Source organism: Micromonospora wenchangensis (assembly GCF_002210435.1).
Lineage (GTDB): Bacteria > Actinomycetota > Actinomycetes > Mycobacteriales > Micromonosporaceae > Micromonospora > Micromonospora wenchangensis.
In genome coordinates this window covers 1-115,343 of the sequence record NZ_MZMV01000008.1, presented here as the reverse complement: position 1 = coordinate 115,343, position 115,343 = coordinate 1, and the positions used below count along the sequence as shown (strand labels likewise).

The following is a 115,343-nucleotide window of genomic DNA, read 5'->3' as shown; positions in this document are numbered from 1 at the left end:
GCGGGTCGACGGCGTTGAGCACGTGGGTGATCCGGTGTTCCCGGCAGAGCGCGGCGACCGCGTCCGCCGAGGCGGCGTCGACGCTGACGGCGACGAACCGGTCGCCGTGCCCGGCGACGGCCCGTTCGGCCCGGATCGGGTCGTAGTCGGCGACGACGACGGTGTCGAAGAAGGAACGGCGGGCGGCGATGGCGACGGCGGCGGAGCCGACCCCGCCGGCACCGACGAGCAGGATACGCATCAGGAATCGAACCCCAAACCAAGACGATCGAGCGTACGGAGCCAGTGCTGACGCCGGTCGTCGTGCGCGTGCGCGTCGGCGCGGGCCGGCGACCGGCGGGTGAGGTTGATGTCGGCGGCCGGACGGGGCAGGTCGGGGCGGTGGTGCGCGTACCGGCCGGGCGTCGCCTCGACGAGCGCCCGGCCGGTATGCGGGAGGATCATGACGGGCCTGTCGCCCGTCGGCCGGGCGCGTCGGCGACCGGGAGCGCGGCCCGTCGGGCCCGTCGACCGCGCAGCGTGCTCAGCCCGACGAGCAGCAGGGCGATGCCGAACATCGCCGTGCCGATCACGTTGACCTGCGGTGGGATGCCCCGCTGGGCGGCACCCCAGACGTACATGGGGAAGGTGACGGTGGTGCCGGCGTTGAAGTTCGTCACGATGAAATCGTCGAAGCTGAGCGAGAAGGCGAGCAGGGCGGCGGCGACGATGCCGGGCAGCACCAGGGGCAGGGTTATCCGCCGGAACGTCTGCCACTCGCTGGCGTAGAGGTCCATCGCGGCCTCCTCCAGCCGCCGGTCCATCCCGGCGAGCCGGGCCTTGACCGTCACCACCACGAACGACACGCAGAACATCACGTGCGCGATGACGACGGTCCAGAAGCCCTGCGGTACCCCGGCGGAGACGAACAGGGCGAGCAGCGAGGTGCCCAGCACCAGTTCCGGCGTCGCCATCGGCAGGAAGATCAGCAGGTTGATCCCGCCGCGCCCCCGGAACCGGTGCCGGACCAGGGCGAACGCCATCAGCGTGCCGATCACCGTGGACCCGACGGTGGCGAGGAAACCGATCTGCACGCTGCGGACCACCGCGTCGCACATCTCGGGGGTGGCGCAGGGCTGCCGCCAGTTGTCCAGGGTGAACTCGTTGAAGTCGTACGACAGCCGGCTGGACGGGCGGTTGAGGGAGAGGCCGGCGACCACGGCGATCGGCAGGAACAGGTAGCCGAGCACCAGCAGGGCGACGATCATCACCCACCGGTCGGCCAACCACCGCGACACCCTCACCGGGACCCACCTTCGTTCGCGACTGCGGGGCTCCGCTGCGCTGCACTCCTCGCGCTCACAGGACATCCTCCGTGCCGGCGCGGCGCAGGTAGACGAAGACCACCGCGAGGATCGCCGCCATCAGCAGGAAGGACAGGGCGGCCCCCTGCGGGTAGTCCAGCCGGACCAGGAACGCCGAGTCGATGACGTTGCCGATCATGTACTCGTTGGGGGTGCCGAGGAGTTCGGCGTTGATGTAGTCGCCGGTGGCCGGGATGAAGAACAGCAGCGTGCCGGCGATCAGGCCGGGCATCGACAGCGGCAGGGTGACCGTGCGGAAGGCGTGCAGCGGGCCCGCGTACAGGTCGCCGGCCGCCTCCAGCAGCCGGTGGTCGAGCCGCTCCAGGCTCGCGTACAACGGCAGCACCAGGAACGGCAGGAAGTTGTACGTCAACCCGAGCACCACGGCGACGGGGGTGGCGAGCAGCCGCCCGTCCGGGCCGAGCAGGTGGACGTCCCGCAGCAACCCGACCAGCACGCCGTTGTCCGACAGGATGGTCTTCCAGGCCAGGGTGCGCACCAGGAAACTGGTGAACATCGGGGCGACCACGCAGACCAGCAGCAGGTTCTTCCACCGGCCGGCTTTCTGCGCGATCGCGTACGCCAGCGGGTAGCCCAGCAGCAGGGCCAGCACCAGCGCCGCCCCGGCGTAGCCGAACGACCTGGCGAACTGCGGTGCGTACGCCTGCAACGCCTCCGGGTAGTTGCCGAACGCCCAGGTCAGCACGTACCCGGTGGACAGCGAACCGGTCGGGTCGTAAAGGCTGGCGGCGGCGAGCTGCGCCAGCGGCACGACGAAGAACAGCACCAGCCAGGCCGCCCCCGGCAACAGCAGCAGGTACGGCAGCAGCCGGTGCCGGCCCGGTCGGGCCGGTGGGGGTGATCCGGTCGCCGGTGTCCCGCTGCCCAACTGCGCCAGGGCGGTCACGACGGCACCTTGACCGGCTCGTCGAGCAGCGGGGTGGTGCGGTCGTCCTGGCCCGGCTCGCGGGGCAGCAGGAAGGCGTGCCGGGGGTCCCAGTGCGCCACCACGGACGTGCCGACCGGGTGCTGCCGGCCGACGCCGCTGTTCGCCGCGAACGCGGACAGTTCACTGCCCCACCCGGTGCGCACCAGGTACTGCGTGCTCACCCCCACGTACGACGCGTCGGTGATCACCCCAGGCACGTGCTGGTGGCCGGCCGGCACCTCGTCGGCGGCCTCGGCCAGGTGCAGCTTCTCGGGGCGTACCCCCAGGTAGACCGGGCCCCGGTCGACGCGGGCGCGGTCGACGGGCACCGAGAAGCGCGCGCCGTGCGCGGTGACCGGCACCTCGGGCCCGGCCGGGCCGGCGGCCTCGGCGGCGAGCAGGTTGGACTGGCCGAGGAAGTTCGCCACGAACGCGGTCGCCGGGTACTCGTAGAGTTCGGCGGGCGCGCCGAGCTGCTCGATCCGCCCGGCGTTCATCACCGCGACCGTGTCGGCCATCGTCATGGCCTCCTCCTGGTCGTGGGTGACGTGTACGAAGGTGATGCCGACCTCGGTCTGGATGCGTTTCAGCTCGATCTGCATCTGCCGGCGCAGCTTCAGGTCGAGCGCGCCGAGCGGCTCGTCGAGCAGCAGCACCTGCGGGTGGTTGATCAGGGCGCGGGCCAGCGCGACCCGTTGTTGCTGGCCGCCGGAGAGCTGCGCGGGGCGACGCCTGCCGAACCCGTCGAGCTGGACCAGCGACAGCATCTGCCGGACCTGGCCGTCGACCTTGCGGATGCCCCTCCGTCGCAGCCCGAAGGCCACGTTCTCGGCGATGTCCAGGTGCGGGAAGAGGGCGTAGCTCTGGAACACCGTGTTGACCGGCCGCTTGTACGGTCGCAGTCGGCTGATGTCCCGGTCGCCGAGCAGCACCTGCCCGCTGGTCGGCTCCTCCAGCCCGGCGATCATCCGCAGGGTGGTCGTCTTGCCGCAGCCGGACGCCCCGAGCAGGGCGAAGAAGGAGCCCTGCGGGACGGTCAGGGTGAGGTCGTCGACGGCGGTGAAGATGCCGAACCGTTTGGTCAGGTCGACCAGTCGCAGGTCGCCGGCGGGGGCTTCGTTCGCCATCCCGCTCACGCCCCGATGACCTGCTGGAACCTGGACTCGTACTCCTTTTCCTGTTTCTCGTCCAGCGCCATGAAGACCTTGGACTTCGCCAGCAGGGCGTCGTCCGGGAAGATCAGCGGGTTGGCGGCCAGCTCCGGGTCGATCTTCTCCATCTCGGCCTGGGCGCCCTTGACCGGGCAGATGTAGTTGACGTACGCGGCGAGCTTTGCCGCCACCGCCGGCTGGTAGTAGTAGTCGATCAGCGCTTCGGCGTTGCCCCGGTGGGTGGCCTTGTTGGGCACCAGCATGTTGTCGCTGAACAGCATCACCCCCGAGTCCGGCGCGACGAACCTGATCTTGGGGTTGTCGCCCGCCAACTGGATAACGTCGCCGGACCAGCCGACGCACGCGGCGATGTCGCCCTTGGCCAGGTCGGGGGCGTAGTCGTTGCCGGTGAACCGGCGGATGTGCTTCGACTCGACGGCCTTACGCAGCTTGACCAGGGCGTCGTCGAACTGGGCGGCGGTGAAGTTCGACGGGTCGTGCCCGTTGGACTGGAGCAGCAGGCCCATGGTGTCCCGCATCTCCGACAGGGCGGTCACCTTGCCCTTGAGGTCGGAGCGGGTGAGCAGCTCGTTGACGGTGCGGATCTCCCCGGTGACGCTGCCGTTGTAGGCCAGCCCGGCGAGGCCGGACTGCCACGGGATGGCGACCCGGTTCTCCTGGTCGAAGGAGCGCCCACGCAGCGACGGCAGCAGGTTGGCCGCCACGTTCGGCAGCTTGGCCGGGTCGAGTTTCTGGATCCAGCCGAGCCGGATCATCCGGGCGGCCATCCAGTCGGTCAGGACGATGATGTCCCGCCCGGTGCTCTGACAGCCGGCCAACTGGTTCTGCACCTTGCCGAAGAACTCGTTGTTGTCGTTGATGTCCTCGGTGTAGGTCACCTTGATGCCGCTGGCGGCGACGAACGCGTCGAGGCTGGGGCGCTTCGCGGCGTCCTTGTCGTCCACGTCCATGTACTGCGGCCAGTTGGAGAAGGCGAGGGTCTTCTCCGTGGCCGACAGGTCGTCGCTCGTGCAGCCGGCTTCGGTCTGGGTCGCCGCCTTGGTGCCGCAACCGGTGAGGCTGCCGCCCGTGGCGAGCAGGGCGGCCGATCCGAGGGTGCCGGTGAGCAGTCCACGCCGGGTGAGGGGCCGGAGGGGAGTACGCATGTGACGACTCCTAGGGGGTCGTCCGTCGGCGGCGGGGACGGGGGTGCGGCGCCGGCGGGAGGGTCGGGTGCCTGAGACGACTGATCCTGGCATGAGGTCACCGCCCCCACAAGGGATTCCGTTGCTGGAATAGGCTGTGACGACGAATTACGCCAGACTGCGCGGGCGGCACTAAGCTCGACCGGGGGAAACGGACATGGGGAGCGAACGATGACGGTCCGGCAGCAGGAGCACGGCACCGGCGGGCGACGCGTCGCGGTGCGTGAGGGGGCCAGCCACGCGCTGTTGGACGACGTGGCGAAGCAGATCATCGAGCAGTTGCAGGAGGACGGCCGCCGGCCGTACGCGACGATCGGCAAGGCGGTCGGGCTCTCCGAGGCGGCGGTCCGCCAGCGGGTGCAGCGGCTACTCGACGCCGGGGTGATGCAGATCGTCGCGGTGACCGATCCGCTCCAACTCGGCTTCCCCCGCCAGGCCATGATCGGCCTGCGTACCGACGGCGACCTGGAGGCCGTCGCCGACCGGCTGGCCGGGTTCGACGAGATCGACTACGTGGTGATCACCGCCGGCTCGTTCGACCTGCTCGCCGAGGTGGTCTGCCGCAACGACGCCCACCTGCTGGAGATCCTGCAACGACTGCGCTCGGTGCCCGGGGTGCTCGCCACCGAGGCGTTCGTCTACCTCAAGCTCCGCAAACAGACCTACACCTGGGGTACGGCCTGAGCCCGCCCACCGTGATCCACTCCCGTGGGCCGAGGTAGCGGTATCCGCGCGCCCGGACACCGCTATCTGGCCGACATTGAGTCGATCATGCGGCCTCGTCGGACGGAAGGTGGCCCGCTCAGCGGGGCGGCGTACGGAGCCGGCCGGGGTGAAGAGCGTTCAGCGGGCGGTCGCGGCGACGAAGGCGCGCCAGGCGTCAGGGGCGAAGCTCAGCGTGCCGCCGGCCCGGTCCTTGCTGTCCCGCACCAGCACCCGACCCGGCAGATTGTCCGCCACCTCGACACAGTCACCGCCGTTGCTGCTGCTCCGAGTTGCCGTACGCCAGCGGGGCTCAATCACGTCCACGGCAGCGGCACTCATTTCTGAGCGGCGACGAAGGCGCGCCAGATCTCGGGGGCGAAGCTCAGCGTGCCGCCAGCCCGGTCCTTGCTGTCCCGCACCAGCACCCGACCCGGCAGATTGTCCGCCACCTCGACACAGTCACCGCCGTTGTTGCTGCTGCGGCTCGCGGTCCGCCAGCGGGGCTCGATCACGTCCATCTCTCCACCGCTTCCCGGATCAGCTCATTCGATCGACGAGCGGGCAGCGCCTCGCCGGCCACGCTCTCCCACCTCCTGCCCAGGCTAGCAATGTCGGCGCTCTCGGTCACCATCTCGCCACGGAGCTGGTTGTCCAGATAGGCCAGCTCACTGCCGTCGGGCAGCCGAGCCAGCATGAACGGCCCGGCCAGACCGGTGTGCCAGGGTCCACCGAGCGGAATTACCCGCACCTGCACGTGCTCCCGCCCGGCGACGGCCGCCAAGTGGGCCACCTGTCCGGCCATGGTCACGCGATCGCCGACCACTCGGTGGAGCACCGCCTCGTCGATCACGAAGACCAACTGGGCCGGAGGGTCACGGTCGAGCAGGACTTGTCGCTCCAACCGCCCGCCCACCAGTTGCGCAACCTCGTCAGGCGGGAGCAGGCCGCCGGTCCCCAACACCGCTCGGGCGTACTCCTCGGTCTGGAGCAGGCCCGGCACGAGCAATGACTGGTACGAGCGGATCGACGTGGCGTCCTGTTCCAGTTCCGCCCACGGGCGGAACCAGGGCAGGTCGCGGCGGCGGTAGGGCTCGGGCCAGAGTTCGGCGGGTTCCCGACCGAGGATGCCGGCCACCGCGACCCGGGTACGCGGATGCGGCACCCGCCCGGCGCTGAGCCACCGGCCGGCCGTCTTCGGATCGACACCGACCCGGTGCGCGAGGGATTCCACCGTCTCCCCGCGCTCGGCCATCGCCACGCGAAGCACCTCGTTCACCGGCAGTTCCTCCCGCCCGATCGACACGCTCCGGCGCACCCTAGCGACAGTGCGTGTCGATGTCCGCCCGGCATCGGCGTGTTGGCCCGGGACCTCTCCGAAAGCCCCCGAGGTGCACCGGAAGTGCACCGGAAGTGCCCCACCCCGGTCCACCCCTCCCACCTCAACCACTCCGGGATGCCGAAGTAGCGGCATCCCGCACCCCGGACGCCCATGCGCGGCCCGCAGGATCGCTTGATCCACTCCTGTGGGCCGAGGTTGCGGTGTCCCGTGATCCGGATACCGCACCTTGGCCGATGTTGAGTCGATCATGGAGCCGGCGGAGGTCGAGTCGGTCGCACCGTCGCAGAGGGTGTGCGGATTCCGTTGCCAACTACCCGGAGTCACGCTGAATCCGTCGTCTCGAAGGCGAAGTGGACTTGCATTTCGCGGTCGGGCTGTGGGATAACCGAGGGCAGAGCGGCCGGATCCCCCTCCTGACCGGCCCGAGACCCGATGGGGCTGACAATGGCTGCCGACGCCACCGACCACCTCTGGATGCACTTCACCCGGATGGCCAGCTACGCCGCCGGGGAGGTGCCGACCATCGTGCGCGGCGAGGGCGCGTACGTCTGGGACGCGCAGGGCCGCCGCTACCTGGACGGGCTCGCCGGGCTGTTCGTCGTCAACGCCGGGCACGGGCGCACCGAGCTGGCCGAGGCCGCCGCGAAGCAGGCCGGCGAGCTGGCGTACTTCCCGCTGTGGTCGTACGCCCACCCGAAGGCCGTCGAGCTGGCCGAGAAGATCGCCTCGCTGACGCCCGGCGACCTCAACCGGGTCTTCTTCACCACGGGCGGCTCGGAGGCCGTCGAGGCGGCGTGGAAGCTGGCCCGCGCCTACTTCAAGCGCACCGGCAGGCCGACCAAGCACAAGGTGGTCAGCCGCTACCTCGCCTACCACGGCACCTCGATGGGCGCGCTGTCGATCACCGGCCTGCCCGGCATCAAGACCGACTTCGAGCCGTTGGTGCCCGGCGGGATCAAGGTGCCGAACACCAACTTCTACCGGGCCCCCGAGCACGGCGACTCGCCCGAGGCGTTCGGGGCCTGGGCCGCCGACGAGATCCGCCGGGCCATCGAACGGGAGGGGCCGGACACCGTGGCGGCGGTGTTCCTGGAGCCGTTGCAGAACTCCGGCGGCTGCTTCCCGCCGCCGCCCGGCTACTTCCAGCGGGTACGCGAGATCTGCGACGCGTACGACGTGCTGCTCGTCTCCGACGAGGTGATCTGCGCCTGGGGGCGGCTCGGCGAGTACTTCGGTGCCGCCCGGTACGGCTACCAGCCCGACATCGTCACCACCGCCAAGGGCATCACCTCCGGCTACGCCCCGCTGGGCGCGATGATCGCCAGCGACCGGCTGATGGAACCGTTCCTCACCGAGACCGGCATGTTCGCCCACGGGGTGACCTTCGGCGGCCACCCGGTGTCCTGCGCGGTGGCCCTGGCCAACCTGGAGGTGTTCGCCCGGGAGGACCTGGTCGGCCACGTCCGGGCCAACGAGGGTGCCTTCCGGGCCACCCTGGAGAAGCTCACCGACCTGCCGATCGTCGGCGACGTCCGGGGCGACGGCTACTTCTACGGCATCGAGCTGGTCAAGGACAAGACGACGAAGGCCACCTTCGACGAGGCCGAGTCGGAGCGCCTGCTGCGCGGCTTCCTGTCCTCGGCGCTGTTCGCGGCCGGGCTCTACTGCCGGGCCGACGACCGGGGTGACCCGGTGGTCCAGCTCGCCCCGCCGCTGATCGCCGGGCAGGAGCAGTTCGACGAGATGGAGCAGATCCTGCGCGCCGTCCTCACCGAGGCGTGGTCCCGCCTGTAGACCACGGGCGCTCTCCCCCGGAGCCGCACATGCGCTACCAGGAACTGTCCCACTGGCTGTCCACCGTGGACGAGCCGTTGACCCCACGGCCGGCGTTGCCCGGCGACACCGACGCCGACGTGGTGGTCGTCGGCGCCGGCTACACCGGGCTGTGGACGGCGTACTACCTCGCCCGCGCCGATCCGACGCTGCGGATCGTCGTGCTGGAGGCCGAGGTGGCCGGCTACGGCGCGTCCGGGCGCAACGGCGGCTGGTGCTCGGCGCTGTTCCCGACCGCGCTGCCGGCGCTGGCCCGTCGGCACGGCCCGGCGTCGGCGCTGGCGATGCAGCGGGCCATGCGGGACACCGTCGCCGAGGTCGGTCGGGTGGCCGCCGCCGAGGGGATCGACTGCGACTGGCGGCACGGCGGGACGGTGCTGCTGGCCCGCACCGACGTGCAGCTCGGCCGGGCCCGTGCGGCGGTCGCCGAGGCCCGGGAGCACGGGCTCGACCCCGACGACCTGGTGCTGCTCGACGCCGCCGGGGCCGCCGCCCGGTGCGCCGCCGAGGGGGTACGCGGCGGCACGTACACCCCGCACTGCGCCGCCGTGCACCCGGCGAAACTGGTCCGGGGGCTGGCCCGCGTGGTGTGCCGGCTCGGGGTGCGGCTGCACGAGCGGTCCCCGGTGACCGCGATCCGGCCCGGCGCGGTGGTCACCCCGCACGGCACGGTACGGGCGGAGGTGGTCGTGCGGGCCACCGAGGCGTACACCCCGGCGCTGCCCGGCCACCGCCGCACCGTCGCCCCGGTGTACTCGCTGATGGTGGTGACCGCGCCGCTGCCCGAGCGCACGTGGGAGCGGATCGGGCTCGCCGGCCGGGAGACCTTCTCCGACTACCGGCACCTCATCGTGTACGGCCAGCGCACGGCCGACGGGCGGCTCGCCTTCGGCGGGCGGGGTGCCCCGTACCATTTCGGCTCCCGGGTCTCCCCCGGCTACGACCGGGAGCCCCGGGTCTTCGCCGCGCTGCGTCGGACGCTGGGGGAACTCTTCCCGGTGCTCGGGCCGGACGTGCCGGTCGAGAGTGCCTGGGGCGGCCCGCTCGGGGTGGCCCGGGACTGGTCGGCCTCGGTCGGGCTGGACCGGTCGACCGGGCTGGCCTGGGCCGGCGGCTACGTCGGCGACGGGGTGGGGACGAGCAACCTGGCCGGCCGTACCCTCGCCGACCTGGTCCGGGGCGTGGAGTCGGAGCTGACGGCGTTGCCGTGGGTGGGCCACCGCTCCCCCCGCTGGGAGCCGGAACCGCTGCGCTGGCTGGCGATCAACGCCGGCCTCCGGGTGATGTCCTCGGCCGACGAGGTGGAACGCCGCACCGGCCGCCCGGCCCGCCGCGCCACCGCCCTCTCCCCCCTCCTGGGCCACTGACCCCGCCCCGCCTCCCTCCCCACCCGCCGCTCACCCACCGCTGACGCCCGGTGATCAAGAGGTTCGCGTCATGGTCGATCTTCAGACTGACGCGAACCTCTTGATCACCGGGGAGACCCGGGCGGGAGGCGGGGAGGCGGCGGGAGGGAGGGAAGGGAGGGAGGGAGCCGGGGTCAGTGGTTGGGGGGGATTACGCGGAGGTGGCCCCGGCGGCCGGTGGGAGGGGTCTGGGGGTGGGGGTGGGGGTGGTGGGGGTCGTGGTCGTCCTGGGGTGGGCGGGGGGCGACCGGGCGGGCCGCCTCGCGGACGGCTTCGGCCAGGGCGACCAGGTCGTCGGTGGTGGGCGGCGGCGGTTCGAACTCGCCCTCGTGCCGGACGACGTCCCAGCCCCGGGGGGCGGTCAGGCTCCGCGCGTGCTGCTCACACAGGTCGTACGTGTGCGGCTCGGCGAACGCCGCCAGCGGACCCACCACCGCCGTCGACTCGTTGTAGACATAGGTCAATGTGGCGACCGCTTGCCGGGGGCAGCCGTTACGGGAGCAGCGCCGTGGTGACCTCACGTGCGGCAGGGTATCCCCATTACCGGGTCCGGCGCACCGGTTCGCTTTGCGACACGCCCGGCACCGTGATCACAATTCGCACCTGGTGCTCCCGCCGCGCCCGTCGACGCGCGCCGCCACGGGCCGGGGCGCGCCGAGGGCTACCCTTTGGCTCATGACGAGCCCGGAACACCGCCGCCCCGGCTCCGGCCGGCGCAACCACCGCGACCGCCACGGGCGTGGCCTGCGCGGGCGGCTGGTGCCGGCGACCGTGCCGCTGGCCCGGACCAAGGCCGAGATCTTCGACGACCTGGTGCTGGACACGGTGGAGACGCTGGAGCGCCGGTTCGCCACGGAACTGGCCGGCGTCGAGTTCGCCGTCGAGGACGTCCCCCCGGACCTCAACGTCTACGACTCCGACGTGCTGGAGGACGGCGAGGTGCCGCTGGCCCGGCTGCTGCCCGGCCGGCCCGGTCGGCAGGAGGTGCCGCCCCGGATCGTGCTCTACCGCCGGCCGCTGGAGTTCCGCGCGATGGACCGCGAGGACCTGGCCGACCTGGTGCATGACGTGATCATCGAGCAGGTGGCGAACCTGCTCGGGGTCGACCCGGACGAACTGGCCTGACCGCCGGGCCGACCGTGCCCCGGTCCGCCGACCGGTAGCTCCCCCGTGGACGCGGCCGGCACTTCCGGTGACCGGCCACCGGCCCGACGTCGGTCACCCCCCGCGACCCCGTCGGGCGTGAGCCGGGCGGCCCCCACCGCCCCGGCCCGACCCGTCGGCTCAGGCGGCCCGCCGCTTGAGCTTGCGCCGCTCCCGCTCGGAGAGCCCACCCCAGATCCCGAACCGCTCGTCGTGCCCGAGAGCGTATTCGAGGCATTCCGTCTTGACCTCGCACCGCGAACAGATCCGCTTCGCCTCGCGGGTCGAGCCGCCCTTCTCGGGGAAGAACGCTTCCGGGTCGGTCTGCGAGCACAGTGCCCGCTCCTGCCACTCCGGCGCGTTTCCGAGCAGGTCGGCCACCTCAAGCTGGCCGTCCATCAGATGCCTCCTTGTCGCGCACCGACGTCACCGCCGCTGCAACCCCCCACGCGAAAGGCGTGCTTGTCCGTCCGGTCCCTATTTGTTGCGTTCCGCGCGAACAACCCCATCGAAATTACACGCGTGTAATGCGTGCGCCGTCAAGCCGAACTTGATAATGGAGTCGCCCTCCCGACACGTCGCCGGACGGTCACCGGACCACCCGGCCCTCGCAACCTGCCCTATCGATTCAGACCCCGGGCGAGTAACGCCCTCTCCGGCGAGTTGCCCCAGATTTCTGCCGTGGCGTCGCCGCCCCGGACGACACCCGGGAACGCCGCCGGACGCTCCGTCCGACCGTCTCGCCAAGATCATGAGCATGGTGGGGGACAGGTTAACGCGGTTGGCCCCGGACCGCCCGTTCACCCGTAAATGACGACAGCGCCCCGTCCACATCGTGGACGGGGCGCTCGGGTCGGGACGCCTGCAACGGCGCTCAGGTCGACCGGGGTGGGCTGCTCGGCCAGACGAATTCGGCGATCGCCCCACCGTTGACGGAGATCGTTCCGGCGGGTGTCTCCTCATCCCACCAGACGGTATAGAGACCCGCCGTCAGATCCGGGTAGACGGCACTGTGGAACACCCCGTCCCGGACGATCCGCTCCCGGACGGCGGAGTGCGTCCGCACCGCGCCGTCCTGGTCGACCCGGCTGATCTCGATCTCCCGACCGTGCAGGTCACGTCCGGTGTAGATGATCAGGGCACCCATCTCCCCGCCGACGTCGAGCATCACCGTGCCACTCTCCGTCGGCCCGTACTGGTGGTGATGGTGGTGGTGTCCGTTCACGCCGCGCTCCGTCCGCTCAGGAGTTCGCCGCGGGCGGGTTGTTGAACCCGTCGTACGGCGTACCGAGGAAGGGGAAGTCCCGCAGGAACGGCGCGGTCACGTCGGCGGCGCTCAACCCGGGGGTCACCGCGCCGGCCGCCGCGTCCGGCTTGAACTTCTTGTCCACCAGCGGCACGGTCACCCCGGCCACCGCCCGCAGCGCGATGCTCACCACGTCGTCGACGACCCGGCGGCCGTTGGGGAACCCGGCCAGGTCCCCACCGAGCAGACCGAACTGGTTCGGCTTGCTGCTCGGCCTGATCGCGGTGTTCAACCGCAGCATGTCGGCCTGCACGTCCCCGGTGAGGTTGGTGAAGCCGTCGATCAGCCCGGACGGGATGCCGGTCAACAGGATGGCGAGCAGGTCGGCCCGGGGCTTCTTGGACTTGTTCAACGCGTCCAGGTTGGGGAACACCCCCGGGTAGAGCACCGGCAGCAGCGCCGCCAGCTCCGGCTGCTCGACGAACCGGGCGAACCGTTTGTCCTCGGTCGGGGGCAACGTGTTCCACAGGTCCTTCTTGGACATCGGCACGATGACCTCGTTGAACAGCGGATTGCCCAGCCGGGACACCTGGGTCCACGGGCCGACCGCCGCGTCCGCCGCGACCTTGTCGCCGAGCACCCTCACCTGCTGCCGGGAGGCGGTCGTCCACACCCCGATCGTCGAGGCCCGGTCACCCACGCCGTACCGGTTGGCCCGGCGGCGCACCTTGCTCAGCGGCACCTGCACCGCGATGCTGTGCACGTTCATCCGGTCCACCGCGTTGACCGGCTCACCCTCGGCCTTGAACAGCTTCTTGCCGGCCACGTGCAACTGCTGGAACGGCCGCAGCGTGCCCAGGTCGAAGATCGCGCCCAGGTCGACGAAGAAGCCGTCCGCACGCTGCCCGGCGAACACCTTCTCCCCCGTCGACAGCTTGAACGTCGCCTGCCGGACCAGGTCGTTGTACTTGGGGATGGACAGCGGCCCGACGTTGCACGGCGGGCAGGGCAGCTTGTGCGCGAGCACGTGCTCCTTGCCGTCGGTGACCCGGGTCAGCTTGTAGAACTGCCGCCGGTTCCAGTTCTTGCTGTCCAGCGAGTCGATCGGGCCGGTGTTGTAGAGAAAACTGTTCTGGTTCGTGATCTCGGTACGGAATTCGAACCGGTAGGTCACGTCGGGATGGCCGTCACCGTCGTTGTCGATATGGATCTCGTACCGCACGTCGTCGCCGAACTCGAAGAAGTTCGGGCCGCCCGAGGGGAGCTGCAACGGCACGTAGTTGGCGATCAACGTCACCGAGTCGGGCCGGTCGGGGCTGACGAAGGCGTAGAGGTCGGAACTGTCGGCGACCGGGTCCTTGCTTATTTCCGGTGCTTCGCGGTGGGACGACATGGCGGACCAACCTTTGCGGGATCATGAGGAATCAGGGCATGACGGACCGGGCGCGGAACCTGCGCCTGGCGGTGGAGGGGAAGGAACGCGGCCGGTCGACGCCGCGCGACGGAAGCGGGCGGGTCAGGCCACCCGCTGACAGCGGTCGGGGCGGCCCGCCCGGACGACGGACAGGTCAGCCCAGCCCGACGGACAGGTCAGCCGCGCCCGGCGGCGCGGCGCAGCCGGTCGGCCAGCCCCCGGTCGCGTACCTCGATCCGGGACGAACCGACGAAGACGTCCATCGTCCCGGACCTGGCGTCCCGCAGGTGGACCACGATCGGGCCGTCCGCGCCGGCCGCCGCCGGGGAGTTCTGCGCCACCGACACACCGGTGACCGTCAGGGCCGCCGCACCCAGCGTGGCGCTCGCCGCGGCGGTCAGTGTCTGCCGGCGGGTCAGTCGCGGCCAGGAACGCTTCCGCACTTCACTCGTCATGGGGAACCTTTCCTCCGGCGGCGCGTGAGCGCGCGCGGTGTGGAGCGCGAGGTTGCCGGCGGCGGCCCTCGCCTCAACCGCCGCCGGCGAACACTGGTACGGCCCGCACGCGCGAAAGGTTCGATGTCATCGTGACGGATGACCGTACGCGGTCGTCCGTTTGCGCGCCGGCCGTCCGGCGGCGGCGGCGATCGCCCGCAACTGCTCCTCGGTACGCGCCGATCCGTTGCCCGAACCCGCCATCCGGGAGATGGTCTCCTCCATCAGGGTGCCGCCCAGGTCGTTGCAGCCGCCCCGCAACATCGCCACGGTGCCCTCGTCGCCGAGCTTCACCCAGGAGCACTGGATGTTGTCGATCCGGCCGTGCAGCAGCAGCCGGGACATCGCGTGCACCACCCGGTTCTCCCGCCAGGTCGGGCCGGGCCGGGCGATGCCGGCCAGGTAGATAGGCGCGTTGGTGTGCACGAACGGCAGCGCCACGAACTCGGTGAACCCGCCGGTACGGTCCTGCACGCCGGCCAGCACCCGGAAGTGCGCCAGCCACTGCCCGGGGTGGTCGACGTGGCCGTACATCATCGTGGAGCTGGAGCGGATGCCCAGCTCGTGGGCGGTGGAGACCACCTCGACCCAGGCGGCGGCCGGCAGTTTGCCCTTGGTGAGCACCCAGCGCACGTCGTCGTCGAGGATCTCGGCGGCGGTGCCCGGAATGGTGTCCAGGCCGGCCTCGCGCAGCATCGACAGCCACTCCCGCACCGGCACGCCGGCCTTGGCGGCGGCGGTGACGATCTCCATCGGCGAGAACGCGTGCACGTGCATCCCGGGCACCCGGGCCTTGATCGCCCGGACGATGTCGGCGTACCCGGTCACCGGCAGCTTCGGGTCGATGCCGCCCTGAAGGCAGACCTCGCCGGCACCGGCCGCCCACGCCTCCTCGGCCCGGTCGGCCACCTGCTCCACCGACAGCCGGAACGCGTCGGCGTCCCGCTCCCGCTGGGCGAACGCGCAGAACCGGCAGCCCACATAGCAGACGTTGCTGAAGTTGATGTTGCGGTTGACCACGTAGGTGACGTCGTCGCCGACGGTGTCCCGGCGCACGTCGTCGGCGAGCCGGCACAGCTCGTCCAGGGCCGGACCGTCCGCGCCGAACAGGGCCAGCGCCGCGTCGGCGTGCCGGGGCTCCAGCAGCGCCGCCGGATCGTCGGCCGCCAGCCGCAGCCCCGCCCGCAGGTCGCCGTCGGCACCCGGCACCGGTCCGCCCGACGCCGCCGGGCTCACCTTGCCGGCGACCTCCGCCCAGTCGCCGTAGACGCTGTCGAAGTCGCCCCGCCGGTCGTCGGTGCGGCCGGCGGTGTCGATGGTGGCGTGCAGATCGACCCGGCCGCCGCCGAACACCTCCTCCGGCTCCTGCCACGGGCGGCCCACCGGCCGGGCCACCTCGACGGCCAGCCCGGTCGCCGGGTCGGCGAGCGCGCCGACGTGCGGCGACAGCCGGGGGTCGAGCCACGGGTCGCCCGCCCGGACGTACTCCGGGTAGATGGTCAGCCGCTCGCGCAGCGTGAAGCCGGACTTCTCGGTCTGCCGGGCCAGCTCGTCGAGCTGCGGCCAGGGCCGCTCCGGGTTGACGTGGTCCGGGGTGAGCGGGGAGACGCCGCCCCAGTCGTCGATGCCGGCCCGCAGCAGCAGGTCGTACTCGTCCTCGATCAGGTTGGGCGGGGCCTGGAGCCGGGCCTTCGGGCCGAGCAGCAGCCGGGCCACCGCCACGGTGGCCGCCAAGTCGTGCAGCTCGGCGTCGGGCAGGCCGCCCATCGCCGTGTCCGGCTTGGCCCGGAAGTTCTGCACGATCACCTCCTGGAGGTGGCCGTACTCCCGGTGCGCCCGGCGGATCGCGAACAGCGCGTCGACCCGCTCGGCGGGGGTCTCGCCGATGCCGATCAGGATGCCCGTGGTGAACGGCACCCCCACCCGGCCGGCGTCGTCGAGCACCCGCAGCCGCACCGCCGGCTCCTTGTCGGGCGAGCCGAAGTGCGGGCCGCCCGGCTCCGACCAGAGCCGGGTCGCCGTGGTCTCCAGCATCATCCCCATGCTCGGCGCGACCGGCTTGAGCCGTTGCAGCTCCGACCAGGAGAGCACCCCCGGGTTGAGGTGCGGCAGCAGGCCGGTCTCCTCCAGCACCGCCACCGCGCAGGCGCGCAGGTAGTCCACGGTGGAGTCGTAGCCCCGCTCGTCCAGCCAGGCGCGGGCCGCCGGCCAACGTTCCTCCGGCCGGTCACCGAGGGTGAACAGGGCCTCCTTGCAGCCCAGCGCCGCGCCCTGCCGGGCGATCGCCAGCACCTCGTCGGTCTCCAGGAAGGCCGCCGGCAGCCGGTGCGGCACCGTGGCGAAGGTGCAGTAGTGGCACCGGTCCCGGCACAGCCGGGTCAACGGGATGAAGACCTTCTTCGAGTACGTCACCACGCCCGGCCGGCCGGCGTCGCGCAGCCCGGCGTCCCGGACCTCCCCGGCGATCCGGAGCAGTTCGTCCAGTTCGGGGCCCCGGGCGGTCAGCAGCGCGGCGGCCTCGTCGACGTCGAGCGCCCGCCCGGTGGCGGCCCGGCGCAGCGCCCGACGTACCGCCGCCGGGGTCGGGCCGGAATCGGTGCGGTCAACCATCCGCCCAGCCTAGGCGCTTCCGGCGGCGATCCGGCAGGCACGCGAGCCGGGTGTGACATCTCCCCGGCGCTGCGCCGGCCGGGTCGGCACGCGCGCCGCGGCGCGCCGACCCGACCGGGCGGCTCAGTGCGGGGCGTTCGGGTCGTCGCGGCGGAAGTGCTGCGTGCGGTCACCGTCGGCGTCGGCCGTGCCGGTGGTCGGCTCGCCCGGCTGCCGGGGGATCGCCTGGGTCGGGTCGGCCGACGGGGGCTGCCCGAACGGCGGCCCGGCCGGCGGGGCACCGAACGGCGGGGCGGACTGCGGCGCACCGAACGGCGGAGCCGACTGCGGGGTACCGAACGGCGGGGCCGACTGGGGAGCGGCACCGGCCGGCGGGGCCGACTGGGGAGCGCCGAACGGCGGAGCCGACTGCGGGGTGCCGAACGGCGGGGCCGACTGCGGCGGCGGGGCGAAGCCGGGCTGGCCGTACTGCCCGGTGCCGGGCTGACCCGGGTAGCCGGCACCCGGGTAGCCGCCCTGCTGCTGCGGCCAGCCGGGCTGGGGCTGCCCGTAGACGCCGGGCTGCGGCTTCGGCTTCGGCACGTGGTAAAGGGTGCGCCAGATCCGGTAGACCACGAAGGCGGCCACCCCGAACAGCGCGAACCAGGCGGCCCGGGTCAGCATGCCGAGCAGGGCGTCCAGCACCTCCGCCTCGGCCAGCCGGCCGACCAGCCAGATCAGGAAGGTCAACACGCCGAACAGGGCGGCGAAGGCGTACTCGCCGATGGCGATCTGGGTGAACTGCCGGGCCCGGCCGGACACCGGTGCGAGGTGGGTGACCAGCAGCACGGCCAGCAGCGGCAGCACCGTCGACTCGACGCCGACGAAGGCGAAGAACTCGCTGCCCGCCCGCCCCGAGAAGGTGCTGTAGTCCGATGTCGGCACGAGCAGCCGGACGAACCCGACGAAGAGCAGCACGGCGTTCGCGCCGAGCAGGACGAGCGCGGCGAGTTCGCGCAGGGGTGCGGTGATCTGGCGGGCCTGCGACGCGTCGTGCGACGCGGGCTCGGCGGGGCTGGTCACGAACTCTCCCTCGGGGCGAAACGGACAGAGGCCGACGTGAGCCTAGTCTCCCGGGCCGCCCGGCGGCGGGACACGTCCCGTACGGGAGGATGGACGGCATGCGCATCGTGGTTCTGACCGGCGGAATCGGGGGTGCCCGATTCCTGCTCGGCGTCCGGGCGTACGCCCGCGAGGTGGGCGCCGAGGTGACCGCCGTGGTCAACGTCGGCGACGACCTCTACCTGCACGGCCTCAAGGTCTGCCCCGACCTGGACAGCGTCCTCTACACCCTCGGCGGGGGCGCCGACCCGGAACGCGGGTGGGGGCGGGTCGGCGAGAGCTGGACGATCAGGCAGGAACTGGCCGCGTACGGGGCCGAGCCGAGCTGGTTCAACCTCGGCGACAAGGACGTCGCCACCCACCTGGTGCGCACCACCATGATCAACGCCGGCTATCCGCTGTCGCAGGTCACCGAGGCGCTCGCCGCCCGCTGGCAGCCCGGCGTACGGCTGCTGCCGGCCACCGACGACCGGCTTGAGACGCACGCGGTGGTCGACCTGGACGGCGAGCGGCGGGTCATCCACTTCCAGGAGTGGTGGGTCCGGTACCGGGCGGGCGTGCCCACCGACCGGTTCGTCTTCGTCGGCGCGGACGCCGCCAAGCCGGCCCCCGGGGTGACCGAGGCGCTGGCCGCCGCCGACGTGGTGCTGGTCGCGCCGAGCAACCCGGTGGTGAGCATCGCGCCGGTGCTGGCGGTCCCCGGGCTGCGCGACGCGGTCGCCACCGGCCCCGCCCCGGTCGTCGGGGTGTCCCCGATCATCGGCGGCGCGCCGGTCCGCGGGATGGCCGACCGCTGCCTGGAGGTCCTCGACGTCGAGTGCAGCGCGGCCGGGGTGGCCCGGCTCTACGGCGGGCGCAGCGAGGGTGGCCTGCTCGACGGCTGGCTGGTCGCGCCGGAGGACGACGGGGTGGCGGTGCCCGGGGTGACCGTCCGCGCGGTCCCGCTGCGGATGACCGACGAGGCGGCGACCACGGCGATGGTCCGGGCCGCGATGGAGCTGGTGTGAGACTGGAGATCCTGCCGGTGCCCGGCATCGGCGACGTGACCGAGGGCGACGACCTGGCGGTGCTGATCGGCACCGCCGCGCCGTGGCTGCGCGACGGCGACGTGCTGGTGGTCACCAGCAAGATCGTGTCGAAGGCGGAGGGGCGGCTGGTGGACGTGCCGGCCGACGGGCCGGAACGGCTCGCCGCCCGGGACGAGGTGCTCGCCGCCGAGACCGCCCGGGTGGTGGCGACCCGGGGGCCGACCCGGATCGTGCAGACCCACCACGGTTTCGTGATGGCCTCCGCCGGGATCGACGCCTCGAACGTCGACAAGACCCGGCTGGTGCTGCTCCCGGTCGACCCGGACGCGTCCGCGCGGGCACTGCGCGCCGCCCTGCGGGACCGCTACCGGATCGACGTCGCGGTGATCATCAGCGACACGATGGGCCGGCCCTGGCGCAACGGGCTGACCGACGTGGCGCTCGGGGTGGCCGGGATGGCCGCGATCCGCGACCACCGGGGCGAGGTCGACCCGTACGGCAACGAGCTGCAACTGACCCAGATGGCGGTGGTCGACGAACTGGCCGGCGCGGGTGAACTGATCAAGGGCAAGTGCGACCAGGTGCCGGTGGCGGTGGTCCGCGGCTACCTGCCCGCACCGTCCCCGACCGTCGACGGTGCCGGGCATGCGGCGACCCGCCCGGCCGAGGACGGCGTCGGCGCGGCGGCCCTGGTCCGGGAGAGCGACCTGGACCTGTTCTCCCTCGGCACCGCCGAGGCGACGGCGGCCGGCCTGCGGGCCGGCGCGACCCTCGCCGACGGACCCGGCGCGTCGCCCGCCGACCCTGCCGCCGTCGACCGGGCCATCGCCGCCGTGGCGACGGTGGTCGCTCCCGGCACCACCTTCACCCACGTCACCGACGACGAGGTACGTGCCGGCCTCGCCGCGACCGTCGACGGATGGCCGGCCGGGGCCACCGGGCTGGTGCTCGGCGCGGCACCCACCCCGGTCGACCAGCCCGACCTGGTGCGCTTCGGTGCCGACCTGCATCGGCTGCGGATCGCGCTGGCCGCCGAGGGCGTCCCGTCCACCCTGCTGCCACCGCCGGCGGGCAGCATCGCGAGCGCCTGCCTGGCCCTGTGACCCGACCGGGCCGACCTGTCGGGGCGGCCACCCCGACGGCCGGGCCGGCGGTGACCAGGCCGGCCGCCGATGGCCCGGCGGTGATCGACACGCGATCGCCGAAGTTGCGGTATCCGCTCCAGGGGATACCGCAACTTCGGCACCACTGAGCCGCCCCACCGCCCGGCCGCCCCCACCGCCCGGCCGCCCGAGCCCGTCGGGCGGCGGGCTCAGGCGTCGAGCATGGCCCGGCCGAGGGGGGTCAGGGTGTGCAGGACCGTGTTGCGGTCCCGGCGGCTGACCAGCAGGCCGGCGTTGCGCAGCACGGCGGTGTGCTGGCTGGCCGCGGCGGCCGAGATGTGCAGCCGGCGGGCCATCTCGCCGGTGGTCGCGCCGTCGTCGCTGGCTTCGAGCACCGCCGCCCGGGTACGGCCGAGCAGCGCCGCCAGCGCCTCCCGGCCGCCGTCCCCGGCGGACCGGCCGCCCTCCCCCGGTGGCGGGTCCAACCCGCCGAGCCGGTCGGCCGGGTAGACCAGCACCGGCGGCAGCGCCGGGTCGAGCAGCGCGACCGGGGTACGCGCGCAGAAGAACGACGGCACCAGCAGCAGCCCCCGACCGTCCAGGTGCAACTCCCGCCGGTTCGGATAGTCCACGACCTGGAGCACACCGGAGTCCCAGCGCATACCCGGCCGCAGGCTCGCCAGCAGCCCCTCCGCGCCACCGTCGAGCAGCGCCCGGGCCCGTACCGCGCGGTCGGCCTCCACGGCGGCCCTGATCCGCCCCCAGTACGGGTCGATCGCCACCGACCGGTACTGCGTCATCGACTCGGTCAGGTGACGCAGCACCTCCGGCTCACCCCGGGCCAGCGCGGCCGCCGACGACGGCAGCGGGTTCGCCCCGGCCAGCAGGTTCAGGTCGCGGCGCAGCAGCTCGGTCGGGGTGGACCGGACGGCGTCCAGGCCCGCCTCGAACCCGTCGAGGCTCTGGTAGGGGGTGAGGAAGTCGGGGAAGTAGCCCCGGGGCGGGTTCAGCGCGAACAGCAGCCGGAACTGGTCGGCGGCGGTGTCCCGGCGCAACCCGGCGGCGACCCCCTGACGCCAGCGCGCCATCAGCGGGTCGCGGGTCCGCCCCTGGAGCAGGTGCAGGCTGAGGACCAGCTCCCAGACCGGGTCGGCGGCGGGGGCGACCCGGGTCCGGAGGATGTCCTCCCGGGAGAAGTGGATGGTCAGCATGGAGCGCTCCTGGGGCGGGGCAGGGGGAGGCCCGCCGACCCACTGAACTGTACCGGGCGGCACTTATCTCCACTTTTAAGTGTGGACTGAAAGACCTCGACGCCCGTCCCGCCGGTTGGCATGCTCCTACTGCCCGGTACGACACGCGGGGTTCTTCCCGCTGCCGGTCGGGCGGGTCGGGGGTCCACCGAAGGTGGCGCCCGGGAGGCACTACGAGGGTCTGCGGCCCTGGTTCCGCAGAGGTGTCACCCGGGCCCCACCGCCCCCGTGGCGGGTGGGGTCAGCCGATCCAGAGCGCCACCCGGTGGTCCTCGTCGGTGACGTAGAAGCTGCGTCCGTCCATCTCGGCCACCCCCTCGACGTTGCGGAACGGTGCCAGTTCGGCCACCACCTCGCCGGCGATCCGGCCGTCGTCGGTCGGCTCCCACCGGAACCGGACGTGCCGTGAGGTGACCTCGCCGCCGGTGGGGTGGTCGTCCAGCAGCACCGATCCCTTGCCCAGCGCGTCGATCGAGCCGACCACCGCCGCGTACCCGCCGTCGGCGGTCGGGGTGACCGCGCGGAAGCCGACCAGCGCACCGGGCGGGGTCACCCCGGTCAGCACGTACGCCCGGCCGGCGCGCGGCCAGCCGCCGCCCGAGGTGAACATCTGCGGCACCCCGGCCAGCTCGACCAGGACCGGTTCCCCGTCCACGGTCACCGGGAAGCGCAGCCCCAGCAGCACCGTCCCCTCCGGGGTGAACGCCGCCGCCTCCACGTTCAGCGGCAGGTCGTCGTCGGCGAGCCGGCGTACCCAGGACTTGGCCCGCGCGGTGCCCCGGGCCACCGTCTCCCCGATGAACCGCTGGCGCACCCGCTCACCGGGTGGCAACGGGGTGAACGCCGCCTTCACCAGCGCGTCGTTCACCGCCCGGTGCACCCGGAACCGGTTGCGGACCACCTGCACCGGCAGCGTCCCGGTGGCCGCGTCGTCCTCGCGAAAGCGGGCCACGAACGCCCGGCGGGGGCGCAGTGGGCCGGCCTTGGAACCGAAGTGCGACCCGAAGACGTACACCCAGCCGTCGTGTGCGGCGAGCGCCTCGCCGTCCTCGGTGCGGCCGTTCTCGACCCCGGCGTCGGCCGGCACGTGATGGGCGACCCACTCGCCGTCGGTGCGTTGCAGCAGCAGGGCCAGGCAGTGTTCCACCGGCCCCTCGTCGAGCACCGTCCAGAAACCACGTACGGCGTCGTGCGCCCGCAGCAGGGACCGGGAGCGGACCGGCAACAGGTCACTGGCCTCGTTGCCGGCGACCACGAACTCCAGAAGTCTCAGGTTCACCGCGCCAGGGTACGGAGCGCGCGCTCGTAGAGTGTCGGAATGCCCGACGCCTTCCCCGCCCCGCCCCCGGCCGCCGCGACCACCCCACCCCACCCCGCCAGGCCGGACGGTGCCGGCGGGAACGCGGCGCTGCACGCGGACGCCGTGGCGGTGCTGACCGGATGGACGCCGACCGGGCCGGCCGCCGCCGGGGCCCGGGACCGCACCCTCGACCTGCTCGCCGACGGCCCGGTCGCGCTGACCCGCCACCACCTGCCGGGTCACCTCACCGCGAGCGCGCTGATCCTCGACGCCGCCGGGGAACGGGTGCTGCTCTGCCTGCACGGGAAGCTGCACCGCTGGGTGCAGTTGGGCGGGCACTGCGAACCGGGCGACGCGACGCTGGCCGGGGCGGCGCTACGCGAGGCCACCGAGGAGTCCGGCATCCCCGGACTGGTCATCGACCCCGTACCGATCGACGTGGACATCCACCCGGTGCGCTGCCAGGGCGGTTCGCTGCACCACGACGTCCGGTTCGCGGTCTTCGCCCCGCCGGGCGCGGTCGAGCAGGTCAGCGACGAGTCGGAGGCGCTCGGCTGGTTCCCGACCGACCGGCTGCCGGAGCCGCTCGCCGGTGGGACCGCCAAGCTCGTCGCACCGGCCCTGGCCGTGCACGCCCGTCGGCCCCGCTGACCGCGCGCCCTGCCGACCCGCCCGGTGGCGGCACGTGCCGCCGCCGGGCGGAAGGTCAGGCCGCCCGGTGGTTCAGACCAGTCCGTCCTCGCCCCGGGTCTTCAGCTCGTCGACCAGCGCCTTGACGTCCTGCGCCCGGTCGCGCGGGCACACCAGCACCGCGTCGGGGGTGTCCACCACGATCAGGTCACGGACCCCGAGGGCGGCCACCAGCCGACCCGACTGCGGCACCACCACCAGGTCGTGGGCGTCGTGCAGCAGCACCCCCGGCTTGGCGTCGGCCCCCAGCACCACGTTGCCGTCCGGGTCGGCCGGCAGCACCTCGCCGAGGGTGTGGAAGTCGCCGACGTCGTTCCAGCCGAAGTCGCCGGGCACGGTGGCGACCCGACCGGCGGTCGCCGCGCCCTCCATCACCGCGTAGTCGACGGAGATCTTCGGCAGCGTCGGCCAGACCGTGCCGAGGACGTCGTCCTGCTCGGGACCGCCCCAGGCCGCCGCGATAGCGGTCACCCCGGCGTGCAGGTCCGGCTGCTGGCGGGCCAGCTCGGCGAGGAAGACGTCCACCCGCCAGACGAACATGCTGGCGTTCCAGAGGTGCCGGCCCGAACGCAGGTACGCCTCGGCGACCGGCGCGGCCGGCTTCTCCTTGAACTCGGTCACCGGACGCAGCGGGCCGTCACCGGTCGGCTCCCCGGTCTCCAGGTAGCCGTAGCCGGTCTCGGCCCGGGTCGGGGTGATCCCCACCGTCATCAGCAGACCCTGCTCGGCCCCCCGGACCGCCGCCCGGACGGTCCGCACCCAGGCCGCCGGGTCCCGGATCAGGTGGTCGGCGGCGAACGACCCCATCACCGCCGACCCGTCACGCCGCGCGATAACCGCCGCCGCCAGCGCGATCGCCGCGCAGGAGTCCCGGGGGGACGGCTCCACCAGGATGTTCTCCTCGGGCACCCCGCGCAGTTGCCGGGCCACCGCCGCCGCGTGGGCGACGCCGGTGACCACCAGGACACGCTCCGGTGTGGTCAGCGGCGTCAGCCGGTCGACGGTCGCCTGGAGCAGCGACGCGTCGGTGCCGGTGAGCGGGTGGAGGAACTTGGGGTGCCCCGCGCGGGACAGCGGCCACAACCTCGTGCCGCTGCCACCCGCCGGGATGACGGCGTAGAGCATCAGCACATCATGCCCGAACCGTCCCAGGTCGGATGGCGGCTCGGCCGTACCGTCAGCGACCACTCAGGAACGGGCCCGGCTCCACGCGGCGATGTGCACCTCGGCGCTGGACGCCCAGGTGAACTCCTTGGCCCGGTCGAAACCGGCCTTGGCCAGCGACGACCGGCGCTGCTCGTCGTCGAGCAGGGCGGCCAGGTCGGTGGCGATCTGGTCCGGGTCCTCGCTGGTGTAGGCGACCGCGTCGCCGCCCACCTCGGGCAGCGAGAGCCGGGGCGTGGTGAGCACCGGCGCGGCGCAGGCCATCGCCTCCAGGATCGGCAGGCCGAACCCCTCACCGTACGACGGGTAGGCGGCGACCAGCGCGCCACCGAGGAAGCCGGGCAGGTCGGCGTAGCGAAGGTAGCCGGGGCGCAGCAGCCGCAGGTGCGAGGGGACCTCGGCCACCGCGCGGTCGATGTCGTCGTCGTGCCCCTGACCGCCGGCGACCACCAGGGCCGGCGGGTCCTCCCGGTCCGCCACCGCCCGCGCCCAACCCCGGATCAGATTGGGTACGTTCTTGCGCGGTTCCTTGGCACCGAGGAAGGCGACGTAGCTGCTGCCGCCGAGCCCGAGCCGGGCCCGCACCCGGGCCTTCTCCTCCTCGCCCGGAGCGTGGAATGCCTGCTGGTCGACCCCGTGGTAGGCCACGTCGATCCGGGTCGGGTCGGCGTCGAGCAGCCGGATCAACTCGTCACGGGTGGCCTTGCTCGGCACGATCACCCGGTTGGCCCGGCGCAGCGACGTCTTGATCGCGCTGCGGAAGAACGTCCGGCGGGACTTGTCGTAGTGCTCCGGCTCGGTGAAGAACGTCGCGTCGTGCACGGTCACCGTGACCGGGCAGCCGGCCCGCAGCGGGCAGGTGTAGAACGGCGAGTGCAGCACCTCGGCACCGACCTGCTGGGCGAGCAGCGGCAGGCCGGTCTGCTCCCAGGCGAGCCGGGCCGGGCGGTGGGCGACGGCGGCCGGGGCGGGGATCACCTCGGCCCCGGGCAACATCCGGGCGTAGCGCTCCAGGTCGGTGCGGAGGCTCACCACGACCAGGTCGACCGTCTGACCGCACACTGTGCCCAGGGCGCCGAGCAGGCCATCGACGTATCTACCGACGCCGCCTCGGTCGGCGGGGACACTCGTGGCGTCGATGAGCACGCGGGGCGGGCGACCGGCGGTCACGGGGCGACTCCTTGCAGTGGCGGGTCTGTGGGGAACAACACTCCGGGCAAGCCTACGCCGGAGCGCCGCACGGACGCTGACTCCGACCCGACCGTACGCCGACTTGTCATCGCCATCGGATACGGACGGCGGGGGCGTATCGTTCGCGCCGATGGCCGACAACATTGCCCGGGTGTTCGCCGCCGCGATCGCGGCCGACCCCGCCCGCCCCCTGCTGACCTGGTACGACGACGCCACCGGCGAACGCACCGAACTCTCCGGCGCGACCCTGGCGAACTGGGTGGCCAAGACCGCCAACCTGCTCGTCGACGAACTGGCCCTGAGCCCCGGCGACCCGGCCGGGGTGCTGCTGCCGCCGCACTGGCAGACCGCCGCGGTGCTGCTCGGCTGCTGGTCCGCCGGGTTGACGGTGCGTGACGAGCCGGGTGCCGTGGACGTGCTCTTCGCCGCCGCCGACCGGGTGGCCGAGGGGGACGCCTGGCCGGCCGGCGACCGCTATGCGCTGGCGCTCGCCCCGTTCGCCGCCCCGCTGCGCGAGGTCCCCGCCGGGTACGCCGACTACGTGGTCGAGGTACGCACCCAGGGTGACCACTTCGCGCCGTCCACCCAGGGTGGTCCGGCCGACGCGGACCTGCTGGCCGAGGCGGACGCCCGCGCCACGACCCTCGGCATCTCCCCCGGCGACCGGCTGCTCGTCGACGCGGCGGTCCACCCCGACCCGCGCGACTGGCTGCTCGCCCCGCTGCTGCGGGGGGCGACGGTCGTGCTGACCGGCAACGCCGACCGCTCCCGCCTCCCCACCCGCGCCGACACCGAACGCACCACCCGAACCCTCACCTGACCCCGATCCCGCCGCGCCCTGCCCCCACGGCACGCCACCCGCCCCGCCGGCCCGGCCCTGCCGCGCCCCGGCCCGCCCTGCTTTGCCCCGCCCCGCCTTGCCCCGACCGGCACAGCCCCGGTGATCAAGAGGTTTGCGTCATCTGTTCGCGGCCTGTTGACGCAAAGCTCTTGATCGCCAGACTTCGGCGGGGCTGGGGCGCGGTGATCAAGAGGTTTGCGTCAAGGATGGCGGGTGGGGTGACGCGAGGCTCTTGATCACCAGGGCGGCCGGGGGTCGGGCGGGGCCGGAAGGGACGGGTGGGCCGGGGGCAGGCGCGGGGTGGGGTTAGGGGGTGGGGCGGGTTTGGGCGAAGGTGGCGAAGGCGGTCAGGGACTCGGGGTTGGCCAGGGCACCCTTCGCGGCGGCCGACTCGACCGGGGTGCCGGTGAGGATCTTCTTGACCGGCACCTCCAGCTTCTTGGACGACAGGGTGCGCGGCACCGCCCTGACCTGGTGGATCTCGTCGGGGATGTGCCGGGGCGACAGCGCGATACGCAGCTCCCGGGCGATCTTCTTCCGCAGCGCGTCGTCGAGTTCCAGGCCCTCGGCGAGCACCACGAACAGCAGCAGCTCCCCCGCGCCGCCCTCGTCGTCCTCTAGGTGCACCACGACCGAGTCGACCACCTCGTCGAGGCCCTCCACCACCGAGTAGAACTCGGCCGTGCCGAGCCGTACGCCGCCCCGGTTGAGGGTGGCGTCGGAACGGCCGGTGATCACACAGCCGCCCCGCTCGTTGATGGTGATCCAGTCGCCGTGCCGCCACACCCCGGGATAGACGTCGAAGTACGCCTCGGCGTAGCGGCTGCCGTCCGGGTCGTTCCAGAACCCCACCGGCATGCTCGGCATCGGCGCGGTGATCACCAGTTCGCCCAGTTCGCCGAGGACCGGGGTGCCGTCGGACGAGCGGGCCTCCACCTTAGCCCCGAGCGCCCGGCAGGTGATCTCCCCGGCGTGCACCGGCAGCAGCGGCACCCCGCCGACGAAACCGGTGCAGACGTCCGTCCCACCGGACAGGGACTGGAGCTGGAGGTCGGTGCCGACCGTGTCGTACACCCAGGTGAAGCCCTCGGCGGGCAGCGGCGCGCCGGTGGAACCGACACCGCGCAGCGCGGACAGGTCGGCGATCTGCTTCGGCACCAGGCCGGACTTGCGGCAGGCCAGCAGGAACGGCGCAGACGTCCCGAAGTAGGTGGTGCCGGTCTCCTCGGCCAGCCGCCACAGCGCACCCAGGTCGGGGTGGCCGGGGTTGCCGTCGAACAACACGATCGTCGCCCCGACGGCCGGCCCGGAGACCAGGAAGTTCCACATCATCCAGCCGGTGGTGGTGAACCAGAAGAACCGGTCGGCCGGACCGAGATCGTGGTGCAGGGCCAGCATCTTGAGGTGTTCCAGCAGGATGCCGCCGTGCCCGTGCACGATCGGCTTCGGCAGCCCGGTGGTGCCCGAGGAGTAGAGCACGTAGAGCGGATGGTCGAACGGGACCGGGGTGAAGGTCAACGGCTCGTCGGTCTCCGCCGCCAGCTCGGCCCAGCTCAGACCATCCTGCGGTACGTCGGCGGAGCCCGTCGGGTACAGGTAGGGCACGTGGACGGTGTGGGTCAGTGACGGCAGGGCGGCCCGGATGGCGGCCACCTCGACCCGCCGGTCGACCGGCTTGTCGCCGTACCGGTAGCCGTCCACGGCCACCAGGACCTTCGGGGCGATCTGCTGCCAGCGGTCGACGACACTACGGGTGCCGAACTCCGGGGCGCAGGACGAGAAGACCGCCCCGAGGCTGCTGGTCGCCAGCAGGAGCACGTACGTCTCGGGGACGTTCGGCGCGTACGCGGCCACCCGGTCCCCGGCGACGACGCCGAGCCGGCGCAGCCCGGCCGCCACCCGGCGGACCTGTTCGCGCAGCTCGGCGGCGGTCAGGGTGACCGGCGGGCGGGTCTGGGAGTGGGCGACCACCACCGGGTCGTCGTCGGCCCGGCCGGGCATCCGCAGCACGTTCTCGGCGTAGTTGAGCGTCGCGCCGGGGAACCACCGGGCACCGGGCATCGCCGTATCGCCCAGGGTCGCCGTCGGCGGGGTGTGCGCCACCACCGCGAAGTAATCCCAGATCGAACGCCAGAAGGCGGCCAGGTCGGTGACCGACCACTGCCACAGCGCGTCGTAGTCGGCGAAGTCCAACCCCCGGTGCTCCCGCAGCCACCGCAGGTAGCCCCCGATCCGGGACCACTCGCGTACGTCCGCCGGCGGCGTCCACAGCACGTCACCCACCGCTCCACCCTCCCTGAGGCCCCACACGGCACTGTGCCCGGCCATGCCGCCATCTTGCCTACCTCGCAGCGCCATCATCCACACCGGGGGCCGACACGGAAACGTGCCCCGCGCACACAATCCGTCCCCACCTGCACACACAGCCCTCCACCACAGGGGCCGGCCTCGGGCTGGAGGCCAGGCTCGGCCGGGCTCGGTGATCAAGAGGTTCGAGTCAGCTTTCAGCCTGAAGTTGACGCAAACTTCTTGATCACCGACCCACTCCCCGGTGATCAAGAGGTTTGCGTCAGTCTCGCGCCGCACACCGACGCGAACCTCTTGATCACCGGGGCGAAAGCAGGCGGGGCGAAAGCGGGCGGGGTCAGGAAGCAGGCGGGGTCAGGAAGCAGGCGGGGTCAGGAAGCAGGCGGGGTCAGGAAGCAGGCGGGGTCAGGAAGCGCGGTGGGCTTGGATGGCGCGGCGTTTGGCGAGGCGGTGGGCGCGGCGGATCTCGGCCTCCTTGTAGCGGCGTTCGTCCTCGGCGGTCTCGGTGAGTACCGGCCGGACCGCCCGGGGCGCGCCGCCCACGTCCACCCCCACGAAGACGAGGTACGCGGTGGCCACCCGGACCGGTTCGTCCTCGGCCGAGTCCCACCGCTCGGCGACCACCTTCACGCCCACCTCCATCGAGGTGTTGCCGGTCCAGTTGACCTGGGCGTGGGCGTGCACCAGATCGCCCACCCGGACGGGTTCGGAGAAGACGATCTCGTCGATCGAGGCGGTCACCGCCGTACCGCCGCTGTGCCGGGCCGCCGCCGCTCCGGCCACGTCGTCGACGAACTTCATCAACACCCCACCGTGCACGGTCCCGTACAGATTGACATCGACAGCGGTCATGATGCGACTCAGCGTGACCCGGGAGTACGACGTCGGCTTGCCGGCAGGGGTGGTGGGGTGCTCGGTCATGGCAGAAACGGTACGGTGCGCCAATGCGACATCTCTGGAGCTTCCTCGCCGGGTTGGTGGTGGCGCCCGTCACGTGGGTGTTGATCACTCTCGGGCAGGACGGGTCGGGCCGGACCGTGGACCGCTGGGTGGAGATCGGCACGTACAACACGGCCAACCTGATCGAGCCGGCCGTCTACCTCGGCGTCGCCGGCATCCTGCTCGGCCTGGTCGGCACGCTGCGCACCTCGCCGGTCGGCCCGCTCGTCGCCGGGCTGCTGCTGGTCACCCCGTACGTCGGGATGTTCATCGCACCGTTCACCGTGCTCGACCGGATCCCGAGCGGCTGGAAGGTGCTCGGTGACCCGCTGCCGCTGCGCCAGCCGGTGCAGGACGGGACCCTGTTCCTGATCGGCCTGCTGCTGCTGATGGCTGTGTTCAGCGCCCAGCGGTGGCGGCGCTGGCCGCAGCCGGCGACCGGCACGCAACCGGCCCCGGCCGACGACGACACCCCGCCACCGCCCAGTTTCGCCACGAGCGACTGGCCGCCGCCCCCACCGGCCCGCAGCGAGCCGGACACCGCCCCGCTCACCCTGGGCTACCCCGATCTGGACACCCCCACCGAGCCGCTGCCCCGGCGGACCAGCAGCGAGTCGCCGTGGTCCGCGCCGCCGCGCTACGGCGCGAAGCCGGAGAACAGCACCGACAACCGTTGACGCCCCGGGTGGGCCGGTCCGACCGGCCCACCCGCACCCCGATGATCAAGGCCGGGTCGCCGTCACGCGCGACCGACGGCGCGGTAGGCGTCCGGACCGGAAGAGCCACGGGACGGCCGGTCAGTCCTTGAGGAGTTGGCGGGCCATGACGATGCGTTGGACCTGGTTGGTGCCTTCGTAGATTTGGGTGATCTTGGCGTCGCGCATCATGCGTTCGACGGGGTAGTCGCGGGTGTAGCCGTAGCCGCCGAGGAGTTGGACGGCGTCGGTGGTGATGTCCATGGCGGCGTCGGAGGCGAAACACTTCGCCGCCGCGCCGAAGTAGGTCAGGTCCGCGTCGCCGCGTTCGGACTTGCCGGCCGCGGTGTAGGTGAGCTGGCGGGCGGCTTCGAGTTTCATGCCCATGTCGGCGAGCATGAACTGGACGCCCTGGAATTCGGCGACGGGTTTGCCGAACTGTTGGCGTTCCTGGACGTAGCCCTTGGCGTAGTCGAGGGCGCCCTGGGCGATGCCGACGGCTTGGGCGGCGATGGTGACCCGGGTGTGGTCCAGGGTGCGCATGGCGGTGCCGAACCCGGTCCCCGGCTCCCCGATGATCCGGTCGGCCGGAATCCGCACGTTGTCGAGGTACACCTCCCGCGTCGGGGAGCCCTTGATCCCGAGCTTCTTCTCGGGTGCGCCGAAGCTGACTCCGGGGTCGGATTTCTCGACGACGAAGGCGGAGATGCCGCGGGAGCGGGCCGCCGGGTCGGTGACGGCGAACACGGTGTAGAACTCGGAGACTCCGGCGTTGGTGATCCACCGTTTCACGCCGTTGAGGACCCAGTGGTCGCCGTCGCGGACGGCCCGGGTGGTCATGGAGGCCGCGTCGCTGCCGGCCTCGGGTTCGGACAGGCAGTACGAGAACATCGCCTCACCCGCCGCCACCGGCGTCAGATAGCGCCGCTTCAACTCCTCCGACCCCGCCAGCAGCAACGGCATCGTGCCCAGCTTGTTCACCGCCGGGATCAACGACGAGGAGGCGCACGCCCGCGCCACCTCCTCGATGACGATCGCGGTGGCCAGGGCGTCAGCGCCCGCGCCGCCGTACTCGACGGGGATGTGCGGGGCGTGGAAATCGGCGGCACGCAGCGCGTCGTACGAGGACTTGGGAAACTCCCCCGTCTCGTCGGCCTCGGCCGCGTGCGGGGCCACCTTGGCGGCACAGACCTCACGGACGGCCTCACGGACCGCGTCGTGCTCCTCGGGCAACCGGTAGACGTCGAACGTCTGTTCTGCGGCCATGTCGGCCCTCCCCTTTCACCGCTATCATGCGCAGTCTGTGTGCCGTCTCCAGGCCGCCGACTGCCGCAGACTGAAGGATAGCCATCGTGGCTCCCCACCACGTTACCGGCCGGTAGGATCGTGCCGGGCAGGCGTCGACAGCGCACAACTACGCTGACCGAACGACAGGTTTTCCATCGGTGCCCGGCCAGGCGCCGCAGCCGATTGCGACGCAGTGAAGCGCCGCCAGCGCGAGCGGAGAAGACAGGCGTGACGATCCCGTACCCGAACATCCAGCCGGCGCCGACCATCTCCCCGGTGACGCCCCCCTCGGGTGCGCCGCGTCCCCGGGTGACGTTCCTGGGCACCGGCTACCTCGGCGCGACGTACGCCATCTGCTACGCCGAGCTGGGCTACGAGGTGCTCGGCTTCGACGTCGACGCCGACAAGATCGCCAAGCTGAACGCGGGCGAGGTGCCGATCCACGAGCCGGGCCTCGACGAGCTGCTGCGGCGCAACCTGGCCGCCGGTCGGCTGCGGTTCTCGACCGACATCGCCGAGACCGCCGACTTCGGCGACGTGCACTTCATCTGCGTCGGCACCCCGCAGCGCGCCGACGGCATGGGCGCCGACCTGTCGTACGTCGAAGCCTCGGTGACCGCCCTGGCCCAGCAACTGACCCGCAAGGCGCTGATCGTCGGCAAGTCCACCGTGCCGGTCGGCACCGCCGAGTGGGTGGAGCAGCTCGTCGGCAAGCACACCCCCGACGACCTGGGCGTCGAGGTGGCCTGGAGCCCCGAGTTCCTCCAGGAGGGCTTCGCCGTCGACGACGTGCTGCGCCCCAACCGGATCGTGGTCGGCGTCAAGACCGAGTGGGCCAACGCCATGCTCTACGCCGCCCACAAGGGCGTCTTCGACCTGGCCGCCACCGAGGACCGGGAGGTCCCGCTGGTGGTGACCGACTTCGCCACCGCCGAACTGGTCAAGGTCGCCGCGAACGCCTTCCTGGCCACCAAGATCTCCTTCATCAACGCGATGGCCGAGGTCTGCGAGGCCAGCGGCGGCGACGTCACCCAGCTCGCCCGCGCCATCGGCTACGACCCCCGGATCGGCAACCGGTTCCTCCAGGCCGGACTCGGCTTCGGCGGCGCGTGCCTGCCCAAGGACATCCGCGCCTTCCAGGCCCGCGCCCAGGAGTTGGGCGCGGGTGAGGCGCTACGCTTCCTGCACGAGGTCGACCTGATCAACCTGCGTCGCCGCACCCGGGTCCTCCAGCTCGCCTCCGACCTGCTCGGCCGCCGCCCCGGCCCGGCCGGCCCGGACTTCTCCGGCACCCGGATCGCGGTGCTCGGCGCGACCTTCAAACCCAACACCGACGACGTCCGCGACGCCCCGGCCCTCGCCGTCGCCGCGCTGCTCGCCAAGGCCGGTGCCGACGTGCACGTGTACGACCCCCAGGGCACCGAGAACGCCCGCCGGATCGCCCCCGAGCTGGTCTACGAGTCCAGCATGAACGACGCCGTCTCCGGGGCCGACCTGGTCTGCGTACTCACCGAGTGGGCCGACTTCCGCAACGCCGATCCGGTCGCCCTCGGCGAGCTGGCCGCCGGCCGTCGGGTCGTGGACGGCCGCAACTGCCTCGACGCGGCACTGTGGACGCAGGCCGGCTGGGAGTACCGGGGCATGGGCCGCCCCTGACGACACCGCGACGCGCCGGCGCGGGAGGTGATCTCCCCGCGCCGGCGCGTTTTTTGTACCCCTAACGGAGCGGCAGGTGTCGAAATCCACGCCCGCTCAGGGCATGCTGCGTGGGGGCGGCGTCCACAGTGCGTCCGGCCGGGTGGAGGGATGTCGTGGAGAGCTTCCAGTGCTCCTCGTGCGGGCGGCAGATCAAGCCGGCGGCCCGCTGCCCCAACTGCGGGGCCGAGCAACCGCAGTGGCGCGAACACCTGGCCGAGATCGAACGCTCCATCGCCGAGATGAAGGCCCGCGACGCCGAGATCGCCCGGGAGCAGCGGCAGATCGCCGCCAAGATGCAGGCCGCCCTGTTCCAGCGGGACATCCTCGCCCACGCCGGTGAGGAACGCGTCAAGCAGGCCACCCGGCCGCGTCGGGTGCTGCGCCGCAAGGCGGACCGGCGACCGCCCACCGCCACCACCGGGGCACCGCCCCGGGTGCCCCGGCAGGGCACCCCCGCCGGGCCGGCCGGCCCCGACGAGCCACCGCTCCCACCGCCGTACCGGACCGCCACCTGGCTGGGCGCGGACAACCCGGAACACCCGGCCGAGGCCTCCTCCCGGGAGGTGCAGAACATCCCGCTCGGGCTGGGCGCGCTGGTGCTGGCCGTGGCCGCGGTGGTCTTCGCCGCCGTCGCGACCAGCTCGATGGACGCCCTCGCCCGGCTCGGCATCCTGCTGGTCGCCACCGTCCTGCTGCTGCTCGCCCCGCCGGTGCTGGCCCGCCGGGGGCTGACCTCCACCGCCGAGACGATCTCCACGGTCGGCCTGCTGCTGGTGCCGCTGGCCGGGTACGCGCTGTGGGCGGTCGACCGGATCGGCGCGTCGGGGGCGGTCTTCTCCGGGGTGATCTTCGCGCTGACCACCGGCGTCGCCCTCGCCTACGCGCTGGGCACCGGCCTGCGGGCACCCCGGTTCGCGGCGGTGCTGGCCGCCCAACCCGTGGTGCCGCTGCTCGCCTACGGATGGATCAGCGGCCCGACCGGCTGGGCGGTGGTGCTCACCGTGGTGGCCGTGCTCGACCTCGCGCTGGTCCGCTCCGGCATCATGCGGGAACGGCCGGCCCCGCCGGAGTCCACCACCGACCGGCCCGCCGGGCCGCCCCGGCAGCGGGTCGCCCCGGACGGCCGGCCGGAGGGGGCGCCGGAGGAGTCGGGCGAGGTGCTCGACGGCACGGCGGCCACCCCGGGCGGCGCTTCCCGGCCGGTGCCGTGGCTGCCCCAGACGACCTGGCTGCTGCACGGGGTGGCGGTGGCCCTCGCCCTGGCGTACGCGGTCACCGCGCTGCTGCGGGCGCAGACCGTACCGGCGGCCACCGGTGCCGGCGCGGCGCTGCTGCTGGCCGCGGCGGTGGGCCTGGCCGGCACCCTGCTGCTGCGCCGCCCACCGTTGCCCGACGTGGGCGCCGGCATCCTCACCCTGGCCGTGATCGGCGCGCTGGGACGGGTCGCCTCGGTGGCCTTTCCCGGCCGGGCGCTGCTGCTGGTCGCCGCGGTCATCACGCTGACCGGGCTGGCCGTGCGGGCCGTACCGGAAGCCGCCCGGCGGGGGCCGCAGCTCGCCTCCGCCGCGGCGCTGACCGTCAGCGGCCTGGTGGTGGCCGGCGGCGCGCTGCGGGCCGGGCTGGCACCGGTCCAGGCGGCGCTGCCCGCCTGGCGGGCCGACCTGACCGCGTTCCCCGGCGAGGTGGCGGCGGCGGCCGGTCCGTCCGCCGGGCAGCTCGCCGCCAGCGCCCTGCTGCTCACCATCGCGGCGGTGCTCGCCCTGCCGCCGGAGATCCGCCGCGAGTTCGCGGTGGTCGGCGCGGGACTGACCGCACTGGCGGTGCCCGCCTCGCTGGGTCTGGGCTGGGCGGCGGCACCCTGGCCGATGGTGCTGGCGGCCGTCGCGATCGGCGTCGCCGGGCTCTGGGCCGGCACCACCCGGGCGGCCGTGGTGCACGCCGGAGCCGCCACCGTGGTCGGGTTCCTCGGGGCCGGTGCCGCGCTGAGCCGACCGGCGCTGACCGCCGCCGCCCTGGCCGTGCTGATGCTGGCCGGCGTGCTGGTGGCGCTCGCGCCCCGGGTCCGGATCGCCCCGGCCGCCGCCGACGTCCTCTCCGGCTGGGCGGCCGGCGGCGCGGCGTTCGCGCTGCCCGGCGCGGTCGCCGCGTTCGTCGCGGCCACCGAGCCGTCCGGGCCGGTGCTCACCCCGGCGGTGCTGCGGGAGCTGACGGTGCCGATCCTCGCGGCGGGTTTCCTCGCCGTCTGCGTCACCCTCGGCTACGCGGCGATGATGCAGGTGTCGCAGCGGCACCTGAGCCTGCCGCACGCCGTCGGCACCGGGCTGGGCGCGCTGGCGGTGATCGGGGCCGCCTTCTTCGCCCCGGGCCGGACGGCCGCCGACGCCTGGCTCGGCGGGCTGGTGCTGATCGCCACCCTGCTGCTGCTCTTCGCCGGCCGGATCGACGCGCGCCGCCCTTCCGATCTGGCGTTCGACGGTGCCGACCTGGCCGCCGCCGCCGTCACCACGGCGCTGATCGCCACCCTGGCCCGGATCACGGCGGTCATCTCGCCCGGCGGGCAGCTCGCGGTCGCCGCCGTGCTGGTGCTGGTGGTCGCCGTCGCCGCGCGGGCGATGCCCGAGGAGTGGCGGCGTGGGCCGGTGCTCGGCATCGCCGCCGGTGCCGCGCTGATCGGGGTGCTGGCCGGCTGGTCGGCGCTGCGCGGCGGGGTGGGCGTGCTGGCCACCCCGGGTCCGATCTGGGCCGGTGACCTCACCGGTTGGCCGGCCGCGCCGACCGGCGGCTCGACCTGGCAGGCCCCCGTCGCGTTGGCGCTGCTCGCGCTGGCCGCCGCCATCCTGCTCCCCACCCCGTGGAAGTACGACGTGGCCGGGGTCGGCGTGGTGCTGGCCACCGTCGGCGTCCCGGCCGCCTTCGACCTGCCGTGGTGGTCGCCCGTCCTGGTGGGGCTGACCGTCGCCACCGTCTTCGGCACCGCCGCGGTGGCCTCCGCCGACCCGCGCGCCGGGCTGTCCCGGGCCACCGTGGCCGGGGTGGTCGCGCTGCACGCCGCCGGGGCCGGGCTGGTGCGCCCGTGGACGACCGCGCTCGCCCTGGGCGGCATCGCGCTGATCGGCCTGACCGTGGCGGCGATGGCCCGGTCCCTGGCGCCCTCACTGGTCGAGGACGTCGAGACCGAGGGGATGCCGCCGCACCTGGTGCAGATCGGCGGCCTGGCGACGGCCGCCGCGCTGCTCGCCCTGCCCGGCGCGGTGGCCGCGCTCGCCGCCGAGTTCGGCCACGGGGCGCAGGTGGTGCTGACCGCCGCGCTGGCCGCGTCCAGCTTCGGGCTCGCCGCGGTGGCCGCCGTCCGCCGGCCGGTCCCGCAGTATCTGCCGTACGCGAGCGCGGCGGTCGCCGGTGGGGCGACCGTCAGCGCCGTGGCCGCCATCTTCGTCGACCTCCCGTCCGGGGTGTTCGCCGCCGCGGCGGCGCTGCTCGGGGTCCTCGCCGAACTGGTCCGGGCGGCGACCGTGCCACCGGTCGGGTCCGCCCAGCCGGTACGCCGCTGGGCGGTCCTGCTGGACGGTGCGCTGCGCCGGCTCCCCGACGACGGCACACAGCGACGCTGGCGGATCGACCCGGCCGCCGGGGCGCTGGCCGCGGCGGCGGTGCCCACCGTGCTGGCCCTGATCTCCCTCGCGCCGCTGCTGTTCGTGGCGCTGGTCGAGCCGCACCGGATGCTCGCCCACGTCTGGCAGGGGCCGCCGCCGCAGTTGCGGACTCCGCCACCGGAGCTGGTGGACCCGACGCACGTGCTGACCGCGCTGCTGCTCACCGGCACCGCCGCGCTGGCCGCCACCGGCCTGTCCGGTGGCCGCCGGTCCCGGGCGGTGCCGGTGGTGCTGCCCGGTCTCGCGGTGACGCTGCTGATCACGCCGATCGCGTTGGGGATGGCCTGGCCGCAGAACGCCCTGGCCGCCCTCGCCGTCTTCACCATCTCGATGCTGGGGCTGGCGTTGACCCCGCCGCCCCCGCTGGCCGAGCGGGCCCGGTCGCTGCGGCTGGCCCGGGTGCTGGTCTTCGTCATCGGGCTGGCCGGTGGCGGCGCGGGGCTGGCCGGCAGCCTCGCCAGCGAGGGGCTGACCCTGTTCACCCTCGGTGGCGCGGTCGGCGTCGGGGTGGTCGCCGCGCTGTTCGGCACCACCGGGCGGGCCCGCATCCTGGGCTGGCTGTTCGCCTCGCTGATGGCGCAGCTGTTCGTGCTCACCGCCGGACTGGTGGCCGGCCTCCCCGCCGTCTGGTCGGCGTTCGGGGTGCTCGCGGTGGGCGCGGCGTTGCAGGTGTTCGCCGCGACGCTGCCCCGACTGCGGCGACCCGAGGCGTACCGGGAGGCCGCCACCGTCGAGTGGAGCGGGTACGCCGCCGCGCTCATCGCCCTGGCGCTGGCGTTCGACTCGCCCCGGCACATCGCCGCCCTGCTCGCCGCCTGGGGTGCCGTGCTGGGGGTGGCCGCCGTCCGGCCGGGGCGGCGACCGGTGGAACGCCGCATCCTGTTCTGGGCGGTGGTCGCCTGCGAGATCGTCGCCTGGTGGATCATGATGCGGGTCGCCGACGTGGCGCTGCCCGAGGCGTACACGTTGCCGTTCGCGGCGCTCGCCCTGCTGGTCGGCATCCTCGAACTGCGCGACCGCCCCGACCTGTCGAGCTGGGTGGCGTACGGCCCGGCGCTGGTCGCGGCGTTCGTGCCGACGCTGGCGATCGTGCTGGCCACCGACGCCGGCATGCTGCGCCAGGTGCTGCTGCTGCTCGGCGCGGTCGCGGTGCTGGTGTACGGCTCGACCAGCCGGCAGCAGGCCCCGGTCATCGTGGGTGCGGCGGTGACCGCGATCGCGGCGGTGCACGCCCTGTTCAGCCTGGGCCCGTGGCTGGTGCTCATCCCGGTCGGCCTGGTCCTGCTGGTGCTGGGGGCGAGCAACGAACGCCGCCGCCGCGCCCAGGACCGGCTCCAGACCGCCCTGCGCTCCATGAGGTGAATCGGAGGGTCACGGCAGGGTCGGACGTGGTCCGGCCGAGTGAGCCGGGTGGTCGTGGGCGGGCACGAACTGGCCGGGTGGTCGTGGGGGGGGCACAACCTGGCCGGGTGGTCGTGGGCGAGTGCATCCCGGCCAGGGGCGGACCGGGCGGTCACGCCCCGGCCGGGGCGGCCCTGGCCGGCCACGGTGATCGACTCACTTGAGGTGATGATGCGGTAACGACGCGCCCGGATACCGCAACATCGGCCCCATTGCGCGGGCAGCCCGCCTTGCGGGCGGTCCCGCCCCGGGGTCAGGTCAGGGAGGCGCGGAGGGCGGCGTCCTTCTCGGCGACCAGGTCCTCCAGGTCGGCCTGGAAGGCGGTCATCCGGGCGCGCAGGGCCGGGTCGGTCGCGGCCAGGATGCGGACCGCGAGCAGGCCGGCGTTGCGGGCGTTGCCGATCGACACGGTGGCCACCGGAATCCCCGCCGGCATCTGCACGATGGACAGCAGCGAGTCCATCCCGTCCAGGTGCTTGAGCGGCACCGGCACCCCGATCACCGGCAGCGGGGTGACCGAGGCGACCATGCCGGGCAGCGCGGCGGCCCCGCCCGCCCCGGCGATGATCACCTTGAGTCCCCGGTCGGCGGCGTCCCGGCCGTACTCGATCATCTTGACCGGGGTGCGGTGCGCGGAGATCACCGCCACCTCGTACGGGACGTCGAACTCGTCCAGGGTGGCGGCGGCGGCCCTCATCACCGGCCAGTCCGAGTCGCTGCCCATGATCAGCCCGACGGTGCTCACCCGTGCCCCTCCCGCAGCCAGCGGGCGGCCCGCGCCGCCCGCGCCCGTACGTCGTCCAGGTCGTCGCCGAGCACCGTGACGTGCCCGATCTTGCGGCCGGGCCGGACCTGCTTGCCGTACAGGTGGACCCGGGCGCCCGGCTCGGCGGCGAAGAGGTGGTGCAGCCGCTCGTCGAGGGAGATCCCGCCCGGCTCGCCGCCGAGCACGTTCGCCATCACCACCACCGGGGCGGCGAGCGAGGTGTCCCCCATCGGGTAGTCGAGCACTGCCCGCAGGTGCTGCTCGAACTGGGAGGTCCGGGCCCCCTCGATGGTCCAGTGCCCGGAGTTGTGCGGGCGCATCGCCAGCTCGTTGACGACCAGCCCGGTGTCGGTCTGGAACAGCTCCACCGCCAGCAGGCCGACCACACCCAGCGCCGTGGCCAGGTCGATGGCGAGCTGCTGGGCGGCGACGGCCGACTCCTGCGCCAGGTCGGGCGCGGGGGCGAGCACCTCGACGCAGATCCCGTCCCGCTGCACGGTCTCCACCACCGGATAGACGGCGACCTGCCCGAACGGCGAGCGGGCCACCTGCACCGCCAACTCCCGGCGCAGCGGCACCCGCTCCTCCACGAGCAGCGAGGTGCCCCCGGCGAGCAGGGTCGCGGCCAGCTCGGCGGCCTGCCCGGCGTCGTCGACCAGCCACACGCCGCGCCCGTCGTAGCCGCCCCGGGCCGCCTTGAGCACCACCGGCCAGCCGTGCTCCGCGCCGAAGGCGAGCAGGTCCGCCGGGTCGTCCACCGGCCGCCACGCCGGGTTGGGGGCGCCCAGCGTGCCGAGCCGTTCCCGCATCACCCGCTTGTCCTGGGCGTGCAGCAACGCGTCGGCGGGCGGGAACAGCTTCACGCCCTCGGCGGCGAGGGTGCGGATGTGCTCGGTCGGGACGTGCTCGTGGTCGAAGGTGACCACGTCGCAGCCCTTGGCGAAGGTGCGCAGCGCGGCGACGTCGGTGTGGTCGCCGTACTGCACGTCGGCGGCGACGAGCGCGGCACCGTCGTCGGGGGCGAGCGCCAGCACACGCAGTGACTGGCCAAGGGCGATGGCGGCCTGGTGGGTCATCCGGGCCAGCTGGCCGCCACCCACCATGCCGACGACGGGCAGACCGGTACGGGAGTCCATAGCGCCGCCAGCCTAACCGGGCCGGGTCGCCGGCCGACCCGAGGGCCACCCGTCCCTGGCCGGCGGCCGTCCACCCGACAGCCCGGAGCCCGGCCGGACCCGCCGGCCCCGGTCCCGCCGGTCGTCCACCCGAAGCCCGGCGCCCGGCCGGACCGGGGTCAAGTGGATCATCAGGGTGGAACGGCCGCCGGGGCAGGGCCGGTTGCTCAGGTGAGCTGGGCGACCAGGTCGTCGACCGAGGTCACCGGCCGCTGGCAGACGAACCCCCGGCAGACGTACGCGGTGGGCCGCCCGTCGACCAGCGGCCGGTCGGCGAGCAGCGGCACGCCGGGCTGGTCGGGCCGGCCGGCGACCACCACCGCCCCGGGTGGGGCGTGCCGGTGCGCGGCGACGACCAGCGGGTCCCCGGCCGGGTCGTCGGTGACCACCGCGATCTCGTACGGCCCGGACAGCAGTGCCTCCCCGGTGGTGGCTGCGTACCCGGTGAACCGGGCGTGCCGGCCGACGATCGGCGCGACCGTGGACAGGGCCGCCTCGGCCGCCTCCCGGTAGCGGGTCTCCCCGCTCAACGCCGCGTACGCGGTCAGCGCCGCCGCGATCGCCGACCGGCCGGACGGGGTGGCGTTGTCGGTCGGGTCGGCCGGCCTGGCGACCAGCCGTTCGGCGTCGTCGGCGGTGTCGTAGAACCCGCCGTCGGGCGCGGCGAACCGGGCCAGCGCGACGTCGAGCAGGCCGCCGGCCAGTTCCAGCCAGCGCCCCTCGCCGGTGAGCTGGTGCAGCGCGCAGAACGCCTCGGCGACGCAGCCGTGGTCCTCCAGCACGCCGGCCGGCTCGCCGACGACGCCGTCCCGGGAGGCCCGCCGCAGCCGGCCGTCGACCAGGTGCACGCGGGCCAGATGCTCAGCGGTCTCCCGCAGCGCCCCGTCGGCGACGATGGCGATCCCGTCCATCAGGTTGGCATCCTCGTCGTCGGAGGTCACCCGGATCGCGACGACCTGGAGGAACTCGACGAGCGCGGTGATCGCCAGGCCGTTCCAGGCGGCCACCACCTTGTCGTCGCGGGCCGGTTGGGGGCGGGTGTCCCGGGCGGCCAGCAGCCGGCCCACCACGCTGCGCCAGCGGTCCCGGATCTCCGGGTCGGCGTCGTCGACGTCCCGCGCCAGCCGCAGCACGCTGGTGCCGGCGGTGCCGTGCCCGGCCGCGTCCGCGTCGTCCGTCCCGGCGGCGGGCCGGGGTTCGAAGGTGCCGACCTCGGTGACGTCGAACAGGTCGGCGGCGAAGCGGCCGTCGTCCTCGCCGAGCACCGCGACGAGCTGCGCCGGGGTCCAGACGTAGGTGAGGCCCTCCACCCCGTCGGTGTCGGCGTCGAGCGCGGAGGCGAAACCCCCGCCGGGGCGGTGCAGCTCGTCGGCGAGGAACCGGGCGGTGTCCCGGGCCACCCGGCGGGCCAGCGGGTCGCCGGTGAGCCGCCACAGCTGGGTGTAGACCCGCAGCAGCAGGGCGTTGTCGTAGAGCATCTTCTCGAAGTGCGGCACCGTCCAGTGGGCGTCCACCGAGTAGCGGGCGAATCCGCCGGCGAGCTGGTCGTGCAGGCCGCCCCGGGCCATCGCCTCGGCGGTGTGCCTGACGATCTCCAGGCTGCGCGCCGAGCCGGTCCGTTGGTGGTGCCGGAGCAGGAAGAGCAGGTTCATGTGCGGGGGGAACTTCGGTGCGCCGCCGAAGCCGCCGTTGGTCTCGTCGTACTCGGCGGCGAGCTGGTCGGCGGCGGCGTCGAGCAGTCCGGCGGTGAGCGGGGCGGTGGGGCCGCCGACGGCCTGGGCACCGCCGATCGCCTCGACCACTGCGGCGCCCTGCCGCAGCACGGCCTCCCGCTGCTCCCGCCACGCGGTGCCGACCGACTCCAGCAGCCGGACGAAGTTGGGCTTCGGGAAGTAGGTGCCGCAGAAGAACGGGGTGCCGTCGGGGGTGGCGAAGACCGTCATCGGCCACCCGCCCTGGCCGGTCATCGCCTGGGTGGCGGTCATGTAGACGGCGTCGACGTCGGGCCGTTCCTCACGGTCCACCTTGATCGCCACGAAGCCGGCGTTGACCAGCGCGCCCACCGTCTCGTCCTCGAACGACTCGTGGGCCATCACGTGGCACCAGTGGCAGGCGGCGTAGCCGACCGAGATGAGCACCGGGACGTCGCGCCGTTTCGCCTCCGCGAACGCCTCGTCGCACCACGGCCACCAGTCGACCGGGTTGTCGGCGTGCTGGAGCAGATACGGCGAGGTGGCCTGGGCGAGTCGGTTCACCCGACGACCCTATCCACCCCCGGGCGCACCCGCCGGGGCAACCGTCCCGCCGAAACCGGGCCTTCCCTCGTTCACATTCATCGTCTTTGATCTGTGCGGGTGCGGTGATCGGCACCGCCCTGCGAGGAGGTACCCATGCGCGGTTCCCGTCTCCTGTCGGCGCTCACGTCGGTCGCGGTGGTCGCGGCGGTGTTCAGCACCGCCGCCCCCGCCTCGGCCGCCGTGGACCCCGGCACCCGGGTCTCGGCGACCACCACGGTCGGCACGCACAACGCGTACGAACGTGGGACGTACACCTATCTGGCGCAGGCGCTCGACGCCCGCCCCGGCCTGATCGAACTGGACGTCTGGCCGGACATCATCACCAAGCAGTGGCGGGTCAGCCACTCCAACCCGCTGGGCAACGACAACAACTGCGTCGCCGCCACCACCCCCGCGCAGCTCTACACCGGCACCCGCAACAAGAACCTGGAGAACTGCCTGGACGACATCCGGCTGTGGTTCGACGCCCACCCCGACGCCGGGCCGCTCCAGCTCAAGCTGGAGCTGAAGACCGGCTTCAGCAGCCGTACCGGGCAGGGGCCGGTGCAGCTCGACGCGGTGCTCGCCGCCCGGCTCGGCAGCCGGGTGTTCCGCCCGGCCGACCTGCGCGGCGGGTACGCCACCCTGGACGCCGCCGCCCGCGCGAACGCCTGGCCGACCCGGGGGCAGCTCGCCGGGAAGGTGATCGTGGAGCTGATCCCCGGCACCGTCGAGGAGGGCAACCCGACCGACACCCTCTGGACCGACATCGAGTACGCCCAGCACCTGGCCGGCCTGTCGGCGGCCGGCACCCTCGGTCAGGCGCAGGCGTTCCCGGCGGTGCACCGGGCCCAGTCCGGCGACCCGCGCACCAGGTACGCGGACACCAGCCTGCGCCCGTGGTTCGTCCTGTTCGACGGCGACGCCAGCGCGTACGTCACCGGCGGCATCGACACGTCCTGGTACGACACCAACCACTATCTGCTGGTGATGACCGACGCGCAGAACGTCCCCCCGGCGGTGGGCAACACCGACGCCACGGCCGCCCGCGCCCGCCTCGCCCAGCTCGCCGCCGCCCACGCCAGCGTGGCGTCGGCCGACTGGGCGGCGATGCCGACCGTGGTCGGCGAGGTGGTCTCCCGAGGCTGACCGGGCGGCTCTGCGCCATGTCGCCGAGGTAGCGGTGTCCCGGCACCGGGACACCGCTACCTCGGCACCCCTGAGTCGATCACGGCCGGCGGGTCAGGCGCCCGGGGTCTCCCCGGGCCGGCGGGATCGATCACGGCCGAAGGGGCCGATCACCGCCGAAGGGGTCGATCACGGCCGGCGGGGACGGTGCCGACCGGCCTCCTCAGGAGACGCCGTCGGCGCGCAGCGGGAAGACGTTCGACTCGGCGGAGTCACGCAGCGAGCCGAGCACCGCGCCGATCTTGTCGGCGGGCATCGGCTTGAAGAAGTGGTAGCCCTGGGCGGCGGTGCAGCCCAACGCCACCAGCGCGGCCCGCTGCTCGGCCGTCTCCACCCCCTCGGCGACCACCCGCAACCCCAGCTCGTGGGCGAGCCCCACGGTGGCCCGGACGATCGCCGCCGCCTCCGGCGAGTCGGCCATCCGGATCACGAAGGAGCGGTCCACCTTCAGCTCGTCCACCGCGATCCGGGTCACGAACGCCAGCGACGAGAAGCCGGTGCCGAAGTCGTCGACGGCAAGCTGGACGCCCATCCTGCGCAGGTTCGCCAGCACCTCGTCGATCACCTCCAGCTCGCTCATCACCACCGTCTCGGTGATCTCCAGGACCAGCTTGTGCGGCGGCACCTGGTGCCGGCGCAGCGCGTCGGCGATCTCCGCCGGCAGCCGGGGGTCGAGCAGGCTGCGCGCCGAGAGGTTCACCGAGATCGGCACGTCCAGCCCGTCCCGGGCCCACCCGGCGGCCACCGACAGCGCCTTGTCCAGCACGTACCGGGTGAAGGTGCCGAGCTGTTCGCTGTTCTCCACCGGGCGGATGAAGTCGGACGGGCCGAGCCAGCCCCGCCGGGGGTGCTGCCAGCGGATCAGCGCCTCCACCCCGGTCGGCGCGCCGGTGGCCAGGTCGACCGCCGGTTGCAGGGCCAGCACCAGTTGGTCGTCGGCCTGCAACGCCTCCCGCAGCTCGGCCAGCAGGGCCAACTGGTCGGTGCTGGCGGCGTCCCGGGTGCTGTCGTACGCGGCGACGCTGCCGCCGCCCTCCTTCGCCTGGTACATGGCGATGTCGGCCCGACGCAGCAGCTCGGTCAGGTCGGCGGTGCCCGCCCCGGCCACCACCACCCCCACCGAGACCTCCACCGACATCCGCACCCCGGCCACCTCGGTCGGTGCGGCCAGCCGCTCGGCGATCTCCCGGGCCTGCCGCAGCGCGTACGCCATCGGGGCGGCCCGGTCGCCGATCACCGGCACCGACGTCAGCAGCAGCGCGAACTCGTCGCCGCCGAGCCGGGCGAGCAGGTCACCGGGGCGGGCCAGGGTGCCCAGCCGGTTGCCGGTGAGCCGCAGCAACTGGTCACCGGCGGCGTGCCCGAGGGTGTCGTTGACCTCTTTGAACTGGTCGATGTCGAGCAGCAGCAGGGCCACCGGGTGATCATGGGCGAGCTGCCGCAACGCCTGGTCGCCCTTGCTCAGCATGGCCGTCCGGTTGGCCAGCCCGGTCAACGCGTCGTGCACCGCGTCGTACGACGAGCGGGCGCTGACCAGCCGCAGCTCCCGGTGGGTGGCCGCGTCGTGCAGGGCGGCGGCCAGGGCGTCGGAGTAGGCCGCCAGCGCGTCCCGTTCCCGGTCGTCAGGCGGCCCGGAGACGGGGAACCGGACCCGGATCTGCCCGACCTGGACGTCCCCGACGGCCAGCGGCCTGACGAGTTCGTGGGCGTCCGGGGCCGCCCCGGCGGGCGGCCCGGCCTGCCGGTCGCGGACGCGGCCCGACGAGTCACCCCGGTAGCGTCGCCACCGGCCGTCGCCCCGGGCCACGTCGACCTCGACGAGGTCCGCGCCGAACAGGGCCAGCGCCCCGGTCACCGCGGCGGTGGCCACCCCCCGCTCGTCGAGCTGGTTGAGGGCGGCGGTGGCCTCGGCGAACGCACGCCAGGTGCGCTGTTCCTGGTCGGCGCGCAGCCGGTGCCGGTAGGTCTGCTGGAGCAGCCAGAGCAGCGGCGGGAGCAGCAGCAGCCAGCGCGGGTCGATCTCCAGCAACGCCACCACGACTAGCCCGACCAGCACGTTTCCGACGAACATGAGCACCTTGCCGCGCAGCGCGACGAGCAGTGCCGGGCCGACCGCCACCCCGTGCCGCAGGGCCAGGGTGGCCCCACCCAGGCCGGCGGTGGTGAGCAGGTAGGTGACCGCACCGGCGACGAGGGCGGGCACGAGCGTCGGGGTGGGTCCGGCCAGGAACGGTTCGCCCAACGCGGTGGCGACGACGACGGCGAGCGCGGTGGCCGCCGTCAGCGAGGCGGCGATGCGGACCAGCTCCACCGGGGGACGTCGGTCGGCGGCCAGCGACATCACGGTCCAGGCCGCGCCGGTGCCGAGCAGCGCGGCGGCCGGCAGCCAGCCGGCCGGCGCCAGGTAGAGGCAGACGATCAGGGCGGCCTCGCCCCAGGTGATGCTGACCATGCCGGTGGCGGTGCGGAACCGCAGCCGGGCGAGCTGGGCCAGGGCGAACACGGCGGCGACGATGCCGAACCGGGCGACGGCCGGGAGCGGCCCGTCGGCCGGCAGGGCGGTGGGCAGGTGCAGGCCGACCAGCACCGCCACCAGGGCGGTCACCGTCACCGCGAGGGTGAGGACGCGCACCCGCAGCGGAGTCTCCGGCGGCGTCGACCCGTCGTCGGACGCGCCGGCCCTGCCGGAGGTCACCGCCCGGCTCCGTCCGCGGGGCCGTCGACGGCGCGACGGACGAACGCGGCTACGACGGTCATGGCACCCCCTCCCGCGCACGGCTCGGGGACTTACGTCCCCCGGCGGAAGGCTAAGCCAATCCGGGTGGCCGCAACAGGGGGCGACGACCCGGATCGGCGTGATTCACGCTCCGGTCACCCCACTCAGGGCTGCTGGTGGCCGCTGGGCGGGTTCGTACGTGATTCCTGCCCCGTCGTCCCGTCCGACGGGCCGGTGGCCGACGAATCGGTCCCGACCGGACCACCCTGGTGGGGGAACCGCTCGGGCAGCCGGCGCAGCCGGGAGTTCATGTTGCGGATGAGCAGGACGGTGGCGGTGCCGAGGAGCACGATGAGGAAGAGGCCCATCGGCCCGGCCAGGCCGCCCGTGCGGGTGTCACCGAAGTTGTTCTCCGCGAGCACCTGGACAGCGTTCAGCATGGTGTTTTCTCCGATGTGCGGTGGAGTGTCAGCGTAGCCCCGCACCCCGGTCAGCCGGCATGGCCGGCTTCGCGTACCCCGGCGAACAGGTCGGATTCCGGCAGCGGGGAGTCGACCGTCGAGCGGACGAGCTGGAAATCCTCGGTCGGCCAGGCACGCTGCTGCAACTCCATCGGCACGTGGAACCAGAAGCCGTCCGGGTCGACCTGGGTGGCGTGGGCGCGCAGCGCGTCGTCCCGGACCGGGAAGTATTCGGCGCACTCGACCCGGGTGGTGATCCGGGGGCCCTTGTCCGGCCGCTCGTCCCACCGCTTGAGCCAGTCGTCGTACGGCGAGGTGAGGCCGGCGGCCAGCATCCCCTCGTGCAGGGCGGTGATCTTGCCCTTGGAGAAGCCGATGTCGTAGTAGAGCTTCAACGGCTGCCAGGGGGTGCCCAGCTCCGGGTAGCGGTCGGGGTCGCCGGCCGCGTCGAACGCCGCCACGCTGACCTTGTGGCACATGATGTGGTCGGGGTGCGGGTAGCCGCCCTCCTCGTCGTAGGTGGTGACGACGTGCGGACGGAACTCCCGCATGAGCTTCACCAGCGGCCCGGCCGCCACCTCGACGTCCTGGAGGGCGAAACACCCCTCGGGCAGCGGCGGCAGCGGGTCGCCCTCGGGCAGGCCCGAGTCGACGAAGCCCAGCCAGGCCTGCTCGACGCCGAGGACGGCCCGCGCGGCGTCCATCTCGGCCCGCCGGATCTCGCCGATGTTGGCCCACACCTCGGGGCGGTCCAGCTTGGGGTTGAGCACGCTGCCCCGCTCACCGCCGGTGCAGGTCACGACCAGCACGTCCACCCCCTCGGCGACGTACTTCGCCATGGTGGCGGCGCCCTTGCTGGACTCGTCGTCCGGGTGTGCGTGCACGGCCATGAGACGCAGCTTCTCTGCCAACGTGGGCGCTCCTCGTCTGTGCCCGTCGGCGGCCCGCTCCGGGTCGCTCGCCCGACCTGCCGTGGTGACCTGCCGGCGCGGTTGCCGACCTGCCGGGCCGGGCTCGGCCCCGGGCTGGGAAGATGGACCCTGTCATTCTTGCCGATGCCGCCGACAACAACGCCAGGAGATACCCGCCGGTGACCGAGACGCACGCCACAGTTCCCTCGGCCGCGCCGGTGTTCCCGCCCGGCCGGTACGGACGCCGGCGGGAACCCGAGCGCCGCCGGCCCCTGCTGCGCTGGGTGCTGGCGGCGGTCCTGATCGCCGGTCTGGTGCTGGCCTCGACGCAGCTCTACCAGCGCTACGGCGACCCGGAGTACAAGCCCGAGGTGATCACCTACGCCGATGTCGACGACACCGGCGTCCGGGTCGACTTCCGGGTGACGGTGCCCGCGGGCGGCGCGGCGGTGTGCCTGGTCCGGGCCCGCTCGCACGCCGGGGCCGAGGTGGGCCACGAGGAGGTCACCGTGACCGCGGCCCCCGGCCAGCGGCACGTCACCACCCGGCACCGGGTCGCCACCAGCGAACGTCCGTTCATCGGCGAGGTCGTCCGCTGCCGGCCGGCCGGCTGAGCGACGACGGGGCCGGCCCCCCGCGTCGCGGTGGGCCGCTGGTCGTCCCCCGACCGGGTGATCGACGACGCCCGGGAGTGCGGGCCACTGGTAGGTTGGTAAGTCACCTGTCAGCCAGCACGCACATCCGAGGAGTACGCCTGTGTCCACCAATGACCACAAGGCGCCCGCCACCTGGCTGTCCCAGGACGCGCACGACCGCCTCCAGGCCGAGCTCGACGAGCTGATCGCCAACCGGCCGGTCATCGCCGCCGAGATCAACGCCCGGCGGGAAGAGGGCGACCTGCGGGAGAACGGTGGCTACCACGCCGCCCGCGAGGAGCAGGGCAAGGCCGAGGGCCGCATCCTCTACCTCAAGGAGCTGCTGCGCACCGCCCAGGTCGGCGAGGCGCCGTCCGCCGACGTGGTGGCGCCGGGCATGGTCGTGACCATCTACTTCGACGACGACGAGGGCGACACCGAGACGTTCCTGCTCGGGTCGCGGGAGATCGCCGCCACCACCGAGTTGACGGTCTACAGCCCCGAGTCGGCGCTCGGCAAGGCGATCCTGGGCGGCCGTCCCGGTCAGGCGTGCACCTACACCGCGCCCAGCGGGGCGGACATCAAGGTGACAATCGTCAGCTTCGAGCCGTTCTCCGGCTGAGCCGCGCCGCCGCCGGGTCCACCGGGCCCGGCGGCGTCGTCCACCGGTACGCCGGCCGGGCTCATTCCTCGGCCGTGAGGACCACCTGGTAACCGCTGGCCCGCAGGGCACTGATCAGCGTGTCGGAGTGTTCGACCCCCCGGGTCTCCACCGACAGGGCCACCTCCACCTCGCCGAGCCGCAGGTGCGGGTTGGCCCGCTGGTGCTCCACGTCGACCACGTTCGCCCGGTGCTCGGCGATCTCGGTGAGCAGCGAGGCGAGCTGACCGGGTCGGTCCGAGCAGCGGACGGTGACCCGCAGGTAGCGGCCGGCGGCGGCGAGACCGTGCTCGATCACCCGCATCATCAGCAGCGGGTCGATGTTGCCGCCGGAGAGCACCGCCACCGTCGGGGTCCGTACCTGCACCGCCCCGGCGAGCAGCGCGGCCACCCCGACCGCCCCGGCCGGCTCGACCACCTGCTTGCCCCGTTCCAGCAGCATCAGCAGCGCCCGGGAGATGTCCTCCTCGGCGACGGTGACCATCTCGTCGACCAGCTTGCGGACGTGGTTGAAGGTGATCTCCCCGGGCCGGCCGACCGCGATGCCGTCGGCGATCGTGGCGAACGCCGGCAGCCGGACGGGTTCCCCGGCGGCCAGGGAGGGCGGGAACGCGGCGGCACTGGCCGCCTGGACGCCGACGATCCGGACGTCGGGCCGCAGCGCCTTCGCGGCCACCGCCATCCCGGAGATCAGGCCGCCACCGCCGACCCCCGTGATGATCGTCTCGACCTCGGGGCACTGTTCGAGGATCTCCAGTGCGACGGTGCCCTGCCCGGCGATCACGTCCGGATGGTCGAACGGGTGGATGAACACCGCGCCGGTGCGCTCCGCGAAGGTCTGCGCGGCCACCAGCGACTCGTCGACGGTGTTGCCGATCAGCTCGATCCGCGCGCCGTACCCCTTGGTGGCGGCCACCTTCGGCAGCGGCGCGTTCACCGGCATGAAGACGGTGGCGTGGGTGCCGACCAGGCCGGCGGCGAGCGCCACCCCCTGGGCGTGGTTGCCGGCGCTGGCCGCGACCACGCCCCGCTCCCGCTCCTGCGGTGACAACCGGGAGATCCGCACGTACGCGCCGCGCACCTTGTACGAGCCGGCGCGTTGCAGGTTCTCGCACTTGAGCCAGACCGGCCCGGCCAGCGCCGCGCTCAACGGCCGGGACGGCTCCAGCGGGGTGGTCCGGGTGACCCCGGCGAGCAGCTCCCGGGCGGCCCGTACGTCGGCGAGGTCGACCAGTTCCGTCATGCCCCGATCGTGCCACCAGCCCTCGGCCCGACGGCCGGCGAGGGCGTGTCGACCCGGGGATAGCCGGGGGCGTGCCGGGTCCACGGGGCCTGCATCTCGAACTGCCCGGCCACCCCGAGCAGCAGCAGCTCCGAGCCAGGCGGGCCGACCAGTTGCGCGGCGACCGGCAGGCCGTCCGGGCGGCGACCCACCGGCACCACGATCGACGGCAGGCCGGCGACGTTCCACGGGGCGGCGAACGGGGCGTACCGGATGTTGGTCCGCATGTTCGCCAGCCAGGAGCGGCCGGACCAGGCGGTGGCCTCCGGCGGCGGCCCGGCCAGCGCCGGGGTGAGCAGCAGGTCGATCCCGTGGTCGGTGAAGAAGCCGACGGAGCGGTCCCGCCAGGCGGCCCGGTCGGCCTCCCGCACGTACCCCCGGCGCTGCGCCCACTCCCCCAGCGCGACGTGCCGGCGGCTGCGCCGTTGCAGGCCGCGCCGGTCGATGCCGGCGGCCCGCACGTCGGACGCGGCGGCGGCGAGCCAGGTGGCGATGCCCTGCAGGCCGAGCGCGGTCGGGTACACCGGGTCGGCGGGCACGGTGTCGTGGCCGGCGGCGGCGAGCAGCCGGCCGGCGGCGGCCACCGCGTCCCGGTTGGGGGCGTCCGGCGCGACGCCGCGCACCGGGGAGCGCAGTGACACGCCGACCCGCAGCCGGGGCGGCGGGACGAGTTTGTCGGGGCGACGCCCGGCGAGCACCTGGAAACCGACGGTGGCGTCGGCGACGGTGGTGGTGAGCATCCCGTGCTCGGTCAGCCCGAACCAGTCCTCCGCGCCGAGCTGGCACGGGACCACGCCCCGGCCTGGCTTGAGCCCGACCAGACCGCAGCAGGCGGCCGGGATGCGGATCGAGCCGAGCCCGTCGTTGCCGTGCGCGATCGGCACCAGCCCGGCCGCGACCGCCGCGGCGGCCCCACCCGAGGACCCCCCGGGGGTGTACCGCAGGTCCCACGGGTTGCGGGTGACGGCGGTCGCGTCGTCGGTGATCGCCCAGAGTCCCAGCTCCGGCATCCGGGTCACCCCGAGGATCACCGCACCCGCGCCACGCAGCCGGCGCACCACCTCGTGGTCGGCCTCCGCCACCGCGGTACGCGCGGCGACCGACCCGTTCCAGGTGGGCAGGCCGGCGACCGGGGTGTTCTCCTTGACCGCCACCGGCACCCCGGCGAGCGGGAGGTTCGCCAACTCCTCCTGCTCGTCGACCTTCTCCGCCTCGGTGATCGCCTCGCCGCCCCGGACCACCCGGAACGCGGAGAGTGCGCCGTCGACCCGGCCGACGTGGTCCAGGTGGTCGGCGACGACCTGGGTGGCGGAGACGTCGCCCCGGCGTACGCCCCGGGCGATCTGCTTGGCGGTCGCCCCCACCCAGGTCGGCATGATGTCCTGCACGGCCACCTCTTCCCAGCCCGCGGTCAGCCCAGCGCCTGCTCCAGATCGGCGAGCAGGTCGTCGACCGTCTCGATGCCGACAGACAGTCGCACGAGATCGCCGGGAACTTCAAGCGGCGAGCCGGCGGCACTTGCGTGTGTCATCCGGCCCGGGTGCTCGATCAGCGACTCCACCCCGCCGAGCGACTCGGCGAGGACGAACAGCCGGGCCCGGTTGCAGACCTGCACGGCGTGTTCCTCGCCGCCGGCGGCCCGGAAGGAGATCATCCCGCCGAACCGGCGCATCTGCTTGGCGGCCACCTCGTGCCCGGGGTGCGACGGCAGGCCCGGGTAGATGACCTGGGCGACCTTCGGGTGCCCGTCGAGGAAGGCGGCGATCCGTTCGGCGTTGTCGCAGTGCCGGTCCATCCGTACCCCGAGGGTCTTGATGCCGCGCAGGGTGAGCCAGGCGTCGAACGGGCCGTTGATCGCGCCCATCGCGTTCTGGTGGTAGCGCAGCTCGTCGCCGAGGGTCGGATCGGCGACGATCAACGCGCCACCGACCACGTCGGAGTGCCCGCCGACGTACTTGGTGGTGGAGTGCACCACCACGTCCGCGCCGTGCGCGAGCGGCTGCTGGAGATACGGCGAGGCGAACGTGTTGTCGACCGCCAGCAGCGCCCCGGCCTCGTGCGCGACCCCGGCCAGGGTGGCGATGTCGGCGATGCCGAGCAGCGGGTTCGTCGGCGTCTCCACCCAGACGATCCTCGTCTCGGGGCGGATCGCCGCCCGGACCGCGTCCACGTCGGAGACCTTCGCCGGGGTGTACGTCAGCCCCCACCGCTCGGCGACCCGGGCGAACAGCCGGTACGTGCCGCCGTACGCGTCGTCGGGGATCACCACGTGGTCGCCGGGCGAGCAGACCGTCCGCAGCAGGGTGTCCTCGGCGGCCAGGCCGCTGGCGAAGGCGAGCCCGACCCGGCCCCCCTCCAGCGCGGCCAGGCACTCCTGGAGGGCGTCGCGGGTGGGGTTCCCGGAGCGGCTGTACTCGTAGCCCTGCCGGGGCGCGCCGACGGCGTCCTGGGCGTAGGTGCTGGTCTGGTAGATCGGGGGGATCACCGCGCCGGTGCGGGCCTCCGGGTCCTGGCCGGCATGGATCGCGAGCGTCTCGAAGCCGTGACTCATCCCGCAGACGTTAGTCCGCCGCGCACTCCCGGTCACCGGGAACCCGAACCGGGAGGCTCGCCCTGCCCGGCCTAGTCGGTCAGCTTGGGGTGGCCCGGCCCGGCTGCCACGATCCAGACGACGCGCTTGTCGGGGTCGGGGCAGTACCAGATCCGACCGCCCGCCGTGACCTCGTACTGCCACTGGGCGAGGGTCCTGCCGCCGACCTGGCGAGTGGCGAGGGTGCCCCGTAAGCGATGCTGACGGGCGGAGTTCTCCGGATCGACGGGGCGCTCGGTGAGCACCACCCAGGCTTCCCAGGTGTTGGCCCGAGCCGTCTGACAGAGCTGCTCCCACCCCTTGGCCGCCTCGGACGAGGCGAAACGGGCTTCCCAGCCGCCGGGACGGCCGGGCGGCGCGACCCGTTCCCCCCGCTTGGGCGCCACGGTCACGCCTCCCTCGGGCCGGGAACCGGCCCGTGATCGTCCGACAGTGGGGCGGTCAGCTCGTGGACCAGCGCCGGATCGGTGTAGACGGCGGCAGTGGCCTTCCACTCCCGGATCGTCTGGGCCAGGACCGACCACTGCCCGAGATCTGCCGAGATCCTGGCGGCATTGACGAAATCGGACACGAACTGCGGGCGATCCGCTGGAGGAAGCAACTCGATCCACGGGAACTCCTCCGCAAGAGCCTCGACGGCCACCTCGCTCGGGAGATGGGCGAGCGCGTTCCGGAGGGTTCTGGCCGCCGCCACCGCCCCCTCACCCGCCGCGAGAACGCGGTCCTCCCTGGTCAACAGCAAGGCAGCTCCGTCACGACGTCGCACCCGCACGTCGCCGGCATCTGCAAGCGCCGCCACGCTCTTGGGATCGCGCTGCAACTCACTCCACTGCACTTCCCGGGTAGTCACCACGAGAAAATTCTGAACTTTTTCAGAAGAGTGCGCAACCCATTGGCCGAGCCAGCGGGACCACCCCGGCGCCCAGGCGTCCCGCTGCCGTTGTCGTACGAGGGTTCTAGGCTGCGCGGGTGAGCGGGTGTGTGTTCTGTCAGATCGTGGCCGGGGAGGTGCCGGCGTTCCGGGTGGCCGACGAGCCGGACGGTATGGCGTTCCTGGACACCCGGCCGGTGTTCAAGGGGCACGTCCTGGTGGTGCCCCGCGCCCACCTGGTCACCCTGACCGACCTGCCGGCGATCGACCTGCCCGGCTACTTCGGCCTGGTGCAGCGCCTGGCGGCGGCCGTGGAATCCGGTCTGGGGGCCGGCGGGACGTTCGTGGCGATGAACAACCGGGTGTCCCAGTCGGTGCCACACCTGCACACCCACGTGGTGCCGAGGACCAGGGGCGACGGCCTGCGCGGCTTCTTCTGGCCGCGCACCCGCTACGCCGACGACGCCGAGGCGGCCTCCTACGCCGGGCGGGTCGCCGCCGCCCTGCGCTGAGCCCGCCGACATTCGCCGGGCCGGGCGGGCGAGACGCGCAGCGCAGCGGGTAAGGAAGGCAGGCCCGCCGATGTTGCATGCGGGGAGAGGTACGAGAGGAGTTCCACCGTGTTCCTTCGCCGCATGAAGGCCGAGATGATCAGCCCCGACCAGGCCCTGCCCGGCCGCCCGATCGCGATGCCGATCGGGGACCGGCACGAGGTGCTGGCGTCGTCGCTGAAGGGCCCGTTCCCGGAGGGCGCCCGGGTCGCCGTGTTCGGCATGGGGTGCTTCTGGGGCGCCGAGCGGCTGTTCTGGACCCTGCCGGGGGTGCTGACCACCTCGGCCGGTTACGCGGGCGGCTACACCGCCAACCCCACGTACGAGGAGGTGTGTTCGGGGATGACCGGGCACGCCGAGGTGGTCCAGGTGGTCTACGACCCCGCCGTGATCAGCTACGAGGACCTGCTCAAGGTGTTCTGGGAGAACCACGACCCGACCCAGGGCATGCGCCAGGGCAACGACGTCGGCAGCCAGTACCGCTCGACGATCTACACCACCAGCGACGAGCAGCTGGCCACCGCGCAGGCGTCCCGGGACGCGTTCGCGCCGATCGTGGCGCGGGCCGGCAAGGGTGAGATCACCACCGAGATCGCCCCGCTGGGCGACTACTTCTTCGCCGAGGACTACCACCAGCAGTATCTCGCGCCGACGAAGAACCCGAACGGCTACTGCAACCACGGCCCGAACGGGTTGAGCTGCCCGGTCGGGGTGGCCCGTACCGCCGGCTGACCGACGCGTCCGGGCCGGTCGACACGCCGACCGGCCCGGGTGTTTTCAGCTCCTCGTGACAACGTTCGCCGCCATGGCGTTGCAACCCGTGGGCCGTGGCTGACCCGCATAGTCCTGCTTGGTGTCGCCAGTCTTGACGCGACGCGCATAGGCCAACAGCTTTCCGACGGCTTGGGTGTCACAATCATAGATTGTGACCACGAAACGCTTTCCAGGAGGCTCAGTTGGTTCACCGACAACAAGTTCGGGGCAGTTGAGCGCCTCATCGATGACCGAGCATTCCTTTTCAGCGAAGTGGTAGAGCTGCTCCTCGTCGGCGTGCACGTCAAACCAGATCTGGTGATCTTGCGGTAGATCTCGCTGAACAACGCCTTCCAATGTATTACGCTGCGGCACTTGCGAGTTGTGCGCCGGCCGGGTAATCGCCACCGCTCCGGGGGCGTCGGAGCGACCAGCACAGAAAGCAACGAGGCAACTTCCCGCCACCAGGACGGCGAGCGAAGGCCCAACCGCCCATTGCTTGAACCAATCCGGGCGCGGTACCCAGTTCGCTACGACGCCCATAGCGCCAGCGATCACCCCTGACAGGATAATAATTTTGACTTGTTCAGTCACAATTCCAGCATCCCAGGCAGCCGTGACGACGACAACAGCCGTAGCACGGTTAGACAACTATGCGACATTTCTTGTCAAAGATCGTCCAAGCTGGTCGCATGGGAAATTCGATACAGGCAATTCGGGATCAGCAGCATGGATGGCCACATCCCGAGCCGCACCGACTTGCAAGGTCGGGGTGGCCATACCGCCGGCTGACCGACCGTCGACCAAGCGACTTGCCAACTGACGAGGGCCGGATACGCGTGGCACGTCAAACGGTCAACATGCGACTCACAGAGGTCCGGACCCCGCCCGGTGGCCGCTCTCCGGGGCTGCGGTGTTTGTCACATCGTGGGCCCGGGGCGATTCGGGCACCCGCCGGGCCCCGGGCAGGAACGTCGGCCCGCGCGGGGCCGTCACGGTGAGTGGCGCACATACTAGCAATCCCGTAACACGGCCGACATCGGCTCAACAGGCGAAGTGCAACAACCTCTGGCAGCATTGGCTGGCATGTGCGGACTTGCGGGAGAGTTCCGCCGTGACGGTTCCCGGGCCGATGTGTCGGCGGTGGAACGCATGGCGGCCACGATGAGTGACCGGGGGCCCGACGACAGCGGAGTGTGGTCACAGGGGGCCACCGCCCTCGGGCACCGCCGCCTGAAGATCATCGACCTCTCCGCCGCCAGCGGGCAACCGATCGTCGACCCGGCCGCCGGGCTCACCGGCGTGTTCAACGGTTGCATCTACAACTACCGCGAGCTGCGCCAGGAGTTGCAGGGCAGGGGGCACCGCTTCTTCTCCTCAGGCGACAGCGAGGTGGTGGTCAAGGCGTACGCCGAGTGGGGGCTCGACTTCGTCGACCACCTGATCGGCATGTTCGCCGTCGCGATCACCGAGCGGGACACCGGCCGGCTGGTGCTGGCCCGGGACCGGCTCGGCATCAAGCCGCTCTACCTGGCCGAGACGCCGGGCGTGGTGCGGTTCGCCAGCACCCTGCCCGCCCTGCTGGCCGGCGGCGGGATCGACACCGGCATCGACCCGGTGGCGCTGGCCCACTACCTCAGCTTCCACAGCATCGTGCCGCCACCGCGCACCATCCTGCGCGGCGTCGCCAAGCTCCCGCCGGCCACCGTGCGGGTCTACGAACCGGACGGCCGTACCTCCGAACGGGTCTACTGGGACCCGTCGTTCAGCCGGGACGCCGCGCGCGCCGACTGGTCGGAACGCGACTGGCAGGACGCCCTGCTGGAGTCGCTGACCACCGCGGTACGTCGCCGGATGGTCGCCGACGTGCCGGTGGGCGTGCTGCTCTCCGGCGGCCTGGACTCCAGCCTGGTGGTGGCGCTGCTGGCCGGCGAGGGGCAGACCCGCTCCGGGCTGTCCACCTTCTCCATCGGCTTCGACGCCGTCGGCGGGCGGGAGGGCGACGAGTTCGTCTACTCCGACCTGGTGGCGCAGACCTTCGGCACCGACCACCACCAGCTCAAGGTGGCCGCCGGTGACCTGGTGCCGCCGCTGGAGGCGGCGGTGGCCGCGATGAGCGAGCCGATGGTCAGCCACGACTGCGTCGCGTTCTACCTGCTCAGCCAGGAGGTGTCCCGGCACGTCAAGGTGGTCCAGTCCGGCCAGGGCGCGGACGAGATCCTCGGCGGCTACCACTGGTACCCGCCGCTGGCCGGCATCGACCGGGAGCAGGCGCTCGACACGTACGCGAAGGCGTTCTTCGACCGGGACGCGGCCGGGCTGGCCCGGGTGCTCAACCCGGCGTGGCTGGCCGACGGCGACCCGGCGCGCGAATTCGTCGCCGCCCACCTGGGCCGGGCCGGGGCGCAGACCGCCGTCGACGCCGGCCTGCGGATCGACACCCAGATCATGCTCACCGACGACCCGGTGAAGCGGGTCGACAACATGACCATGGCGCACGGCCTGGAGGCCCGGGTGCCGTTCCTCGACCACGAGTTCGTGGAGCTGGCGGCGAGCTGCCCACCCGAGCTGAAACTGGCCCAGGGCGGCAAGGGCGTGCTCAAGGAGATCGGCCGCCGGGTCCTGCCGCACGAGGTGATCGACCGCCCCAAGGGCTACTTCCCGGTGCCCGGCCTGACCCACCTGGAGGGCAAGCTCCTCGACCGGGTCCGCGACGCGCTCACCGCGCCGCAGGCCCGCCGCCGTGACCTGTTCCGTGCCGACTACGTCAATGCGCTGCTCGCCGATCCGAACGCCGAACTGACCCCGTTGAACGGAAACAAACTGTGGCAACTGGGACTTCTGGAAATGTGGCTCCAGAGCCACGGAATCGACTGACCGTGAACGAGACCCTCGCGACCGGCACGGCCCGTACCGACCGGGAGCGGGTGCTCGGCCGCCGCCGGGAACGGACCGGTCCCGGCGGCGACCCGGTCGCGCCGGGCACCGCCCCGGAGCCGCGCCGGGAACCGGCCGGGCCGTCCGACGTGGTCCTGGACTGCGGCTGGGGGCGGCTGGTGTTCGGCCAGACCTTCCACGAGCAGGTCGCGGTGGCCAACGTGCTGCGGTCCGAGGCGGCCGGCTCCCGGGACATCTGCATCTACCTGCGCGACCCGCACGTGCTGGTGTCCCGGCTGCCCGACGAGCTGTTCATCGACCCGTCGCTGACCTACCGGCTGCCGCTGGGCGAGCGCCGCCCGGAGGCCACCGGGCGGATGGAGATCCCGGGGCTGGTCGTCCGGCCGCTGCGGGACGCCGACGACGCCGACGCGGTGAACCGGATCTACGCCCGCAACGGCATGGTCACCGCGCCGGTGGACGTGCTCGTCGACAACGCCGGCACCGACCGGTTCCTGCACCTGGTGGCCGAGGCGAGCACCGGGGAGGTCGTCGGCACCATCACCGGCGTCGACCACGTGGCGGTCTTCGGCGACCGGGAGAACGGCGCGAGCCTGTGGTGCCTGACCGTCGACTTCAACACCGCCCCGCCCGGCACCGGCCAGGCCCTGCTCACCGAACTGGCCGACCGGCTCGACGAGCGGGGTCGCGCGTTCGTCGACCTGTCGGTGCTGGCCGAGAACTCCGGCGCGATCCGGCTCTACGAGCGGCTGGGCTTCCACCGCACCGGCACGCTCTGCGTCAAGCGGAAGAACCCGATCAACGAACGGCTGTTCCTGCCGTCCGCCCCGGCGGGCTACGCCGAGCTGAACCCGTACGCGAAGATCGTCGCCGACGAGGCGATGCGACGCGGCATCCGGGTCGAGGTCACCGACGCGCACTGGGGTGAGCTGCGGTTGACCAACGGCGGCCGGACGATCGTCACCCGCGAGTCGCTGTCCGAGCTGACCTCGGCGGTGGCGATGAGCCGCTGCGACGACAAGCGGGTCACCAGGCGCATCCTCACCGAGGCGGGCCTGTCGGTGCCGCGCGGCCGGACCGCCACCGGCGACCCCGACGACCTGGCCTTCCTCACCGACGTCGGCCCGGTGGTGGTCAAGCCGGCCCGGGGCGAGCAGGGCAACGGCATCACCGTCGGGGTACGCACCGCCGAGGCGCTGGCCGCCGCCGTCGAACTGGCCCGCCGGTTCTGCCCGGACGTGCTGATCGAGGAGCTGCGCGCGGGCGAGGACCTGCGGGTGATCGTGATCGACCACGAGGTGGTGGCCGCCGCCGTCCGCCGACCGGCGCAGATCACCGGCGACGGGGTGCACGACGTCACCGAGCTGATCGAGCGGCAGAGCCGACGCCGGGCCGCCGCCACCGGTGGCGAGTCCCGCATCCCGATCGACGAGATGACCCGCGAGGTGGTGGCCGAGGCCGGGCACCGGATGCACGACGTGCTGCCCGAGGGGCAGGTGTTGGCGGTGCGCCGGACGGCGAACCTCCACACCGGTGGCACAATCCACGACGTGACGGCCGAACTGCACCCGGCGATCGCCACTGCCTGCGTGGCGGCGAGCCGGGCCCTGGACATCCCGGTGACCGGGCTGGACCTGCTGGTCCCCGCCCCCGACCAGCCCGAGCACGTGTTCATCGAGGCGAACGAGCGGCCGGGGCTGGCCAACCACGAGCCCCAGCCGACCGCCGAGCGCTTCGTGGACCTGCTCTTCCCGGGCACCCGGGCCCCGCAGCGCCTCTGGAGCCCGGCCGGGCCCGGAGGGGTCGCGTGACCCTCAAGCCCCTCGACATCGATCTGGACTACCTCCGCCAGGTGCTGGTGGAACTGCTGGACATCCCCAGCCCGTCGGGGCGTACCGACCACGTGCAGCAGTACGTGGGGGAACGCCTCTCCGCGCTGGGCATCCCGTCCACGCTGACCCGGCGGGGGGCGCTCAGCGCCTGCCTGCCCGGCCCCCGGCAGACGGGCGCCGACCGGGCGATCGTGGTGCACACCGACACCATCGGCGGGATGGTCAAGCGGCTCAAGGAGAACGGCCGGCTGGAGCTGAAGACCATCGGCACCCACTCGGCCCGGTTCGCCGAGGGCGCGCACGTGCGGATCTTCACCGACGACCTGGACCGGGTGGTCACCGGGCAGGTGCTGCCGTTGAAGGCCAGCGGGCACCGCTACAACGACGACGTCGACCTGCAGGGCGTCGGTTGGGAACACGTCGAGGTCCGGGTCGACGAGCCGGTCGAGGACATCGCCGGCCTGCGGGCGCTGGGCATCGACGCGGGCGACTTCGTGGCGTTCCTGCCCAACCCGATGGTCACCCCGTCCGGGTACGTGAAGTCCCGGCACCTGGACGACAAGGCCGGGGTGGCGGCGGTGCTGACCGCGTTCAAGGCGGTGGTGGACGCCGGCATCACCCCCACCGTCACCGCCCACCTGCTGGTCACGGTGACCGAGGAGATCGGCCACGGGGCCAGCCACGGCCTGGACCCGGACGTCGCCGAGATCGTCTCGGTGGACGCGGCGGTGGTCGCGCCGGGCCAGCAGTCCCGGGAGAACGCGGCGACCCTGGCGATGGGCGACGGGGTCGGCCCGTTCGACTACCACCTGACCCGCAACCTGGCCACCATCGCCCGGGAACACGGGGTGGACCTGGTCCGCGACGTCTTCGACTACTACCGCTCGGACGTGGCGGCGGCGGTCGAGGCGGGTGCGCACGCCCGGGTGGCGCTGCTCGGTTTCGGGGTGGACGCCACCCACGGTCACGAGCGCACCCACCTCGACGGGCTGCGTCACCTGACCCAGTTGCTCTGCCTCTATCTCCAGAGCGACCTGGTCTTCCCCGAGTGGGACGCCGAGCCGGAGGGCGACCTGGCCGACTTCCCGTCGCTGGCGGTGCAGCCGGCGGGCGGGGACGGCCCCCGCGAGGGCCCGATCGGCATCGACTGACCGGCCGGCAGCCGCACTGACGTAGCAACAGGTGAACGGCGGGCACGACATCGCGCGTCGTACCCGCCGTTCACCGGACGCCCCGGCCCCTCACCGTGGCGTCGGTCCTTACGGTCGGGTCACCGGTTGCCGCGTTCCGCCGCGTCGAGCAGGGCGATCAGCGCCTCGGTCACCCGCAGCACCGCGTCCCGGGCGGCCGGGTCACCGGTGATCCGCTGCCGCGCCCGGTCGGCCAACTGCCCCAGCAGTTCACCGGCGCGGGCCGCGTTGCCGGCGGTGCCGGCCTGCTCGGCCCGCTGGAGCCGATCCTCCAGCCGGGCCGCCACGTACTCGGTGATCCGGCCGGCGGCGACGTACTCGGTGATCAGGTCACGCAGGTCGGAGTACCAGGCGGGGTCGCGGGTGAACGACACGGGCAGGTAGCCGGCGTCGGCGGCGGCGAGGGTGGCCGCGACGCTGGCGTCGACGTACGCACCGACGGTCGGGTAGCGGGCGGCGAGCTGCGCGTCGGTCAGCGGCACCGAGCTGCCGTCGAGGAAGCAGAAGCCGGGCCCGGTGTTGCTGCCGCTGTTGACCCGTAGCGGCACCTCATGCTGGGCGAGCCGGATGCCGTCGAGGGCGAGTCCCAGGTCGTCGCGGGCGACGGCCGGCGGGTTCGTGGTGGTCGTCCGGATCGGCGGCGCGCTCGGCGGGGCCACGCCCTGGGCGATCCAGGCGACGGTGTGGTCGTAGACGGCGTTCTGCACCATGTGCTGCGGAACCCGCGACAGCGAGGGCAGCGTGCAGGTCTGCGGTTCGCCCGGGTAGCCGCCCGGGTAGCTGCCGATGTCCCGCTTGCGCAGCGGGCCGTAGTCGGTGATCAGCTTCCAGTCGCCGTGCGAGGCGCCGGCGACCTCCCAGGACCGCAGGACCGGCGAGTCGGCCTGGGCGCGGGCCGCGGCGGGCAGGATGCCGCTGGCCACGTCCCCCTCGGAGTTGATCCGGAACACCGGCGTCGTCAGGTCGGTCCGCAGCACCCCGCCGCCACCGTGCAGGACGACCGCGTCGAGCACGTTCGCCGACTGCTGGACGCCGTTGTAGTAGTTGGCGAGGCGACCTGCCGACTGGGAGTGGCCGGTGGCGATGACGTACTGCGGGGCGGGCAGCTTGCCCAGCGGGTCGACGCCGGTGGGGTTGCGGACCGCCTTCACCGCCTGGCTGAAGATGTCGTACGAGAGGCTGTCGTCGGTGACGGTGCCGCCCACGGTGACGTCCAGCGGGCCGTACCGGGTGGGGCTCCACGCCTTGAGCCCGGTGGCCGAGTGCAGCCCGGCCCGCTGGGCGGAGACCCCGACCCAGGCGTAGCCGGAGCGGATCAGGTGCTCGTGCGACTGGAACCAGTCGACCTCCTGGTCCCACTGGTTGCTGACGTTGTTCCACTCGGCGATCACCACGCCGTTGAACTTCTTGGTGTTGGCCGGCCGGCGGACCACCAGCCGGGTGCCGTACGGCTGGTCGGTGGCGATGGTCGTCGCGTTCTGGGTGCCCTGCACGGCGTACCGGGTGGCGGTGCCGAAGAGGAAGAACTCCTCCTCGACGTAGCCGGCGGCGGCCAGGTTGACGTCGGTGGCGAGGAACGGGTAGCCGTGGCCGGGGTCGCCGACCGGGGTGGTCCGGGCGATCGGCCCGGCGACCACCGGGTTCGCCACATTCGCGCCGGTGGCGGTGGACGGGCGGGAGGCGACCGGCGCGGCGGCGACCGCGTCGGGGACCGGGCCGACGGCGACGGCCAGCGCGCCGACCAGGCCGAGGGTCAGGGATCGTCGGGTGTTCCTGCGGGTGGCGGACGAAACGGGCACGGTTCACCTCACGGGGGAGCGACCGAGGGGACGGCTCGGGCGGGCAGTGGCGGGAGGTGGCCACTGTGGGGCAGACAGTAATGCTCACTTCAGGCGAAAGATAGGCCAGATGAGCACGAACTTTCGCGCGACTCGACAAAAGTCCGTCGGGTCGGCAGGCGGGTCCCCGGCCGCAGGATCGCGCGAAAAATCACTACCGGCACCCGGGGTGCAGTGGGTAGCGTGGCGGTACACGGGAAAGGAGGTGGTCCAGACTTGTATAGCAATCGGACTCGTGAGGTGGCTGTCCGCTAGCCGCTGTCCTCGACAGTGAACGACCAAGCATGATCGTCGAGACCGTGTGGCAGCGGTGCGGCGAATCCACGACAGCCACCCGACCCCCGGGGTGCCGACCCAGTCCAGTCGGCCCGTGCGCGAGCACGGAAACCCCGGGGGTCGCTTCGTCTCCGGGGGAGGCCGGCGGTGTCCATGCGGGAGCTGACGGTGCTCGGCACGGCCAGCCAGACCCCCACCCGGCTGCGCAACCACAACGGCTACGTGCTGCGCTGGGACGACGAGGTGATCCTCTTCGACCCGGGCGAGGGCAGCCAGCGGCAACTCCTGCACACCGGGATCACCGCCACCGACCTGACCCGGATCTGCGTCACCCACTTCCACGGCGACCACTGCCTCGGCCTGCCCGGCACCATCCAACGGCTCTCCCTGGACCGGGTGCCGCACCCGGTGGCGGTGCACTTCCCCGCCGGTGGCGCGGAATACTTCGCCCGGCTGCGGCACGCCAGCAGCTTCCACGAGACCGCCGAACTGGCCGTCGAGCCGGTCACCGCCGACGGCCAGCGGATCACCCTGGGCGTCGGCACGCTGGAGGCCCGCCGGCTACGGCACCCGATCGAGACGTACGGCTACCGGCTGGTCGAGCCGGACGGCTGCCGGATGCTGCCGGAGCGGCTGTCCGCGTACGGCATCGGTGGGCCGGCGGTCGGCGAGCTGCTGCGCGTCGGGCACCTGGACGTCGGCGGACGCCGCGTCACCCGGGACGAGGTGAGCGTCGTCCGGCCGGGGCAGCGGTTCGCCTTCGTGATGGACACCGGCCTCTGCGACGGGGTGTACGCCCTCGCCGAACACGCCGACCTGCTGGTCATCGAGTCGACGTTCCTGGCGTCGGAGGCCGCGCTCGCCGCCGAGGTCGGCCACCTGACCGCCGGCCAGGCCGCCCGGGTCGCCACCGAGTCGGGGGTACGCACCCTGGTGCTCACCCACTTCTCCCAGCGGTACGCCGACCCGCGCCGCTTCCACGACGAGGCCCGCGACCACTTCGCCGGGGAGCTGGTGGTCGCCGAGGACCTGACCACCGTGCCCGTCCCGCCCCGGCGGGTAGCCTCGGCCGGGTGACCGTCACGCTCCGTCCCGCCGTCGCCGACGACCTGATGCCGGTGGGCGCCCTGCACCAGCGGTCCCGGGTCGCGGCGTACTCGTCGTTCCTGCCGCCTGCGGCGTTGGCCGACCCGACGCCCGAGGCGATGGGTGACTACTGGGTGCAGCGGTGGACGTGGGAACGCGACGAGCACCTGATGACCGTGGCCGAGCGGGACGGCCGGCTGGTCGGGTTCAGCTACCTCGGCCCCGACGACGCGGGCGACCCGGCGACCGGGCTGCTCAACGCCATCCACCTCGACCCGGCCGAACGGGGCCGGGGCACCGGCCGGGCGTTGATGATGGACGCGCTGGACGCCATGCTCGCCCGGGGCTGGCGTCGCGGGGTGCTGTGGGTGCTGGAACGCAACCTCACGGCCCGGCACTTCTACGAGCGCGGCGGCTGGCAGGCGACCGGCGAACGCCGGGAGGAGCGGATCGGGCGCGCCCCCACCGCACAGCTCCGCTACGCCCGGCAGCTACCGGGCTGCTGACGTCAGGTGCCGTCCCGGTCCGCGTCGACCGAGAAGTTGATCACCGAGAGATAGCCGTCGCCGTCCTCGACGACCTTCATCAGCATCGTCTCGGCGTAGATGCTGTCGTTGTCGTTGAACGTGTCCCGCCCGGTGTGCGCGGCGTACGGCGCGGCGGCGTACACCCTGCTGTTGAGGGCCTCGTCGAACATCATCTGGGTGGTGAGCACCCGGTCGTCACCCACGTGCACCATCGCGTGGATGTGCGTGGTGCGGCCCCGGTACCAGCCCGGCCAGACGGTGGTGAACTCGACGATCCCGTCGGCGTTGGTGACCTGCGCGCCGCGCAGGTAGCGCTTGTCGTCGGTCGGCGTCAGGTCCGCCGCCGACCCCTCGGCACCGCCGCCCGGGGCCGCCCCACCCCCGGGCGGGTTGCCGCCGGGCGCGTCGCTGGGCGGGGTGCCGCCGGACGGTGCGCCGCCGCCGGACGCGCCGGACGACTGGGCCTCGGCCCCCGAGTAGAGGCCGGCCGCGTCACAGTGCCAGATCTCCACGACCGCGTCGGCCAGCGGCCCGCACTGCTCGCTGTCCTGCACCCGGATCGCCACCCGCAGCCGGGTGCCCGCCCGGTCCTCCCGGATGTCGCTACGGATCTTGTCGGCGTCGAAGTAGTACGGGCCCTGCGTGGTGCTCGCGGTCAACGTGCAGGTGTTCGCCGCGCCGAACAGCGCGGCCAGGTCGGCCGACGTATTGGCGGTCGCCTGCGGGGACACGGTTTCCCCGGTCGACGTGGTGACCGTGCCGCCGTCCCGGCCGCAGGCGGCGAGCAGACCGGCCAGGCCGATCGAGCCGACTCCGGCGATCAAACGGCGGCGGCTGACCCGCTGCCCCTCGTGGTGGTCGAGGTCGTGGCGCATGTCGTTCCTCCCGTGGGTCGGTGCCTCTCGGCTGGTCCCGACGGTAGGCAGGCTGCACGGACGCCCTCTGTGCCGCTCCTGTCCCCCTGCTGTGAATGGTCGGACCCGACCCGGACGCGCCGCGGGGCCCCTCCCACCGGAAGGGGCCCCGCAGGTGCGTCGGGTCAGTGCGCGCCGAGGTGGGCGAGCAGGTCCTGCCGGGTCAGCACGCCCTTGGGCTTGCCGTCGACCAGCACCAGCGCCGCGTCGGACTTCTCCAGCAGACCCACCGCCTCGCTCACCGGCTGACCGCCACCGATCATCGGCAGCGGGTCGGCCATGTGCCGTTCGATGGTGTCGTGCAGGTGCGCCTGGCCGGTGAACAGGGCGTCCAGCAGATCCCGTTCGGCGATCGAGCCGGCCACCTCCCCGGTCACCACCGGCGGCTCGGCCTTGAGCACCGGGAGCTGGGAGACGCCGTACTCGCGCATGTAGTCGATGGCGTCGCGGACCGTCTCGGTGGGGTGCACGTGCACCAGCTCGGGCAGGCCGCCCGGTTTGCTCGCCAGCGCGTCGGCGACGGTCGGTTCGGTGCCGGAGTGGTCGAGGAAGCCGTAGCGGGCCATCCACCGGTCGTTGAAGATCTTGGACAGGTAGCCCTTGCCGCTGTCGGGCAGCAGCACCACGACCACGTCGTCCGGGCCGGCGGCGCGGGCCACCTCCAGCGCCGCCACCACGGCCATCCCGCAGGAGCCGCCGACCAGCAGGCCCTCCTCCCGGGCCAGCCGCCGGGTCATCTCGAAGGACGCCTTGTCGGAGACCTCGACGATCTCGTCGGCGATCCCCCGGTCGTACGTCTCGGGCCAGAAGTCCTCACCGACCCCCTCGACCAGGTACGGCCGGCCGGTGCCGCCGGAGTAGACCGAACCCTCCGGGTCCGCCCCGATCACCCGCACCCGACCCTCGGACGCCTCCTTGAGGTAGCGCCCGATGCCGGAGATGGTGCCACCGGTGCCGACCCCGGCCACGAAGTGGGTGAGCCCGCCCCCGGTCTGCTTCCACAGCTCCGGCCCGGTCGTCTCGTAGTGCGAACGCGGGTTGGCCGGGTTGCTGTACTGGTCGGGCTTCCACGCGCCGGGGATCTCCCGGGCCAGCCGGTCGGAGACGTTGTAGTACGACCGGGGGTCCTCCGGGGCGACGGCGGTCGGGCAGACCACCACCTCGGCCCCGTACGCCCGCAGCACGTCCTGCTTGTCCTGGCTGACCTTGTCGGGGCAGACGAAGACGCAGTGGTAGCCCTTGAGCTGGGCCACCAGGGCCAGCCCGACCCCGGTGTTGCCGCTGGTCGGCTCGACGATCGTGCCGCCGGGCCGGAGGATCCCGGCGGCCTCGGCGTCCTCCACCATCCGCAGGGCGATCCGGTCCTTCACCGAGCCGCCCGGGTTGAGGTACTCCACCTTGGCCAGCACGGTCGCCCGGATGCCCGCGGTGACGTTGCGCAGCCGCACCAGCGGGGTGTTACCGATCAGGTCGACGACGTTGTCGTAGTACTGCACCTCGTTGTGCCCTTCGTTGCGGCGCCGACGACGGCGGCCTGGCAGACGGTCCTTCGTCGCTCAGCGTACGTGCCCTCAGAGCGTCACATGACCGGGGATGACGGAGCCCCGGCGGGCCTCCCACTCCAGGAAACGCTCGGTCTCCGACAGCACGCTGCCGGCCAGCCAGGTGACCATGACCGCGTCGTCCACCAGACCGAGCACGGTCAGGAACAGCTCCGGCACCAGGTCGACAGGCGACACGACGTAGACCGTCGCCGCCGTCATCATCGCCAGCCGGAGCCCGCCGTCGTACTCGCCCCGGGCGGTGGCCCGGATCATCCGGGGCAGCGCCGCCAGCCGGGTGCCCAGCGACGGACCACCCCGGGCACCGGCCGCCAGCGACCGGGCCAGCGCCGTGAAGGCCGCGGTGCGCTTCAATGTCCTACCCATCTCATCCAGCCCCTCTCCACCGACCAGCGTGACTGGCCCGCGCAAGCCGTCGCCACCTGCGGCGGACGACCCCGGGTGGGCCCCGCACCCGGACCAGGTACCCAGAACCGTCGCCGCCCAGCCCCGAAAACCGGCCGTCCCGACGGAGGCGGGGTGACGCTGCGGCGCGATAATGTCGCTGTATGGGGGTGGCAGGTTCCGTCGTACCGGTCGGTCCGCGCTGGCACCGCGCCCGGCAGGTGGCCCGGCTGGCGGCGATCGGCACGGGTGCCACCGCGGCCGCCGTCGCCGCGACCGGCGGCGTGCTGCTCGGGCAGGCCCGGCAGGCCCGGCGCACCATCCCGATGGCGCAGGCCCCGCCCCCGCGCTGCGACGGCGTCTACGGTGCCAAGATCCCCGGCCCACCGCTGACCATGGTGATCCTCGGCGACTCCTCCGCCGCCAGCTACGGGGTGGCGCGGCGACGCGAGACCCTGGGCTCGCTGCTGGCCACCGGGCTGTCCCGGCGGCTGCACCGGGCCGTACGGGTGCACCGCTTCGCCGTGGTCGGCGCGCTCTCCGCCGGGCTGCGCCCCCAGGTCGAGGCGGCCCTGGAGTGCACGCCGGACGTCGCGGTGATCCTGGTCGGCGGCAACGACATCACCAACCGCACGCCCTACTCCGTCGCCGTCCGCCACCTGGTCGACGCGGTCCGTACGCTGCGTTCCGCCGGTTGCGAGGTGGTCGTCGGGACCTGCCCCGACCTGGGCGCGATCCGGCCGATCCAGCCCCCGTTGCGCTGGCTGGCCCGGCGGTGGAGCCGGCAGCTCGCCACCGCCCAGACGGTCGCGGTGGTCGAGGCGGGCGGGTGGACGGTCTCCCTCGGTGACCTGCTCGGCCCCCGGTTCGCCGCCGAGCCGACCCGGATGTTCGCCTGGGACCGGTTCCACCCGTCCGCCGAGGGCTACGCGATGGCCGCCGCCGCGCTCCTGCCGACCGTGCTGTCCGCGCTCGGCAGCGGGGAGCGCCGGCCGGCGCTGGCCCCGGGCGAGGGCGTACGGTCGCTGCCCCGGGCCGCCCACGAGGCTGCCCGCAACGCCGGCACGGAGGTCAGCGGCACGCAGGTCCGGGGCCGGGACCACGGCCCGGCCGGCCGCTGGGCGCAGCTGCGCCGGCGGGCCTTCTTCGGCGTCGCCCCGGTGCCGCAACCCGGCACCGCCGCCGACTCACCCCAACTGGAGGGACTGGCATGAGCGAGCGCAGCGTGCGAACCACCGGATGCCGTGGATGCCCCGCCGGGCCGGTCACCGCCGCCGTGGGCCCCCGGGCGGTGACACCGTGACCGGCCGCTCCCTCGGCGGCGAGCTGGCCGTACGCCTCGGCAAGGCCGCGGCGGTCTCCCTGGTCGCCGGGACGATCGGCGGCGCGGCGGTGCTCGCCGGTCAGGCGGTGGCGGCCCGGAACCGCGACTACGCCCAGCCGGAGCTGGGGTTGGCGCTGCGGGCCACGGTCGGCCGGGTCGGTGCCCCGCTGCTGCGGCTGGTGCTGCTCGGTGACTCCTCGGCGCTCGGCGTCGGGGTGGCCCGCTTCGACGAGACGGTCGGCGGTCAGCTCGCCCACCTGCTGACCGAGGGGCCGACCGGCCGGCGGGTGCACCTGTCAAGCGTGGGGGTCTCCGGGTCCCGCTCCACCGACCTGGCGACCCAGGTGGCCCGCGCGCTGCTGGGTGACCGGCCGGACGTCGCGGTGGTGCTGATCGGGGCGAACGACGCGACCGCCATGCGGCGGCCGGCGGAGGCGGCGGCGTACCTCGCCTCGGCGGTGCGCCGGCTGCGGGAGGCCCGGGTCGAGGTCGTCGTCGGCACCTGCCCGGACCTGGGCGCGGTGCGCGCGGTGGCCCCGCCGCTGCGGCAGGTGATCGGCTGGTCGGGCCGGCGGGTCGCGCGGGCGCAGACCGCCGCCGTGCTGGAGGCCGGCGGGACGGTCGTCGACCTGGGTACGGAGACCGGGCCGGTGTTCCGGGCCGATGCCGGGACGCTCTGCCACGACGGCTTCCACCCGTCCGCCGACGGGTACCGGGTCTGGGCGCACGCCCTGTTGCCGGCGGTCGTCGCCGCCGCGAACGTCGCCTCCCGGCACTGACCGGTCTCGATCCCGTCCCGCCTGCTGCGCCGGGCCGCGGTCGGCGGGCGGGTCCGGCCGGGCCGGCACGGGTGACATTTCCCGCTGGTCGGCGTCCTTCCGCGCCAAGTTACCGTCAAGTTAACGTTGGTTCATGCCGATTGAGTCGTCCCGCGACGCCGTCATCGTCGCCACCGCCCGGTCCCCCATCGGCCGCGCGTTCAAGGGTTCGCTGCGCGAGGTCCGCCCGGACGACCTCGCCGCCACCATCGTCCAGGCCGCGCTGGACAAGGTCCCCGGGCTCGACCCCGCCACCATCGACGACCTCTACCTCGGGTGCGGGCTGCCCGGCGGCGAGCAGGGCTTCAACCTGGCCCGGGTGGTCGCCACCCTGATGGGCCTGGACGGGCTGCCCGGGGCCACGCTGACCCGCTACTGCGCGTCGTCGTTGCAGACCACCCGGATGGCGATGCACGCGATCCGGGCCGGGGAGGGCGACGTCTTCGTCTCCGCCGGGGTCGAGATGGTCTCCCGGTACGCCCGGGGCAACTCCGACACGCTGCCGCCCGAGGCGCAGGCGCTGGTCGGCGGCGGCTGGGAGAACCCGCGCTTCGCCGAGGCTCAGCAGCGGTCGGTGAACCGCGCGCAGGGCGGCGCCGAGGTGTGGACCGACCCGCGCGAGGCCGGTCAGCTCCCCGACATCTACCTGGCCATGGGGCAGACGGCGGAGAACCTGGCCCAGGTGTACGACGTCACCCGGGAGGAGATGGACGCGTTCGGCGTCCGCAGCCAGAACCTCGCCGAGAAGGCCATCGCCGACGGCTTCTGGGCCCGCGAGATCACCCCGGTCACCACCCCCGACGGCAGCGTGGTCGACACCGACGACGGGCCGCGCGCCGGGGTCACCCCGGAGGCGGTGGCCGGGCTGAAGCCGGTCTTCCGCCCGGACGGCCGGATCACCGCCGGCAACTGCTGCCCGCTCAACGACGGGGCCGCCGCCGTGGTGGTGATGAGCGCCCAGCGGGCCGACGAGCTGGGGTTGACCCCGCTGGCCCGGATCGTCTCCACAGGGGTCACCGCCCTGTCGCCGGAGATCATGGGCCTCGGCCCGGTCGAGGCGTCCCGGCAGGCGCTGCGCCGGGCCGGGATGACCGTCGACGACGTCGACCTCGTCGAGATCAACGAGGCGTTCGCCGCCCAGGTGATCCCGTCGTACCGGCAGCTCGGCATCCCGCAGGAGAAGGTCAACGTGATGGGCGGGGCGATCGCCGTCGGCCACCCGTTCGGGATGACCGGCGCCCGGATCACCGGCACCCTGCTCAACGCCCTGCAGTGGCACGACGCGACGATCGGCCTGGAGACCATGTGCGTCGGTGGCGGTCAGGGCATGGCGATGGTGCTCGAACGGCTCAGCTGAGCCCTACAGCGCGCCGCGGGTCGCCGCCACCAGGGCGGCGGCCCCGGCCAGCACCGCCTCCGGCGGGCCGGCGGCGACCAGGTCCGCCGCGACCACCCGGAGCTGGTCGGGCAGCGCCATCGGATGCGCCAACCGGGGCACGTCCCGCCGCGGCTCGCCCTCGGCGTCGGCGGCCAGGTCGGCGACCTCCTGCACCAGCTTGTGCACCAGGTCGGCCCGGGACACGTTGCCGCCCGTGGCGACCGCCGCCCACCGTGGCTGCTGCCAGTGGCCCACCTGACGGACCAGCGACGTCACCGCCCGGTCCAACTCCGCTGCGCTCATCGTCGGCGAGTCTAGCCACCGCGGCCGCCCGCCGGAGACGACGACGCCCGCCACCGCAGGGCGCGGTGGCGGGCGTCGGGTGCGAAAACCGTCAGTCGTCGCCCTGGAAGTAGCTGATCAGGCGGAGCATCTCCAGGTAGAGCCAGACCAGGCTGACCACGATGCCGAACGCGGCCGTCCAGGAGTAGCGGGCCGGCAGCCCCATCCGGACGCCGTCCTCGACCTCCTTGAAGCTGAGCACGAAGCTCAGCGAGGCGACCACGATGCAGACCAGGCTGAACCCGATGGCAAGCGGGCTGCCGTCGCGCAGGCCGGTGTTCACGCCGAACAGCGCGAGCACCAGGTTGATCAGCATGACGGCGAACAGGCCGGCCATCACGGCGATCATGCCCTTGACGAACTTGGGCGTGGCCCGGATGACGCGCGCCTTGTAGAGCATCGTCATCACGAAGAAGACGCCGAACGTGGCGACCACGGCCTGGAGCACGATGCCCTGGTAGGCCGTCTCGTAGACCTTGCTGACCAGGCCCACGAACGCGCCCTCGACGATCGCGTACGCGACGACCAGGGCCGGGTTGGCGACCCGGGAGAACGAGATGATCAGGCCGAGGACCAGGCCGACCATCGCGGCGCCGATCCAGGCGACGCCGAGCACCGAATCCGGCACCACGATCCAGGCGGCGGCGGCGGAGACGCCGAGGATGGCCAGGAGCGCGACGGTCTTGACGACGACGTCGTCGACGGTCATCGTGCCGGACACCGTGGGGGCGACCGGGGAGCCCGGCTGGCCCGGGTACTGCTGCGGAATGCCGGGCTGTCCGTAACCGTACGGCCCGGGCTGGGCGTACCCGGCGGAACGCTCCCGCTCGGCCGCCTGGCCGAGCCGGGCGAGCACCGGGTTCGAGGTCTTCACTGTCTCAGGCCTCCCTCAGGGGGTCAGTCGCACGCAAACGTGCCCTTCCAGGGTAAACGGCGGGGCGCGACCGTCGCCGGTCGGGAGGCTGTGGGAAAGCTGAGAGTGTGGTGCCCGGGGCGGGTCTCGAACCCGCACGCCTTGCGGCAGCCGCTTTTAAGGCGGCCGTGTCTGCCGTTCCACCACCCGGGCGGGGGCGCGTCACGTCGATGCGCGACGGTGCAGTCTCACGGTAGCCGCTCCGCGTCGCCCCGGCGTACCCCGTCCGCCCGTGCCGGACATACGAACGCCGGTCGCCCCCACCCGGGAGCGGGCGGGGGCGACCGGCGCGCCGTGGCGGCGGTCAGGCCGCCTTGCTGGTGATCGGGATCGGCTGCGACGCCTCGGCGAACTCCTCGCGCGGGTCGTGCAGCTGGCCGAGCGCGACCACCTCACGCTTGAGGAAGAACGCCAGCGACCAGTCCACCACGACCCGGACCTTGCGGTTGAACGACGGGATCCGGCTCATGTGGTACGTCCGGTGCATGAACCAGGCCGGCCAGCCCTTCATCTTGATCCCGTACACCTGGGCGACGCCCTTGTGCAGGCCGAGGCTGGCCACACTGCCGGCATGCTTGTGCTTGTAGTCGACCGGCTCCCGGCCCCGCACCACGAGCGCGATGTTGTCGGCCATCCGGGCGGCCTGCCGCACCGCGTGCTGGGCGCTCGGCGAGCAGTAGTTGCCGGGTTCCTTGGTGAGGTCCGGGACGGCCGCGCAGTCACCGGCGCTCCACGCCCCCTCCACCACCCGGTCGCCGTCGACGACCTGGAGGGTGGGCAGGCAGGTGACCCGACGCCGCTCGTCGCGGGGGAAGTCGGTGCGGTCCAGCATCGGCGACGGCTTCACACCGGCCGTCCAGACGATGGTGTCGGAGCGGAAGCTGTCGCCGTCGGAGAGCTTCACCACACCGTCGACGCAGGACTCCAGCCGGGTGTCCAACCGGATGTCCATGTTCCGCTTCAGCAACTGCTGCACCGTGTACGCGCCCATGTCCCGGTCGACCTCGGGCAGCACCCGCTGGGTCGCCTCGACCAGCACCCAGCGCATGTCGTCCGGCATCAGCTCGGGGTAGTAGCGCAGCGCGTCCCGGGCCATGTCCTCCATCTCGGCCAACGCCTCGATGCCGGCGTAGCCGCCGCCGACGAAGGTGAAGGTCAACGCGGAGCGGCGGACGTCGGCATCAGGCGTGGCGGCGGCCACGTCGAGCCGGTCCAGCACGTGGTTGCGCAGGTAGATGGCCTCGCCGATGGTCTTGAACCCGATCCCGTGCTCGTGCAGGCCGGGGATCGGCAGGGTGCGGGACACCGAGCCGGGGGCGACGACCACGTGGTCGTAGGGGATCTCCCGGGTCGGGCCGGAGATCGGCTGCACCACGGCGGTCTTGCGGCTGTGGTCGATCCGGGTCACCGCGCCCGCGACGACCTTGCACCGGCGCAGCTCGCGCCGCAGCGGCACCACGGAGTGCCGGGGCGAGATGTTGCCGGCCGCCGCCTCGGGCAGGAACGGCTGGTACGTCATGTGCGGCTGCGGGTCGACCACGACGACCTCGGCCTCACGGGAGCTCAGCTTCTTGGACAGGCGCAGAGCGGCGTACAGGCCCACGTGCCCGGCACCCACGACAAGGATCCGCTTCGGATTCACGTATCCATCTTTCCCCGGGCGGCTCCGGTAATACCCCTCGAGACCCCCATCTGTGACGGAGCACAACACCTGTGAGCTGCGCGACGTCGCGCTACCTGCGGCGCAGCAGCCAGCCCAGCAGGCCGGTCAGACCCACCGCCACCAGCAGTCCCACCACCGTGGCGGCCTGGAAACCGTCATCCGGGCCGAGTTGCCCCGAGCGGGTCAGCAGCACCCCGATCACCGCCGACGCCAGCACCACCGCGCCGGCCCGGGTGAGCCAGCGCAGCACGACGTCCGGGTCGATCGCCCCGTCGTAGGGCAGCACGGCCAACAGGGCACAGAGGGTGTGTCCGAGGTAGAGCAGGGTCGCCACCGCCAGCAACCGCCACAACGTGATCGGCCGGTCGTAACCGGCCGACGCGAACACCCAGCCGCCCACCGTGACCAGCGCGGCGAAGGTCGGCCAGATCCGGCGCGGAGCCACCGCCGGCAGCAGGGCCACCACCGTCAGCGCGAGCAGCGACCGGGCCTGGAACAACTGCACCGGGTACGCCAGCAGCAGCCCGGCCAGCACCACCAGGAAGACCAGGCCACGCACCAGCAACGGCAACAGGGCCACCCGACGTGCCGCCGTGCGCGCCGCCCGGACCCGTTCCCGGGCCGCGTCCACCGGGCTCACCGGCCACCCACCCGGGGTGCGGTCGCCAGCCGGGCGACGTCCCGCAGCACCTGGTCCAGGCTGCCCGCGCCCGCCCACCCCACCACCGGCACGCCGTGCTCCCGAAGTTGCGTGATCATCGTGTCCCGGTCCAGCCGCCACAGCCGGTACGCCACCGGCGCCCAGCCCCGGTCACCGGGCGGGGCGAGGTCGGTCGGCAGGGTGTCCACCGCCACCACGAACCGGCCGCCCCGGGCCAGCCGGGCCAGCATCTGCGCGGACCGCTCGTCGAGCAGCGGGGTGAGCACCACCACCAGCGCGTCGGCGGAGAGCACCTGCGGGCCGAAGACCTGGTCGTACGGCTCGTGCGGGGAGGACTCGGCGTGCACGTCGAGCAGCCACTCCAGGACGGTCAGGTACTGCCGGCGGCCGGTGGCGGGACGCAGCCGACGGGCCGCCGGACCGTACTCCAGCAGGGCCACCCGGTCGCCCCGGTGCAGGTAGTGCTCGGCGATCGCGGCGGCGGCCCGGACCGTGGTGTCCAACACGGACGCCGCCCCGGCCACCCCGCCGGAACGCCCCGCCTCGGCCAGCACGTCGAGCAGGACGACCACCTCGGCGTCCCGGTCGGACAGGGTCGACGCCACGTGCAACTGCCGGGTCCGCAGCGACACCCGCCAGTCGATGCGGCGCAGCCGGTCCCCCGGCCCGAAGACGCGTACCCCGGCCAGTTCGCCGCCCTCCCCCGGCCGCCGCGAGTGGTGCGCGCCGACCAGCCCGGCGGCCCGGGGCATCGCCTCCACCGCCTCGAACGGTTCGGTCTTCGGGTACACCCGCATCCGCACCGGTTCGGTGAGCACCGCCCGGGAGACCAGCAGCCCGTCGGCGGCGGCGGCGCGGGCACCCGCCGGCCCGATCGGGTGCCGCCCCCACCGCAGCGCGGTGCCGGTCAGCTCCAGGTCGACGGCGGTGCCCCGGGACAGCGCGGTGACGAACGGGCGGTCGGCCCCGCCGGCCCGGCTGACGTCCAGCCCGATGCCGCCGAAGCCGGCCCGGCGGACCGACAGCCACGGCGAGATCCGGGTCCGGACCACCACCACGTCGTACGGCACCGTGTCCGGGTTGCCCACCACCACCGCGCCGGCCAGGTCGCCCCCCTCGACCAGCTGGGCGTCCCCGGCGGTGATCTCCAACTGCGGGGCGGCGGTGGGCCGGCGGCGCAGGGCGTAGGCGGTGCCGAGCGCGAACGGGGTGGCCAGCACGACCAGGTCGACCCGGCCGAGCAGCACCGCGGCGATCAGCAGCAGCCCGGTGAGCAGCACCGCCCGGCCGAGCGCCCAGGTGGGCGACCAGCCCGCCGTCGGCTCCTGACGGTCAGGCACGACGATCAGCGCCCGGCCCGGCCGGCCGCGTAACTGGGCAGCGCGCCACTGGCCGGGGCCGGGGTCTGCTCCAGCACCTCACCGACCACGAACGACGGGTCGACCCGGCGCAGCCACATCTCCGGGCGCAGCGTGATCCGGTGCGCCAACGCGGGGGCCGCCACCTCCTTGACGTCCTCCGGCACCACGTAGTCACGGCCGGCGAAGACGGCCCGGACCCGGGCCAGCAGCAGCAGCGCCAGCGCACCCCGGGGGGACGCCCCGACCAGCACCGACGGGTGTTCCCGGGTGGCCGCGGTCAGGTCCACGATGTACTTGCCGACGGAGTCCTCCACCACCACGTCCTCCAGCGCGGCCTGCATGGCCCGCAGGGTGCCGGCGTCGACCACCGGCTCGATCTGCGCCTCCTCGCGGCGGCGGTCCATCCGGCGGCGCAGCACCTCCCACTCCTCGTCGCGCTGCGGGTAGCCGAACGACACCCGCAGCAGGAACCGGTCGAGCTGCGCCTCGGGCAGCGGGTACGTCCCCTCGTACTCGATCGGGTTGGCGGTGGCCAGGACGTGGAACGGCTCGTCGAGCCGGTAGGTGACGCCCTCGACGGAGACCTGCTTCTCCTGCATCGCCTCCAGCAGCGCCGACTGGGTCTTCGGCGGCGTCCGGTTGATCTCGTCGGCGAGCAGCAGGTTGGTGAACAGCGGGCCGGCCCGGAAGGAGAAGTCGCCGCTGCGCTGGTCGTAGAGGAACGAGCCGGTGACGTCGGCGGGCAGCAGGTCGGGGGTGAACTGGAGCCGGCGGAAGTCCAGCCCGAGGGCCTGGGCGAAGGAACGCGCGGTCAGCGTCTTGCCCAGCCCCGGCAGGTCCTCCAGCAGCACGTGCCCGCCGGCCAGGATGCCGGCGAGCACCAGTTCCAGAGCCTCCCGCTTGCCGACCACGACCGTGCCGACCGCGTCCAGCACCGCCCGCGCCAGGTGGCCGACCTCCGTGGCGGGAATGCTGCGGTCCACGTCGTTCATCAGATCTTCTCCAGTTCGGCGACGATCGCCGCGAGGTCGCGCGGCGACGGGGGACGGCGGGAGGGGGTGCCGAGGAAACTCCACAGCGGCTCCCCGAGCAGGGCCCGCGCCCGGGTCGGGTCGGATTCCCGGGTCAGGCCGTGGCGTTGGCGCAGCCGCTCGTCGGCCAGCTCGCCGAGGCGGGGCAGGATGCGGTCGGTGAACCGCTCCGGGTTGCCCGAGGACCAGTCCAGCGGGCGTTCCCAGCCGTTGATGGCGGCCCGCAGCGCGTCCCGGGCCGCCCAGTTGTAGGTGCCCGGCTCCTCACCGGCGGGGGCGCGGGCACCGCCCCGGGGCGGGGGCGGCGGGGCCAGCGCGGCGGTGACCCGGCGGACGGCGAGCACCGCCAGCACCCCCGCCACCACGATCCCGAGCGACAGTTGCAGGCCGACCGCGCGCAGCCCGACCACGACCACGGCGGTCACCCCGGCGGCGGTCAGCAGCAGCCGGAACGCGAGCCGGGCGCGCCCGCCCCGGGCCCGGCCGGTGCGGGGCGGCGGTTCCTCCTCGAAGGAGAACAGGTCGTCCAGGCCGGTCGACTCGCTCACCCCGACACCTCCCCCGGTGCGGTGCGGTGGGCGCTCACGCCGGCACCTGCGGGTCGGCCAGGGCGGTGAGTTCACCGCGCAGCCGGCGCAGCGCCTCCCGTGCCTGGTCGCGCATCCGGGCGTCGACGGCCCGGGTGGCGTAGCGGGCCTCGCGGTAGACGTGGGCGAAGCCGTCCAACACGTCGGCGCTGGCGATGGCGGGCACCCCGGCCGCCGGGTCGCCGCGCAGCAGCCGGGTCACCAGGTCGGTCGGGGTGTCCCCGGTGAGCCTCGGCACGCCGGCCTCGGTGGCGGCCTCCTCCAGCCGCACCCAGCAGGCGATGACGGCGGTACGCGGATCGGTGTCGGCGTCGTCCAGCTCCTCCAGGCCGGCGTCGAGCGCGGCCACCACCTCCCGCGCGGTGCCCTCGGCGGTACGCCGGGCCCGCGCCACCGGCACCGCCCGGGTGGTCCGCCGCAGCGCGCCGCGCAGCAGGGTGAAGGCCAGGTAGCCCAGGGCGGCCAGGATCGCCGTGGCGAGCAGCCCGATCGCCGCCGTGGCGATCCACTGCGGGACGCTCGGCCGGGTCTGCGCGGCCTCGGTACGCGGCTCGACCGGGATCGACCGGGCCGGCTCGGCGGAGGGGTAGTCCGGTACGTAGGGGATGTTGTCGGCGGCCGGCGGGATGCGGCTGGCCCCGATCGACGAGTGCCCGGCGGCGAGCGCGGCGGCCAGCAGCAGCAGCGTCACCAGGGCGACGGGCCACCATCTGCGCAGTACGCCGAGGTCCATCGCCACCGTCCCACGCTGCTCAGTCCACCCCCGCGAGCTGTTTCGCCCGGGCGAACACATCGTCCAGCATCTGTGTGGTCAACCGCCCGGTGAAGGTGTTCTGCTGGCTGACGTGGTAGCAACCGAGCAGATCGGGAACGGCCGACCCGGACCAGTGTGCCCCATGGCCGAAGACCGGTCGCGGGCTGGGCGGCCGGACGCCGTACACCTGGCGTAGCACCGGCCACCACGCCGCCCAGGCGAACGCACCCAGCGCGACGACCACCCGCAGGGTGGGTCGGATCAGCGCCACCTCCCGGTGCACCCAGGGGGCGCAGGTGTCCCGTTCGGCCGGGGTGGGCTTGTTGTCCGGCGGCGCGCAGCGCACGGCGGCGAAGATCCGCACACCGGTGAGGGCGAGGCCGTCGTCGGCGGCGACGCTGGTCGGCTGGTTGGCCAGCCCGGCGCGGTGCAGGGCGGCGAAGAGCACGTCGCCGGAGCGGTCGCCGGTGAAGACCCGGCCGGTCCGGTTGCCGCCGTGCGCGGCCGGGGCCAGGCCGAGGATGCCGATCCGGGGTTCGGACACCGGGCCGGGTGGGGTGGCCGGCGGGCCCGCCCCGCCGCGCCCGGTGCGGTTGTCCGGGGCGCCGAAGCCGGGCACCGGGCGGCCCCAGTAGTCCTGGTCGCGGAACGCGGCCCGCTTCGTCCGGGCGACCTGCTCCCGCCAGTCGACCAGGCGGGGGCAGGCGAAACAGTCGCTGACCGCCGCGTCGAGGTCGGCCAGGCCGGTCGCCCGCGCGGCGCGGGCGACCACCTCCGCGGGGGTACGGGACTCAGCCAAGCTTGGCCCGGAAGAGTTCGAGGGTACGGGCCCACGCGGTGGCGGCCGCCCGCTGGTCGAAGTTCTCCGGCCGGTCCTCGTTGAAGAACGCGTGCGCGGTGCCCGGGTAGTCGTACGTCTGGCAGGTGCCCCCGGCGTTCTCGACGGCCCGGCGGACGGTCTGTACGCCGTCGGCGGCGGACAGGCCGTCGGCCTCGGAGCAGTGCACGACCGCCGCCTTGCCCGCGTAGTCGGCCCACTCGGTGGGCATCCCGTCCCACGGCAGCCGGGGGTAGAAGGCCGCGGTGGCGACGATCCGCTCGGCCCGGGTGGCCGCCCACAATGCCAGGCTGGCCCCGGCGCAGAAGCCGGCGCACCCCACCTTGCCGGTCACCTCGACCCGGCCGGCGAGGTATTCCGCCGCCACGGCGATGTCGGCCGCCGCCTCGTCCATCTGGGCGCTGTTGAGCATCTGCCGGGGCTCGCTGGGCTTGCTGGCGGGCTGGCCGTGCCGGAAGTCGGGGGCCAGCGCGACGAAGCCGGCGTCGGCGAACCGGTCCACCACCGAACGGATGTGCGGGACGAGGCCCCACCAGTCCTGGATGACGATGACCGCCGGGCTGGCCGTGCCGCTGGACGGTATCGCGAGATACCCTTCGCCGGTCCCCGCGTCGCGGCGGTAACGCACCATCTCGCCCATCGGCCCGTCCTCCTGTCGGTCAGTCATCGTTGGCTGGTCGCAGGGCGTTCCTACGTGTCGGTAGCCTGCCACGCCGTACGCGTGCCGGGAAGATGCCGGAACAGTGGCATATACCTCCCGTTCATCGGCTGGTGGCGTGCAACACGCCGACGGCGGCGCGGGATTCCCGCGCCGCCGTCGGCGGATCGTCGTACCGGGCCGTCAGGCCCTGCCGGTCAGGCCTTCTTGGTCAGGCCTTCTTGGTCAGGCAGAGCAGGTAGCCCTTGCCGCCCGGGGCGATGTTGTAGAAGACGTAGCCGTCCTCACCCTCCTTGATGTACTGCTCGCACGCCTTGCCGGTCTTGGCCTGTGCCTCGGTCTGCTCCTCCACCCGGCCGACCACGTTGTAGACGGCCTCGGTCGAGGTGCACTTGACCACCTTGGCGTCACTTACCGACTTCTCCTGCGTACCGGTCACCTCCGGCAGCTCGGCGATGCAGTCGCCGGCCTTCGCCTCGGCCGTCTCGTCGGGGTTGAGGAGGTTGCCGATGGCGCTGGCGACGCCGAACTTCAGCGCCGCGATCACCAGGAAGGCGACGATCGCGCCGACGATGCCGAGCGCCTTCTTCGCGCCGCCACCCTTCGGCTCCTCCGGCTGCGCGGCGGTGGCCGGGGTCACCGGTTCGGGCTGGGCCACCTGCTCGGCCTGCGGCGCGGGGGACGATGCGACCTGCTCTGACACTGAATTTCCTTCCGAGGGGTGAATGAGCAGACGACAACGTAGCGACGAAGATCAGCGCGTGCTGCCCCGTTCCCATCGTCCGTTCAGCCATTTCCCAGGAACGACAGGTCAACCGGTGGCGGTGGGCAGGGGTGCCCCCGCCGGCCCGGACACCGAGGGCGACGCGGCCGGCACCGATACGGTGGGAACGGGCGTGCCCGGGGTGGTGGCCGTCGGCACCGCACCCGGCACGGTGGCGGTCGGTACCGCACCCGGCACGGTCGGCGACGGGGACCCGTCGGGGCCGACGCCGGACCCGGGCGGCAGCGGGGCGACGGCCGGCGGGCGCGGCCGGAACGGCGCCTGCTGCGGGCAGTACGGGTAGCCGCGCTGCACCGGGTTGACGTCGGGCAGGGCGGGATCGTCGCACGCCGGCCAGCCCAGCCGGATCGGGGTGCCGTTCTGGTCGAAGAGCCGGGCGTTCTCCACCAGCCGCCCCTCGCTGTCGTAGACGTAGACGTCCTGCACCTCGTTGTACGGGTTGTCCACCGAGGTCGACTCGTAGCCGTAGTCGTAGCCGGAACGGGCGTGGTCGTCCACGTCCGCCACCGCGCCGATCGCGAACAGCGCCAGCACCGCCGAACTGGCGTGCAACGCCCAGCGTCGCCAGGACCGCAACTCGTGGGTGCGTCGCCCCAACCAGACGGAGCCGTACAGCAGGCCGACGAACATCAGCAGGCCGACGAACGCGTGGCCGTCGAGCCGGGGCAGCAGGCCGAGCGGCCCGTCGGTGCTGAGCGCGGTCAGCAGCATCGCGGCCAGGTAGGCGCGGGCAACCCACCACGCCGGGCGCAGCAGCCGCAGGAACTCCCCAGCCGTGGCGTGGCCGAACACCGGGCCGAACCTGGCGTCGAGCCGGTCGATCCGGGCGCGGGCCCGCCCCAACACGGAGGCGATCCGCCGTTCCAGGGCCCGCCGGCCGGCCGCCGGGTCACCCGCCCCGGCGGCGGCGCGCAGCTCCGCCGCGTACGCCTCGGGGGTGCCGAGCCGGTCGACCAGCGAACCGTCGGCCTCGGCGGCGACCTCGGCGAGGTGTTCGGGTAGGTCCTCGGTCAGCTCCTCGCGGGTCTGCGGCGGCAGGTCGGCAAGCGCCGCCCGCACCCGCTCGACGTAGTCCGTTATCTCCTGCCCAGTGACGGTCATGCCGCCATCCCCCGATCGTCGAGCAGCTGGTCCATCGTCGTGGCGAACGCGCGCCAGGTCTTGCCGGAGCGGGTGAGCTGGTCACGGCCGGCGGCGTTGAGCGCGTAGTACTTGCGGTGCGGGCCGGCCTCGCTCGGCACGACGTACGTGGTGAGCAGGCCGGCGGCGAAGAGCCGACGCAGGGTGCCGTAGACCGAGGCGTCGCCGACCTCCTCCAGGCCGGCCTCGCGCAGCCGGCGCAGGATGTCGTAGCCGTAGCCGTCGGAATCCCGCAGCACGGCGAGCACGGCCAGGTCGAGCACACCCTTGAGCAGTTGTGTGGTGTCCACGCATCACACACTACTGCGCACTGCGCACTACCGTCAACAGCGCGATACCAGGCTCGGACTCCCGCCTCACCCCGCCGCTCAATGCCGCCCGCGTCCCACCCCCACCTCGCCCAGGCCCCCGCCTCGGTGATCAAGAGTTTCGAGTCATCCCCGCCCGGATCTTCGACGCCAACCTCTTGATCACCACGCCGTTGCCCCGCGATCAAGAGGTTGGCGTCATCCCCGACGGGGCTCTTGACGCAAACTTCTTGATCACGGGGCTCGGTGTCGAGCGGGCGAGGGCGGCGGGAGAGCCGGAGGGGGGGTGTTGGTCAGCCGTCAGACGGGTTGCTGGCTCCAGGCGATGCCGTCGAGGATGTCGTGTTCGGAGGCGACCACCGAGGACATCCCTGCCCGCTCCATGATCACCTTGAGCACCAGCGCGCCCGCCCCGATCACGTCCGCCCGCCCCGGGTGCATCACCGGGATCGCCAACCGCTGCGCGGCGGTCCGGCCCAGCAGGTCGGCGGTCACCCCGGCCACCCGCTCGTACGGCACCCGGGCGTGGTGGATGCGCTCGGGGTCGTACTCCTTCAGGTCCTGGGCGATGGCGACGACGGTGGTGACCGAACCGGCGAGCCCGACCAGCGTGGCGGCCTCCCGGCCGGGGACGGCGGCGAGCGCCCGGTCGACGGCGGCGGCGATGTCGGCCTGCGCGGCGGCGACCTCGTCGGCGGTCGGCGGGTCGCCGTGCAGGTGCCGTTCGGTCATCCGGACACAGCCGATGTCCACCGAGATCGCCGCCTGCACCCCGCCGTCGCGGGTGCCCACCACGAACTCGGTCGAGCCACCGCCGATGTCGACCACCAGGTACGGCGGCTCCGCGTCGGCGGGCAGCCCCCGCACCGCGCCGGTGAACGACAGCCGGGCCTCCTCGTCGCCGCTGACCACCTCGGGCGCGACCCCGAGGGTCCGCTCCACCATGGCCCGGAAGTCGGCCGCGTTGCTGGCGTCCCGGGACGCCGAGGTGGCGCACATCCGCACCCGGTCGACGCCCAGCTCGTCGATCTCGGCGGCGTACCCGGCCAGCGCCACCCGGGTCCGTTCGATCGCCTCGGGGGCCAGCCGGCCGGTCCGGTCGACGCCCTGACCGAGCCGGACGATCTCCATCCGGCGGGCCAGGTCGACCAGTGGGGCCTGCGGCCCGGCCGACGGGTCGGGCAGGTCGGCGACCAGCAGGCGGATGGAGTTGGTCCCGCAGTCGATGGCGGCCACACGCGTCGTCACGGCAGCAACCCTACGGCAGCCGCCGGCCGCCGAACCCGGCACCGACCGGGCACGTGCAGCCGACGACGCACGGCGGCACCGACCGCGCAGCCGCCGACCGGCCACGGCCGGCGGTGGTCACCGACGCCGGGACAGCCGCCGCAGCAGCAGCCACGGCGTCCAGGCCAGCACGGCGAGCAGCACCAGCAGGACCACCAGCCGCGTCCGCCACCACGGTTCCACCGTCGTCGGTGGCGGGTCGGCGGGCGCGGAGACCCACGGGCGGGCGGTCTTCGACCAGGCCAGGAAGGCGTCGCCGATCGGGAGCAGGCCGAAGGCGTACCGGCGGGTGTGCGGGGTGTCCAGCGGAAAACCGACCAGTTCGCCGTAGTTCGCCAGCGCCCCGGCCAACGTGTCGTCGCCCTGCACCTGGGCCGCCCCGAGGGTCACCACGGTGGCGGAGAAGCTCACCCCGAGCGGCAGTGGCCCCGAGTCGACGTCCCCCGGGCCGTCCAGACCGCGCGGGTACTCCCGCACGGCCGGGCCGAGCCCCAGCGGCGACACCACGAACCCGGTGCGGAAGCGCAGGTACTGCTCGCGGGCGAAGGTCGGGTCGATCTCGGGCAGGAACCGCTGGATGACGCTCTGCGAGGTGCCCCGGGCCACCTCGGCCGGCGCGCCGGTGCCCGGGTCGACCCGGTGCGGCAGCAGGCCGGTACGCGGGTCGAGCCGCTGGCGTACGCCGTCCAGCCAGCGTGCCGTGGTCCGGTCGAACCGGGGCGGCAGCAGGTGGTCGTGCAGCCGCAGCGAGGCCACCGCCACCGTCGAGTCGACAGGCCACGCCTGCCCCGGGTAGGCGGCGAGGTACGGCGTGGCCGAGGCGTCGAACGCGGCGGCCAGCGCGTTCGACGCCTCGGCGAACCGGCGTACCTCGGCCGGGTCCCGGCCCGACGCCGGTTGCAGGGCGAGCACCCCGCCGCGCAGCCAGTTCGTCCAGCCGGCGTGGAAGACGCCGTACGCCGGGGTCAGGTCGGCGCTGAACGGGGCCGTGCCGGCCGGGGACTCCAGCCGGGCCAGCGCCCACCGGGCCTCCCGCAACGCCTCGTCGCGCTCCTGCGGTGGTTGCCGCAGGCCGGTCTCCACCCGGGCCAGCCCGTACAGCGCGTGGGCGAAGAACCAGCCCTCCGGGAACATCGCCTGGGCGTCCTCGCCGGCACCGTCGTCCAGCTCGGCCCGCAGGTAGTCGAGTTGCCGGTCCACCCCGGGCGGCTGACGGTCGACGCCACCGGTCGCCGGGGCGATCAGCCGGGCCACGCCGACCAGCGCGAACAGGGTCACCAGGGCGGCGGGCAGGGCAACCAACCGGCGCAGGATCGTCACCGACCCAGGGTGCCGGGCCGGGTCAAGACGGCCGGGGCTGGAGGCGCAGCAGCATCCGGGTGTTGCCCAGGGTGTTCGGCTTGACCCGTTCCAGGTCGAGGAACTCGGCGACGCCCTCGTCGTAGGAGCGCAGCAGCTGCTCGTAGACGGGCTGCGGCACCGGGGCGCCGTCGATCTCGGTGAACCCGAACGCGCCGAAGAACGCCGTCTCGAAGGTGAGCACGAAGATCCGGGCGATACCCAACTCCCGGGCGGCGTCGATCAGCTCGGTGACGATCCGGTGCCCGAGCCGCCGCCCCCGACAGGCCGGGTCGACGGCCACGGTACGGATCTCGGCGAGGTCCTCCCACATCACGTGCAGCGCGCCACAGCCGACCACCCGCCCGTCGCCGGTCACCGCGACCCGGAACTCCTGCACGTCCTCATAGAGGGTGACGGTGGCCTTACTGAGCAGCCGCCGGTCGTCGGTGTAGGTGTCGACCAGCCGGCGGATGCCGCGTACGTCGCCGGTGCGGGCCCGGCGTACCACGATCTCGTCGGTCATCTCACCCGGCCGCCGGCACGTCCACGCAGGGCCCGGCCGCCCACCACTTCTCCACCAGGGCGAGTGTCTCGTCGCCCAACGGGTTGACCCCGGGGCCGGCACCGAGCGCGTGGCCCAGGTGCACGTGCAGGCACTTCACCCGGCCGGGCATCCCCCCGGCGGAGATGCCGGCGATCTCCGGCACCTCGCCGATCGCGGCCCGGCGGGCCAGGTAGTCCTCGTGCGCGGCCCGGTACCGGTCGGCCAGCTCCGGGTCCTCGGCGAGCCGCTCGGCCATCTCCTTCATCAGCCCGGCCGACTCCAGCCGGCTGCACGCCGCCGTCGCCTTGGGGCAGGTCAGGTAGAACAGCGTCGGGAACGGGGTGCCGTCGGCGAGCCGGGGGGTGGTCTCCACCACGTCGGGCAGGCCGCACGGGCAGCGGTGGGCCACCGCCCGGGTGCCGCGGGGCGGGCGTCCGAGCTGCGCGGCCACCGCGGCCAGGTCGGCCTCGGTGGCCGGCTGGTGCTCCGGCGGGGGTACGGAGTCCGCCGCCGGCTCCTGCGGTGGTACGACAGTCACGGTGCCCATCTCTCGTTCGGTACGCGGGTGCTGCTCACTGGTCCGCGGCGTCGCCGTTCGCCGCCCGGACGCTCGACCACAGGGTGTCGTACCAGGGGTCGGGGGTCTTCGGTGGGGCCGGCGGCCGGCCACCGTTGGCGTCCCGGGCCGCGCCGTCCGCGTCGTTGAGCACGATCACCGGGGTCTCCCCCGGCACCACCATGTAGAACCGTTCCCGCGCCTGGATCTTGATGTATTCCTTGTCCTGCCACTTCGCCGCCTCGGCGGAGAGGTCGGAGATGCGCTGCCGCTGCGCGGCCTGCGACGCCTCCATCCGCTCGATGTCGACCTGCTGGTCCAGATAGACCCGGACCGGATAGGTGTACGCCAGGGCGAGCGCGAGCAGCACCGCGAACAGGACGGTGGCCCGCCCGGTGAACCGTCGGGGGTGGGGTGCGGTCAACCGCCGGATGGTGCCACCGGCCGCCGTCCGGCGGGCCGCCGCCGGACGGTTCGCCGAACGCACCCCGTCGGTGCCGCGCGACCGGGCCGTGGTGGTCCGCGTCTCGGCGCGGACCCCACCGTCGCGCAGCGGCGTCCGGGCGCCCCGGGCCCCACCCGGCCGGCCGGTCGGCCGGCGGGCCGGGCGTTGGCCACCCGGTGTGCGGCGCTGCTGCATCGTCACACCCCTCCCCCGAGGTTCGCCTGGGTCAGGCCGAACGGTAACGCGGGAACGCACCGGCGCCGGCGTACCGCGCCGCGTCGGCCAGCTCCTCCTCGATCCGCAGGAGCTGGTTGTACTTGGCGACCCGGTCGGAACGGGCCGGGGCACCGGTCTTGATCTGGCCACAGCCGGTGGCGACGGCCAGGTCGGCGATGGTGGTGTCCTCGGTCTCGCCGGAGCGGTGGCTCATCATGCACTTGAAGCCGGCCCGGTGGGCCAGGTCCACGGCGTCCAGGGTCTCGGTCAGCGAACCGATCTGGTTGACCTTGACGAGCACCGCGTTGGCGGCCTTCTCGGCGATGCCCCGGGCGATGCGCTGCGGGTTGGTCACGAACAGGTCGTCGCCGACGATCTGGATGCGGTCGCCGACGGCGGCAGTGAGCGTGGCCCAGCCGCTCCAGTCGTCCTCGGCCAGCGGGTCCTCGATCGAGACGATCGGGTAGTCGCCGATGAGCTTGGTGTAGTAGTTGCTCATCTCCTCGGCGCTCTTGGCGGCGCTCTCGAAGGTGTAGGTGCCGTTGTCGAAGAACTCGGTGGCGGCCACGTCGAGGGCGAAGACGATGTCGGTGCCGAGCCGGTAGCCGGCCTTCTCGACCGCCTCGGCGATCAGGTCCAACGCGGCGGCGTTGCTGGGCAGGTTGGGGGCGAAGCCACCCTCGTCACCCAGGCCGGTGGAGAGGTCCTTCTTCTTGAGCACCGACTTCAGCGCGTGGTAGACCTCGGCCCCGGAGCGCAGCGCCTCCCGGAAGCTGGGCGCGCCGATCGGGGCGATCATGAACTCCTGGACGTCGACGTTCGAGTCGGCGTGCGCCCCACCGTTGAGGATGTTCATCATCGGCACCGGCAGCAGGTGGGCGTTCGGGCCACCCAGGTAGCGGAACAGGCTCAGCTCGGCGCTGCCGGCCGCCGCCTTGGCCACCGCCAGCGAGACGCCGAGGATGGCGTTCGCGCCCAGCTCGCCCTTGTTGTCGGAGCCGTCGAGGTCGAGCATCTTCTGGTCGATCAGCCGCTGCTCGCTGGCCTCGTAGCCGATGAGCTGGTCGACGATCTTGTCCTCGATGTTGGCGACCGCGTTCTCGACGCCCTTGCCCAGGTAGCGGCCCTTGTCACCGTCGCGCAGTTCGACCGCTTCGAAGGCGCCGGTGGAGGCGCCGGAGGGTACGGCGGCGCGGGCGATCGTGCCGTCGTCCAGCCCTACCTCGACCTCGACCGTGGGGTTGCCCCGCGAGTCGAGAATCTCCCGGGCGACGATTCCCTCGATGGTTGCCACTGAGTCGCTCCTCGTTCGTGTGTGCGAATCCGGTTCGGGCCGCGACGGTGCGGCTGAGGCAGGTGTGTTGAACGCAGCGTATCGGGCGACACCCGACGCCACGGCGTCCGGGGACACGTAGCCCACCCCTAATCGGTACGCCGGGACGGACATTCCCGGATTCTCACCCCTGAACCGGCAACCGGTTTGCGCCGGGTGGACCCGATCGACCACGCTGGTCGCCATGCCCGCCGTCTCGACCACCCTCCGCGTGCTCGCCGTGTCGGTCATCGCGTCGCTCACCGTCACCGGCTGTCAGACCCTCGACGACGCCGGACGCACCCTCGGCCGCGCCGATCTGATCAACGATCTCGCCACCCGGCTCGACGAGTCGCTGGTGCGGACCTGGACGGCCGAGTACCGGCTCGCCGGTGGCCGGAACTTCACGATCGCCCAGACGAAGGAGCCGGCCCGGTCCGCCTACACCTGGACCGCCGGCAAGATCACCGTCTCCGAGCAGGCCATCACCCGGTGCGGGACCACCGCCGGGCGGACCACCTGCACGGTCGAGCCGCCGGTGCTGATGTCCGGCAAGGCCGCCGTGCCGCTGTTCACCGAGGCCCGCAAGGCCGGCCTGGTCACCCCGCCGGCGGTGATCGGCCTGCTCACCGAGGCCGCCCTCGACCCGGCGGCCCAGGTCAAGCAGACCGACACCACGATCACCGGGCACCACGCCACCTGTGTCGAGGTCCGCCGGGCCGCCGGGAACTTCGACACCTGCGTCACCAGCGAGGGTGTGCTCGGCAGCTTCACCGGGGTGCTCGACGGCCAACCCGTCGAGTTGACCCTGGACCGTTACACCGACTCGGTGACACCGACAGCGTTCGACCTGCCCGCCGGAGCCGGGGTCACCGACCGCCGACCGGCGACGTCGTGACCGTCCCCCCACCCGGAGAACCCGCCCCCGACGTCGGCCCGTCGCCCGCGCCCGACGACCTGGGCCTGCTGGTGGCCGGCCACCGGCTCCTCACCACCCCCGACGGCGGCCTGCCCCGGGTCGGCGAACTGCCGGCCGGGACCGGCTGGGTGCCGGTGGGCACCCTCGACGGAGTGCCGGCCTGGGCGGCGGCACCGGACGACGCGACCCGACCGGCCGGACGCTGGCGCAGTTGGCGGGCGCTCGCCGCCGAGCTGCCCGAACCGCTCGCCACGCTCGCCGGGCGGGCGGTGGCCGTGGTCACCTTCCGGCGTACCCACCGCTGGTGCGGGGCCTGCCGGGCGGAACTGGCCGACGTGCCCGGCGAGACGGCCCGGCGCTGCCCCGCCTGCGACCTGTACGTGCCGCTGCGGCTCTCCCCGGCGGTGCTGGCGGCGATCACCCGCCCCGGCCCGGCCGGCGGCCCCACCGAGCTGCTGCTGGTGCGGCACGCGTCCGGCCCGACCGGGCTGTGGGCGCTGGTCGCCGGCTTCGTCGAGGCCGGCGAGTCGTTGGAGACGGCGGTCCGCCGCGAGGTCACCGAGGAGGTCGGGCTGACCCTCGGCACCGTCGACTACTTCGGCAGCCAGCCCTGGGCGATCTCCGGGCCGGGGGTGCTGCTCGCCGGCTTCACCGTCACCGCCGCCGACCCCGCCGCCGAGCCGGAGGTGGACGGGCGGGAGCTGGTGCGGGCCCGCTGGTTCCCGGTGGACGCGCTGCCCGCGGAGCTGCCCCCGGCGTACTCGATCTCCCGCTGGCTCATCGACGCGGTCGCCGCCCGCGGTTGAGCCGGCCCCGACCGGCTCAGACGCCGAGCAGGGTGCGCAGGTGGCGTGGCGGCGGGCAGTCGTGGGCGAGCATCGCGTCGTGCCACCGGCGCAGCGGCACCCCGGCCGGGCGGGCGGCGGCGATGTCGGCCATCTCGCTGTAGCCGACGAAGTACGTGGAGAGCTGGGTCGAGGTGAGCAGCGCCCGCCGCCACTTGCCGGCCGCCTCGCCCTCCTCCTGGAAGCCGCGTCCGGTCATCAGCGCCAACGCGTCCGCCTCGGTCATCTGGTCACAGTGGACGAGCTGGTCGAGCAGGGCGTTGATGGTCATCCGGAGCTGCATCTTGAGCTGCTGGAGGCGGACCGGCAGGCCGCCGAAGCCGAGCCCGGCCATCAGCTCCTCGGTGTAGACCGCCCAGCCCTCGATGAACACCCCCGACTCGGTCAGCGCCCGGACCCGGGTGGGGCCGGCGTACCGGCGGGCGTGGGCGAGCTGGAGGAAGTGCCCGGGCATCGCCTCGTGCACGGTCAGGTTGCGGATCATGTGGTCGTTGTACTCCCGGTAGAACGAGTCGACCCGGTGCGCGGGCCAGTCCGCCGGGGTGGGCGCGATGCAGTAAAAGGTGGGCAGGTCGGCCGGCTCCAGCGGGCCGGGCGAGTCGCAGTAGGCCACCGCGACGCCCCGGGCGAACTCCGGCATCTCCTGGATCACGCACGGGTCGTCGACCAGGCTGACCAGGTCGTGCGCCCGGACGAAGTCGACGGCCTCGTCGAGGGTGACCGAGGCGAGGTCCACGATGGAGTGGTCGTCGGGGTGCTCGGCGGCGAGCAGGTCCAGCGCCCGGCGTACCGTCTCGTCGTCGGCCGGGCCGCCGACCAGCTCGACAGCGGCGGCGCGGATCTCGGCGGTGACCCGGTCGAGGTTGGCCCAGGCGCGGCGCTGCACCTCGGCCGCGCCCAGCTCGGTGTCGAGGGTGTGCCAGAGCCGGGCCTCCCAGCGGCGGCGGCCCAGCCGGGGGTCGCGGCCCGGCCCGGTGTCGGCGGCCAGCCCGGCGCGCAGCCAGCCGACGAACTCGTCGAGCGCGGCGATCGCCGCCGTCGCCGCCGGCTGCACCGTGCCGGCCAGCGCGGGGGCCTGGGCGAGCAGCAGCGGCACCTCGTCGCGGATCAGCGCGGCGCTGCCGGCGAACTGCCCGACCGCCGTCTCGGCGTGCACCCGGGGCATGTCCCGCAGCGTCGCCCGCGCGGTAGCCAACGCGTCGGGTACGGCGGTCAGCCGCCCGACCAGGTGCGTCAGCCGCTGCTCCACCGGCGCGTACGGGCGGGCGAGCAGGGCGTGCAGCAGCGGGCCGGGGTTGTGCACCAGCGGATCCCACTCGAAGGCCCGGATCTCGCTGCGCTCGAACAGTTCCCGGTCGACCAGGGCGGCGAGCAGCGCGTGGTCGACCTGCTCCTCGACGTCGAGGGAATCCGCGTCTACCTCGGCGAGCGCGTCGGCGGCCTCGCGCAGCATCGCCTGGTCGGCGGCGACCGCCGGGGCGGACAGGTCGGGCAGCCGGTCGTCGTAGCGGTGGTCCCCTGCCGACGTGGCGAACCCGGGTCGGCTCTCCAGCACGGCCTCGACGATCCGCTCCGCCAGCGGCACGAATTCACCCATCCCCCGACCCTACCCACCCCACCGGCCCCCCACCGGCCGCGCGCCGACCCCGTCGATCAAGAGGTTCGCGTCACCGCAGCGCGCGGGGTTGCCGCATACCTCTTGGTCAACTCGACGCGGTGCGGGGTTCGGTGGTGCGGAGGGTGGCAGCGTGGGTGCGGGTGGCGCGGCGCAGGGCCGCCTCGGGGTCCAGGCCGGCGTGGCGGGCCTCGGCGACCAGGGCCAGCAGGGTGGCACCGAGGCGGGACTCCGGGTCGGGCTGGGCGTCGGGGGACGGCAGCGGGACGGTCAGCCCGGCCCGGCCGGCGCGGTCCAGCACCTTGGCCGCCAGGGCCAGGGCGGGCTGGCTCAGGGCGATGCCGTCGAGCACCGACGCGCGGGCCTTCTCGGCCTGCTTGATCCGCTCCCAGTTCGCCTCGATCTCGGCCAGCGAACCCGCCTGCGCACCGGAGAACACGTGCGGGTTGCGGCGCACCATCTTGTCGACCAGGGTGCCGGCCACGTCGTCGACGCTCCACCGCTCGTCCTCGGGCAGGTTCTCCGCGAGGCGGGCGTGCAGCAGCACCTGGAGCAGCACGTCGCCCAGTTCCTCGCGCAGCGCGTCGGTGTCGCCGTCGCTGATCGCGTCGTACGCCTCGTAGCACTCCTCGATCAGGAAGCCGGCGAGGCTGCGGTGGGTCTGCGCCCGCTTCCACGGGTCGCCGCCCGGCGAGGCGAGCCGGTCCATCACCTCGACCGCGTCGAGCAGCCGGGCCCCCGGCGGGTCCCACGAGCCGTACATCAGCTCCAGCTCGGCCAGCCCCGGCTGCCGGGCCAGCCGCAGGCCCACCTCCCGGGCCAGGGACTCGTCGCCGGTCGGGCCGGCCAGCCAGACCGCCATGCCGTGGGCCGCCGCCGCGTCGAGCAGCGCGTCGCCCGCCCCGCCGGACACGACGGTGACCTCGACGCCGGCCGCGCGTACCGCAGTGACCTGGGCACCCTCCGCGCCGGTCAGCACCGGTGCGGAGCGCAGCGTGTCCCAGGCGGCGGCGGTCAGCAGACCGGCCGGCAACCGGGGCGAGGTGACCAGCAGGACGATCCGGTCGGACATGCTCAGGAGGCCGCCGGCCCCTGCTCCGGGGTCGGGCTGGCGACCGGCTCGGGCGTCGACACGTCGGTCACCGGGCCACTCGCGTCGATGTACGGCAGCGCGTAGAAGACCAGCTCCTGGCCCTTGTTGACCCAGGCGGGGACGCCGAGCGGCCGGTACCGGGGGTTGACCTCGACGTCGACCTTGTCGGCCTGCTCGCCCAGCGCGGCGCTCAGTGCCGACGAGCTGCGCACGAAACCGCCGTCGCCGAAGAGTTGCCGCACCTGCGCCACCGACAGCCCCTTGTCGATACCGCCGGTCTTCTCGATCGCGTGGTAGACCGCCATCACCGACTCGTCGCTCAGGTCGGCCGGCGGCAACTGCTGGCTGAGCACGACGAACAGGTCGGCCCACTCGCCCCACAGCTTCGCGAACTCCGCCTGCGGGGGCATCTGGAGCTGCTGGGCCAACTGGTCCGGGGTGATCTGGTCGGGGACCTGGAGGTTCTTCTCGGCCGCGACCCGCTTGCCCAGGTCGATGCTGACCAGCAGGTTCACCACGTCCTGCCGGGTCAGCCCGGCCCGCAGCTGCTCCGGGCCCAGGGTCTGGCCGGACTGGGCCGCGCTCTGCCGCACCGCCTCGGCGTACCTGGTCTGCGCGTCGGTGTAGATCGCGTCCACCCGGGCCACCGAGTAGCGACTGTCGCCGATGTATGCGGCCACATCCGGAGATGCCTTGCCGCAGGCGGTGAGGGAGAGGACACCCAGGGCCGCGACGCTGGCGGCGGCGATGAGACGGCGTGCACGCATGACGGTCACTCTCTCATGCCTGCCTGTGTACGGTGACGCCGCCCACCGTGCGCTGCGGCCCCGCCCGACGCCCCGCGCCGGACGTGCGACGGCCCCCTCATCCCCGTGCCCCCGCCAGCGCGGCCGGTTCGCCGAGGACGTCGGCGAGGAGCTGGGCGCACCATTCCAGCAGCGCCTGGTCGCGCAGCGGCTCGCCGCCGACCCGGCGGGTGCTCGGCCGGGGCACGCTGACCTGGTCGGTGGCCTGCTTGTAGACCGAGTCCGGGTGGTAGCGCTTGAGCCGCAACTGCTTCGAGTCGGGCAGCGGCAGCGGCCCGAACCGCAGGTGCTTGCCCTGCATGCTGACGTCGGTCAGGCCGTACCGGCGGGCCAGCAGCCGGAACCGGGCCACCGCGACCAGGTTCTGCACCGGGGCGGGCGGCTCGCCGTACCGGTCGGTCATCTCGGCCACCACCTCGCGCAGCCGCGCGTCGTCGCGCGCCTCGGCGAGCTTGCGGTACATCTCCAGCCGCAGCCGTTCCACCCCGACGTAGTCGTGCGGCAGGTGCGCGTCGATCGGGAGGTCGATCTTGACGTCGGTCTCCTCCTCGGTGCTCTCCCCCTTGAACGCCGACACCGCCTCGCCGACCATCCGGACGTACAGGTCGAACCCGACGCCCTCGATGTGCCCGGACTGTTCGCCGCCGAGCAGGTTGCCGGCGCCCCGGATCTCCAGGTCCTTCATCGCCACGTACATGCCCGCACCCAGCTCGGTGTGCTGCGCGATGGTGGCCAGCCGCTCGTGCGCGTGCTCGGTGAGCGGCTTCTCCGGCGGGTACAGGAAGTACGCGTACGCCCGCTCCCGGCCCCGGCCCACCCGGCCCCGGATCTGGTGCAGCTGGGCCAGGCCGAGCAGGTCGGCCCGCTCCACGATCAGGGTGTTGGCGTTCGGGATGTCGATGCCGGACTCGACGATGGTGGTGCAGACGAGGACGTCGAACTCCTTCTCCCAGAAGCCGACCATCACCTTCTCCAGGGCCTCCTCGCCCATCTGCCCGTGGGCCACCGCCACCCGCGCCTCGGGCACCAGCTCACGCAGCTTCCGGGCCGTCCGGTCGATCGACTCCACCCGGTTGTGCAGGTAGAACACCTGCCCGTCGCGGAGCAGCTCCCGGTGGATCGACGCGGCCACCTGCCGGTCGTCGTACGCCCCGACGAAGGTCAGCACCGGGTGCCGCTCCTCCGGCGGGGTGGCGATGGTCGACATCTCGCGGATGCCGGTGATCGCCATCTCCAGCGTCCGCGGGATCGGGGTGGCCGACATGCTCAGCACGTCGACCGAGGCGCGCAGCGTCTTGAGGTGTTCCTTGTGCTCGACGCCGAACCGCTGCTCCTCGTCGATGACCACCATGCCGAGGGACTTGAACCGGGTGGCCGTCTGGAGCAGCCGGTGGGTGCCGATGACGATGTCGACGGTGCCGTCGGCGACCATCTCCAGCGTCCGCTCGCTCTCCTTGGCGGTCTGGAACCGGGAGAGCTGCCGGATGGTCACCGGGAACTGGCTCATCCGCTCGGCGAACGTGTTGTAGTGCTGCTGCACCAGCAGCGTCGTCGGCACCAGCACCGCCACCTGCTTGCCGTCCTGCACCGCCTTGAACGCCGCCCGGACGGCGATCTCGGTCTTGCCGTAGCCGACGTCGCCGCAGATCAGCCGGTCCATCGGGACGGTCTGCTCCATGTCCCGCTTGACCTCCTCGATGGCGGCCAGCTGGTCGGGCGTCTCCTGCCACGGGAAGGCGTCCTCCAGCTCCCGCTGCCACGGGGAGTCCGGGGCGAACGCGTGCCCCTTGGACGCCTTGCGGGCGGCGTAGAGCTGGATGAGCTGGGCGGCGATCTCCCGGACCGCCTTGCGGGCGCGGGCCTTGGACTTCTGCCAGTCCGAGCCGCCCATCTTGTGCAGGGTGGGCTGCTCGCCGCCGACGTAGCGGGAGAGCTGGTCGAGCTGGTCGGTGGGGACGAACAGCCGGTCGCCGGGCTGACCGCGCTTGCTGGCGGCGTACTCGATGACGAGGTATTCGCGGGACGCGCCGTTGACGGTGCGCTGCACCAGCTCGACGTACCGGCCGATGCCGTGCTGCTCGTGCACCACGAAGTCGCCGGCCTTCAACTCCAGCGGGTCGATGGTGTTGCGCCGCCGGCTCGGCATCCGGCGCATGTCCCGGGTGGTGGCGCCCCGGCCGCCGGTGACGTCGTTGCCGGTCAGCAGCACGAACTTCGACGCCTCGTCGACGAAGCCGGCGGTCAGGCAGCCACAGGAGACCAGCACCTCGCCGGGGGCGGGCGCGGCCGGCACCTGCTCGGTGAGCCGGGCGCCCAGCCCGGCGTCGCGGAGCACCTCGACGGCCCGCTGGGCGGGACCGTGCCCCTCGAACACCAGCGCCACCGACCAGCCCTCGCCGGTCCAGCGCTTCAGGTCGTCGACCAGCCGGTCGGTCTCACCGTGGTAGAGCGGGGCCGGCTGGGCGGCCAGGCTCACCGCGATCGCGTCGTCGGGGGTCACGTCCGCCCCGGCCGGCGCGTCCTCCCAGGGCTGCCGGGCCGGCGCGGCGGCGTCCGCCTCGACCAGCCCGAACGGGGCGAGGGTCCACCAGGGCTGGCGCAGGGCGCGGGCGGCGGCGCGTACCTCGGCCAGGGACCTGAAGGCGGCGGCGCCGAGGTCGACCGGGGCCTGGCCGCCGACGGCGGCCGCGGCCCAGCTCGCCTGGAGGAACTCCTCCGAGGTACGCACCAGGTCGTGCGCCCGGGTGCGGATCCGCTCCGGGTCGCAGAGCAGCACGTGGGTGCCGGCCGGCATGGTGTCCACCAGCAGTTCCAGGCTGTCGCTGCCGATCAGCGCCGGGGCCAGCGACTCCATCCCCTCGACCGGGATGCCCTCGGCGAGCTTGTCGAGGATCTCGGCCAACTCCGGATGTTCCCCGGCGAGCGCGGCGGCCCGCCGGCGCACCGCCGGGGTCAGCAGCAGTTCCCGGCACGGCGGGGCCCAGAGCTGCGGTACGCCCTCGATGGTGCGCTGGTCGGCGACGGCGAAGGTGCGGATCTCCTCCACCTCGTCGCCCCAGAACTCGACCCGGGACGGGTGCTCGTCGGTGGGCGGGAAGACGTCCAGGATGCCGCCGCGTACCGCGAACTCGCCGCGCTTGGTGACCAGGTCGACCCGGGCGTATGCCAGGTCGGTGAGCCGGCGGGCGACCTCCTCCAGGTCGGCCTCCTCACCGGCGGCGAGCTGCACCGGCTCCAGGTCACCGAGGCCCTTGAGCTGCGGTTGCAGCAGCGAGCGCACCGGTGCCACCACCACCCGCAACGGGCCGGCGTCGGCGTTGCCGTCGGCGCGGACGGTGTGCGGGCCCGGGGCGTCCGGGTGGGCGAGGCGGCGCAGCACGGCCAGCCGCCGGCCGACGGTGTCGGAACGGGGCGAGAGCCGCTCGTGGGGCAGCGTCTCCCAGGACGGGAAGACCGCGACCTGCCCGGCCGGGAGCAGGCTGCCCAGCGCGGCGGCCAGGTCGTCGGCCTCCCGGCTGGTGGCGGTCACCGCGAGCACCGGCCGGCCGGCCCCACCGGCCGCCGGGTCTGCGGCGACGGCGGCCACGGCGAACGGGCGCAGCGCGGTCGGGGCGGTCAGGTCCAGCCCGTCGACCTGGGCGGCACCGGAGCGCGCCAGGTCACGCGCCCGGGTCAGCCCGGGGTCGGCCAGGGCGGCGGAGAAGAGTCCGGTGAGCATCAGTGATCACTTCCAGGGAGTCGACGCGCACGACTGCTGCCCCTCGTCCGGCCGGACGGGGGGTGCACGCCGACCAGCCTATCTCCGCCCACCGCCGCACACGCCCGCTCCCCGTCCGGCCGGGCCCAGCCCTCAAGATCATCGCAATGGCGTGGAAGTAGCGGTGTCCACGGGCGGGGATACCGCTACCTCCACGACATTGCCGCGTGCCAACCGGCCGGACGTGTCGACCGGGTCGTCAGTAGCGGACCAGGATGCGGCGTTCGATCGCGTCGACCCGGATCTCGCCGCCGTACGGGACGATCAACTGCGGGTCGGTGTGGCCCAGGTCGACGTCGAAGACCACCACCGCGTCCGGGCGGTACGCGGTCAGCGCCCGGACGACGGCACCCCGCTGGGCGGCACCCCACGCCAGGCGTTCCGCCACCGGCAGCGGTCGCGCGAAGTCCCACGCCTTGGGCCGGCCGACGACGACCGCCGGGAAGGCGGCGAGCAGTCCCCGCTCACCCATGTTCCGGACGATCCGGAACACCTCCTGGGCGTCGGGCAGCTCGTTGGAGGTCTCGACGACGAGCACCGAGCCGGCCAGCTCGGCGGCCGACGGCACCCGGTCGGTGGCCATCAGCCAGTGCAGGATCTCCAGGCAGCCGCCCCAGGTGCGGCCCTCGACCACCGTCGACGGGCCCCGCCAGCGCCAGCCCTCGCCGGGCAGCATCGGCGGTTCGACCGCGAGGGTGGCCGGGTTCCGCCAGTCGCCCGGTTCGTCACCCCACTGCGGCGCGGGGGTCAGCTCGTACCAGTCGGAGGTGAACAGGGCGGCGCGCAGCGAGCCGAGGGTCAGCGGGTGCGGCGCACCGGGCCGGCCGAGGTGCACCAGCACCGAGCCGCCGTGATAGGCCACCATCCCCAGCCGGTACAGGTGGTTGAGGACGTTGGTGTTGTCCGAGTAGCCGAAGTAGGGCTTCGGGTTGGCCCGCAGCACCGCGTCGTCGAGGTGCGGGGTGACCGTGATCAGGTCGTCGCCGCCGACGGTGGCGAGCACGGCGGTGACCGTCGGGTCGGCGAAGGCGGCGGTCAGGTCGCGCGCCCGGTCCCGGGGATCGGCCCGGGTCTGCCGGGTGGTGGGGTACTCCACCGGCTCCAGGTGGAGCTCCTCGCGCAGCCGGCGCAGGCCCAGCTCGTACACGTGGGGGAAGAGACCCGCCAGGCCGGCGGAGGGGGAGACCACCGCGACCCGGTCGCCCGGCTTCGGCTTGGTGGGGTACGCGGGAAGGGCCACGACCGGAACCTACCGCTCACCACCAGCGGTTTTCGCCCGACAAAGCCCTACAGGTCTGGCATTGCGGCCATAGGCTGGGCCGGTGGACGAGGAGCCGCGGACCCGGGACTGGCTGCCCCGCACGGCGGCGCTGCTGGTCGGCACGCTGGCGCTGGCCACCGCGTTCATCGCGGCCTACGTCGGCGCGCTGCACCAGCCGCGCCCCCGGGACGTGCCGGTCGGCGTGGTGACCGGCGACCGGCCCGCCGAGTCGCTGCTGACCGCCGTGCGGGCCCGCACCGACACCATCGAGCCCGTCGGGTACGCCGACCCCGGCGCGGCCGACGACGCCCTCACCGCCCGCCAGGTGTACGCCGTGCTCACCTCCGCCCCCGACGGCACGCTCACCCTGGCCACCGCCAGCGCCTCCGCCCCGGCCGCCACCGAACTGGTCACCGGGATCCTCACCCCGGCCGCCCGACAGGCGGGGGTGCCGCTCACCGTCACCGACCAGGTGCCCGTCTCCCCCGACGACCCGCGCGGCCTGGTGCCGTTCTACCTGGCCGTCGGGTTGGTGCTCGGCGGCTACCTGGCCTCGACCGCGCTCGGTGTCTCGCTCGGCACCGCCCCGCGCGGCCTGCGCCGGGCCGGGCTGCGGATCGGTTCGCTGGCCGTGCACGCGGTGCTGCTCGGGACCATCGGCGCGGTGCTGGTCGGCCCGGTCCTCGACGTCTGGGACCACGACCTGGTCGCGGTGGCGGCGGTCGGCGTGCTCACCGTCTTCACCGCCGCGATGGTCGCCGCCGCCGTGCAGGGCTGGCTGGGTCTGCTCGGCACCGGGCTGGTGATCCTGCTGCTGGTGGTGCTCGGCAACCCCGGCTCGGGCGGCATCTACGCCCCCGAGTTCCTGCCCGCCGCGCTGCGCGGCATGCACCGCTGGAACGTCCCCGGCCTGGCCACCGACCTACTCAAATCGGCCGTCTACTTCGACTGGCGGTCGGCCCGCTGGCCGCTGGCCGGGCTGCTCCTCTGGACCGTCCTGGGGCTGTCCGGCCTGCTCACCGCCGCCCTGTTCCGGGGACGCCGGGCCGGTCGGGCACGGGTCGGGGGCGGCGCGCGGTGATCGTGGGGAAGGTGACACACCGAACCCCTTCCTCCCGGACCGGGCCGCGCAGATACCATCCAGGGAGTCGGACAGCGCTGTCCTTCGTACTCACGTAAGGAGCGCACGGTGACCGACCAGCATGATCACGACGGGCCCGACGCCGCACTGCGGGCCGACATCCGTCGGCTCGGCACCCTGCTCGGCCAGACCCTGGCCCGGCAGGAGGGTCGACCGCTGCTCGACCTGGTCGAGGAGATCCGCGCCCAGGTCCGCTCCGACGCACCCGCCGCCGCGCAGCGCCTCGGCGGGCTGGACGTGACCACCGGCACCAAGCTGGCCCGCGCCTTCTCCACCTACTTCCACCTGGCCAACATCACCGAGCAGGTGCACCGGGCCCGCGACCTGCGCCGCCGCCGGGCAATCCAGGGCGGCTGGCTGGACCAGGCGGCCAAGATGATCGCCGAGCGCGGGGTGCCGGCCGAGGAGATCGCCGCCGCCGCCCGCCGCCTCGCGGTACGCCCGGTCTTCACCGCCCACCCCACCGAGGCGGCCCGCCGGTCGATCCTGTCCAAGCTGCGCGCCATCGCCGACGAGCTGGACGCCGAGACCGCCAACGCCATCCTCTACGGCGCCAGCGACGAGGCCCCGGCCAACCGCCGCCTCGCCGAACTGCTCGACCTGATGTGGCAGACCGACGAGCTGCGCCTCGACCGGCCCGACCCGACCGACGAGGCCCGCAACGCCATCTACTACCTGCGCGACCTGTACGCCGAGGCAGCCCCGCAGGTGCTCGACGACCTGGCCGACACGCTGCGCACCCTCGGCGTGGAGACGTCGCCGACCTCGCGCCCGCTGACCTTCGGCACCTGGATCGGCGGCGACCGGGACGGCAACCCGTTCGTCACCCCGGTGGTCACCCGGGAGGTGCTGCGCATCCAGCACGAGCACGGCATCACCGCCACCGAGGCGGCGATGGAGCACCTGGTCAACGAGGTCTCCGTCTCCCGCCGGCTGCGCGCCGTGTCGCTGGACCTGTCGGCCAGCCTCGCCGCCGACCTGGACGCGCTGCCCGAGGTGGCCCCCCGGTTCCGCCGGGTCAACGCCGAGGAGCCCTACCGGCTCAAGGCCCGCTGCGTGAAGGCGAAGCTGGCCAACACCCGGGAGCGGCTGCGCGCCGGCACCCCGCACGTGCCGGGCCGGGACTACCAGGGCTCCGGCGAGCTGATCGCCGACCTGGAACTGCTGCGCGCCTCGCTGGCCCGCAACTCCGGGCAGCTCACCGCCGTCGGCCGGCTCGCCTCGACCATCCGTACCGTCTCCGCGTTCGGGCTGCACCTGGCCACCATGGACGTCCGGGAGCACGCCGAGAAGCACCACGAGGTGCTCACCCAGCTCTACGCGGCGGTCGGCGAGGTGTCGGACTACCCGTCGCTGAGCCGGCTGGAGCGCACCAAGCTGCTCGCCGACGAGCTGACCGGCCGCCGGCCGCTGTCTGCCCTGGACACCCCGTTGACCGAGGGGGCGCGCAAGACGTTCGACGTGTTCGGGACCATCCGCGAGGCGCAGGACCGGTTCGGCGGCGAGGTCATCGAGTCGTACATCATCTCGATGACCCTCGGCGTGGACGACGTGCTCGCGGCGGTGGTGCTGGCCCGGGAGGCCGGCCTGGTCGACGTGCACACCGGGCGGGCCCGGATCGGCTTCGTCCCGCTGCTGGAGACCCCGGCCGAGCTGAACGCCGGCGGCGAGATGCTCAACGAACTGCTCTCCCTGCCGGCCTACCGGGCGCTGGTCGCGGCCCGGGGCGATGTGCAGGAGGTGATGCTTGGCTACTCCGACTCCAACAAGGAGGCCGGCATCACCACCAGCCAGTGGTCCATCCACCGGGCCCAGCGGGCGCTGCGGGACGTGGCCGCCCAGCACGGCGTGCACCTGCGGTTGTTCCACGGCCGGGGCGGCACCGTCGGGCGCGGCGGCGGCCCCACCCACGAGGCGATCCTGGCCCAGCCGTACGGCACCCTGGACGGCGCGATCAAGGTGACCGAGCAGGGCGAGGTCATCTCCGACAAGTACACCCTGCCGGCGCTGGCCCGGGAGAACCTGGAGCTGACCGTGGCCGCGGTGCTCCAGGCGACGCTGCTGCACACCGCCCCCCGGCAGCCCGCCGAGCAGTTGGAACGCTGGGACGCGGCGATGGACGTGGTCTCCGAGTCGGCCTTCCGGTCGTACCGGGGCCTGGTGGAGGACCCGGACCTGCCGGCGTACTTCTGGGCGTCGACGCCGACGGAACTGCTCGGCGCGTTGAACATCGGCTCCCGGCCGGCGAAGCGGCCGAACACCGGGGCCGGCCTGGGCGGCCTGCGGGCCATCCCGTGGGTGTTCGGCTGGACGCAGACCCGGCAGATCGTGCCGGGCTGGTTCGGGGTCGGCTCCGGCCTCGCCGCGGCCCGCGCCGCCGGCCTGGAGGACGTGCTGGCCGAGATGCACCGCAACTGGCACTTCTTCCGCACGTTCCTGTCCAACGTGGAGATGATGCTGACCAAGACCGACCTCAGCATCGCCCGCCGGTACGTCGAGACGCTGGTCCCCGAGGAGCTGCACCCGATCTTCGACAAGATCCAGCAGGAGTACGAGCTGACCAAGCAGGAGGTGCTGGCGGTCACCTCGTCGCCGGCCCTGCTGGAGAACTCGCCGGTGCTCCAGCGCACCCTGGCGGTGCGCGACACCTACCTGGAGCCGCTGCACCACCTCCAGGTGGCGCTGCTGCGGCAGTACCGGGACTCCGGTGCCGCCGGCCGGGCGGTCATCACCGCACCTGGCGGCCGACGCGCCCCCAGCGACGGTACGGCCCTGGAACGCGCCCTGCTGACCACGGTCAACGGCATCGCCGCCGGGATGCGCAACACCGGCTGACGGACCCCTCCCCTGCCGCCGCCGCTTCGGCGGTGGCAGGGGCCGGTCGGATCCGCCTCGGCGCGTGCCGCCGACCGGCGGCACCGGCTCAGAAGTCGCCGCCCCCGAAGTCGCCGCCCCCGAAGTCCCCACCGCCGAAGTCGCCGCCCCCGAACCCACCGCCCCCGAAGTCGCCCCCGCCGAAGTCACCGGCGGTGCCGAAATCGCCGCCGGGGTCCCCGGCCGTGCCGAAGTCGCCGCCGAAGTCCGCGCCGTCGCCGAAGCCCTCCTGGTAGCCGGCGTCGTACCCCGGGTCGGCGAAGGCCGGCGAGAAGAGCGCGTCGGCGATCAGCATCCCGCCGACCACCCCGACACCCGCCCCCAGCGCGGTCTTCCACCACGGCGTCGAGTACCAGCCGGCCGGCACCGGCCGGCCCTGGTAACGCCCGCCCGGGTAGTAGTACGGGGTGTCCCGGCCGGGCTGCGGACCGGCCCTGAACGTCTGCCCCTGCACGTCCACCTGACGCTCCCGGGTGATCTCCCCGGCCCCCTGCGCGGCGGCCAGCGGGGGCAGCTCCGGGCCCGGGTCCAGGCCGAGCGCCACCCGGGCCGCCCGCGCGTACGCGAGCCCCTCCAACGCGGTCTCCCGGGCCAGCCGGAACTGGTGCACCGTACGGGCCTGCTCCAACTGGCTGCCCGCCGCGTTGTACCGCTCACCCGCGTCGACAAGCGCCTGGCGTACCGCCGGATCGTCGCCGTGCAGGTTCATCACCTGACCGCCGAGGCGTTCGTACCAGCGTTGGGCGTCGGCGCGCACGTCGGCGAGGCTACGCGCCTCCCGGGCCGCCTTCTCCCGCCGCCACCAGACGAAACCACCGGCCAGCATGGCGACCAGGATGAGCACGAGCAGAAATTCCATTCTCCGAACGTACCCGGGGGCGTCGAGTCGTACCCGTTTGGCAAGCTCTGGTGATGGACTTCTCGACGCTGGCCGTGGTGGTGGTCTGCCTCGCCGCCGGCGGGGCGGTCGGCTGGTACGCCGCCCGTGCCCGGTCGGCCACCGAGATCGCCAGGCTGGAGGCCACCCTCGCCGCCACCCGGGAGGGCGAGGGCCGGCTGGAGCAGTCGATGCGGGCGCTGAGCTACGAGGCGACCGCCCAGTCCCAGGAGGCGGTGGCCCGTGCGGTGGCCCCGCTGCACGACACCCTGCGCCGCTACGAGCAACGGGTCGGCGAGCTGGAACGCGACCGCGTCGACGCCTACGCCGAGCTGCGCGAACAGGTCCGCTCGATGGGCGCCGTCTCCGGTGAGCTGCGCACCGAGACCAAGCAGCTCGTCGCCGCGCTGCGCGCCCCGCAGGTACGCGGACGCTGGGGTGAGCACCAGCTCCGCCGGATCGTCGAGGCGGCCGGCATGCTGGAGCACTGCGACTTCAGCGAGCAGGTCACCGCCGCCACCGACCACCAGGGGGTCCGCCCCGACCTGGTGGTCCGGCTGCACGGCGGGCGGACGGTGGTGGTGGACGCGAAGGCGCCCTTCGACGCCTACCTGACGGCGATGGAGGCCCGCGACGAACGCGGCCGGGACACCCACCTCGACCGGCACGCGAAGCACCTGCGCGGGCACGTCGACGCGCTGGCCGCGAAGACCTACTGGGCCGCGTTCGACGACAGCCCGGAGTTCGTGGTGCTGTTCGTGCCGGCCGACCCGTTCCTGGACGTGGCGTTGCAGCGCGACCCGACGCTGCTGGAGCACGCGTTCGCCCGCAACGTGGTGCTCGCCACCCCGGCCACCCTGGTCGCGCTGCTGCGTACGGTGGCGTACTCGTGGCGGCAGGAGGCGTTGGCCCGCAACGCGGTGGCGGTGCACTCGCTCGCCCGCGAGCTGTACGGCCGGCTGTCCACCCTGGGCGATCACGTCGGCAAGCTCGGCAGCTCGCTCGGTGGCGCGGTGACGGCGTACAACCGGGCGGTCGGGTCGCTGGAGGCCCGGGTCCTGGTCAGCGCGCGCAAACTGGCCGAGCTGGGCGTCTCCGACCAGGAGCTGGCCGTCCCGGCCCAGGTCGAGCTGGCCCCCCGCCAACCCCAGGCCCCCGAACTCCTCCCCACCGACGACCGCCCCTGACCCACCCCACCCCGCCCCGCCAGACGGGCGGCGGAGGGCGCAATGTCGGCTCAATGGCGGTATCGGAGCGGCCGGATACCACCAATTCGGCGAAAGTGCGGACCCACCGGGCCCCGGACGGACGCGGACCCGCCGGGCCCCGGACGGACGTGGGCCGGCGGGCCTCCGGACGGGCGCAGGCCCCAGGCGGGCGCGGGCCGGCGGGCGATCAGGTGTGCGTGCGGGTTGGGGGGGTGGTCAGGAGCGGCGGGCGGATTCCACCAGGAACGGGACGCCCTGCTGGCAGGTGCTCATCAGGTCGGGTTGGGCGCGGCCGGTGACGGTGACCCGGGCTCCCGCCGCGAGCACGTCTTTCGGGCCGCCGACGAGTTGGTGACCGTCGAGCAGCAGGCACCCGGGCTCGACCCCCGCCTCGACGGTGCCGGTCAGCTCCGTCGCGCCCGGACCGGGCGGCAGCCGTGGGCCGCCCGGCGGCGGCTTCAACCCGCCGGGCGGCACCGCACCGGCGGGCGGCGTCGAACCGGCGGGCGGGGGCACCGAGGCCGGCGGCGCGGACGGGGTCAGGGTGGCCGACGGGGCGGCCGTGGCCGTCGGGGAACTGGTCGGCGTGGCCGGCGGGCCGGTGACGTCGGCACCGTCGCCACAGCCGGCGAGCGTCACACCGGCGGCCAGCAGCACGACGACCGCCATCCGAGGAGTTCTCATACCACTGGGACGCGCCCCACCTAGGATCCGTTCCGTCCGACCCGGAACCCGCCGACGACGGACACCGATGCCGGCGAACCACCGACGAACGCGCCGGAAACGATTCCGGTCGACGCACCGCTTCTGCGCCAGGTCAGCGCACCAAAGTCGAGCCCGGTCAACGCCCGCAGGCCCGGGGTCAGCCGCGGGTGGCGGCCTTCATGTCGCGCTTGAGTTCCTGCGGCAGCGAGAAGGTCAGCCGCTCGTTGGCGGTGACCACCTCGTCGACGTCGGTGAAGCCCCGCGCGGCCAGGTGGGCCAGGACCTCGTGGACCAGTTCGTCGGGCACGCTCGCGCCGGAGGTCAGTCCCACCGTCCGGGCGTCGGCCAGCCAGGCGTCGTCGATCTCGTGGGCGAAGTCGACCAGGTGCCCGGCGCGGGCCCCGGCGTCCAGGGCCACCTCGACCAGGCGTACCGAGTTGGACGAGTTACGCGAGCCGACCACGATCACCACGTCGCAGTCGGGGGCGATCTCCTTGACCACGTGCTGCCGGTTGGAGGTGGCGTAGCAGATGTCGTCGCTGGGCGGCGACTGGAGCAGCGGCAGCCGGGTCTTGAGCCGGGCCACCGTCTCCAGCGTCTCGTCCACCGACAGCGTGGTCTGGGAGAGCCAGACGACCTTGTTCGGGTCGCGCACGGTGATCCGGTCGACGTCGTCGGGGCCGTCGACGAGCTGGATGTGGGCGGGGGCCTCCCCTGCGGTGCCGATGACCTCCTCGTGCCCCTCGTGACCGATCAGCAGGATGTCGTAGTCCTCGGCGGCGAACCGCTTGGCCTCCTGGTGCACCTTGGTCACCAGCGGGCAGGTCGCGTCGATCGCCCGCAGCGACCGGGCTTTGGCCTGCTCGTAGACCTCGGGGGCGACGCCGTGCGCGGAGAAGATGACGGTGGCGCCCTCGGGCACCTCCTCGTTCTCCTCCACGAAGATCGCGCCCCGTGCCTCCAGGGTCTGCACCACGTGCTTGTTGTGCACGATCTGCTTGCGGACGTAGATCGGCGCGCCGTAGAGCTTCAGCGCCTCCTCGACGGTCTGTACCGCCCGGTCCACCCCGGCGCAGTAGCCGCGGGGCTTGGCCAGGAGCACGCGCTTGCCGGTCTTTGGGGTCGCCTCAGGCTCGGTCACTCGCCCATCGTACGTGTCGACATCCCCCGCGGCAGGAGCTGCGATCCGTACCACAGCGGGGGTACGGGTCGCGGCGGGCGGCCCGGCAGCGCCGGGTCGTCGGAGGCGGACCGTAGGGTGGGCGGGTGACCGACGCCCCCCGCAGCACCCCCGAGGAACCCTGGCCGGTCCGGGTGGTCAGCCAGAAGGTCGGTGCCTGGATCGCCAAGCTCGGCTGGGTCTGGGTCGACGGGCAGGTGGCGCAGATCAGCCGCCGGCCGGGGGCGGGCACGGTCTTCCTGACCCTGCGCGACCCGTCGGCCGACCTCAGCCTCACCGTCACCACCAACCGGGACGTCCTCGACTCGGGCGCACCGGAGCTGCGCGAGGGCGCCCGGGTGGTGCTGCACGCCAAGCCGGAGTTCTACGCCGCGCGGGGCACGCTGAGCCTGCGCGCCGACGAGATCCGCCAGGTGGGGCTCGGTGAGCTGCTGGCCCGGCTGGAGAAACTCAAGAAGCTGCTCGCCGCCGAGGGGTTGTTCGACCGGGCCCGCAAGCGCCGGCCGCCGTTCCTGCCGCAGCGGATCGGCCTGGTCACCGGCCGGGCGTCCGCCGCCGAGCGGGACGTGTTGACCAATGCCCGGCGGCGCTGGCCGGCGGTGGAGTTCCGCACGGTCAACGTGGCGGTGCAGGGGCCGGGGGCGGTGTCGCAGATCGTCGACGCGCTGCGCGTCCTCGACGCCGACGAGAGCGTCGACGTGATCATCCTGGCCCGGGGCGGTGGCGGCATCGAGGATCTGCTGCCCTTCTCCGACGAGGCGCTGTGCCGGGCGGTCTTCGCCTGCCGTACCCCGGTGGTGAGCGCGATCGGCCACGAGACGGACGCCCCGCTTGTCGACTACGTCGCCGACGTCCGCGCCTCCACCCCGACGGACGCCGCCAAGCGGGTCGTGCCCGACCTGGCCGACGAGGTGCGGCTGATCGGTCAGGCCCGCTCCCGGCTGGAGCGGGCGGTCCGCAACCTGGTCGACCGGGAGTCGCACCGGCTGACCCTGCTGCGGTCCCGGCCGGTGCTGGCCCGCCCACAGGTGATGGTCGAGCAGCGGGCGGCCGAGGTGTCCGCGCTGCGGGACCGGGCGGGGCGCAACCTGCACCACCGGCTCGACGCGGCCACCGACGACCTGCGGCACACCCTGGCCCGGCTACGGGCGCTCTCCCCCGCCGCCACCCTCGACCGGGGGTACGCCATCGTGCAGCGGGCCGACGGGCACGTGGTCCGGGCGGCCGGCGAGGTGGCCGGGGGCGACCCGCTGCGGGTCCGCCTCGCCGAGGGCGAGCTGACCGTGACCGTGGACGCATGAGGAGGACGAGATGAGCGACCCGAAGCCCGAGGAGCAGCTCAGCTACGAGCAGGCCCGCTCCGAGTTGGCGCAGGTGGTGGAGCGGCTGGAGGCCGGCGGCACCTCGCTGGAGGAGTCGCTGGCGCTGTGGGAGCGCGGCGAGCGGCTCGCCGCCGCCTGCCAACGCTCCCTCGACGGCGCCCGCGCCCGGATCGACGCCGCCCGGTCGACCGCCGACGCCTGACCCGGGGTCAGCTGACCAGGCGGATGCGGACCCGGCGGTTCTGCTTGCCCTTGCTCTCCACCTTGACCACCTGGATCCGCCCGACCTGACCGATGGACGCGACGTGGGTACCGCCGTCGGCCTGCACGTCGAGGCCCTCGATGTCGACGATCCGGACCTCCTGCTCGTCCGGCGGGATGAGGTTGGTCTGGGTACGGACGATGTCGGGGATGGCCAGCGCCTCGTCGCGGGGCAGCACCCGGACGGAGACCCGCCGGTCGGTGGCCAGTTCCTTGTTGACCGCCTCTTCGAGCAGGCCCTTGAAGCCCTCGGGGGGCTGCGGCAGGTTGAAGTCCATCCGGGCCTCACCGGGCTCCATGTTGCCGCCGGTCACCAGCGCGCCGAAGTCGCGGAACACCACACCGCAGAGCACGTGCAGCCCGGAGTGGGTGCGCATCAGGGTGAACCGGCGCTCGTCCTCGATCGCGCCCCTGACCTCGACGCCGACCGGCGGCACCGGGTCGCCCTCGGCGGGGATCAGGTAGAGGTCGTCGCCCTTGTGCGTGCCGACGATCCGGGTCTGCACCCCCTGCCAGAGCAGCACGCCGTGGTCCGGCGGCTGGCCGCCGCCACCCGGGTAGAACGCGGAGCGGTCCAGCACGATGCCACGTTCGGGATCGACGTGCACGACTCGGCAGGTCCACTCGCGCAGGGACGGGTCGGCGAGGTCGAGACGCTCGGTGCGTCCGTGGTGGGAGATGCCCATGGGGGCGCAGCGTACTACCGATCGTCGCGCACCGTGAGACTAGCCACGCCCGGCCTCGGTCCAGTAGCCGGCCAGCCGACGGACCACCTCGACCAGCTCTGCCTCGTCGAGGGTGAAGGGGAGTCGGACGTGGTCCAGGTAGGAGCGTGCCCCCACGGCGAAGTGCGAGCCGAGCATGAGTTGCATGCCGTGGTGCTGGGCGACGTGGTTGAGCTGTTGCAGCGGCCGGGGGGTGGCGCACCAGACGCTGAGCCCGCCGTGGGGCGACTCGTGCCGCCACTGCGGCAGGTGTTCGGCGAGGGCGGCGAGCAGGGTGTCGCGGCGGCCGAGCAGTTCCCGCTGCCGTTCGAGGCGGATCTGCGGCAGGTCGTCGAGGAGTTCGACGGCGAGCAGTTGGGTGGGCAGCGGACAGCCCAGGTCGTACATGGCCCGCAGGTGCACGATCCGTTGCAGCTCGCGGCGGGGGCCGATCAGCCAGCCGGTCCGCAGCCCCGGCCAGCAGACCTTGCTGAGGCTGCCGACCGTGTAGATCTGCGCGCCGGGGGCGTACGCGGCGATCGGGGGTGGCGGGAGCGGGCCGTCGATCCGGGTGTCGGCGAGGGTGAGGTCCTCCACCAGCGGCACCCCGTACCGGCGGGCGATGGAGGCCAGCGCCGCACGCCGATGCTCGGTCATCGTCCACCCGGTCGGGTTGTGGTATGTCGGGATGACGTAGATGAAGGAGGGTTCGTACCGGCGGACGGCCGCCTCCACCGCCTGCGGGTCGGCGCCCTCCCGCTCGATCGGCACGACGACCAGCCGCAACCCGGCGGTACGCAGCGACGCCAGCACCGTCGGGCAGGTCAGCTCCTCGACCAGCACGGTGTCGCCCCGCCGGGTCAGCACGCCGGCCAGCAGGGACAGCGCCTGGGTCGCGCCGTTGGTGACGATCACCTCCTCGGCGGCGGTGACCCGGCCGTCGGCGGTCAGCTTGCCGGCGATCCGGTCCCGCAGCGCGGGGTAGCCGGCCGGCTCGTACACCCGGCCGGACAGCGCGGCGGCGGCCAGGGCGGGCAGCCGGGACATCGCCGCCATCAGCCACGGGCCGGGCGGGGGCGACGGGACCGTCAGGTCGACGGTACGCACCCGGTCGCGGACCACGTCGGCGATGAAGCCGCTCGCCGCCGCGCCGTAGTCGGCGGGGGGCGCGACGGCGGGCTGGGCGTGCGCCACCCGGGTCCCGCTGCCCTGGAGGCTGACCAGCCAGCCCTCGTCCTTGAGCAGGCTGTACGCCTGGGCGATGGTCGTCCGGCTGACGGCCAGCGCCACGGCGAGCCGACGTTCCGGGGGCAGTTCACTGCCGGGGGGCAGCGATCCGAGCCGGATCAGCAGCCGCAGCTGCTCGGCCAGCCCGCGGTAGAGCCGGGTCTGGTCGTCCTTCCACGCACCGAGCTGAGCGGCCAACTCTTCCGCGTTCATGCTCTCCCCCCAATGGACTGAGGATTGGCTATTTCCCTCAGCCACTGACTTGAGCAATATTCCATCGTCACGTTAGCGGGGGGCTGTGACTACGATCTGGCACCGCACCTGCCCGCCCTGCGGCCATGTCCGCTTCCGAGGCGTGACGTCGCACCGAGTGTCACCTCACTCGAGCCGCCGAAGGAGACGGTTCCAAGCAGAACGGGGAGCGGGAGCCGCATGGAGTCGTCGTTGCACGCCACCGCGGGCTCGAACGGCACGGGGCAGCGCGTACCGGCCCCCCGCGCCGCATCCGGACCGGCCACTCCCCCGGGCGGCACACCACCACCGCCGGCCGACCCGGCGTCCACCGAGGCCCTGACGCCGCTGCTGCGCACTGAGGTCGTCCGCCTCGTCGAGGCCGAGGCGTCCTCGGCGGTGACCCAGGCGCTGCTGACCCCGCAGCGGCTGCGCGCCATCTGCGAGGTCGCCACGGAGGACCTGCTCGCGCTGGCCCGCCGGGACCCGGCCGCCGGCGGCTCCTGGCAGTACGTCTGGGACAGCTACGTCGCCTACCGGGCGACCCTCGCCTACCGGGTGGCGCACGCGGTCCACCGGGCCGAGGACACCCCGCTGGGCCCGGACGTCCGGCTCGCCGTGGCCCGCCGGGTCTCCGAGGCCGCCAAGGTCCGCACCGGCGTGGAGATCCACCCGGCCGCCAGCATCGGGCGGCGGCTGATCATCGACCACGGGCTGGGCACGGTGGTCGGCGAGACCACCGAGATCGGCGACGACGCGTACATCCTCCAGGGGGTCGTGCTCGGCGCGCGGGGCATCGCCGACAACCCCAGCGGCCGGCGGCACCCCCGGCTCGGCGACCGGGTCGAGGTGGGCGCGTTCGCCCGCATCCTCGGCGCGGTGACGGTCGGCGACGACGTGCTGATCGGGCCCGGCATCATCGTCACCACCGACGTGCCGAGCCACCGCCGGGTGCGGCTGCTCAACCAGTACCAGGGCACCTCAGGCGAGTGCAACGTCCGGGTCTTCGGCGTCGTGCCGGTCTGCGAGGGCGTGGTCGAGGTGCACGGCACCGGCCTCGCCTCGATCGAGGTGGACCTGGTGACCAGCACCGGCCAGCACCGGCCGGTGGTGGTCCTCGAACGTGACGACCGGCGGGTCCGGTGCGCGGTGAACCGTCCCGGCACCGACGAGCGGCTCCGGATCATCGACACCTGCGGGAACGAGACGGTCCTCTACAACCTCCAGCAACTCTGGCGGGCGCTCGACGAGTTCGGCTTCGCGTGACCAGGAGATGAGATGACGAACCACACCGGCCGTCGGGCCGGCCGCTGGCAGCTCGGGCTGCTCTACCTACTGGTGTGCCTGATCTGGGGCACCACCTGGTACGGCATGAAGATGAGCGTGGAGACGCTGCCACCGATCACCGCGGCCGGGTTGCGGTTCCTGGTGGCCTTCCCGTTCCTGCTCGCCGTCTGCCTCGCCACGCCGGGGGTGTCGCTGCTGCCGCCGCCGGGCCGGCGCTGGGTGGTGCCGTTCATCGCGGTGGTCTACATCGCCGTCCCGTACGCGCTGATCAACTACGGCGAGCAGCACATCAGCTCCGGCCTGGCGGCGTTGATCTTCTCGTCGGTCGTGGTCTTCCTGCTGCTCTTCTCGGTGCTGATCTCGCGGATCTCGGTGAGCTGGACGCAGTGGGCCGGTGTGGTGGTCGGGCTCGGCTGCCTGGTCGGCATCGTCCAGCTCACCGCCGGGATCAGCGCCCGGGGCGTGCTGGCGCCGGCCGCCGTGCTGCTCGCCGCGGTCATGCACGCCCTGACGTACGCGGTGATGGCCCGCTACGGCGGCACCGTGCACGTGCTCACCCAGGAGACCCTGCCGATCGGGCTCGGCGCGCTGGGGCTGGTGGTGCTCGGGGCGTTCGTCGAGCGGCCCGACCTGGGCGCGATCTCCGGCCGCTCGCTGACCGGGGTGCTCTACCTCGGCCTGGTCGGCTCGGTGATCGGCTTCGCCGCCTACTTCTACCTGCTCCAGCACGTCGACGCGGTCCTGGTGTCGTACGTCTTCGTGCTCTTCCCGGTGGTCGCGCTGTTCGGGTCGGCGCTGCTGGAGAACGCCACGCTGCCGGCCCTGGCGGTGGCCCTCGCGGTGGTCATGCTCGCCGCGTTCGGGCTGACCAAGAAGGCCACCGGGGGCGGTTCGGCGGCGACGCCCGCGCCGGTGGCCCCGGACGACGGGGCGACGCTCGACGGGTCCACCCTCGACACGATCTTCGAGCACGCCCGGGTCGCCTACCCGGGCGAGGCGTGCGGTTTCGTGCACGCCAGCGGGCGGGTGCACGCGGCCCGCAACACCGCCGACGAGATGCACCGCAGGGACCCGGTCCGGTTCCCGCGCACCGCCACCACCGGCTACGTGCTGGCCCCGGCCGACCTGATGTACCTGGAGGACAACCTCGACGTGGACGACCCGGTGGTGGTGCTCTACCACTCGCACCCCAACGGGCGGGCCTACTTCAGCGACGAGGACCGGCGTAACGCCCTGGTCGACGGGGTGCCGCTCTATCCGACGCTGGAGCAGCTGGTGGTCGGCATCGACGACACCGGCGTCCGGGAGGCGCGGTTGTTCCGGTGCGTCGGCGGCGAGTTCACCGAGCTGCGCTTCCTGCCCGGCCCGGACCGGCGGACGGCGGAGGTGGGCTGAGATGGGCATCCGTGACTCGATCCTGGACACCGTGGGGGGCACCCCGCTGGTGCGGCTCAGCCGGCTCACCGCCGACCTGCCCGGGGAGATCCTGCTCAAGCTGGAGCTGAACAACCCGGGTGGCAGCCACAAGATGCGCATCGCGCTGAACATGATCCGGGCGGCGGAACGGGAGGGTCTGCTCAAGCCGGGCTCCGGGCAGACCATTCTGGAGCCGACCGGCGGCAACACCGGGATGGGGATCGCGATCGCCGCCGCGGTGCTCGGCTACCGGGTGGTGCTGGTCATCCCGGACAACTACAGCGAGTCGAAGCGTCGCCTGCTGGCCAGCTTCGGGGTGGAGGTCCGGCTCTCGGACAGCACCCGGGGCAACAACTCGCACGGCGAGCTGGCCACCGAGATCCAGTTCGAGCACCCCGAGTACGTGATGCTCAACCAGGCGGCCAACCCGGCCAACCCGGAGATCCACCGGCTGACCACCGTCCGCGAGATCATCGCCGACCTGGACGGCACCCGGGTGGACTGCTACGTGGCAGGCATCGGCACCGGCGGTCACCTGACCGGCATCGGCGAGGTGCTCCGGCAGCACCAGGGCGGGCTGCGCATCCTCGGCGTACAGCCGCAGGGGTGCGACATGTTCGCCGACGTGTTCGTCCCGCACCGCATCCAGGGGTTGTCCATCGGCATGATCCCGCCGGTGCTCAACACCGGGATCATCGACGAGATGGTCACGGTGAGCGAGGCGGACGCGATCGACGGGATGCGCCGGCTGATGGAGTTCGAGGGCATCGGCGCGGGTCCGTCGACCGGCGCGAACATCGCCGCGTGCCGCCGGCTGCTGGCCGCCTCGGACGAGCCGCTGACCCTGTTGACGGTGGCCTACGACCGGGTCAACGACTACCTGGAACTGCTCTGAGCCGGGGCTGACCGCGGCGCGCGGCACGGGGCGGGACGGACACGACGACGGCGGGGCTGCCCCTGGGGGCGCCCCGCCGTCGGTGCACCGGCTCAGCTGAACAGGTTGTAGAACTCCTGCGGCGCCTCGACCACCTGGTCGGCGGCGGGCTTCTGGGCGGCGGTGGCGTTGCCGTAGTCCGAGTAGGTGATCTTGATGTCCTGCGCGGCGCTCTGACCGGCCGCCGGGATCTGGACCACCAGCTCGCTGAGCCGGCCCTGCGGGTCCAGCTTCGCGGTGAACGGCACCGACTGCGCCTGCGCGCCCAGCGCGCTGATCACCGTCTGGTCGACGGAACCCGCCTCGGCGGCCTTCGACACGTCCAGGGTGCCGGCGTAGCTGCCCTCACCGGTCTGCCGGACCTCCGTGATGCCCTGGGTCAGCACGGCGCTGCCGGCCGGGTCGACCTTCTCGAAGTCGAACCCGAGCGACTTGTTGCCCTTGATCCGGGTCTGGTCGAGGTGCTGGTACTTGCCGAGGTTGAGCTTCTGCGCGCCGGGGATGCTGCTGGCGGACTTGCCGCCCAGGTCGAGCTTCACCCAGCTGTCCGGCTTGGCGTGGATCAGGTCCAGGTTCATCATCAGGTCCGACGACGCGTCGCCGATGCTCAGTTTCATTTGGGCGCTCTGGCTCGGCTGGTGCACCTGCCCCTCGGCGGTCGACCCCACCCCGCTCATGGTGAACCGGAAGTTGCCGTTGCGGATCTCGTTGGTGGAGTTCAGCAGGGCCTGCTTGGCCTCGGAGGTGCCGGGCGAGGCGCTGCCCGGGGCGACACTGCCGGAGGCCGACGGGGACGCGGAGGTCCCCGCCTCACCGGTGCCGGAGTTGTTGCAGGCGGCCAGGCCGGGGGTGAGCAGCGCTGCGGCGAAGACCGCCGTACTGAAACGTCGAATGGTCACGTCGGGTTCTCCAGTCGGGTCGTCCGACCCCCGGCGGGCACCGGGGGCGTGCCGGCGCGGGCGTGACACTTCCCGCGCGGCGCACGGTCCCCGCCCGGTCGGGCCGGCCCGGGGTCGTGTCCCTTCTGTTCCCGGACGTCGCCTTCCGCAATCCCCCCCGGCCCGGTCCACCCGTGCCGCCGCCGGTCAGCGCAGCGCGCCGGCCAGCTCACGCAGCTCGTTGTCGCGGGCGTCCCCCACCACGATCACCGTACGGTCAGGTTCGAGGAGCACCAGCGCCTGCTCGTTGCCCCGCCCGGTGTACCGCTGCCAGTTCGCCCCGCCCAGGTCGGCCGGCCCCTGCGGCTGCCCCTGCGCGGTCAGCTCGGCGGGGATCAGCCGCTGCGGCGGCACGGTGCTCTGCACCAGTTGGGCGCCCCGCCCCTCCGGGGTGAGATACCCCACCCGCAGGGTCGCGCCGTCGTCGACGGTACGGAAACTGGCGCTCACCGTACGCCAGCCGTCGCCCAGCCCGGACGGCTCGGCGACGGGGAAGACGTTCGCGGCGCGGGCCTGCTCGTAGGCGGGGGCGGCGTCGACCGTGGTGGGCTGCTCGCCGCCGAGGAAGCCCCGGTAGAAGGCGAGCAGCAGGGCGATCGGCACCAGCAGCACCAGCAGCGACAGGGCCATGTCCTTGGGCGAACGCTCGGAACGGGGCCGCTCCGGACGCCCG

The 115,343-nt window shown here is 73.3% G+C and carries 104 protein-coding genes and 1 tRNA gene (1 of these 105 running past the window's edge); 34 read left to right on the top strand and 71 right to left on the bottom strand.

Features of this window, described 5'->3' with window-relative positions; translation table 11 throughout:
• The 6 genes in view from B5D80_RS06920 to B5D80_RS06895 are tightly spaced (at most 55 nt apart) and all read right to left on the bottom strand, a layout consistent with a single transcriptional unit that may run on beyond the window.
• Window positions 1-241, bottom strand: the 5' portion of a protein-coding gene (locus B5D80_RS06920) for a saccharopine dehydrogenase family protein (RefSeq protein WP_088642946.1). The gene continues 1,034 nt to the left of window position 1, outside the view; only the first 241 of its 1,275 coding nucleotides appear in the window; the start codon lies at window positions 239-241; the stop codon falls past the left edge of the window.
• The gene (locus B5D80_RS06915) at window positions 241-444 is read right to left on the bottom strand and encodes a hypothetical protein (protein ID WP_088642945.1); all 204 of its coding nucleotides are present in this window, start codon (window positions 442-444) and stop codon (window positions 241-243) included. Before B5D80_RS06915 ends, B5D80_RS06920 begins: the two co-directional genes overlap by 1 nt.
• Window positions 441-1,283 carry an ABC transporter permease gene (locus B5D80_RS06910; RefSeq protein ID WP_245854293.1) on the bottom strand — a complete coding sequence of 281 codons (843 nt, stop codon included), beginning with the start codon at window positions 1,281-1,283 and terminating at the stop codon, window positions 441-443. Before B5D80_RS06910 ends, B5D80_RS06915 begins: the two co-directional genes overlap by 4 nt.
• Window positions 1,284-1,338: 55 nt before the next feature.
• Entirely contained in the window at window positions 1,339-2,241 is a 903-nt protein-coding gene (locus B5D80_RS06905) for an ABC transporter permease (RefSeq protein ID WP_425437172.1), read from the bottom strand.
• A 5-nt stretch (window positions 2,242-2,246) separates the two neighbouring features.
• On the bottom strand, window positions 2,247-3,398 hold the full coding sequence (locus B5D80_RS06900) for an ABC transporter ATP-binding protein (protein ID WP_088642994.1): 1,152 nt from the start codon (window positions 3,396-3,398) through the stop codon (window positions 2,247-2,249).
• 5 nt (window positions 3,399-3,403) lie between these two features.
• Complete coding sequence (locus B5D80_RS06895; RefSeq protein ID WP_088642943.1) at window positions 3,404-4,588, bottom strand: polyamine ABC transporter substrate-binding protein; 1,185 nt, start codon at window positions 4,586-4,588, stop codon at window positions 3,404-3,406.
• Window positions 4,589-4,798: 210 nt separating this feature from the next.
• Here B5D80_RS06895 and B5D80_RS06890 point away from each other — a divergent pair, with 210 nt between their 5' ends.
• Window positions 4,799-5,311: an Lrp/AsnC family transcriptional regulator gene (locus tag B5D80_RS06890; protein ID WP_088642942.1), complete on the top strand. Its 513-nt coding sequence runs from the start codon at window positions 4,799-4,801 to the stop codon at window positions 5,309-5,311.
• Window positions 5,312-5,470: 159 nt separating this feature from the next.
• Here the strand turns inward: B5D80_RS06890 and B5D80_RS06885 are convergent, their stop codons facing one another.
• Genes B5D80_RS06885 through B5D80_RS06875 form a run of 3 tightly spaced genes read right to left on the bottom strand, consistent with a single transcriptional unit; the run spans window position 5,471 to window position 6,608 of the window.
• Entirely contained in the window at window positions 5,471-5,656 is a 186-nt protein-coding gene (locus B5D80_RS06885) for a DUF397 domain-containing protein (protein WP_088642941.1), read from the bottom strand.
• 11 nt (window positions 5,657-5,667) lie between these two features.
• Complete coding sequence (locus B5D80_RS06880) at window positions 5,668-5,850, bottom strand: DUF397 domain-containing protein (RefSeq protein WP_088642940.1); 183 nt, start codon at window positions 5,848-5,850, stop codon at window positions 5,668-5,670.
• Complete coding sequence (locus tag B5D80_RS06875) at window positions 5,841-6,608, bottom strand: helix-turn-helix domain-containing protein (RefSeq protein ID WP_088642939.1); 768 nt, start codon at window positions 6,606-6,608, stop codon at window positions 5,841-5,843. The genes B5D80_RS06880 and B5D80_RS06875 overlap by 10 nt, the downstream gene beginning before the upstream one ends.
• A gap of 507 nt (window positions 6,609-7,115) precedes the next feature.
• On the opposite strand from B5D80_RS06875, the gene B5D80_RS06870 reads away from it, so the two are divergent.
• Together B5D80_RS06870 and B5D80_RS06865 are read left to right on the top strand one after the other, a co-directional pair.
• Window positions 7,116-8,465 carry an aspartate aminotransferase family protein gene (locus B5D80_RS06870; protein WP_088642938.1) on the top strand — a complete coding sequence of 450 codons (1,350 nt, stop codon included), beginning with the start codon at window positions 7,116-7,118 and terminating at the stop codon, window positions 8,463-8,465.
• A gap of 29 nt (window positions 8,466-8,494) precedes the next feature.
• Complete coding sequence (locus B5D80_RS06865; protein WP_088642937.1) at window positions 8,495-9,871, top strand: NAD(P)/FAD-dependent oxidoreductase; 1,377 nt, start codon at window positions 8,495-8,497, stop codon at window positions 9,869-9,871.
• Between the two features lie 173 nt (window positions 9,872-10,044).
• Here B5D80_RS06865 and B5D80_RS06860 read toward each other — a convergent pair whose 3' ends face one another.
• Complete coding sequence (locus B5D80_RS06860) at window positions 10,045-10,431, bottom strand: DUF3499 domain-containing protein (RefSeq protein ID WP_088642936.1); 387 nt, start codon at window positions 10,429-10,431, stop codon at window positions 10,045-10,047.
• A gap of 154 nt (window positions 10,432-10,585) precedes the next feature.
• On the opposite strand from B5D80_RS06860, the gene B5D80_RS06855 reads away from it, so the two are divergent.
• A complete protein-coding gene (locus tag B5D80_RS06855) occupies window positions 10,586-11,035 on the top strand; it encodes a metallopeptidase family protein (protein WP_088642935.1) in 450 nt (149 codons plus the stop codon).
• A gap of 159 nt (window positions 11,036-11,194) precedes the next feature.
• Here B5D80_RS06855 and B5D80_RS06850 read toward each other — a convergent pair whose 3' ends face one another.
• From B5D80_RS06850 to B5D80_RS06825, 6 genes are all read right to left on the bottom strand, one after another.
• Window positions 11,195-11,452, bottom strand: coding sequence for a WhiB family transcriptional regulator (locus B5D80_RS06850; protein ID WP_007455784.1), 258 nt, complete (start codon window positions 11,450-11,452; stop codon window positions 11,195-11,197).
• A 475-nt stretch (window positions 11,453-11,927) separates the two neighbouring features.
• Complete coding sequence (locus tag B5D80_RS06845; RefSeq protein WP_088642993.1) at window positions 11,928-12,221, bottom strand: phospholipase; 294 nt, start codon at window positions 12,219-12,221, stop codon at window positions 11,928-11,930.
• Between the two features lie 73 nt (window positions 12,222-12,294).
• Window positions 12,295-13,692, bottom strand: coding sequence for a DUF4331 domain-containing protein (locus tag B5D80_RS06840; protein WP_088642934.1), 1,398 nt, complete (start codon window positions 13,690-13,692; stop codon window positions 12,295-12,297).
• 197 nt (window positions 13,693-13,889) lie between these two features.
• Entirely contained in the window at window positions 13,890-14,168 is a 279-nt protein-coding gene (locus B5D80_RS06835; protein ID WP_088642933.1) for a hypothetical protein, read from the bottom strand.
• 126 nt (window positions 14,169-14,294) lie between these two features.
• On the bottom strand, window positions 14,295-16,817 hold the full coding sequence (locus B5D80_RS06830) for a bifunctional FO biosynthesis protein CofGH (protein ID WP_088642932.1): 2,523 nt from the start codon (window positions 16,815-16,817) through the stop codon (window positions 14,295-14,297).
• A gap of 123 nt (window positions 16,818-16,940) precedes the next feature.
• A complete protein-coding gene (locus B5D80_RS06825; RefSeq protein WP_088642931.1) occupies window positions 16,941-17,879 on the bottom strand; it encodes a hypothetical protein in 939 nt (312 codons plus the stop codon).
• 98 nt (window positions 17,880-17,977) lie between these two features.
• Here B5D80_RS06825 and cofD point away from each other — a divergent pair, with 98 nt between their 5' ends.
• Both cofD and B5D80_RS06815 read left to right on the top strand, forming a co-directional pair.
• Entirely contained in the window at window positions 17,978-18,925 is a 948-nt protein-coding gene (cofD, locus tag B5D80_RS06820; RefSeq protein WP_088642930.1) for a 2-phospho-L-lactate transferase, read from the top strand.
• Window positions 18,922-20,049 (top strand): coenzyme F420-0:L-glutamate ligase, encoded by a 1,128-nt coding sequence (locus tag B5D80_RS06815; RefSeq protein ID WP_088642929.1) that lies wholly within the window; start codon window positions 18,922-18,924, stop codon window positions 20,047-20,049. The genes cofD and B5D80_RS06815 overlap by 4 nt, the downstream gene beginning before the upstream one ends.
• A 209-nt stretch (window positions 20,050-20,258) precedes the next feature.
• Here B5D80_RS06815 and B5D80_RS06810 read toward each other — a convergent pair whose 3' ends face one another.
• Window positions 20,259-21,260 (bottom strand): ArsR/SmtB family transcription factor, encoded by a 1,002-nt coding sequence (locus B5D80_RS06810; RefSeq protein WP_088642928.1) that lies wholly within the window; start codon window positions 21,258-21,260, stop codon window positions 20,259-20,261.
• A 280-nt stretch (window positions 21,261-21,540) separates the two neighbouring features.
• Window positions 21,541-22,578 carry a hypothetical protein gene (locus B5D80_RS06805; RefSeq protein WP_088642927.1) on the bottom strand — a complete coding sequence of 346 codons (1,038 nt, stop codon included), beginning with the start codon at window positions 22,576-22,578 and terminating at the stop codon, window positions 21,541-21,543.
• Window positions 22,579-22,617: 39 nt separating this feature from the next.
• Between B5D80_RS06805 and B5D80_RS06800 the strand changes: the two genes are divergently transcribed.
• Window positions 22,618-23,250: an NUDIX hydrolase gene (locus tag B5D80_RS06800; protein ID WP_088642926.1), complete on the top strand. Its 633-nt coding sequence runs from the start codon at window positions 22,618-22,620 to the stop codon at window positions 23,248-23,250.
• A 72-nt stretch (window positions 23,251-23,322) separates the two neighbouring features.
• On the opposite strand, the gene B5D80_RS06795 is transcribed toward B5D80_RS06800, so the two are convergent.
• Complete coding sequence (locus B5D80_RS06795) at window positions 23,323-24,414, bottom strand: mannose-1-phosphate guanylyltransferase (protein WP_088642992.1); 1,092 nt, start codon at window positions 24,412-24,414, stop codon at window positions 23,323-23,325.
• A 63-nt stretch (window positions 24,415-24,477) separates the two neighbouring features.
• Window positions 24,478-25,623 (bottom strand): glycosyltransferase family 4 protein, encoded by a 1,146-nt coding sequence (locus tag B5D80_RS06790; RefSeq protein WP_088642925.1) that lies wholly within the window; start codon window positions 25,621-25,623, stop codon window positions 24,478-24,480.
• A gap of 151 nt (window positions 25,624-25,774) precedes the next feature.
• Here B5D80_RS06790 and B5D80_RS06785 point away from each other — a divergent pair, with 151 nt between their 5' ends.
• Entirely contained in the window at window positions 25,775-26,464 is a 690-nt protein-coding gene (locus B5D80_RS06785; protein ID WP_088642924.1) for a TIGR03089 family protein, read from the top strand.
• A 327-nt stretch (window positions 26,465-26,791) separates the two neighbouring features.
• Here the strand turns inward: B5D80_RS06785 and B5D80_RS06780 are convergent, their stop codons facing one another.
• Together B5D80_RS06780 and B5D80_RS06775 are read right to left on the bottom strand one after the other, a co-directional pair.
• Complete coding sequence (locus tag B5D80_RS06780; RefSeq protein WP_088642923.1) at window positions 26,792-28,768, bottom strand: acetoacetate--CoA ligase; 1,977 nt, start codon at window positions 28,766-28,768, stop codon at window positions 26,792-26,794.
• 429 nt (window positions 28,769-29,197) lie between these two features.
• Window positions 29,198-29,713: an acyl-CoA thioesterase gene (locus tag B5D80_RS06775; protein WP_088642922.1), complete on the bottom strand. Its 516-nt coding sequence runs from the start codon at window positions 29,711-29,713 to the stop codon at window positions 29,198-29,200.
• A gap of 23 nt (window positions 29,714-29,736) precedes the next feature.
• On the opposite strand from B5D80_RS06775, the gene B5D80_RS06770 reads away from it, so the two are divergent.
• Window positions 29,737-30,408, top strand: a complete 672-nt coding sequence (locus tag B5D80_RS06770) for a hypothetical protein (RefSeq protein ID WP_088642921.1) — start codon at window positions 29,737-29,739, stop codon at window positions 30,406-30,408.
• A 120-nt stretch (window positions 30,409-30,528) separates the two neighbouring features.
• Here the strand turns inward: B5D80_RS06770 and B5D80_RS06765 are convergent, their stop codons facing one another.
• Window positions 30,529-31,692, bottom strand: a complete 1,164-nt coding sequence (locus B5D80_RS06765) for an acyl-CoA dehydrogenase family protein (RefSeq protein ID WP_088642920.1) — start codon at window positions 31,690-31,692, stop codon at window positions 30,529-30,531.
• 249 nt (window positions 31,693-31,941) lie between these two features.
• Here B5D80_RS06765 and B5D80_RS06760 point away from each other — a divergent pair, with 249 nt between their 5' ends.
• On the top strand, window positions 31,942-33,369 hold the full coding sequence (locus B5D80_RS06760) for a UDP-glucose dehydrogenase family protein (RefSeq protein ID WP_088642919.1): 1,428 nt from the start codon (window positions 31,942-31,944) through the stop codon (window positions 33,367-33,369).
• A 155-nt stretch (window positions 33,370-33,524) separates the two neighbouring features.
• Window positions 33,525-38,426 (top strand): SCO7613 C-terminal domain-containing membrane protein, encoded by a 4,902-nt coding sequence (locus tag B5D80_RS06755; protein WP_088642918.1) that lies wholly within the window; start codon window positions 33,525-33,527, stop codon window positions 38,424-38,426.
• 292 nt (window positions 38,427-38,718) lie between these two features.
• Here the strand turns inward: B5D80_RS06755 and purE are convergent, their stop codons facing one another.
• From purE to B5D80_RS06740, 3 genes are all read right to left on the bottom strand, one after another.
• Window positions 38,719-39,210: a 5-(carboxyamino)imidazole ribonucleotide mutase gene (gene purE, locus B5D80_RS06750; protein ID WP_088642917.1), complete on the bottom strand. Its 492-nt coding sequence runs from the start codon at window positions 39,208-39,210 to the stop codon at window positions 38,719-38,721.
• Entirely contained in the window at window positions 39,207-40,367 is a 1,161-nt protein-coding gene (locus B5D80_RS06745; RefSeq protein WP_088642916.1) for a 5-(carboxyamino)imidazole ribonucleotide synthase, read from the bottom strand. The genes purE and B5D80_RS06745 overlap by 4 nt, the downstream gene beginning before the upstream one ends.
• Window positions 40,368-40,573: 206 nt before the next feature.
• Window positions 40,574-42,661 (bottom strand): thioredoxin domain-containing protein, encoded by a 2,088-nt coding sequence (locus B5D80_RS06740; RefSeq protein WP_088642915.1) that lies wholly within the window; start codon window positions 42,659-42,661, stop codon window positions 40,574-40,576.
• Window positions 42,662-42,796: 135 nt separating this feature from the next.
• Between B5D80_RS06740 and B5D80_RS06735 the strand changes: the two genes are divergently transcribed.
• Window positions 42,797-43,831, top strand: coding sequence for a phosphatidylinositol-specific phospholipase C domain-containing protein (locus B5D80_RS06735; RefSeq protein WP_088642914.1), 1,035 nt, complete (start codon window positions 42,797-42,799; stop codon window positions 43,829-43,831).
• A 202-nt stretch (window positions 43,832-44,033) separates the two neighbouring features.
• On the opposite strand, the gene B5D80_RS06730 is transcribed toward B5D80_RS06735, so the two are convergent.
• From B5D80_RS06730 to mca, 3 genes are all read right to left on the bottom strand, one after another.
• Window positions 44,034-46,508, bottom strand: coding sequence for a putative bifunctional diguanylate cyclase/phosphodiesterase (locus tag B5D80_RS06730; protein ID WP_245854302.1), 2,475 nt, complete (start codon window positions 46,506-46,508; stop codon window positions 44,034-44,036).
• A gap of 242 nt (window positions 46,509-46,750) precedes the next feature.
• Window positions 46,751-47,026 (bottom strand): hypothetical protein, encoded by a 276-nt coding sequence (locus B5D80_RS06725; RefSeq protein WP_088642912.1) that lies wholly within the window; start codon window positions 47,024-47,026, stop codon window positions 46,751-46,753.
• A 50-nt stretch (window positions 47,027-47,076) separates the two neighbouring features.
• Complete coding sequence (gene mca, locus B5D80_RS06720; RefSeq protein ID WP_088642911.1) at window positions 47,077-47,958, bottom strand: mycothiol conjugate amidase Mca; 882 nt, start codon at window positions 47,956-47,958, stop codon at window positions 47,077-47,079.
• Window positions 47,959-48,137: 179 nt separating this feature from the next.
• On the opposite strand from mca, the gene B5D80_RS06715 reads away from it, so the two are divergent.
• Window positions 48,138-48,572: a DUF4307 domain-containing protein gene (locus B5D80_RS06715; protein ID WP_088642910.1), complete on the top strand. Its 435-nt coding sequence runs from the start codon at window positions 48,138-48,140 to the stop codon at window positions 48,570-48,572.
• A 142-nt stretch (window positions 48,573-48,714) separates the two neighbouring features.
• Window positions 48,715-49,215: a transcription elongation factor GreA gene (greA, locus tag B5D80_RS06710; RefSeq protein ID WP_088642909.1), complete on the top strand. Its 501-nt coding sequence runs from the start codon at window positions 48,715-48,717 to the stop codon at window positions 49,213-49,215.
• A gap of 61 nt (window positions 49,216-49,276) precedes the next feature.
• Here the strand turns inward: greA and ilvA are convergent, their stop codons facing one another.
• The 5 genes from ilvA to B5D80_RS06685 all read right to left on the bottom strand — a co-directional run bounded on the left by ilvA (window position 49,277) and on the right by B5D80_RS06685 (window position 53,979).
• Entirely contained in the window at window positions 49,277-50,497 is a 1,221-nt protein-coding gene (gene ilvA, locus B5D80_RS06705) for a threonine ammonia-lyase (RefSeq protein WP_088642908.1), read from the bottom strand.
• The gene (locus tag B5D80_RS06700; RefSeq protein ID WP_088642907.1) at window positions 50,494-51,930 is read right to left on the bottom strand and encodes an amidase; all 1,437 of its coding nucleotides are present in this window, start codon (window positions 51,928-51,930) and stop codon (window positions 50,494-50,496) included. Before B5D80_RS06700 ends, ilvA begins: the two co-directional genes overlap by 4 nt.
• Window positions 51,931-51,947: 17 nt before the next feature.
• On the bottom strand, window positions 51,948-53,087 hold the full coding sequence (locus B5D80_RS06695; protein ID WP_088642906.1) for a cystathionine gamma-synthase: 1,140 nt from the start codon (window positions 53,085-53,087) through the stop codon (window positions 51,948-51,950).
• Window positions 53,088-53,158: 71 nt separating this feature from the next.
• Entirely contained in the window at window positions 53,159-53,512 is a 354-nt protein-coding gene (locus B5D80_RS06690; RefSeq protein WP_088642991.1) for a hypothetical protein, read from the bottom strand.
• Window positions 53,513-53,514: 2 nt separating this feature from the next.
• Entirely contained in the window at window positions 53,515-53,979 is a 465-nt protein-coding gene (locus B5D80_RS06685) for a hypothetical protein (protein ID WP_144081601.1), read from the bottom strand.
• Between the two features lie 116 nt (window positions 53,980-54,095).
• Here B5D80_RS06685 and B5D80_RS06680 point away from each other — a divergent pair, with 116 nt between their 5' ends.
• Both B5D80_RS06680 and msrA read left to right on the top strand, forming a co-directional pair.
• Complete coding sequence (locus B5D80_RS06680; RefSeq protein WP_088642904.1) at window positions 54,096-54,509, top strand: HIT family protein; 414 nt, start codon at window positions 54,096-54,098, stop codon at window positions 54,507-54,509.
• A gap of 108 nt (window positions 54,510-54,617) precedes the next feature.
• Window positions 54,618-55,280 carry a peptide-methionine (S)-S-oxide reductase MsrA gene (gene msrA, locus B5D80_RS06675; RefSeq protein ID WP_088642903.1) on the top strand — a complete coding sequence of 221 codons (663 nt, stop codon included), beginning with the start codon at window positions 54,618-54,620 and terminating at the stop codon, window positions 55,278-55,280.
• 45 nt (window positions 55,281-55,325) lie between these two features.
• On the opposite strand, the gene B5D80_RS32805 is transcribed toward msrA, so the two are convergent.
• Complete coding sequence (locus tag B5D80_RS32805; protein WP_144081600.1) at window positions 55,326-55,895, bottom strand: hypothetical protein; 570 nt, start codon at window positions 55,893-55,895, stop codon at window positions 55,326-55,328.
• Window positions 55,896-56,387: 492 nt separating this feature from the next.
• Here B5D80_RS32805 and B5D80_RS06670 point away from each other — a divergent pair, with 492 nt between their 5' ends.
• Genes B5D80_RS06670 through B5D80_RS06660 form a run of 3 tightly spaced genes read left to right on the top strand, consistent with a single transcriptional unit; the run spans window position 56,388 to window position 61,182 of the window.
• On the top strand, window positions 56,388-58,178 hold the full coding sequence (locus tag B5D80_RS06670) for an N-acetylglutaminylglutamine amidotransferase (protein ID WP_088642902.1): 1,791 nt from the start codon (window positions 56,388-56,390) through the stop codon (window positions 58,176-58,178).
• Window positions 58,179-58,180: 2 nt separating this feature from the next.
• On the top strand, window positions 58,181-60,010 hold the full coding sequence (gene ngg, locus B5D80_RS06665) for an N-acetylglutaminylglutamine synthetase (RefSeq protein WP_088642901.1): 1,830 nt from the start codon (window positions 58,181-58,183) through the stop codon (window positions 60,008-60,010).
• Window positions 60,007-61,182 (top strand): osmoprotectant NAGGN system M42 family peptidase, encoded by a 1,176-nt coding sequence (locus tag B5D80_RS06660; RefSeq protein WP_088642900.1) that lies wholly within the window; start codon window positions 60,007-60,009, stop codon window positions 61,180-61,182. The genes ngg and B5D80_RS06660 overlap by 4 nt, the downstream gene beginning before the upstream one ends.
• Window positions 61,183-61,301: 119 nt before the next feature.
• Here the strand turns inward: B5D80_RS06660 and B5D80_RS06655 are convergent, their stop codons facing one another.
• Window positions 61,302-63,020, bottom strand: a complete 1,719-nt coding sequence (locus B5D80_RS06655; RefSeq protein ID WP_088642899.1) for an alpha/beta hydrolase domain-containing protein — start codon at window positions 63,018-63,020, stop codon at window positions 61,302-61,304.
• Window positions 63,021-63,482: 462 nt separating this feature from the next.
• Between B5D80_RS06655 and B5D80_RS06650 the strand changes: the two genes are divergently transcribed.
• On the top strand, window positions 63,483-64,412 hold the full coding sequence (locus B5D80_RS06650) for a ribonuclease Z (protein ID WP_088642898.1): 930 nt from the start codon (window positions 63,483-63,485) through the stop codon (window positions 64,410-64,412).
• Complete coding sequence (locus B5D80_RS06645; protein WP_088642897.1) at window positions 64,409-64,927, top strand: GNAT family N-acetyltransferase; 519 nt, start codon at window positions 64,409-64,411, stop codon at window positions 64,925-64,927. The genes B5D80_RS06650 and B5D80_RS06645 overlap by 4 nt, the downstream gene beginning before the upstream one ends.
• A 2-nt stretch (window positions 64,928-64,929) precedes the next feature.
• On the opposite strand, the gene B5D80_RS06640 is transcribed toward B5D80_RS06645, so the two are convergent.
• The 3 genes from B5D80_RS06640 to B5D80_RS06630 all read right to left on the bottom strand — a co-directional run bounded on the left by B5D80_RS06640 (window position 64,930) and on the right by B5D80_RS06630 (window position 67,790).
• Entirely contained in the window at window positions 64,930-65,823 is an 894-nt protein-coding gene (locus B5D80_RS06640) for a peptidase associated/transthyretin-like domain-containing protein (protein ID WP_088642896.1), read from the bottom strand.
• A gap of 164 nt (window positions 65,824-65,987) precedes the next feature.
• A complete protein-coding gene (locus tag B5D80_RS06635) occupies window positions 65,988-67,358 on the bottom strand; it encodes a cystathionine beta-synthase (protein ID WP_088642895.1) in 1,371 nt (456 codons plus the stop codon).
• A 75-nt stretch (window positions 67,359-67,433) separates the two neighbouring features.
• Entirely contained in the window at window positions 67,434-67,790 is a 357-nt protein-coding gene (locus tag B5D80_RS06630; RefSeq protein ID WP_088642894.1) for a YkvA family protein, read from the bottom strand.
• A 182-nt stretch (window positions 67,791-67,972) separates the two neighbouring features.
• On the opposite strand from B5D80_RS06630, the gene B5D80_RS06625 reads away from it, so the two are divergent.
• The 3 genes from B5D80_RS06625 to B5D80_RS06615 all read left to right on the top strand — a co-directional run bounded on the left by B5D80_RS06625 (window position 67,973) and on the right by B5D80_RS06615 (window position 71,307).
• Complete coding sequence (locus B5D80_RS06625) at window positions 67,973-69,022, top strand: SGNH/GDSL hydrolase family protein (RefSeq protein ID WP_144081599.1); 1,050 nt, start codon at window positions 67,973-67,975, stop codon at window positions 69,020-69,022.
• An 85-nt stretch (window positions 69,023-69,107) separates the two neighbouring features.
• A complete protein-coding gene (locus B5D80_RS06620) occupies window positions 69,108-69,911 on the top strand; it encodes an SGNH/GDSL hydrolase family protein (RefSeq protein ID WP_194821925.1) in 804 nt (267 codons plus the stop codon).
• Between the two features lie 133 nt (window positions 69,912-70,044).
• The gene (locus tag B5D80_RS06615; protein WP_088642892.1) at window positions 70,045-71,307 is read left to right on the top strand and encodes an acetyl-CoA C-acetyltransferase; all 1,263 of its coding nucleotides are present in this window, start codon (window positions 70,045-70,047) and stop codon (window positions 71,305-71,307) included.
• A 3-nt stretch (window positions 71,308-71,310) separates the two neighbouring features.
• Here the strand turns inward: B5D80_RS06615 and B5D80_RS06610 are convergent, their stop codons facing one another.
• From B5D80_RS06610 to eno, 20 genes are all read right to left on the bottom strand, one after another.
• Window positions 71,311-71,631: a hypothetical protein gene (locus B5D80_RS06610; RefSeq protein ID WP_088642891.1), complete on the bottom strand. Its 321-nt coding sequence runs from the start codon at window positions 71,629-71,631 to the stop codon at window positions 71,311-71,313.
• Between the two features lie 91 nt (window positions 71,632-71,722).
• Window positions 71,723-72,544: a Bax inhibitor-1/YccA family protein gene (locus B5D80_RS06605; protein ID WP_088642890.1), complete on the bottom strand. Its 822-nt coding sequence runs from the start codon at window positions 72,542-72,544 to the stop codon at window positions 71,723-71,725.
• 108 nt (window positions 72,545-72,652) lie between these two features.
• Window positions 72,653-72,736, bottom strand: a tRNA-Leu gene (locus tag B5D80_RS06600).
• A 151-nt stretch (window positions 72,737-72,887) separates the two neighbouring features.
• A complete protein-coding gene (locus tag B5D80_RS06595) occupies window positions 72,888-74,225 on the bottom strand; it encodes an NAD(P)/FAD-dependent oxidoreductase (RefSeq protein WP_088642889.1) in 1,338 nt (445 codons plus the stop codon).
• Window positions 74,226-74,316: 91 nt separating this feature from the next.
• Window positions 74,317-74,877, bottom strand: a complete 561-nt coding sequence (locus B5D80_RS06590) for a hypothetical protein (RefSeq protein WP_088642990.1) — start codon at window positions 74,875-74,877, stop codon at window positions 74,317-74,319.
• 5 nt (window positions 74,878-74,882) lie between these two features.
• Complete coding sequence (locus B5D80_RS06585; RefSeq protein ID WP_425437171.1) at window positions 74,883-76,247, bottom strand: DUF58 domain-containing protein; 1,365 nt, start codon at window positions 76,245-76,247, stop codon at window positions 74,883-74,885.
• Between the two features lie 5 nt (window positions 76,248-76,252).
• Window positions 76,253-77,260 carry an AAA family ATPase gene (locus tag B5D80_RS06580; RefSeq protein ID WP_088642887.1) on the bottom strand — a complete coding sequence of 336 codons (1,008 nt, stop codon included), beginning with the start codon at window positions 77,258-77,260 and terminating at the stop codon, window positions 76,253-76,255.
• Window positions 77,260-77,847 carry a hypothetical protein gene (locus tag B5D80_RS06575; RefSeq protein ID WP_088642886.1) on the bottom strand — a complete coding sequence of 196 codons (588 nt, stop codon included), beginning with the start codon at window positions 77,845-77,847 and terminating at the stop codon, window positions 77,260-77,262. The genes B5D80_RS06580 and B5D80_RS06575 overlap by 1 nt, the downstream gene beginning before the upstream one ends.
• Before the next feature lie 34 nt (window positions 77,848-77,881).
• The gene (locus B5D80_RS06570) at window positions 77,882-78,619 is read right to left on the bottom strand and encodes a DUF4129 domain-containing protein (protein WP_088642885.1); all 738 of its coding nucleotides are present in this window, start codon (window positions 78,617-78,619) and stop codon (window positions 77,882-77,884) included.
• A gap of 19 nt (window positions 78,620-78,638) precedes the next feature.
• Window positions 78,639-79,412 carry a uracil-DNA glycosylase gene (locus tag B5D80_RS06565; RefSeq protein WP_088642884.1) on the bottom strand — a complete coding sequence of 258 codons (774 nt, stop codon included), beginning with the start codon at window positions 79,410-79,412 and terminating at the stop codon, window positions 78,639-78,641.
• Window positions 79,413-79,431: 19 nt separating this feature from the next.
• The gene (locus B5D80_RS06560; RefSeq protein WP_088642883.1) at window positions 79,432-80,118 is read right to left on the bottom strand and encodes a dienelactone hydrolase family protein; all 687 of its coding nucleotides are present in this window, start codon (window positions 80,116-80,118) and stop codon (window positions 79,432-79,434) included.
• A gap of 229 nt (window positions 80,119-80,347) precedes the next feature.
• On the bottom strand, window positions 80,348-80,839 hold the full coding sequence (locus tag B5D80_RS06555; RefSeq protein ID WP_245854289.1) for an LppU/SCO3897 family protein: 492 nt from the start codon (window positions 80,837-80,839) through the stop codon (window positions 80,348-80,350).
• A 108-nt stretch (window positions 80,840-80,947) separates the two neighbouring features.
• On the bottom strand, window positions 80,948-82,021 hold the full coding sequence (locus B5D80_RS06550; RefSeq protein WP_088642882.1) for an HAAS signaling domain-containing protein: 1,074 nt from the start codon (window positions 82,019-82,021) through the stop codon (window positions 80,948-80,950).
• Complete coding sequence (locus B5D80_RS06545; RefSeq protein WP_088642881.1) at window positions 82,018-82,350, bottom strand: PadR family transcriptional regulator; 333 nt, start codon at window positions 82,348-82,350, stop codon at window positions 82,018-82,020. The genes B5D80_RS06550 and B5D80_RS06545 overlap by 4 nt, the downstream gene beginning before the upstream one ends.
• A 318-nt stretch (window positions 82,351-82,668) precedes the next feature.
• Complete coding sequence (locus B5D80_RS06540; protein WP_088642880.1) at window positions 82,669-83,604, bottom strand: Ppx/GppA phosphatase family protein; 936 nt, start codon at window positions 83,602-83,604, stop codon at window positions 82,669-82,671.
• Between the two features lie 129 nt (window positions 83,605-83,733).
• Window positions 83,734-84,975, bottom strand: coding sequence for a hypothetical protein (locus B5D80_RS06535; protein ID WP_088642879.1), 1,242 nt, complete (start codon window positions 84,973-84,975; stop codon window positions 83,734-83,736).
• A 22-nt stretch (window positions 84,976-84,997) separates the two neighbouring features.
• Window positions 84,998-85,519: an amino-acid N-acetyltransferase gene (locus B5D80_RS06530; protein ID WP_088642878.1), complete on the bottom strand. Its 522-nt coding sequence runs from the start codon at window positions 85,517-85,519 to the stop codon at window positions 84,998-85,000.
• A 1-nt stretch (window position 85,520) separates the two neighbouring features.
• On the bottom strand, window positions 85,521-86,078 hold the full coding sequence (locus tag B5D80_RS06525; RefSeq protein WP_088642988.1) for a DUF501 domain-containing protein: 558 nt from the start codon (window positions 86,076-86,078) through the stop codon (window positions 85,521-85,523).
• Window positions 86,079-86,112: 34 nt separating this feature from the next.
• Window positions 86,113-86,736 (bottom strand): septum formation initiator family protein, encoded by a 624-nt coding sequence (locus tag B5D80_RS06520; RefSeq protein ID WP_088642987.1) that lies wholly within the window; start codon window positions 86,734-86,736, stop codon window positions 86,113-86,115.
• 31 nt (window positions 86,737-86,767) lie between these two features.
• Window positions 86,768-88,051: a phosphopyruvate hydratase gene (eno, locus tag B5D80_RS06515; protein WP_088642877.1), complete on the bottom strand. Its 1,284-nt coding sequence runs from the start codon at window positions 88,049-88,051 to the stop codon at window positions 86,768-86,770.
• A gap of 223 nt (window positions 88,052-88,274) precedes the next feature.
• Between eno and B5D80_RS06510 the strand changes: the two genes are divergently transcribed.
• Together B5D80_RS06510 and nudC are read left to right on the top strand one after the other, a co-directional pair.
• Window positions 88,275-88,967, top strand: coding sequence for a hypothetical protein (locus tag B5D80_RS06510; protein WP_088642876.1), 693 nt, complete (start codon window positions 88,275-88,277; stop codon window positions 88,965-88,967).
• Complete coding sequence (gene nudC / locus B5D80_RS06505; protein ID WP_088642875.1) at window positions 88,964-89,794, top strand: NAD(+) diphosphatase; 831 nt, start codon at window positions 88,964-88,966, stop codon at window positions 89,792-89,794. Before B5D80_RS06510 ends, nudC begins: the two co-directional genes overlap by 4 nt.
• 16 nt (window positions 89,795-89,810) lie before the next feature.
• On the opposite strand, the gene B5D80_RS06500 is transcribed toward nudC, so the two are convergent.
• The 5 genes from B5D80_RS06500 to B5D80_RS06480 form a co-directional block, all read right to left on the bottom strand.
• Window positions 89,811-91,430 (bottom strand): DUF885 domain-containing protein, encoded by a 1,620-nt coding sequence (locus tag B5D80_RS06500; protein ID WP_088642874.1) that lies wholly within the window; start codon window positions 91,428-91,430, stop codon window positions 89,811-89,813.
• Between the two features lie 106 nt (window positions 91,431-91,536).
• On the bottom strand, window positions 91,537-92,520 hold the full coding sequence (locus B5D80_RS06495; protein ID WP_088642873.1) for a nucleoside triphosphate pyrophosphohydrolase: 984 nt from the start codon (window positions 92,518-92,520) through the stop codon (window positions 91,537-91,539).
• A 2-nt stretch (window positions 92,521-92,522) separates the two neighbouring features.
• Entirely contained in the window at window positions 92,523-93,308 is a 786-nt protein-coding gene (locus B5D80_RS06490) for a hypothetical protein (protein ID WP_088642986.1), read from the bottom strand.
• Between the two features lie 97 nt (window positions 93,309-93,405).
• Entirely contained in the window at window positions 93,406-97,065 is a 3,660-nt protein-coding gene (gene mfd / locus B5D80_RS06485; RefSeq protein ID WP_088642872.1) for a transcription-repair coupling factor, read from the bottom strand.
• Between the two features lie 238 nt (window positions 97,066-97,303).
• Window positions 97,304-98,344: a S66 family peptidase gene (locus B5D80_RS06480; RefSeq protein WP_088642871.1), complete on the bottom strand. Its 1,041-nt coding sequence runs from the start codon at window positions 98,342-98,344 to the stop codon at window positions 97,304-97,306.
• An 82-nt stretch (window positions 98,345-98,426) separates the two neighbouring features.
• On the opposite strand from B5D80_RS06480, the gene B5D80_RS06475 reads away from it, so the two are divergent.
• Both B5D80_RS06475 and ppc read left to right on the top strand, forming a co-directional pair.
• A complete protein-coding gene (locus B5D80_RS06475; RefSeq protein WP_088642870.1) occupies window positions 98,427-99,446 on the top strand; it encodes a hypothetical protein in 1,020 nt (339 codons plus the stop codon).
• Between the two features lie 108 nt (window positions 99,447-99,554).
• Window positions 99,555-102,341: a phosphoenolpyruvate carboxylase gene (gene ppc / locus B5D80_RS06470; protein ID WP_088642869.1), complete on the top strand. Its 2,787-nt coding sequence runs from the start codon at window positions 99,555-99,557 to the stop codon at window positions 102,339-102,341.
• Between the two features lie 88 nt (window positions 102,342-102,429).
• Here ppc and B5D80_RS06465 read toward each other — a convergent pair whose 3' ends face one another.
• Window positions 102,430-103,239 (bottom strand): hypothetical protein, encoded by an 810-nt coding sequence (locus B5D80_RS06465; protein WP_088642868.1) that lies wholly within the window; start codon window positions 103,237-103,239, stop codon window positions 102,430-102,432.
• 53 nt (window positions 103,240-103,292) lie between these two features.
• Between B5D80_RS06465 and B5D80_RS06460 the strand changes: the two genes are divergently transcribed.
• Window positions 103,293-104,444, top strand: coding sequence for a DNA recombination protein RmuC (locus B5D80_RS06460; RefSeq protein WP_088642867.1), 1,152 nt, complete (start codon window positions 103,293-103,295; stop codon window positions 104,442-104,444).
• Between the two features lie 237 nt (window positions 104,445-104,681).
• Here the strand turns inward: B5D80_RS06460 and B5D80_RS06455 are convergent, their stop codons facing one another.
• Complete coding sequence (locus B5D80_RS06455; RefSeq protein WP_425437170.1) at window positions 104,682-105,134, bottom strand: hypothetical protein; 453 nt, start codon at window positions 105,132-105,134, stop codon at window positions 104,682-104,684.
• 193 nt (window positions 105,135-105,327) lie between these two features.
• Window positions 105,328-106,311, bottom strand: a complete 984-nt coding sequence (locus B5D80_RS06450) for a 4-hydroxy-3-methylbut-2-enyl diphosphate reductase (protein WP_088642865.1) — start codon at window positions 106,309-106,311, stop codon at window positions 105,328-105,330.
• A gap of 125 nt (window positions 106,312-106,436) precedes the next feature.
• Between B5D80_RS06450 and xseA the strand changes: the two genes are divergently transcribed.
• Together xseA and B5D80_RS06440 are read left to right on the top strand one after the other, a co-directional pair.
• Window positions 106,437-107,651 carry an exodeoxyribonuclease VII large subunit gene (gene xseA, locus B5D80_RS06445; protein WP_088642864.1) on the top strand — a complete coding sequence of 405 codons (1,215 nt, stop codon included), beginning with the start codon at window positions 106,437-106,439 and terminating at the stop codon, window positions 107,649-107,651.
• Window positions 107,652-107,661: 10 nt separating this feature from the next.
• Window positions 107,662-107,874 (top strand): exodeoxyribonuclease VII small subunit, encoded by a 213-nt coding sequence (locus B5D80_RS06440; protein WP_088642863.1) that lies wholly within the window; start codon window positions 107,662-107,664, stop codon window positions 107,872-107,874.
• A gap of 7 nt (window positions 107,875-107,881) precedes the next feature.
• Here B5D80_RS06440 and B5D80_RS06435 read toward each other — a convergent pair whose 3' ends face one another.
• Window positions 107,882-108,619 carry an alanyl-tRNA editing protein gene (locus tag B5D80_RS06435; protein ID WP_088642862.1) on the bottom strand — a complete coding sequence of 246 codons (738 nt, stop codon included), beginning with the start codon at window positions 108,617-108,619 and terminating at the stop codon, window positions 107,882-107,884.
• 39 nt (window positions 108,620-108,658) lie between these two features.
• Window positions 108,659-110,077 (bottom strand): aminotransferase-like domain-containing protein, encoded by a 1,419-nt coding sequence (locus tag B5D80_RS06430; RefSeq protein WP_088642861.1) that lies wholly within the window; start codon window positions 110,075-110,077, stop codon window positions 108,659-108,661.
• 219 nt (window positions 110,078-110,296) lie between these two features.
• Between B5D80_RS06430 and B5D80_RS06425 the strand changes: the two genes are divergently transcribed.
• From B5D80_RS06425 to B5D80_RS06415, 3 genes are read left to right on the top strand one after another with little or no spacing between them, the layout of a single operon-like run.
• Window positions 110,297-111,361 (top strand): serine O-acetyltransferase, encoded by a 1,065-nt coding sequence (locus tag B5D80_RS06425; RefSeq protein WP_088642860.1) that lies wholly within the window; start codon window positions 110,297-110,299, stop codon window positions 111,359-111,361.
• A gap of 12 nt (window positions 111,362-111,373) precedes the next feature.
• The gene (locus tag B5D80_RS06420; RefSeq protein ID WP_088642859.1) at window positions 111,374-112,777 is read left to right on the top strand and encodes an EamA family transporter; all 1,404 of its coding nucleotides are present in this window, start codon (window positions 111,374-111,376) and stop codon (window positions 112,775-112,777) included.
• 1 nt (window position 112,778) lies between these two features.
• Complete coding sequence (locus B5D80_RS06415) at window positions 112,779-113,693, top strand: PLP-dependent cysteine synthase family protein (RefSeq protein WP_088642858.1); 915 nt, start codon at window positions 112,779-112,781, stop codon at window positions 113,691-113,693.
• Between the two features lie 92 nt (window positions 113,694-113,785).
• On the opposite strand, the gene B5D80_RS06410 is transcribed toward B5D80_RS06415, so the two are convergent.
• Together B5D80_RS06410 and B5D80_RS06405 are read right to left on the bottom strand one after the other, a co-directional pair.
• The gene (locus B5D80_RS06410) at window positions 113,786-114,631 is read right to left on the bottom strand and encodes a hypothetical protein (protein ID WP_088642857.1); all 846 of its coding nucleotides are present in this window, start codon (window positions 114,629-114,631) and stop codon (window positions 113,786-113,788) included.
• A gap of 186 nt (window positions 114,632-114,817) precedes the next feature.
• Window positions 114,818-115,343 (bottom strand): DUF4245 domain-containing protein (locus B5D80_RS06405; protein WP_144081598.1); only part of this gene is annotated, 526 nt, incomplete at its 5' end.

Bases quoted from the DNA above. Each gene is read 5' to 3' on its own strand.
- B5D80_RS06915 (WP_088642945.1), bottom strand. From the start codon at position 444: ATGATCCTCCCGCATACCGGCCGGGCGCTCGTCGAGGCGACGCCCGGC.
- B5D80_RS06900 (WP_088642994.1), bottom strand. From the start codon at position 3,398: ATGGCGAACGAAGCCCCCGCCGGCGACCTGCGACTGGTCGACCTGACC.
- B5D80_RS06895 (WP_088642943.1), bottom strand. From the start codon at position 4,588: ATGCGTACTCCCCTCCGGCCCCTCACCCGGCGTGGACTGCTCACCGGC.
- B5D80_RS06890 (WP_088642942.1), top strand. From the start codon at position 4,799: ATGACGGTCCGGCAGCAGGAGCACGGCACCGGCGGGCGACGCGTCGCG.
- B5D80_RS06880 (WP_088642940.1), bottom strand. From the start codon at position 5,850: ATGGACGTGATCGAGCCCCGCTGGCGGACCGCGAGCCGCAGCAGCAAC.
- B5D80_RS06870 (WP_088642938.1), top strand. From the start codon at position 7,116: ATGGCTGCCGACGCCACCGACCACCTCTGGATGCACTTCACCCGGATG.
- B5D80_RS06865 (WP_088642937.1), top strand. From the start codon at position 8,495: ATGCGCTACCAGGAACTGTCCCACTGGCTGTCCACCGTGGACGAGCCG.
- B5D80_RS06855 (WP_088642935.1), top strand. From the start codon at position 10,586: ATGACGAGCCCGGAACACCGCCGCCCCGGCTCCGGCCGGCGCAACCAC.
- B5D80_RS06850 (WP_007455784.1), bottom strand. From the start codon at position 11,452: ATGGACGGCCAGCTTGAGGTGGCCGACCTGCTCGGAAACGCGCCGGAG.
- B5D80_RS06845 (WP_088642993.1), bottom strand. From the start codon at position 12,221: ATGCTCGACGTCGGCGGGGAGATGGGTGCCCTGATCATCTACACCGGA.
- B5D80_RS06840 (WP_088642934.1), bottom strand. From the start codon at position 13,692: ATGTCGTCCCACCGCGAAGCACCGGAAATAAGCAAGGACCCGGTCGCC.
- B5D80_RS06835 (WP_088642933.1), bottom strand. From the start codon at position 14,168: ATGACGAGTGAAGTGCGGAAGCGTTCCTGGCCGCGACTGACCCGCCGG.
- B5D80_RS06830 (WP_088642932.1), bottom strand. From the start codon at position 16,817: ATGGTTGACCGCACCGATTCCGGCCCGACCCCGGCGGCGGTACGTCGG.
- cofD (WP_088642930.1), top strand. From the start codon at position 17,978: ATGCGCATCGTGGTTCTGACCGGCGGAATCGGGGGTGCCCGATTCCTG.
- B5D80_RS06810 (WP_088642928.1), bottom strand. From the start codon at position 21,260: ATGCTGACCATCCACTTCTCCCGGGAGGACATCCTCCGGACCCGGGTC.
- B5D80_RS06800 (WP_088642926.1), top strand. From the start codon at position 22,618: ATGCCCGACGCCTTCCCCGCCCCGCCCCCGGCCGCCGCGACCACCCCA.
- B5D80_RS06795 (WP_088642992.1), bottom strand. From the start codon at position 24,414: ATGCTCTACGCCGTCATCCCGGCGGGTGGCAGCGGCACGAGGTTGTGG.
- B5D80_RS06785 (WP_088642924.1), top strand. From the start codon at position 25,775: ATGGCCGACAACATTGCCCGGGTGTTCGCCGCCGCGATCGCGGCCGAC.
- B5D80_RS06775 (WP_088642922.1), bottom strand. From the start codon at position 29,713: ATGACCGAGCACCCCACCACCCCTGCCGGCAAGCCGACGTCGTACTCC.
- B5D80_RS06770 (WP_088642921.1), top strand. From the start codon at position 29,737: ATGCGACATCTCTGGAGCTTCCTCGCCGGGTTGGTGGTGGCGCCCGTC.
- B5D80_RS06765 (WP_088642920.1), bottom strand. From the start codon at position 31,692: ATGGCCGCAGAACAGACGTTCGACGTCTACCGGTTGCCCGAGGAGCAC.
- B5D80_RS06745 (WP_088642916.1), bottom strand. From the start codon at position 40,367: ATGGACTCCCGTACCGGTCTGCCCGTCGTCGGCATGGTGGGTGGCGGC.
- B5D80_RS06735 (WP_088642914.1), top strand. From the start codon at position 42,797: ATGCGCGGTTCCCGTCTCCTGTCGGCGCTCACGTCGGTCGCGGTGGTC.
- B5D80_RS06725 (WP_088642912.1), bottom strand. From the start codon at position 47,026: ATGCTGAACGCTGTCCAGGTGCTCGCGGAGAACAACTTCGGTGACACC.
- ilvA (WP_088642908.1), bottom strand. From the start codon at position 50,497: ATGACGGAACTGGTCGACCTCGCCGACGTACGGGCCGCCCGGGAGCTG.
- B5D80_RS06695 (WP_088642906.1), bottom strand. From the start codon at position 53,087: ATGAGTCACGGCTTCGAGACGCTCGCGATCCATGCCGGCCAGGACCCG.
- B5D80_RS06670 (WP_088642902.1), top strand. From the start codon at position 56,388: ATGTGCGGACTTGCGGGAGAGTTCCGCCGTGACGGTTCCCGGGCCGAT.
- B5D80_RS06640 (WP_088642896.1), bottom strand. From the start codon at position 65,823: ATGCGCCACGACCTCGACCACCACGAGGGGCAGCGGGTCAGCCGCCGC.
- B5D80_RS06630 (WP_088642894.1), bottom strand. From the start codon at position 67,790: ATGGGTAGGACATTGAAGCGCACCGCGGCCTTCACGGCGCTGGCCCGG.
- B5D80_RS06625 (WP_144081599.1), top strand. From the start codon at position 67,973: ATGGGGGTGGCAGGTTCCGTCGTACCGGTCGGTCCGCGCTGGCACCGC.
- B5D80_RS06615 (WP_088642892.1), top strand. From the start codon at position 70,045: ATGCCGATTGAGTCGTCCCGCGACGCCGTCATCGTCGCCACCGCCCGG.
- B5D80_RS06610 (WP_088642891.1), bottom strand. From the start codon at position 71,631: ATGAGCGCAGCGGAGTTGGACCGGGCGGTGACGTCGCTGGTCCGTCAG.
- B5D80_RS06580 (WP_088642887.1), bottom strand. From the start codon at position 77,260: ATGAACGACGTGGACCGCAGCATTCCCGCCACGGAGGTCGGCCACCTG.
- B5D80_RS06570 (WP_088642885.1), bottom strand. From the start codon at position 78,619: ATGGACCTCGGCGTACTGCGCAGATGGTGGCCCGTCGCCCTGGTGACG.
- B5D80_RS06560 (WP_088642883.1), bottom strand. From the start codon at position 80,118: ATGGGCGAGATGGTGCGTTACCGCCGCGACGCGGGGACCGGCGAAGGG.
- B5D80_RS06550 (WP_088642882.1), bottom strand. From the start codon at position 82,021: ATGACCGTCACTGGGCAGGAGATAACGGACTACGTCGAGCGGGTGCGG.
- B5D80_RS06530 (WP_088642878.1), bottom strand. From the start codon at position 85,519: ATGACCGACGAGATCGTGGTACGCCGGGCCCGCACCGGCGACGTACGC.
- B5D80_RS06520 (WP_088642987.1), bottom strand. From the start codon at position 86,736: ATGCAGCAGCGCCGCACACCGGGTGGCCAACGCCCGGCCCGCCGGCCG.
- B5D80_RS06510 (WP_088642876.1), top strand. From the start codon at position 88,275: ATGCCCGCCGTCTCGACCACCCTCCGCGTGCTCGCCGTGTCGGTCATC.
- B5D80_RS06500 (WP_088642874.1), bottom strand. From the start codon at position 91,430: ATGGGTGAATTCGTGCCGCTGGCGGAGCGGATCGTCGAGGCCGTGCTG.
- B5D80_RS06495 (WP_088642873.1), bottom strand. From the start codon at position 92,520: ATGTCCGACCGGATCGTCCTGCTGGTCACCTCGCCCCGGTTGCCGGCC.
- B5D80_RS06490 (WP_088642986.1), bottom strand. From the start codon at position 93,308: ATGCGTGCACGCCGTCTCATCGCCGCCGCCAGCGTCGCGGCCCTGGGT.
- mfd (WP_088642872.1), bottom strand. From the start codon at position 97,065: ATGCTCACCGGACTCTTCTCCGCCGCCCTGGCCGACCCCGGGCTGACC.
- B5D80_RS06465 (WP_088642868.1), bottom strand. From the start codon at position 103,239: ATGGAATTTCTGCTCGTGCTCATCCTGGTCGCCATGCTGGCCGGTGGT.
- B5D80_RS06460 (WP_088642867.1), top strand. From the start codon at position 103,293: ATGGACTTCTCGACGCTGGCCGTGGTGGTGGTCTGCCTCGCCGCCGGC.
- B5D80_RS06455 (WP_425437170.1), bottom strand. From the start codon at position 105,134: ATGGCGGTCGTCGTGCTGCTGGCCGCCGGTGTGACGCTCGCCGGCTGT.
- B5D80_RS06440 (WP_088642863.1), top strand. From the start codon at position 107,662: ATGAGCGACCCGAAGCCCGAGGAGCAGCTCAGCTACGAGCAGGCCCGC.
- B5D80_RS06435 (WP_088642862.1), bottom strand. From the start codon at position 108,619: ATGGGCATCTCCCACCACGGACGCACCGAGCGTCTCGACCTCGCCGAC.
- B5D80_RS06430 (WP_088642861.1), bottom strand. From the start codon at position 110,077: ATGAACGCGGAAGAGTTGGCCGCTCAGCTCGGTGCGTGGAAGGACGAC.
- B5D80_RS06425 (WP_088642860.1), top strand. From the start codon at position 110,297: ATGGAGTCGTCGTTGCACGCCACCGCGGGCTCGAACGGCACGGGGCAG.
- B5D80_RS06420 (WP_088642859.1), top strand. From the start codon at position 111,374: ATGACGAACCACACCGGCCGTCGGGCCGGCCGCTGGCAGCTCGGGCTG.
- B5D80_RS06415 (WP_088642858.1), top strand. From the start codon at position 112,779: ATGGGCATCCGTGACTCGATCCTGGACACCGTGGGGGGCACCCCGCTG.